Annotated in this window: 100 protein-coding genes and 3 pseudogenes (2 of these 103 only partly in view); 55 read left to right on the top strand and 48 right to left on the bottom strand. The window is 63.3% G+C overall.

All coding sequences use genetic code 11. The features are described from left to right. The 5 genes in view from gspF to ABM562_RS07470 are tightly spaced (at most 5 nt apart) and all read right to left on the bottom strand, a layout consistent with a single transcriptional unit that may run on beyond the window. On the bottom strand, positions 1–695 hold the 5' portion of the coding sequence (gspF, locus tag ABM562_RS07490) for a type II secretion system inner membrane protein GspF (RefSeq protein ID WP_460421305.1). 508 nt of this gene lie to the left of the window's left edge; the window shows 695 of its 1,203 coding nt (coding positions 1–695); its start codon is at positions 693–695; the stop codon falls past the left edge of the window. Between the two features lie 3 nt (positions 696–698). Next, positions 699–2,147 carry a GspE/PulE family protein gene (locus ABM562_RS07485; RefSeq protein WP_115088522.1) on the bottom strand — a complete coding sequence of 483 codons (1,449 nt, stop codon included), beginning with the start codon at positions 2,145–2,147 and terminating at the stop codon, positions 699–701. Between the two features lie 5 nt (positions 2,148–2,152). Further along, positions 2,153–4,105: a type II secretion system secretin GspD gene (gene gspD / locus ABM562_RS07480; protein WP_460421303.1), complete on the bottom strand. Its 1,953-nt coding sequence runs from the start codon at positions 4,103–4,105 to the stop codon at positions 2,153–2,155. 3 nt (positions 4,106–4,108) lie between these two features. Beyond that, positions 4,109–4,534, bottom strand: coding sequence for a pilus assembly protein PilZ (locus ABM562_RS07475; protein WP_115088477.1), 426 nt, complete (start codon positions 4,532–4,534; stop codon positions 4,109–4,111). Continuing rightward, positions 4,531–6,162 carry a bifunctional UDP-sugar hydrolase/5'-nucleotidase gene (locus ABM562_RS07470; RefSeq protein WP_460421301.1) on the bottom strand — a complete coding sequence of 544 codons (1,632 nt, stop codon included), beginning with the start codon at positions 6,160–6,162 and terminating at the stop codon, positions 4,531–4,533. Before ABM562_RS07470 ends, ABM562_RS07475 begins: the two co-directional genes overlap by 4 nt. A 237-nt stretch (positions 6,163–6,399) precedes the next feature. On the opposite strand from ABM562_RS07470, the gene ABM562_RS07465 reads away from it, so the two are divergent. Beyond that, entirely contained in the window at positions 6,400–8,448 is a 2,049-nt protein-coding gene (locus ABM562_RS07465) for a PhoX family protein (RefSeq protein ID WP_460421299.1), read from the top strand. Between the two features lie 24 nt (positions 8,449–8,472). Here ABM562_RS07465 and gspK read toward each other — a convergent pair whose 3' ends face one another. Next, the gene (gspK, locus tag ABM562_RS07460; protein WP_233673311.1) at positions 8,473–9,438 is read right to left on the bottom strand and encodes a type II secretion system minor pseudopilin GspK; all 966 of its coding nucleotides are present in this window, start codon (positions 9,436–9,438) and stop codon (positions 8,473–8,475) included. Positions 9,439–9,581: 143 nt separating this feature from the next. On the opposite strand from gspK, the gene tatA reads away from it, so the two are divergent. From tatA to nagE, 8 genes and pseudogenes are all read left to right on the top strand, one after another. Continuing rightward, a complete protein-coding gene (tatA, locus tag ABM562_RS07455) occupies positions 9,582–9,806 on the top strand; it encodes a twin-arginine translocase TatA/TatE family subunit (RefSeq protein ID WP_115088481.1) in 225 nt (74 codons plus the stop codon). Continuing rightward, positions 9,806–10,084, top strand: a complete 279-nt coding sequence (gene tatB, locus ABM562_RS07450) for a Sec-independent protein translocase protein TatB (RefSeq protein WP_115088482.1) — start codon at positions 9,806–9,808, stop codon at positions 10,082–10,084. The genes tatA and tatB overlap by 1 nt, the downstream gene beginning before the upstream one ends. Then, positions 10,084–10,839 (top strand): twin-arginine translocase subunit TatC, encoded by a 756-nt coding sequence (tatC, locus tag ABM562_RS07445; protein WP_134064096.1) that lies wholly within the window; start codon positions 10,084–10,086, stop codon positions 10,837–10,839. Before tatB ends, tatC begins: the two co-directional genes overlap by 1 nt. A gap of 70 nt (positions 10,840–10,909) precedes the next feature. Beyond that, positions 10,910–11,641 carry a GntR family transcriptional regulator gene (locus ABM562_RS07440; protein ID WP_115088484.1) on the top strand — a complete coding sequence of 244 codons (732 nt, stop codon included), beginning with the start codon at positions 10,910–10,912 and terminating at the stop codon, positions 11,639–11,641. 10 nt (positions 11,642–11,651) lie between these two features. Beyond that, the gene (nagA, locus tag ABM562_RS07435; RefSeq protein ID WP_460421296.1) at positions 11,652–12,749 is read left to right on the top strand and encodes an N-acetylglucosamine-6-phosphate deacetylase; all 1,098 of its coding nucleotides are present in this window, start codon (positions 11,652–11,654) and stop codon (positions 12,747–12,749) included. Next, on the top strand, positions 12,739–13,761 hold the full coding sequence (locus ABM562_RS07430; RefSeq protein ID WP_460421294.1) for an SIS domain-containing protein: 1,023 nt from the start codon (positions 12,739–12,741) through the stop codon (positions 13,759–13,761). Before nagA ends, ABM562_RS07430 begins: the two co-directional genes overlap by 11 nt. A 19-nt stretch (positions 13,762–13,780) precedes the next feature. Next, positions 13,781–16,321 (top strand): phosphoenolpyruvate--protein phosphotransferase, encoded by a 2,541-nt coding sequence (ptsP, locus tag ABM562_RS07425; protein ID WP_460421293.1) that lies wholly within the window; start codon positions 13,781–13,783, stop codon positions 16,319–16,321. Between the two features lie 12 nt (positions 16,322–16,333). Continuing rightward, positions 16,334–17,717, top strand: a pseudogene (gene nagE, locus ABM562_RS07420) (N-acetylglucosamine-specific PTS transporter subunit IIBC); the annotation flags it as partial. Positions 17,718–17,916: 199 nt separating this feature from the next. Here the strand turns inward: nagE and ABM562_RS07415 are convergent. Together ABM562_RS07415 and purL are read right to left on the bottom strand one after the other, a co-directional pair. Continuing rightward, positions 17,917–18,228, bottom strand: coding sequence for a YqfO family protein (locus tag ABM562_RS07415; RefSeq protein ID WP_134064158.1), 312 nt, complete (start codon positions 18,226–18,228; stop codon positions 17,917–17,919). A 2-nt stretch (positions 18,229–18,230) separates the two neighbouring features. Next, a complete protein-coding gene (purL, locus tag ABM562_RS07410) occupies positions 18,231–22,130 on the bottom strand; it encodes a phosphoribosylformylglycinamidine synthase (RefSeq protein ID WP_134064104.1) in 3,900 nt (1,299 codons plus the stop codon). A 246-nt stretch (positions 22,131–22,376) separates the two neighbouring features. On the opposite strand from purL, the gene mltF reads away from it, so the two are divergent. Continuing rightward, a complete protein-coding gene (mltF, locus tag ABM562_RS07405) occupies positions 22,377–23,837 on the top strand; it encodes a membrane-bound lytic murein transglycosylase MltF (RefSeq protein WP_115088491.1) in 1,461 nt (486 codons plus the stop codon). Between the two features lie 101 nt (positions 23,838–23,938). Here mltF and tadA read toward each other — a convergent pair whose 3' ends face one another. The 7 genes from tadA to ABM562_RS07370 form a co-directional block, all read right to left on the bottom strand. After that, positions 23,939–24,421, bottom strand: a complete 483-nt coding sequence (gene tadA, locus ABM562_RS07400; protein ID WP_115088523.1) for a tRNA adenosine(34) deaminase TadA — start codon at positions 24,419–24,421, stop codon at positions 23,939–23,941. Further along, positions 24,421–25,797 carry a multicopper oxidase family protein gene (locus tag ABM562_RS07395; protein ID WP_115088524.1) on the bottom strand — a complete coding sequence of 459 codons (1,377 nt, stop codon included), beginning with the start codon at positions 25,795–25,797 and terminating at the stop codon, positions 24,421–24,423. Before ABM562_RS07395 ends, tadA begins: the two co-directional genes overlap by 1 nt. A gap of 131 nt (positions 25,798–25,928) precedes the next feature. Continuing rightward, positions 25,929–28,517 carry a membrane-targeted effector domain-containing toxin gene (locus ABM562_RS07390; RefSeq protein WP_460421290.1) on the bottom strand — a complete coding sequence of 863 codons (2,589 nt, stop codon included), beginning with the start codon at positions 28,515–28,517 and terminating at the stop codon, positions 25,929–25,931. Positions 28,518–28,649: 132 nt separating this feature from the next. Further along, entirely contained in the window at positions 28,650–30,227 is a 1,578-nt protein-coding gene (gene guaA / locus ABM562_RS07385; protein WP_115088526.1) for a glutamine-hydrolyzing GMP synthase, read from the bottom strand. A 126-nt stretch (positions 30,228–30,353) separates the two neighbouring features. Then, positions 30,354–31,823 (bottom strand): IMP dehydrogenase, encoded by a 1,470-nt coding sequence (gene guaB, locus ABM562_RS07380; RefSeq protein ID WP_115088527.1) that lies wholly within the window; start codon positions 31,821–31,823, stop codon positions 30,354–30,356. An 85-nt stretch (positions 31,824–31,908) separates the two neighbouring features. Further along, complete coding sequence (locus ABM562_RS07375) at positions 31,909–32,466, bottom strand: sugar ABC transporter ATPase (protein ID WP_115088528.1); 558 nt, start codon at positions 32,464–32,466, stop codon at positions 31,909–31,911. An 18-nt stretch (positions 32,467–32,484) separates the two neighbouring features. Continuing rightward, complete coding sequence (locus tag ABM562_RS07370; protein WP_115088529.1) at positions 32,485–33,267, bottom strand: sulfite exporter TauE/SafE family protein; 783 nt, start codon at positions 33,265–33,267, stop codon at positions 32,485–32,487. 102 nt (positions 33,268–33,369) lie between these two features. On the opposite strand from ABM562_RS07370, the pseudogene ABM562_RS07365 reads away from it, so the two are divergent. The 7 genes and pseudogenes from ABM562_RS07365 to ABM562_RS07335 all read left to right on the top strand — a co-directional run. Beyond that, a pseudogene (locus ABM562_RS07365) lies at positions 33,370–34,242 on the top strand (LysR family transcriptional regulator); the annotation flags it as partial. A 134-nt stretch (positions 34,243–34,376) separates the two neighbouring features. Beyond that, positions 34,377–35,756 (top strand): exodeoxyribonuclease VII large subunit, encoded by a 1,380-nt coding sequence (gene xseA / locus ABM562_RS07360; protein ID WP_115088530.1) that lies wholly within the window; start codon positions 34,377–34,379, stop codon positions 35,754–35,756. Between the two features lie 3 nt (positions 35,757–35,759). Continuing rightward, complete coding sequence (locus ABM562_RS07355; protein WP_346616753.1) at positions 35,760–36,584, top strand: peptidoglycan DD-metalloendopeptidase family protein; 825 nt, start codon at positions 35,760–35,762, stop codon at positions 36,582–36,584. A 311-nt stretch (positions 36,585–36,895) separates the two neighbouring features. Beyond that, positions 36,896–38,569, top strand: coding sequence for a 2-isopropylmalate synthase (gene leuA, locus ABM562_RS07350; protein WP_346616754.1), 1,674 nt, complete (start codon positions 36,896–36,898; stop codon positions 38,567–38,569). 158 nt (positions 38,570–38,727) lie between these two features. Beyond that, the gene (locus ABM562_RS07345; protein WP_115088533.1) at positions 38,728–39,867 is read left to right on the top strand and encodes a merozoite surface protein 3b; all 1,140 of its coding nucleotides are present in this window, start codon (positions 38,728–38,730) and stop codon (positions 39,865–39,867) included. Continuing rightward, positions 39,867–41,306 (top strand): DUF6384 family protein, encoded by a 1,440-nt coding sequence (locus ABM562_RS07340; RefSeq protein ID WP_134064115.1) that lies wholly within the window; start codon positions 39,867–39,869, stop codon positions 41,304–41,306. The genes ABM562_RS07345 and ABM562_RS07340 overlap by 1 nt, the downstream gene beginning before the upstream one ends. A 4-nt stretch (positions 41,307–41,310) precedes the next feature. After that, positions 41,311–42,663, top strand: coding sequence for a coiled-coil domain-containing protein (locus ABM562_RS07335; RefSeq protein ID WP_134064117.1), 1,353 nt, complete (start codon positions 41,311–41,313; stop codon positions 42,661–42,663). A gap of 67 nt (positions 42,664–42,730) precedes the next feature. Here the strand turns inward: ABM562_RS07335 and ABM562_RS07330 are convergent, their stop codons facing one another. Genes ABM562_RS07330 through zwf form a run of 3 tightly spaced genes read right to left on the bottom strand, consistent with a single transcriptional unit; the run spans position 42,731 to position 45,592 of the window. Further along, positions 42,731–43,405 (bottom strand): bifunctional 4-hydroxy-2-oxoglutarate aldolase/2-dehydro-3-deoxy-phosphogluconate aldolase, encoded by a 675-nt coding sequence (locus tag ABM562_RS07330; protein WP_115088536.1) that lies wholly within the window; start codon positions 43,403–43,405, stop codon positions 42,731–42,733. Positions 43,406–43,422: 17 nt separating this feature from the next. Further along, complete coding sequence (gene pgl / locus ABM562_RS07325; RefSeq protein ID WP_460421285.1) at positions 43,423–44,136, bottom strand: 6-phosphogluconolactonase; 714 nt, start codon at positions 44,134–44,136, stop codon at positions 43,423–43,425. Then, complete coding sequence (gene zwf / locus ABM562_RS07320) at positions 44,123–45,592, bottom strand: glucose-6-phosphate dehydrogenase (protein WP_115088538.1); 1,470 nt, start codon at positions 45,590–45,592, stop codon at positions 44,123–44,125. Before zwf ends, pgl begins: the two co-directional genes overlap by 14 nt. 213 nt (positions 45,593–45,805) lie before the next feature. On the opposite strand from zwf, the gene hexR reads away from it, so the two are divergent. Then, positions 45,806–46,666 carry a DNA-binding transcriptional regulator HexR gene (gene hexR, locus ABM562_RS07315; protein ID WP_174242320.1) on the top strand — a complete coding sequence of 287 codons (861 nt, stop codon included), beginning with the start codon at positions 45,806–45,808 and terminating at the stop codon, positions 46,664–46,666. Here the strand turns inward: hexR and ABM562_RS07310 are convergent. From ABM562_RS07310 to edd, 10 genes are all read right to left on the bottom strand, one after another. After that, positions 46,659–47,513 (bottom strand): D-hexose-6-phosphate mutarotase, encoded by an 855-nt coding sequence (locus ABM562_RS07310; protein WP_134064123.1) that lies wholly within the window; start codon positions 47,511–47,513, stop codon positions 46,659–46,661. The genes hexR and ABM562_RS07310 overlap by 8 nt on opposite strands. A gap of 143 nt (positions 47,514–47,656) precedes the next feature. Continuing rightward, complete coding sequence (locus tag ABM562_RS07305) at positions 47,657–49,003, bottom strand: carbohydrate porin (protein ID WP_346616757.1); 1,347 nt, start codon at positions 49,001–49,003, stop codon at positions 47,657–47,659. Between the two features lie 54 nt (positions 49,004–49,057). After that, positions 49,058–50,212 (bottom strand): ABC transporter ATP-binding protein, encoded by a 1,155-nt coding sequence (locus ABM562_RS07300; RefSeq protein ID WP_134064127.1) that lies wholly within the window; start codon positions 50,210–50,212, stop codon positions 49,058–49,060. Between the two features lie 6 nt (positions 50,213–50,218). Beyond that, on the bottom strand, positions 50,219–51,064 hold the full coding sequence (locus tag ABM562_RS07295) for a carbohydrate ABC transporter permease (RefSeq protein ID WP_115088542.1): 846 nt from the start codon (positions 51,062–51,064) through the stop codon (positions 50,219–50,221). Further along, positions 51,057–51,965, bottom strand: a complete 909-nt coding sequence (locus ABM562_RS07290; protein ID WP_115088543.1) for a carbohydrate ABC transporter permease — start codon at positions 51,963–51,965, stop codon at positions 51,057–51,059. Before ABM562_RS07290 ends, ABM562_RS07295 begins: the two co-directional genes overlap by 8 nt. Before the next feature lie 135 nt (positions 51,966–52,100). Beyond that, complete coding sequence (locus ABM562_RS07285) at positions 52,101–53,363, bottom strand: ABC transporter substrate-binding protein (protein WP_460421281.1); 1,263 nt, start codon at positions 53,361–53,363, stop codon at positions 52,101–52,103. 144 nt (positions 53,364–53,507) lie between these two features. After that, positions 53,508–54,902 (bottom strand): ATP-binding protein, encoded by a 1,395-nt coding sequence (locus ABM562_RS07280; protein WP_275670891.1) that lies wholly within the window; start codon positions 54,900–54,902, stop codon positions 53,508–53,510. 43 nt (positions 54,903–54,945) lie between these two features. Next, positions 54,946–55,644, bottom strand: a complete 699-nt coding sequence (locus ABM562_RS07275) for a response regulator (protein ID WP_460421327.1) — start codon at positions 55,642–55,644, stop codon at positions 54,946–54,948. A gap of 75 nt (positions 55,645–55,719) precedes the next feature. Further along, positions 55,720–56,673 carry a glucokinase gene (locus tag ABM562_RS07270; protein ID WP_115088546.1) on the bottom strand — a complete coding sequence of 318 codons (954 nt, stop codon included), beginning with the start codon at positions 56,671–56,673 and terminating at the stop codon, positions 55,720–55,722. Continuing rightward, positions 56,670–58,496 (bottom strand): phosphogluconate dehydratase, encoded by a 1,827-nt coding sequence (gene edd / locus ABM562_RS07265; protein WP_134064132.1) that lies wholly within the window; start codon positions 58,494–58,496, stop codon positions 56,670–56,672. Before edd ends, ABM562_RS07270 begins: the two co-directional genes overlap by 4 nt. 269 nt (positions 58,497–58,765) lie before the next feature. Between edd and gap the strand changes: the two genes are divergently transcribed. The 9 genes and pseudogenes from gap (at position 58,766) to ABM562_RS07220 (ending at position 69,021) form a co-directional block, all read left to right on the top strand. After that, a complete protein-coding gene (gap, locus tag ABM562_RS07260; protein ID WP_115088548.1) occupies positions 58,766–59,767 on the top strand; it encodes a type I glyceraldehyde-3-phosphate dehydrogenase in 1,002 nt (333 codons plus the stop codon). An 88-nt stretch (positions 59,768–59,855) separates the two neighbouring features. Next, complete coding sequence (locus tag ABM562_RS07255; RefSeq protein ID WP_115088549.1) at positions 59,856–60,368, top strand: RNA polymerase sigma factor; 513 nt, start codon at positions 59,856–59,858, stop codon at positions 60,366–60,368. A 94-nt stretch (positions 60,369–60,462) separates the two neighbouring features. Beyond that, positions 60,463–61,425, top strand: coding sequence for a FecR family protein (locus ABM562_RS07250; RefSeq protein WP_460421278.1), 963 nt, complete (start codon positions 60,463–60,465; stop codon positions 61,423–61,425). A gap of 119 nt (positions 61,426–61,544) precedes the next feature. Continuing rightward, entirely contained in the window at positions 61,545–64,139 is a 2,595-nt protein-coding gene (locus ABM562_RS07245) for a TonB-dependent receptor (protein ID WP_460421276.1), read from the top strand. A 145-nt stretch (positions 64,140–64,284) separates the two neighbouring features. Then, complete coding sequence (locus tag ABM562_RS07240; RefSeq protein ID WP_115088551.1) at positions 64,285–64,899, top strand: biliverdin-producing heme oxygenase; 615 nt, start codon at positions 64,285–64,287, stop codon at positions 64,897–64,899. Positions 64,900–64,959: 60 nt separating this feature from the next. Then, a complete protein-coding gene (locus ABM562_RS07235) occupies positions 64,960–65,385 on the top strand; it encodes a YbaN family protein (RefSeq protein WP_115088882.1) in 426 nt (141 codons plus the stop codon). A 101-nt stretch (positions 65,386–65,486) separates the two neighbouring features. Next, positions 65,487–66,755: pseudogene (locus tag ABM562_RS07230) on the top strand (PDC sensor domain-containing protein); the annotation flags it as partial. Between the two features lie 102 nt (positions 66,756–66,857). Further along, complete coding sequence (locus ABM562_RS07225) at positions 66,858–67,613, top strand: methyl-accepting chemotaxis protein (RefSeq protein WP_415842535.1); 756 nt, start codon at positions 66,858–66,860, stop codon at positions 67,611–67,613. A gap of 49 nt (positions 67,614–67,662) precedes the next feature. After that, a complete protein-coding gene (locus ABM562_RS07220; RefSeq protein ID WP_258578820.1) occupies positions 67,663–69,021 on the top strand; it encodes a CoA transferase in 1,359 nt (452 codons plus the stop codon). A gap of 105 nt (positions 69,022–69,126) precedes the next feature. Here the strand turns inward: ABM562_RS07220 and arcD (ABM562_RS07215) are convergent, their stop codons facing one another. After that, positions 69,127–70,554 carry an arginine-ornithine antiporter gene (arcD, locus tag ABM562_RS07215; RefSeq protein ID WP_115088554.1) on the bottom strand — a complete coding sequence of 476 codons (1,428 nt, stop codon included), beginning with the start codon at positions 70,552–70,554 and terminating at the stop codon, positions 69,127–69,129. A 441-nt stretch (positions 70,555–70,995) separates the two neighbouring features. Between arcD (ABM562_RS07215) and arcD (ABM562_RS07210) the strand changes: the two genes are divergently transcribed. The 12 genes from arcD (ABM562_RS07210) to ABM562_RS07155 all read left to right on the top strand — a co-directional run bounded on the left by arcD (ABM562_RS07210) (position 70,996) and on the right by ABM562_RS07155 (position 85,277). Continuing rightward, positions 70,996–72,423: an arginine-ornithine antiporter gene (gene arcD / locus ABM562_RS07210; protein ID WP_115088555.1), complete on the top strand. Its 1,428-nt coding sequence runs from the start codon at positions 70,996–70,998 to the stop codon at positions 72,421–72,423. A 33-nt stretch (positions 72,424–72,456) separates the two neighbouring features. Beyond that, positions 72,457–73,713 (top strand): arginine deiminase, encoded by a 1,257-nt coding sequence (gene arcA / locus ABM562_RS07205; RefSeq protein ID WP_115088556.1) that lies wholly within the window; start codon positions 72,457–72,459, stop codon positions 73,711–73,713. Between the two features lie 79 nt (positions 73,714–73,792). Next, on the top strand, positions 73,793–74,803 hold the full coding sequence (locus ABM562_RS07200; protein WP_115088557.1) for an ornithine carbamoyltransferase: 1,011 nt from the start codon (positions 73,793–73,795) through the stop codon (positions 74,801–74,803). Positions 74,804–74,951: 148 nt separating this feature from the next. Beyond that, on the top strand, positions 74,952–75,881 hold the full coding sequence (gene arcC / locus ABM562_RS07195; protein WP_045196411.1) for a carbamate kinase: 930 nt from the start codon (positions 74,952–74,954) through the stop codon (positions 75,879–75,881). Positions 75,882–75,936: 55 nt separating this feature from the next. Next, entirely contained in the window at positions 75,937–76,305 is a 369-nt protein-coding gene (locus tag ABM562_RS07190) for a DUF5064 family protein (protein ID WP_038996905.1), read from the top strand. Positions 76,306–76,448: 143 nt separating this feature from the next. Then, entirely contained in the window at positions 76,449–77,957 is a 1,509-nt protein-coding gene (locus ABM562_RS07185; protein ID WP_134064140.1) for a sigma-54-dependent transcriptional regulator, read from the top strand. A 274-nt stretch (positions 77,958–78,231) separates the two neighbouring features. Further along, on the top strand, positions 78,232–78,615 hold the full coding sequence (gcvH, locus tag ABM562_RS07180) for a glycine cleavage system protein GcvH (RefSeq protein ID WP_134064142.1): 384 nt from the start codon (positions 78,232–78,234) through the stop codon (positions 78,613–78,615). Positions 78,616–78,624: 9 nt separating this feature from the next. Then, on the top strand, positions 78,625–81,480 hold the full coding sequence (gcvP, locus tag ABM562_RS07175; protein WP_115088561.1) for an aminomethyl-transferring glycine dehydrogenase: 2,856 nt from the start codon (positions 78,625–78,627) through the stop codon (positions 81,478–81,480). A 120-nt stretch (positions 81,481–81,600) separates the two neighbouring features. Then, positions 81,601–82,977 (top strand): L-serine ammonia-lyase, encoded by a 1,377-nt coding sequence (locus tag ABM562_RS07170; RefSeq protein WP_115088562.1) that lies wholly within the window; start codon positions 81,601–81,603, stop codon positions 82,975–82,977. A 28-nt stretch (positions 82,978–83,005) separates the two neighbouring features. After that, a complete protein-coding gene (gene gcvT, locus ABM562_RS07165; RefSeq protein WP_460421271.1) occupies positions 83,006–84,130 on the top strand; it encodes a glycine cleavage system aminomethyltransferase GcvT in 1,125 nt (374 codons plus the stop codon). Between the two features lie 348 nt (positions 84,131–84,478). Next, the gene (locus tag ABM562_RS07160) at positions 84,479–84,691 is read left to right on the top strand and encodes a cold-shock protein (RefSeq protein WP_007931076.1); all 213 of its coding nucleotides are present in this window, start codon (positions 84,479–84,481) and stop codon (positions 84,689–84,691) included. Between the two features lie 97 nt (positions 84,692–84,788). Next, complete coding sequence (locus tag ABM562_RS07155; protein WP_115088564.1) at positions 84,789–85,277, top strand: RDD family protein; 489 nt, start codon at positions 84,789–84,791, stop codon at positions 85,275–85,277. A gap of 51 nt (positions 85,278–85,328) precedes the next feature. Here ABM562_RS07155 and lptG read toward each other — a convergent pair whose 3' ends face one another. Together lptG and lptF are read right to left on the bottom strand one after the other, a co-directional pair. Beyond that, positions 85,329–86,390, bottom strand: a complete 1,062-nt coding sequence (gene lptG, locus ABM562_RS07150; protein WP_115088565.1) for an LPS export ABC transporter permease LptG — start codon at positions 86,388–86,390, stop codon at positions 85,329–85,331. After that, entirely contained in the window at positions 86,383–87,498 is a 1,116-nt protein-coding gene (gene lptF / locus ABM562_RS07145; RefSeq protein WP_115088566.1) for an LPS export ABC transporter permease LptF, read from the bottom strand. Before lptF ends, lptG begins: the two co-directional genes overlap by 8 nt. Before the next feature lie 280 nt (positions 87,499–87,778). On the opposite strand from lptF, the gene ABM562_RS07140 reads away from it, so the two are divergent. From ABM562_RS07140 to rlmF, 5 genes are all read left to right on the top strand, one after another. Then, the gene (locus tag ABM562_RS07140) at positions 87,779–89,272 is read left to right on the top strand and encodes a leucyl aminopeptidase (RefSeq protein WP_115088567.1); all 1,494 of its coding nucleotides are present in this window, start codon (positions 87,779–87,781) and stop codon (positions 89,270–89,272) included. A 51-nt stretch (positions 89,273–89,323) separates the two neighbouring features. Then, complete coding sequence (locus tag ABM562_RS07135; RefSeq protein WP_460421268.1) at positions 89,324–89,752, top strand: DNA polymerase III subunit chi; 429 nt, start codon at positions 89,324–89,326, stop codon at positions 89,750–89,752. Positions 89,753–89,757: 5 nt separating this feature from the next. Further along, positions 89,758–90,105, top strand: a complete 348-nt coding sequence (locus tag ABM562_RS07130; protein ID WP_258578815.1) for a DNA polymerase III subunit chi — start codon at positions 89,758–89,760, stop codon at positions 90,103–90,105. Between the two features lie 136 nt (positions 90,106–90,241). Continuing rightward, a complete protein-coding gene (locus tag ABM562_RS07125) occupies positions 90,242–93,088 on the top strand; it encodes a valine--tRNA ligase (RefSeq protein ID WP_115088570.1) in 2,847 nt (948 codons plus the stop codon). Positions 93,089–93,186: 98 nt separating this feature from the next. Continuing rightward, positions 93,187–94,140: a 23S rRNA (adenine(1618)-N(6))-methyltransferase RlmF gene (gene rlmF, locus ABM562_RS07120; RefSeq protein ID WP_115088571.1), complete on the top strand. Its 954-nt coding sequence runs from the start codon at positions 93,187–93,189 to the stop codon at positions 94,138–94,140. A 126-nt stretch (positions 94,141–94,266) separates the two neighbouring features. On the opposite strand, the gene ABM562_RS07115 is transcribed toward rlmF, so the two are convergent. Next, positions 94,267–94,548 (bottom strand): HU family DNA-binding protein, encoded by a 282-nt coding sequence (locus tag ABM562_RS07115; RefSeq protein ID WP_009398256.1) that lies wholly within the window; start codon positions 94,546–94,548, stop codon positions 94,267–94,269. A gap of 408 nt (positions 94,549–94,956) precedes the next feature. Between ABM562_RS07115 and yejK the strand changes: the two genes are divergently transcribed. Continuing rightward, a complete protein-coding gene (yejK, locus tag ABM562_RS07110; RefSeq protein ID WP_115088572.1) occupies positions 94,957–95,964 on the top strand; it encodes a nucleoid-associated protein YejK in 1,008 nt (335 codons plus the stop codon). Here yejK and ABM562_RS07105 read toward each other — a convergent pair. The 14 genes from ABM562_RS07105 to ABM562_RS07040 all read right to left on the bottom strand — a co-directional run bounded on the left by ABM562_RS07105 (position 95,945) and on the right by ABM562_RS07040 (position 106,915). Then, positions 95,945–96,244, bottom strand: coding sequence for a GIY-YIG nuclease family protein (locus tag ABM562_RS07105; protein WP_115088573.1), 300 nt, complete (start codon positions 96,242–96,244; stop codon positions 95,945–95,947). The two genes, yejK and ABM562_RS07105, sit on opposite strands and share 20 nt — an antisense overlap. Before the next feature lie 39 nt (positions 96,245–96,283). Continuing rightward, positions 96,284–96,754, bottom strand: a complete 471-nt coding sequence (locus tag ABM562_RS07100) for a nuclear transport factor 2 family protein (RefSeq protein WP_115088574.1) — start codon at positions 96,752–96,754, stop codon at positions 96,284–96,286. A gap of 149 nt (positions 96,755–96,903) precedes the next feature. After that, positions 96,904–98,211: a CynX/NimT family MFS transporter gene (locus tag ABM562_RS07095; RefSeq protein ID WP_460421264.1), complete on the bottom strand. Its 1,308-nt coding sequence runs from the start codon at positions 98,209–98,211 to the stop codon at positions 96,904–96,906. After that, positions 98,201–98,851: a FadR/GntR family transcriptional regulator gene (locus ABM562_RS07090; RefSeq protein WP_420832709.1), complete on the bottom strand. Its 651-nt coding sequence runs from the start codon at positions 98,849–98,851 to the stop codon at positions 98,201–98,203. Before ABM562_RS07090 ends, ABM562_RS07095 begins: the two co-directional genes overlap by 11 nt. Positions 98,852–98,991: 140 nt before the next feature. Beyond that, positions 98,992–100,038 (bottom strand): histidinol-phosphate transaminase, encoded by a 1,047-nt coding sequence (gene hisC / locus ABM562_RS07085; protein WP_134064165.1) that lies wholly within the window; start codon positions 100,036–100,038, stop codon positions 98,992–98,994. A 2-nt stretch (positions 100,039–100,040) separates the two neighbouring features. Beyond that, positions 100,041–101,366 carry a histidinol dehydrogenase gene (hisD, locus tag ABM562_RS07080; RefSeq protein WP_115088577.1) on the bottom strand — a complete coding sequence of 442 codons (1,326 nt, stop codon included), beginning with the start codon at positions 101,364–101,366 and terminating at the stop codon, positions 100,041–100,043. 126 nt (positions 101,367–101,492) lie between these two features. After that, complete coding sequence (hisG, locus tag ABM562_RS07075; RefSeq protein ID WP_115088578.1) at positions 101,493–102,128, bottom strand: ATP phosphoribosyltransferase; 636 nt, start codon at positions 102,126–102,128, stop codon at positions 101,493–101,495. A 107-nt stretch (positions 102,129–102,235) separates the two neighbouring features. Further along, on the bottom strand, positions 102,236–103,501 hold the full coding sequence (murA, locus tag ABM562_RS07070) for a UDP-N-acetylglucosamine 1-carboxyvinyltransferase (RefSeq protein WP_010223372.1): 1,266 nt from the start codon (positions 103,499–103,501) through the stop codon (positions 102,236–102,238). A gap of 23 nt (positions 103,502–103,524) precedes the next feature. After that, a complete protein-coding gene (locus ABM562_RS07065; RefSeq protein ID WP_010223373.1) occupies positions 103,525–103,764 on the bottom strand; it encodes a BolA family protein in 240 nt (79 codons plus the stop codon). 115 nt (positions 103,765–103,879) lie between these two features. Beyond that, on the bottom strand, positions 103,880–104,185 hold the full coding sequence (locus ABM562_RS07060) for an STAS domain-containing protein (RefSeq protein ID WP_115088579.1): 306 nt from the start codon (positions 104,183–104,185) through the stop codon (positions 103,880–103,882). Next, positions 104,182–104,832: an MlaC/ttg2D family ABC transporter substrate-binding protein gene (locus ABM562_RS07055; RefSeq protein WP_115088580.1), complete on the bottom strand. Its 651-nt coding sequence runs from the start codon at positions 104,830–104,832 to the stop codon at positions 104,182–104,184. The genes ABM562_RS07060 and ABM562_RS07055 overlap by 4 nt, the downstream gene beginning before the upstream one ends. Positions 104,833–104,841: 9 nt before the next feature. Further along, positions 104,842–105,309 carry an outer membrane lipid asymmetry maintenance protein MlaD gene (gene mlaD / locus ABM562_RS07050; protein ID WP_010223376.1) on the bottom strand — a complete coding sequence of 156 codons (468 nt, stop codon included), beginning with the start codon at positions 105,307–105,309 and terminating at the stop codon, positions 104,842–104,844. Further along, positions 105,309–106,106 (bottom strand): lipid asymmetry maintenance ABC transporter permease subunit MlaE, encoded by a 798-nt coding sequence (mlaE, locus tag ABM562_RS07045; protein WP_115088581.1) that lies wholly within the window; start codon positions 106,104–106,106, stop codon positions 105,309–105,311. Before mlaE ends, mlaD begins: the two co-directional genes overlap by 1 nt. Further along, positions 106,106–106,915, bottom strand: coding sequence for an ATP-binding cassette domain-containing protein (locus ABM562_RS07040; RefSeq protein WP_010223378.1), 810 nt, complete (start codon positions 106,913–106,915; stop codon positions 106,106–106,108). The genes mlaE and ABM562_RS07040 overlap by 1 nt, the downstream gene beginning before the upstream one ends. A 244-nt stretch (positions 106,916–107,159) precedes the next feature. Here ABM562_RS07040 and ABM562_RS07035 point away from each other — a divergent pair, with 244 nt between their 5' ends. The 10 genes from ABM562_RS07035 (at position 107,160) to ABM562_RS06990 (ending at position 114,170) form a co-directional block, all read left to right on the top strand. Continuing rightward, positions 107,160–108,134 carry a KpsF/GutQ family sugar-phosphate isomerase gene (locus ABM562_RS07035; RefSeq protein ID WP_115088582.1) on the top strand — a complete coding sequence of 325 codons (975 nt, stop codon included), beginning with the start codon at positions 107,160–107,162 and terminating at the stop codon, positions 108,132–108,134. Continuing rightward, entirely contained in the window at positions 108,135–108,659 is a 525-nt protein-coding gene (locus ABM562_RS07030) for a KdsC family phosphatase (RefSeq protein ID WP_115088583.1), read from the top strand. Between the two features lie 8 nt (positions 108,660–108,667). Continuing rightward, positions 108,668–109,243, top strand: a complete 576-nt coding sequence (gene lptC, locus ABM562_RS07025) for an LPS export ABC transporter periplasmic protein LptC (RefSeq protein ID WP_115088584.1) — start codon at positions 108,668–108,670, stop codon at positions 109,241–109,243. Continuing rightward, positions 109,230–109,754, top strand: coding sequence for a lipopolysaccharide transport periplasmic protein LptA (gene lptA / locus ABM562_RS07020; protein WP_010223382.1), 525 nt, complete (start codon positions 109,230–109,232; stop codon positions 109,752–109,754). The genes lptC and lptA overlap by 14 nt, the downstream gene beginning before the upstream one ends. Beyond that, positions 109,755–110,480 (top strand): LPS export ABC transporter ATP-binding protein, encoded by a 726-nt coding sequence (gene lptB / locus ABM562_RS07015; protein ID WP_038996944.1) that lies wholly within the window; start codon positions 109,755–109,757, stop codon positions 110,478–110,480. A gap of 179 nt (positions 110,481–110,659) precedes the next feature. Continuing rightward, a complete protein-coding gene (locus tag ABM562_RS07010) occupies positions 110,660–112,153 on the top strand; it encodes an RNA polymerase factor sigma-54 (RefSeq protein ID WP_115088585.1) in 1,494 nt (497 codons plus the stop codon). Between the two features lie 81 nt (positions 112,154–112,234). After that, on the top strand, positions 112,235–112,543 hold the full coding sequence (hpf, locus tag ABM562_RS07005) for a ribosome hibernation-promoting factor, HPF/YfiA family (RefSeq protein ID WP_010223385.1): 309 nt from the start codon (positions 112,235–112,237) through the stop codon (positions 112,541–112,543). A gap of 12 nt (positions 112,544–112,555) precedes the next feature. Then, entirely contained in the window at positions 112,556–113,020 is a 465-nt protein-coding gene (gene ptsN / locus ABM562_RS07000) for a PTS IIA-like nitrogen regulatory protein PtsN (RefSeq protein ID WP_233673295.1), read from the top strand. Between the two features lie 2 nt (positions 113,021–113,022). Further along, positions 113,023–113,877: an RNase adapter RapZ gene (gene rapZ, locus ABM562_RS06995; RefSeq protein WP_045196339.1), complete on the top strand. Its 855-nt coding sequence runs from the start codon at positions 113,023–113,025 to the stop codon at positions 113,875–113,877. A 20-nt stretch (positions 113,878–113,897) separates the two neighbouring features. Then, positions 113,898–114,170, top strand: coding sequence for an HPr family phosphocarrier protein (locus ABM562_RS06990; RefSeq protein ID WP_115088587.1), 273 nt, complete (start codon positions 113,898–113,900; stop codon positions 114,168–114,170). 14 nt (positions 114,171–114,184) lie between these two features. On the opposite strand, the gene ABM562_RS06985 is transcribed toward ABM562_RS06990, so the two are convergent. Together ABM562_RS06985 and ABM562_RS06980 are read right to left on the bottom strand one after the other, a co-directional pair. Further along, complete coding sequence (locus tag ABM562_RS06985) at positions 114,185–115,078, bottom strand: ZIP family metal transporter (protein ID WP_115088588.1); 894 nt, start codon at positions 115,076–115,078, stop codon at positions 114,185–114,187. Positions 115,079–115,089: 11 nt separating this feature from the next. Next, positions 115,090–115,343 carry the 3' end of a superoxide dismutase gene (locus tag ABM562_RS06980; RefSeq protein ID WP_134064167.1) on the bottom strand. The gene runs 358 nt beyond the window's last position, so the window shows 254 of its 612 coding nt (coding positions 359–612); its start codon lies beyond the right edge, outside the window; the stop codon is at positions 115,090–115,092.

Here is a 115,343-nt window from a genome sequence, read left to right as displayed (position 1 = left end):
AGCAGTGCCGCCAGCCCCCCGCCGAGCAGCAACCAAGGGCCGACCAGTACCAGCAGGTCGCTGATGCCGATCAGCAGCGAAGTGATCCACGGCAGATTCTGTCCGGAGTGAGCAAACTGTTCAGTGAGTTTGGGCACCACGAAGGTCATCAGGCCGACCACCACCGCCAACGACACGCCCATCAGCACGCAGGGATAGATCAGCGCCGTACGCGCCTTGTGCTGCTGGCGCTGGACCTGTTCCAGGTGTTCGGCCAGCCGCTCCAGCACCTGGGCCAGGCGCCCGGAACGCTCGCCGGCCTCAACCAGTGCGCAATACAAGCCGGAGAACAAGCCACCCTGGCGCGCCAGGCTGCGGGCCAGGCTCAAGCCTTCGGCGAGCGAACCGCGCACCGCCACCAGCAGGTTGCGCAACGCCGGTTCCACCAGTTGCCGTTCCAGGGTCGCCAGGGCATCCACCAGGGGAATGCCGGCGCCGGTCAGGGTTGCCAGTTGCCGGGTCAGTTCGCACAACTGGGCGCGGTTGACCCGTTGCCGGCGCGGCAGAGCATTGCTGGCGTCATGGCGTTGCAACTGCCGGGTGAACAGCCCCTGCTCACGCAGCAACTGGCGGGCATGGCGCTCGCTGTCGGCCTGGATACTGGCCTTGCGCGCCCGCCCGTTGAGGTCTACCGCCTGATAGCGAAAGGTCGGCATGGCTCAGCCCTGCACCGCGCGCAGCACTTCGGCCAGGCTGGTATCGCCCCGGCGCAGGCACTCGCTGGCCATGCCGGCCAGGCTCTGCCGACGCCCGGCCAGGTATTCCTGCATGGCCACTTCGCTGGCGCCGTCGTAAAGCAAGGCAATCAGCCCGGCGTCCAGTTCGATGAACTCGTAAAGGCCGAGCCGGCCACGATAGCCGGTGCCCTGGCACTGCTCGCAACCGACGGCATGAAATGTCTCACTCAACTCGGCCAACTCCGGCCACAGGTGCCGCTCGGCCGCCTGCAAGGGTTGTGGCCGGGCACAGCGGCACAGACGCCGCACCAGGCGCTGGGCCATGACCCCGCGCAGGCACGAGGCAATCAGGAACGGTTCGATACCCATGTCACGCAGACGTGTCACCGCGCCCACGGCGCTGTTGGTGTGCAGGGTCGAGAGCACCAGGTGGCCGGTGAGGCTGGCCTGCACGGCGATCTGCGCGGTTTCGCGGTCGCGGATCTCGCCGAGCATGATCACGTCCGGGTCCTGCCGCAGGATCGCCCGCAGGCCGGTGGCGAACGTCAACCCGGCGCGCGGATTGATTGCGGTCTGGCCGATGCCGGCGATGGCGTACTCGACCGGGTCCTCGACGGTGAGGATATTACGGCTGCCGTCGTTGAGGCTGTTGAGGCTGGCATAGAGGGTGGTGGTCTTGCCCGAGCCGGTCGGCCCGGTGCTCAGGACGATGCCGTTGGGCCGCGCCAGGCAAGCGCGCAAGCCCTGCTCCACGGCCACCGGCATGCCGAGGTTGGTCAGCGCCAGCAGGCTGGCCTGCTTGTCGAGCACGCGCATCACCACCCGCTCGCCGTGAATGCCCGGCAGGGTCGAAACCCGCACGTCCACTTCACGCCCAGCCGAGCGCAGGGTGATGCGGCCGTCCTGGGGTTGGCGCTTCTCGGCGATGTCCAGCCGGGCCATGACCTTGATCCGCGACACCAGCATCGCCGATAGCGCTCGCGGTGGGCGCAGCACTTCGCGCAAATGGCCGTCGACGCGCAGGCGCACCACCAGGCTCTGCTCGAAGGTCTCGATATGAATGTCCGATGCCTGCAAGCGCAGGGCCTGGGCGAACAGGCCGTTGATCAGGCGGATCACCGGCGCTTCGTCATCGCTCTCCAGTAGGTCTTCGATGCGCGGCATTTCGCTCATCAGGCCGTCGAGGTCGACCTGCTCGCCGATGCCTTCGATCAGCGCTGCGGTGGCGCCTTCGCCGGCCTGGTACAGCTGCCCCAGCTGGCTGTCGAAACTGGCGCTGTCGAGGTGGCAGACCTCATCCGGTTGGCCCTGCACGCGCAGCAGTTCCTGCAATTGATCGCTGTCGGCATCACTGCGCAGCCACAGGCTCCAGCCCGTCGCCGACGGCGCCACGGCAAGGCCGGCCTGGCGGGCCAGGCGATAGGGCAACAGCTCCATCACCAGACGCCCTCGTCCAGGCGCTGGCGGCTGGCCGGGAAGGCTTGCAACAGCTTGCCGTCGTCGCTGATGGCCGGCAGTTTCAGCGCGGTTTCCTGCTGCAGGTTGCGGTACTTCTCGGTGCTCAGGCTGGCCAGGCTCGGGCCGTCACGCAGGATCCGCGGGCGAATGAACACCATCAGGTTCTGCTTCACCCCCTGGTGGCCGGAGGAACTGAACAGCCGCCCCAGCCAGGGAATATCACCGAGCAGCGGCACCTTCTGATTGCTCGAAGTGACCTCGTCGCTGATCAGGCCACCGAGGATCACCAGGCCGTTATCCTCGACCATGACCTTGGTCTTGATCTCGCGCTTGTTGGTGATCACGTCGCTGGCCGAGGCGTTGTCGGCAATCGACGAGACCTCCTGGACGATGTCCAGGCGCACGGTATTGTCGATGTTGATCTGCGGCTTGATGCGCAGCTTGACCCCGACTTCCTTGCGCTCGATGGTCTGGTAGGGGTTGGTGTTGTCCTGGGTCACGGAGCCGGTGACGAAGGGCACTTCCTGGCCGACCAGGATCGACGCTTCGGCGTTGTCCAGGGTCAGCAAGGTCGGCGTCGACAGCAGGTTGAAGCCGCTTTTGCTTTTCAGCGCATTGACCAGCACGGCGAAGTTGAAGCCGCCGCCGAAGTTGCCAAAGCCTGCGGTCAGGCCGTTGGTGCCGGAAAGCAGCTTGGCCAGCGCGGCGTTGTCCTTGCCCGCCGCCGCCCCGGCAATGGCGGCGATGCTGGGGCCGCTGCTGCCGAAGTTGACCGTGCCGGCACCGAACTTCTCATCGGCAAACAGCCACTGCACGCCCAGCTCTTCGGCGCGCGAATCCGACACTTCGGCAATGATCGCCTCGACCACCACCTGCGCGCGGCGCACATCCAGTTGCTCGACAATGTTGCGATAGGCTGCCAGCTCGCTGTCGGGGCCGACCATGACCACGGCGTTGGTGCCTTCTTCATATTCCAGGCGGATCCCCGAGCTGCTGACCGGAGTCGGCGCCTTGTCATCCTTGCTGCCTTCGCCGGTGCCGGCCGGCAGCGTGTCCTGGCTGAGGCTGCGCAGCACCTTGACGACTTCACTGGCATTGGCATGGCGCAGGTAGATCACCTGGGTGTTGGAGCTGCGCAGGTTCTCGCCAGGGCGATCCAGTTGCGCCAGCAAGGCCCGCACCCGCTCACGGCTGTCGGCACTGCCGCGCACCAGCAGGGCATTGCTGCGCGGGTCGGCCACCACCTGGGCGCTGTCGGCGCCCTGCTCGCGGGCCAGCAACTGACTGATCAACTTGCTGGTGTCGTTGGCACTGGCATGTTGCAGCGGCATCACCTGCATCGGCTCGTCACTGACCTGATCCAGTTGCAGCAGCAGGCTGTCGATGCGCTCCAGGTTGCTGCGCCAGTCGGTGATCACCAGCAGGTTCGCCGCCGGATACGGAGTGATCACCCCGACCCGTGGATCAATCAGCGGCTTGAGGATCCCCAGCAGCTGTTCGCTGGCAGCGTTGCGCACATTGAACACGCGGGTGGCGACACCGTCACTGCCTTGTGCCGATTTGCCCGCTGTCTCCACCGGCACCGGCTCAAGACGCGCGGCCTGGTCGGGGACGATCTTGACGCTGCCGTTGGGCAGGTCGACGGCAGCAAAGCCCTGGGCGCGCAGTTGGGCCAGGAAGATGTCGTAGATCGCTTCGCTGTCGTGACGGTCGACGGTGCGCACGGTGACCTTGCCCTTGACCCGTGGATCGACGATGAAGGTAGTGCCGGTGATCTGCGAGACGCTGTCGATGAACTCGCTCAGTTCGGTATCGACGAAATTGACTTCGTACAACGGCGTCTCGTTGTCATCCAGCGCCACCGGCTCTTCGGCCCAGGCCAGGTTGAGGCCCAGGCTCAGCACGCTGGCCAGGCAGAGTCTTGCGATCATCATTCATCCTTGGCGCTTGAAGCCGGTCACGGCAGGCCGTGGCGGCCAGGGCAGGCGTTCGCGCCGCCCCTGGTTGTCGAAAATCAGGCCCTGGTCATCGATGCTCTCGAGCACGATGCCCGGGGCCAGGCGCTGGCCACGGCGCAAGCTGCGCGTGACCTGGCCGTAGCGCAGCACCACCACCGTGGCGCTGACCGGCACGGCCCTGAGGCCGCCCAGGTACTGCAGCGGTAAACGGGTCAGCGGCACAGCGCCGCTGTCGACCTGGGCCTGCCAGTGGCCAAGCATCAGGCCCGGCATGGGCGCAACGTCCTGCACCTGAGCCACGGCCGGCAGCGGCGCACGGCTGAGCTGCAGCACGCACTGGGCGGCGAGCCAGGCGGCCAGGCTCAGCAGCGCGGCGCTGAACAGGCGCGCACTACCGATCACGCGTTCAGCTCACGGGGGTGCCAGCCGGGGTGACCCTGGACATAGCGCAACTGCGGCAACTGCAACGCCGGCAGTTGCCAGTCGGCAGGCTGCTGCGCCAGCCAGGCTTCGACCCGTTGCCACAGCGGCTCGCCGCTGCTGGAGGCGTACTGCAAACCAAAGGTGCGGCACTGTCCCTGGGTTTCACTGAAGCCGGAGACGCGCTTGCCGTTCGGGCTGTAGCTGAGTTGCCAGGGCTGGCCCAGCCAGCGCGGCAGGTCCTGGCTGTTGTCGAGCAACAGCGGGTCGCCGAACAACTGCTCAGCGGCGTTTTCCAGCACCTGCTCGACTTGCCGGGCGGGCGCTTCGACCACCGGTGCCGGGTAACTGCCGGTCAGGCTGATCAGGTGTTCGCGGGTGATGGCCTGGCCGGCGGCCAGGGGGCTGTCATAACGCAGACCCGGGAGCAACACCGGGTAGCCGCTGTCGGCTGCCAGGGCCTGATGCAGCAGACGGTCCCAGCTGCCGCCGCGGGTATCGCGGCGCCATAGCGCCTGCGGTGCACGGGCCAGGGGTTGATCGAGCCAGGCCGCGTGACCGGCGCGTTGCTGCGCCAACAGCCCACGCAACTGCGCAGCACGGGCCTGGGCAGTGGCTGTCAGGCTGCTGTCGAAGGCGGGATGAAAATCTGCGCTGAACTGCCATTGGCCGGCCGTGCGTTGGCAGCGCACCTGAAAGGCACCGCAGGCGCGATTACCGGCAAACAGCACCGGCACCCGCTTGCCGCTGGCTTGCAGCACGGCAACCGGTTCCGGCCAGAAGTCCTGGCCACGGGCACAGAGCAGCAGGTCGGCATCGCTCAGACGCTCGGCCAGCCACAGGCCGGGGCCGGTGCCGACATCGGCCAGGGCGATCACCAGGTCCGCTTGCCCGCGGGCCTGCTCGAAGGCCGGCAACAGCGACTGGTACCACTGTTTGAGCGAGGCTTTCTGGTCCTGGGCATAGGGGTCGGTGATGCCGACCACGGCGACCCGTACAGCGCCTCGGCGAACCACCATGAAAGGCGCAACACCCAGCGCGGTGGCCTGCTCCGGAGCCAGGCCGGCGCCCAGCACGGTCTTGCCATATTGCCGGTAAAGGCCGGCGCAGCGCTGCGGCCAGAGCACCCGCTCATCGCTGCTGACCCGCACATCGCTGGCCAGCAACTGGCTGCCTTCAACACCACTGCTGCCCTGGGTCAGGTAGGCCAGCCCGCTGCCATTCCAGCCCTGGCCGTTTTCCAGGGTCAGGCAGTTGTCGGCCCCGGCGCGTTGGCGCAGTTGCTCCAGCAAGGCCGCCAACACGGCATAGCCGCCGGTGCGCACGCCATCGGCCAGGCTGGCGTCGAGCAGCGGGTTGAGTTCGGCACGGGCCTGGCGGGCGCTGGCGCCGGTCATCCATGGCGCCTGACCCAGGTGAGTAACCGGTCCCAGGCGCGTGGCCGGGACCACGGGTTTACCCGCCTGGCGGGCGTCGAGGGTGTCGGCGAAATACAGCACATCCAGCGAAGCATCGTTGCCGGCCGACGTCCCGCCCAGGCCAGCACAGGCCGTGAGCAGCGGCGCCACAGCGCCAACGCCAATCCAGTTCAACACTTCCCGTCTGTGCATGTTCAGCCTGTCCCGTCGCCTTCGCGCTTGTTGGTTGTCGGGCCGGGATATTGGGGCGCCTGGATTACAGTTTGATGGCAGTTAATCGACAGCCAGGGCAAAACCTCAGGCAAATCAGGTGGTAACGATTTATTTCCTTCAACGCCTTTTAACAAAACTGCCAATCAATCATCACACTTGCTCACTAAAGTCCCGGTTTCTTTCACGCCGCATCATTGAACAAAAGGAACTGAACTGATGAGTCGAGACACCGGCGACAACCTGAACCGCAACCAAAGTGGCAACCTGCCCATGGACAGCGTTCTGGAGTCTTACCTGAGCCGCCGCAGCGTGGTACGCGGTGGCCTGGGCGCCGCGATCGCGATGATTGCCGGGACTGGCCTGACGGGTTGCTTCGACAGCAGTGACTCGGATGACGACGAACCGGTCGTCGAGCCACCAACCCCGCCGAAACTGAAACTGGGCTTCACCTCCATCCCCGGCTCGCGCACCGACGCCTGCGTGGTCGCCGCCGGATACACAGCCTACGTCCTGGCGCCCTGGGGCACGCCGCTGAACACCAGCGCCAACCCGTGGAAAGCCGACGGCAGCAACACCGCCGCCGACCAGGCCAACTCGGTGGGCATGCACCATGACGGCATGCATTTCTTCCCCATCAACGGCAGCTCCGAAGACGGCCTGCTGGCGATCAACCACGAATACATCGACGCCGACGCCCTGCATCCCAACGGCCCGACCAGCGACAGCAGCGGCAAGCGTCCGGTCGAGGAAGTACGCAAGGAAATCAACGCCCATGGCGCCGGGGTGATCCGCCTGAAGAAAGTCAGCGGCCGCTGGCAGGTGGTCGACAACGACCCGCTCAACCGCCGCTTCACCACCGCCACGGTGATGAACATCGCAGGCCCCCTGCGTGGCAGCGAGCACGTCAAGACGCGTTTCTCGAAGAACGGCACCCAGGCTCGCGGCACCAACAACAATTGCGGCAACGGCTACACCCCGTGGGGCACCTATCTGACCTGCGAAGAGAACTGGCCGGGGATTTTCGTCAACACCAGCACCACCCTGCCGGCCGACCAGAAGCGCATCGGCGTGAGCACCAAGACCGGTAACTACAAGTGGGAAAGCGTGGCGGGCGATCCGACTGAAGTGGATGGCGAATTCAGCCGCTTCAACATCACCCCGAGCGGCGCCAGCGCCAGCGATGACTTTCGCAACGAGGCCAGCACCTACGGCTACATCGTCGAGATCGACCCCTACACGGCCAATACCCTGGCCGTAAAACGCACGGCACTCGGGCGCTTCCGTCACGAAGGCTGCTGCCCGGGCCTGCCGGTGGTGGGCAAGCCGCTGGTCTGGTACATGGGCGACGACTCGAACAACGAGTACCTGTACAAGTTCGTCTCCACCGCGCTGTGGGAAGCGGCCGATGCCAACCCGGTCGACCGCCTGGCCACCGGCAACAAGTACATGGACCAGGGCAAGCTGTATGTCGCCCGCTTCAACGCCGACGGCTCGGGCGTGTGGTTGCTGCTCGACGTCAACACCCCGACCAGCAGCGGCAAGACCCTGGGTTCGATCTATGGCGACCTGCCGGGGATCATCCTCAACACCCGCGGTGCTGCCGACGCCCTGGGCGCAACGCCGATGGACCGCCCGGAATGGACCACGGTCAACCCGCTCAATGGCGACGTGTACCTGACCCTGACCAACAACAGCGCGCGTACCGCTGCCAAGGTCGATGCCGCCAACCCGCGCGGGCCGAACCGCCACGGCCATATCATCCGCTGGCACGACAGCGACGATCAGTTGAGCTTCAGCTGGGACATCTTCGTGTTTGGCGCCAACGCCGCCGGTACTGCCGACATCAACCGCTCGGGCCTGACCGAACTCAACCAGTTCGCCAGCCCCGACGGCATGAGTTTCGATAGCCGCGGCATCCTCTGGTTCCAGACCGACAACGGCGAAAAAACCCTGACCGACTACACCAACGACCAGATGCTGGCGGTGATTCCTACCGACCTGGTAGATGCCGCTGGCAAGCAGGTGCCGGTCAATGCCAAGAACCAGGTCGACCTGCGCCGCTTCTTCGTCGGCCCCAACGGCTGCGAAGTCACCGGCATTGCGTTCACGCCGGACAACAAGTCGATCTTCGTCAACATCCAGCACCCGGACAACTGGCCGTCTACCGACGTCGCCACTGCCGTTACCCCGGCCGGCACCAAGGTGCGCCCACGGGCCTCGACCGTGGTGATCCAACGTGCCGATGGCGGTGAAATCGGCGTGTAACCCAAGCGGCGCTCGCCGCAGCCCTTACCAGGGTTGCGGCGAACGGCTGATCACTTGCACCTGCTGGGCCGGCACCAGCGCGTGCCACTGCACGATCCCTCGTGCCCGCAGCTGAAATTCGCTGCGCATCTTCTGCCCGTCCTGTTCGAATTCCAGTTGCAGGGCAAAATCACCGCTGTTGAGCAGCAAGCCTTCGCTCAGCCGGGCAAACGTCGCGTCGTCCATGGCGCCCAGTGCCTGGCGCAACGCCCCTGCATCGTGATAACCACCAGCGGGCCGGCCGGTGATGATCCGGGTCAGCAGCGAACGCGACACCTCCCCTTCGTACAGCGCTTCGAGCAACGGCAACTGCTCCAGGCTCAAGGCATTGGCATTCAGTCGCCAGCCGCTGGTCTGCGGCAGCGCGCACAACTGTGGATAGCGTTGCTGGCGCTGGGCGTCGGGCTCGAGCAGCAGGTTCAGTTCACTCATGTCGACCATCATCTGGTTGGCCGCTAGACGCGCAGGTGACTGGCGCAGGTACTGATCGCTCTCGGCGCCGCTGAGTCGGGTCTGGCCGTCGCTGTCGATCCAGTCCGCGAGGGCATCGGTCAGCCGTTGGGCGGCCATGTCATCGCCAAGCAGGTAGCGCAATTGCCGCGCGGCACGTTCGCCCTCTTCGCCAATCAACGCATTGACGTTGAAGCAGCTGTGCAAGTCGCGGATGCGCAAGGCCGCCGAGCCGCCGGCAAAGGCATAGGACAACGGCTGCCCGCGCAGCGCTTGCCAGAACAACGGGCTGGCGCGCCAGGCCGGGTCTTTCAGGGCCTGTTCGGCAAAGGCCAGGCCGGCGGTTTCCATGGCCCTTGCCTGCACCCGTTGCTGCACCAGGCGCACGCTGTCGATCTGCTGGCGACCGTCCTGCACCAGCCAGGTCAAACCTGCGGCAAGCATCGCCAGCACCACCAGCACCATCAACAGCGCCGCCCCTTGTTGCCTCTTCGCACCCATGAACTGCACATCCCGAGCAAATAAGGCGTCAGTCAACACAACGGATGTTGCAGGCACATGGCAAATACATCTGCACGTCACTTTTGCGTCATAAAGCGCAGGCAGGATAAGGCCTTCTTTTTCATGAGCTTGGAGCGTTTTTCATGGGTGGTATCGGGATCTGGCAGTTGCTCATCGTGTTGGTGATCGTGTTCATGCTGTTCGGCACCAAGCGCCTCAAAGGCCTGGGTGCGGACGTGGGCGATGCGATCCAGGGCTTTCGCAAATCCATGGGCAATGGGCCGGCAGAGGACGACGTCATTGCCCAGGTCAAACCGCAGGCGCCGCTAAAGGCAGACAGCGTGCAACAAGCGGAACACCAGCGCTGATGTTCGAAGTCGGTTTTACCGAACTGCTGCTGGTGGGCATCGTCGCCCTGCTGGTGCTCGGCCCCGAGCGCCTGCCGGCGGCGGCGCGCACCCTGGGCCGCGGCCTGGGTCAGGCGAAACGCGCCATGGCGTCGATCAAGGCCCAGGTGGACCGCGAACTGGACACCCAGGCCTTAAGCCAGGAACTCGATGCCCTGCCGTTGCAGCGCCTTGAGCAGGACCTGCGCCGCGGCGTCAGCCTGCAGCCGGACAACAGCCCAACCAGCGGAAACCCTTGATGAACACAGCAACCCACGACCCGGGCATGCCGCTCACCGCTCACCTGCGCGAACTGCGCAAGCGCCTGGTGCGCTGCCTGCTGGCCATCGCCGTGGTTTTCCTCGGCCTGTTCCCGTTTGCCCAGACGCTGTACACCCAGGTCTCGGAGCCGCTGCGCCGCTACCTGCCCGAAGGCGCGAGCATGATCGCCACCAGCGTCACCTCGCCGTTCCTGGCGCCGTTCAAGCTGACCCTGATGGCGGCGCTGTTCGTGGCCATGCCGGTGCTGTTGCACCAGGCCTGGAGCTTCATTGCCCCGGCCATGTACCGCCAGGAAAAGCGCATCGCCCTGCCACTGCTGGTGTCGAGCATCGTGCTGTTCTATTCCGGCATGGCTTTCGCCTTCTTCGTAGTCTTCCCGATGATGTTCGGCTTCTTTGCCAGCGTCACCCCCGATGGCGTGGCGATGATGACCGACATCGGCCTGTACCTGGACTTCATCCTCGCCCTGTTCCTGGCCTTCGGCCTGGCGTTCGAAATCCCGGTGGCGACTTTTATCATCGTCTGGGCCGGGGTCACCGACGTCGGTACCCTGCGCAAAAGCCGCCCCTATGTGATCGTCGGTTGTTTCGTGGTTGGCATGCTGCTGACCCCGCCGGATGTGTTCTCGCAAACCCTATTGGCGGTGCCGATGTGGATATTGTTTGAAGTCGGATTACTGGCCTGTGCTGCGGTCGAGCGCAAGGGCAACCAGGAAATCGCCTGCAACAGCTGACAAGTGGTATTGACGTGGTATGCAAGTGGTATTAAATTTTTAATACCACTCGCCACCTGAAGTCACCGCCATGCCCCCGTTGACCGCCCTGCGCCCCGACGACACCCTGGCCACCCCGCTTTACCTTCAGTTGGCGCGCAATCTGGAACAGGCCATCCACGCCGGGCAGTGGAAAGCCGAACAGGCCCTGCCTTCGGAAAGAAGTCTCAGCGAAGCCCTGGACATCTCCCGGGTTACCGCGCGCAAGGCCCTGGAAGTGCTGCTCGAACAAGGCCTGATCCGCCGCATCCAGGGCTCTGGTACGTTCATCACTCCGCGCCTGGAACAACCGCTCTCACGCCTGTCGAGCTTCAGCGAAATGCTCCGCCTGAAAGGCTTTACCCCAAGCTCGCAGTGGCTGGAGCGCAGCGTCGACGCGCCGTCGGCCGATGAGCTGGTGCGCCTGGGCCTGTCGCCCAACGAACAGGTGGTACACCTCAAGCGCCTGCGCAAGGCCGATGACATCGTCATGGCCGTCGAATACAGCACCCTGCCCGCGCGCTTGCTGAGCAACCCCGAAGCCATCGGCGATTCGCTGTACCAATATCTCGACCAGATCGGCAAACCGGTGGTGCGTGCCCTGCAACACATTCGCGCGATCAACGCCAGCGCCGAACTGGCCGCACGGGTCGGCATCCAGCCCGGCACCGCCATGCTGCTGATGACCCGGGTCGGCTACCTCGACGACAACACCCCCATCGAACTGACCGACACCTACTGTCGCGACGACTACTACGACTTTGTCGCCGAGCTGCGACGCTAGCGGAGCCCCCATGAGCGAACACAACATACTCACCCCGACGGGCTGGGTACGCGGACGCCTGTTGCTGCGTGACGGCCGCGTCGCCGCCATCGACGGCCAGCCGTGCGATCCTCAGGGCAATGATTTGCCCTACCTGCTGCCCGGTTTCATCGACCTGCACGTACACGGCGGCGGCGGCAGCGATGTGATGGAGGGCGCCGGAGCCTTCGCCACCGTCGCCCGTACGCATGCCCGGTTTGGCACCACTTCGCTGTTGGCCACCACCATGACCGCGCCGAAGGAAGAACTGACCCAGGTGCTCGGCGAACTCGGCGCCTACGCCCGCCAGCCGCGCAGCAACGGCGCGCGGGTGCTGGGTGTGCACCTCGAAGGACCGTACATCAACCCGGGCAAGCTCGGCGCGCAGCCGAACTTCGCCCACTTGGGGTTGCTTGAGGAAGTCGAGGCCTACCTGGCCCTGGCGCCAATCAAGGTGATCACTATCGCCCCGGAAGTCGCTGGCCACCTGCCGTTGATCCGTGCCTTGAGTGAGCGTGGCGTGCGCCTGCAGATCGGCCACACCCTCGGCAGCTATGAAGAAGGCGTGGCGGCACTTGAGGCCGGCGCCACCAGTTTCACTCACCTGTACAACGCCATGAGCCCGCTGCATCACCGCGAGCCGGGCATCGTCGGCGCGGCCCTGGCCCATGCGCGCTACGCCGAACTGATTCCCGACCTGCTGCACGTACACCCCGGCGCGATCCGCGTGGCCCTGCGCTCGATCCCCTGCCTGTACTGCGTGACCGACTCCACCGCCGCCGCCGGCATGCCCGATGGCGAGTACAAGCTCGGCAGCCACACCGTGACCAAATGCCTGGGCGGCGTGCGCCTGCCCGACGGCACCCTGGCCGGCAGCACCCTGACCATGGACCAGGCCCTGCGCAACCTGGTGAAGATCGGCCTGCCTCTGGCCGAAGCCTCTCAGCGCCTGTCGCAATTCCCCGCCGACTACCTCGGCCTGGAGGAGCGCGGACGCCTGCAGGCCGGTAGCTGGGCCGACGCAGTCAGCCTGGATCGCAACCTTGAACTGATCGGCGTAATGGTCGAAGGAGAACACCTTGAGCTCTAAAATGCTTGCCGAGGCCCTGGCCTCGGCCACCGTCGTGCAGACCCAACTCGAGCGTTGCGATGCCCGTATCACCGAGGTTGCCGAACACCTGCGCCGCCTCGCACCGCAGGTTGCCCTGACCGTGGCCCGGGGCAGTTCGGATCACGCCGCCAGCTATTTCGCCTACCTGACCATGCAACAGCTTGGCCTGCCGGTGGCGTCGCTGCCGATGTCGGTGGTGACCCTGCAGAACTCGCCCTTGCAGGTGCGCGGCCAGGTGGCCCTGGGCTTTTCCCAGTCGGGCCAGAGCCCGGACCTGGTCAACAGCCTGCAAACCCTGCGCGAACGCGGCGCCACCAGCGTCGCCCTGGTCAACGCCGAGGATTCGCCGCTGGAACGCGCCTGCCAATACAGCCTGCCGCTGTGCGCCGGCCCCGAGTTGAGCGTTGCCGCCACCAAGAGTTTTATCGCCACCCTCAGCGCCAGCGCCCGCCTGGTCGCCCACTGGCAGCAAGACCCGGCGCTGCTCGAGGCTGGCCTCGCCCTGCCCGGGCAACTGCGCGAAGCAGCGGCGCAAGACTGGAGCCTGGCCATCGAACAACTGCGCGATTGCCAGCGGCTGATGGTCATCGGCCGGGGCGCCGGGTTTGCCGTCGCTCAGGAAGCAGCGCTCAAGTTCAAGGAAACCTCGGCGATCCAGGCCGAAGCCTTCAGCAGCGCCGAAGTGCGTCACGGCCCGATGGCACTGATCGATGCCCATTACCCGTTGCTGGTATTGGCGCCTCGTGGCGTGGAACAGGCAGGCCTGCTGCAACTGGCCGAAGACATGCGCCAGCGCGGCGCCAAAGTGCTGCTGGCCGCACCGGCGGACATCCCCCAGCGCAACCTGACCTTGAGCAGCGCCGCCCACCCGGGCCTCGACCCGCTGCTGGCGATCCAGAGCTTCTATGTCATGGCCGCAGGCCTGGCCGAGGCGCGTGGCATGGACCCGGACCAGCCCCGTCACCTGAGCAAAGTGACCCGAACTCACTGAGGCACCGAGGATCTTGCGCATGCCCGACAACAAGAACATCACCCTCCATGCACCCCTCGAAGGCCCCCTGTTGCCACTGGACCAGGTGCCCGACCCGGTGTTCGCCGGCGGCACCCTGGGCAATGGCATCGCCATCGACCCGCTCAACGACTGCCTGCAGGCACCCTGCGCCGGCACCGTCATTCAACTGGCAAAAACCCTGCACGCCCTGACCCTGCGTGCCGACAACGGCGCCGAGATCCTTATGCACATCGGCCTTGATACCGTGCAGTTGCAGGGCCGCGGCTTCGAAGCGCTGGTGGCCAATGGCGAGCGCGTCGAACGGGGTCAGCCGCTGATTCGTTTTGACCTGGACCTGGTCGCACAACACTGCACCAGCCTGATCACCGTCATAATCCTGAGCAATAGCAGCGAATACCGATTGCTGCCGCGCACGACCCGTTCGGTGGCCCTGGGTGCGCCATTGCTGGATGTCATTCCCAACGCTGGCGTCGGCGCAGTCAAAGCTGCCAGCGCAGGTGAGACAGTGCGCGGTAGCACCAAGGTCGCCCATCACGGCGGCCTGCATGCGCGCCCTGCAGCATTACTGCGCCAGACCGCCCAGGGTTTCGCCAGCCACGCCGAACTGCACTTCAACGGCCAGGTCGCCGCGCTCAACAGCCTGGTGGCGATCATGGGACTGGGGGTGGGCGAGCAGGATGAAATCGAAATCGTCTGCAGCGGTGCCGACAGTACGCCAGCCTTGCGCGCCTTGTTGGCAGCAGTCGCCACAGCGACCGTCGGCGAACAGCACGCCGGCCCTGCCGTCAGCGTCCAGGCCAAACCCGTCGCCAACCTGGAGCCCGGCATTCTCAATGGTGTATGCGCATCACCTGGCCTGGCCAGCGGCCCGTTGGCACGCCTGGATGCCATTCGCCTGCCGCACGACTCCGGCGGCCATCAACCCGGCCCGCAGCATCAAGCCCTGAACGTCGCGCTAGCCAGCGTCAAGGCCGCCATTGAAGCTGACCTGCAGCACCTGCAACAGGGCGACGCCGCAGCCATCTTCGAAGCGCACCTGGCACTGCTCGACGATCCGTCCCTGATCGATGCCGCGCGCCAGTGCATCGACCAGGGCACCGCCGCCAGCCACGCCTGGAGCCAGGCCATCGACGCCCAGTGCGCGATCCTCAAGGCACTCGACAAGCCGCTGCTGGCCGAGCGCGCCAACGACCTGCAGGATTTGCAGCAACGGGTATTGCGCGACCTGCTCGGCGAAACCCGAGAGCTGAACCTGCCGCCTTCGGCAATTGTCGCCGCCCATGAACTGACGCCCTCGGACCTGCTGCTGCTCGACAAGCACGCGGTAGCCGGGTTGTGCATGGTCGCCGGTGGCGCGACCTCGCATGTCGCCATCCTCGCCCGCGCCCGTGGGCTGCCATGCCTGGTTGCCCTGGGCCCGGAGCTGATGAACCTGCAGGCAGGCCAGGTACTGGTCATGGATGGCGAACAGGCCCGACTGGAAACCGCGCCAGACACCGAACGCCTGGCCCAGGTCGCGCAGCTTCGCCAGCAACAGCAGCAACGCCGCGATGAGCAGCAAGCCGCCGCCCAGGGCAGCGCCCAGACCCGTGACGGACGCCTGATCGAAGTCGCCGCCAATGTCGCCTCGGCTGTCGAGGCCGCCCAGGCCCTGACCCTGGGCGCCGACGGCGTCGGCCTGTTGCGCACCGAATTCCTCTTCGTCGACCGCCACACCGCTCCGGATGAGCAGGAGCAACGCGCCGCCTACCAGGCAGTGCTCGACGCCATGGGCGATCGCCCGGTGATCATCCGCACCATCGATGTCGGCGGCGACAAGCAACTGGACTACCTGCCACTGCCCCATGAAGCCAACCCGGTGCTCGGCCTGCGCGGCATTCGCCTGGGCCAACTGCGCCCCGAGCTGCTCGACCTGCAATTGCGTGCCCTGCTGCAGGTCAGCCCGCAGCGCCGCTGCCGGATCATGCTGCCAATGGTCAGCGAGGTCGATGAACTGCTGGAGATCCGCCAGCGCCTGGATCGACTGACCAGCGAGCTGGGCATCAGCCAGCGCACCGAACTTGGGGTGATGATCGAAGTACCGGCCGCCGCCCTGCTCGCCGAGCGCCTGGCCGAGCACGCCGACTTCTTCTCCATCGGCACCAACGACCTGTCCCAGTACACCCTGGCCATGGACCGCGACCACGCGGGCCTGGCGGCTCGCGTCGACGCCCTGCACCCGGCGCTGCTGCGCCTGATCGACCTCACCTGCCAGGGCGCCGCCCGTCATGGCCGTTGGGTCGGCGTGTGTGGCGCCTTGGCCTCGGACCCACTGGCCACTTCGGTACTGATCGGCCTTGGGGTCAGTGAGCTGTCGGTCAGCGCCCCGCAGGTCGGCGAGATCAAGGAGCGCGTGCGCCAGCTCGACAGCACGCAATGCCGCGCCTTCAGCCAGCAGTTGCTGGGTCTGTCCAGTGCCCACGCGGTGCGCCAGGCCTGCCGTGACTTTGATGCGCGGCCGCTACAACCACGCCACTCTCCACTTAGCACAGAACAATAACCGGAGCGCACCATGTACCAGCACTTCATTCAGGGCCTGCAACGGCTCGGCCGCGCCCTCATGCTGCCCATCGCCATCTTGCCGATTGCCGGCCTGCTGCTGCGCCTGGGCGACACCGACCTGTTGGACATCGCCCTGATCCACGACGCCGGCAATGCAATCTTCGCCAACCTGGCGCTGATCTTCGCCATCGGCATCGCCGTCGGCTTTGCCCGTGACAACAACGGTACGGCGGGCCTGGCCGGGGCCATCGGCTACCTGGTGCTGGTGTCGACACTCAAGGTGATCGACCCGCACATCGACATGGGCATGCTCGCCGGGATTATCGTAGGACTGCTCGGCGGCGCGCTGTACAACCGTTTCAAGGACATCCAGCTGCCCGAGTACCTGGCCTTCTTCGGTGGCCGGCGTTTCGTGCCGATTGCCACCGGCCTTTCAGCCGTTGGCCTGGGCTTGCTGTTCGGCTTGATCTGGCCACCGCTGCAGAACGGCATCAACAGCCTGGGCCAGCTGCTGCTCGACAGCGGAAGCATCGGCGCGTTCTTCTTTGGCGTGCTTAACCGCCTGCTGATCGTCACCGGCCTGCACCATATCCTCAACAATCTGGTGTGGTTCGTCTTCGGGAGTTTCGAGGGTGCCAATGGCCTGACCGTGACCGGCGACATCAGCCGCTATTTCGCCGGTGATCCCCGGGCCGGCCAGTTCCTGGCCGGGATGTTCCCGATGATGATCTTCGGCCTGCCCGCTGCGTGCCTGGCCATGTACCGCCATGCCCTGCCGGCGCGGCGCAAGCTGATCGGCGGCATCCTCCTGTCGATGGCCCTGACCTCGGCGCTGACCGGGGTCACCGAGCCTGTCGAGTTCGCCTTCATGTTCCTCGCGCCGATGCTTTACCTGATCCACGCCGTACTCACTGGCCTGGCCATGGCACTCTGCGACCTGCTCAACATCCGCCTGGGCTTTACCTTCTCCGGTGGCGCCATCGACATGGCCCTGGGCTGGGGCCGTTCAACCAATGGCTGGATGGTGTTCCCGGTAGGGCTTTTGTATGCGCTGGTGTACTACTTTGTTTTCGACTTCTGTATCCGCCGTTTCGATCTGAAAACCCCGGGCCGTGAAGATCAGCCCAGCGAAGAAGCGCCGGCCCCAGACAGCAGCGCGCCACGCGGCAAGCGCTACATCGATGCCCTTGGCGGCGGCGCAAACCTGCTCTCGGTGGACGCCTGCACCACCCGTCTGCGCCTGCTGCTTAAAGACCGTAGCCTGGCTCAGGATGCCGTGCTGAAAACTCTCGGCGCCATGGCCGTAGTGCGGCCGGGTTCCGGTGGCAGCCTGCAGGTGGTGGTCGGACCGCTGGCCGATACCATTGCCGACGAGATTCGCAACCAGTTGCCACATGCCCTGGCGAACACTGCTGAGCAGCCACAAGCGAAAATCGAGGCGACAGAAACCATGGCCGCTGACGATTGGCTCAGCGCCCTGGGCGGCAAGGATAATCTGCTGAAGGTGGAGTGCGTGGCCCTGACCCGCGATGAGGCCCGAGCAGACACAAAAAAGCCGCGACCCGATCACAGGTCGCGGCTTTTTTTCAGCCCTTAGAAGTCCGCTAGCTGCCAGACCTCATAAGCCGGGGTTTCATAGGGATGACTGAGCTTTAGCGCAGCGACCACCGAGCCAATCAACTGGTCGGCCACCACCAGCTCGACCCGCCATTCTTCGACCTGCTCGACCACGCCGGTCTGCCCGAGGAACGGCTGGCTGCCGTCCAGCGGGCGGAACTGGCCCTGGCCCAGCACCTGCCAGGCGCAGCAGTCGTAGTCGCCGATGCGCCCGCCGCCAGCGGCGAACACAGCAGCCTTGACCACCTCCACATGGCTAGGCGGGACGAAGAAGGCGAGCTTGTACACCCTTAGTTCACCCACACCCGGGCGTTGCGGAACATGCGCATCCACGCCGCGTCTTCGTTCCAGTCATCCGGACGCCAGGAGTTCTGCACGGCACGGAAGACCCGCTCAGGGTGCGGCATCATGATGGTGACGCGACCGTCGCGGCTGGTCAGGCCGGTGATCCCGCGCGGCGAGCCGTTCGGGTTGGCCGGGTAGCTCTCGGTGACCTTGCCGTGGTTGTCGACGAAGCGCAGGGCCACGCAACCGGACAGGTCGGCTTCGAGCAGGGCTTCTTCGCTGGCGAATTCGGCATGGCCTTCACCGTGGGCGATGGCAATCGGCATGCGCGAACCGGCCATGCCCTGCAGGAAGATCGAGTTCGACTTCTGCACTTCGACCATGGCCACTCGGGCTTCGAACTGCTCGGAACGGTTACGCACGAAGTGCGGCCAGAACTCGCTGCCCGGAACCAGTTCGTGCAGGTTGGACATCATCTGGCAACCGTTGCACACACCCAGGGTGAAGCTGTCGGTACGCTCGAAGAAGCCCTGGAAGGCATCACGGGCACGGGCGTTGAACAGCGCCGACTTGGCCCAGCCTTCTCCGGCGCCGAGAACGTCACCGTAGGAGAAGCCGCCGCAGGCCACCAGGCCCTTGAAGTCGTTGAGGTCAACGCGACCGGCGAGGATATCGCTCATGTGCACGTCGATGGCGTTGAAGCCGGCGCGGTCGAAGGCTGCCGCCATCTCGACCTGGCCGTTGACGCCCTGCTCGCGCAGCACTGCTACCTGCGGGCGCACGCCCTTCTTGATGTACGGCGCGGCGATGTCCTGGTTGACGTCAAAGCCAAGTTTGACGCTCAGGCCCGGGTTGTCTTCTTCCAGCAGTACGTCGAACTCTTGATCGGCGCAGTCGGCGTTGTCGCGCAGGCGCTGGATCTGGTAGCTGGTCTCGGCCCACTGGCGTTGCAGCAGACGACGGTCGCCCTTGAACAGCTCTTCACCGGCCAGCTTGATCAGCACTTCGCCGTTGTTGATCGGCTGACCGATCACCGCGACGCAGTCTTCACCCAGGCCAGCAGCACTGAACTGGGCCAGCACGTCCGGCGTTGCGTCCTGACGCACCTGGATCACCGCACCCAGCTCTTCGTTGAAGAGGATAGCGGCGATTTTCTCGCGCTTGCTGGTCAGTGTGTCCAGTTCCAGGTCCAGGCCGCAGTGGCCGGCGAAGGCCATCTCCAGCGCGGTGGTCAGCAGGCCGCCGTCGGAACGGTCGTGGTAGGCCAGCAGGTGACCGTCGGCGTTCAGGCCCTGGATCACAGCGAAGAAGGCCTTGAGGTCTTCGGCGTCGTCGACGTCCGGTGCCACTGCGGCCAGCTTGCCGTGGGTCTGGGCCAGGATCGAGGCGCCCATGCGGTTCTTGCCACGGCCCAGGTCGATCAGGATCAGGTCGGTCTCGCCCTTGTCCATGCGCAGTTGCGGGGTCAGGGTCTTGCGCACGTCGAGCACCGGGGCGAAGCCGCTGACGATCAGCGACATCGGCGAAGTGACGCTCTTCTCAGCGCCCTCCTCGCTCCACTTGGTCTTCATCGACATGGAGTCCTTGCCCACCGGAATGGTCAGGCCCAGCTCAGGGCACAGTTCCATGCCGACAGCCTTGACGGTGTCGTACAGGCGGGCATCTTCACCCGGGTGGCCGGCAGCCGACATCCAGTTGGCCGACAGCTTGATGTCGGACAGTTTGCCGATATGCGCGGCAGCCAGGTTGGTCAGGGTCTCGCCGATTGCCATGCGCCCGGACGCCGGAGCGTCGAGCAGGGCCAGCGGGGTGCGCTCGCCCATCGCCATGGCTTCACCGGTGTAGACGTCGAAGCTGGTGGCGGTGACGGCGCAATCGGCCACCGGTACCTGCCACGGCCCGACCATCTGGTCGCGGGCAACCAGGCCGGTAATGGTGCGGTCGCCGATGGTGATCAGGAAGCTCTTGCTGGCGACGGCCGGGTGACGCAGTACGCGCTCGACCGAGTCGTTCAGTTCCAGGGTGCTTGGGTCGAAGTCATCGCCCAGCTCCGCTTCGCGAGTCACCGAACGGTGCATGCGCGGCGGCTTGCCGAGCAGCACGTCGAGCGGCATGTCCACCGGGGTGTTGCCGAAATGGCTGTCGGTAACGGTCAGGTGCGGCTCTGCGGTGGCCTCGCCGACGACCGCGAACGGGCAGCGCTCACGCTCGCAGATGGCCTGGAAGCGCTCGAAGTCGCCTGCGCTCACCGCCAGGACGTAACGTTCCTGGGATTCGTTGCTCCAGATCTCGTGCGGGGCCATGCCCGGCTCGTCGTTGGGCACGTTGCGCAGTTCGAAGCGGCCACCACGGCCACCGTCGTTGACCAGCTCCGGGAAGGCGTTGGAAATACCGCCCGCGCCGACGTCATGGATGAAGGCGATCGGGTTCTTGTCGCCCAGCTGCCAGCAGCGGTCGATGACCTCCTGGCAGCGGCGTTCCATTTCCGGGTTCTCGCGCTGCACCGAGGCGAAGTCCAGGTCAGCGGAGCTGGCGCCGGTATCGACCGACGAAGCCGCGCCGCCACCCAGACCGATCAGCATGGCCGGGCCACCGAGCACGATCAGCTTGGCGCCGACGGTGATTTCAGCCTTCTGTACGTGATCTTCGCGGATGTTGCCCAAGCCACCAGCCAGCATGATCGGCTTGTGATAACCGCGCACTTCTTCACCGTGCGGGGTATTGATCGACTGCTCGAAGGTACGGAAGTAGCCGGTCAGGGCCGGACGGCCGAATTCGTTGTTGAACGCGGCGCCGCCCAGCGGGCCTTCGACCATGATGTCGAGGGCGTTGACGATACGGTCCGGCTTGCCATAGGCCTTTTCCCATGGCTGTTCAAAGCCCGGGATGCGCAGGTTGGAGACGGTGAAACCGGTCAGGCCAGCCTTGGGCTTGGCACCGCGGCCGGTAGCGCCTTCGTCACGGATTTCGCCACCGGAACCGGTGGAGGCGCCGGAGAACGGCGAGATGGCGGTCGGGTGGTTGTGGGTCTCGACCTTCATCAGGATATGCACCGGCTCCTGCACCGCGCCGTACTGGCGGGTTTCAGGGTTCGGGAAGAAGCGCCCGGCCACGGAACCGACGATCACCGAGGCGTTGTCCTTGTAAGCGGACAGCACGCCTTCGCTGTGCATCTGGTAGGTGTTCTTGATCATGCCGAACAGGCTTTTTTCCTGGCTCTGGCCGTCGATATCCCAACTGGCGTTGAAGATCTTGTGGCGGCAGTGCTCGGAGTTGGCCTGGGCGAACATCATCAGTTCGATGTCGTGCGGGTTGCGCTTGAGGCCCTGGAAGCTGGTAACCAGGTAGTCGATCTCGTCTTCGGCCAGGGCCAGGCCCAGCTCGACGTTGGCTTTTTCCAGGGCGGCGCGGCCACCACCGAGGATGTCGACAGCGGTCAGCGGCTTGGGCTGGGCGTGGCTGAACAGGCCGGCGGCCCCTTCGAGCTTGCTCAGCACCAGTTGGGTCATGCGATCGTGCAGGATGTCGGCAACGACGGCGGCATCGGCGTCGCTCAGCTCACCGCTGACGTAGTAGGCAATGCCCCGCTCCAGGCGCTGGATGTTTTCCAGGCCGCAGTTGTGGGCGATGTCGCTGGCCTTGCTCGACCAGGGCGAGATGGTGCCGAAACGCGGAACCACCAGGAACAGGCGGCCGCTCGGCTCCTGGACCGGTACGCTCGGGCCGTACTTGAGCAGGCGCGCGAGCACTTGCTGTTGGTCGGCACTCAGATCGCCGTCAACCTCGGCGAAATGCGTGAATTCAGCATACAAACCACTAACAGCGGGGACTTTCTGGCTCAGTTGCTCGATTAACTTACCGTGGCGAAAGGCAGAAAGGGCAGGAGCGCCGCGCAGGATCAACATCGTCGGGACAGCCTCAGGAAGGGGGTGTGCTTAGAGGCCGTGCATTCTAGCCTAATTCCAGCGCTTCCGGCACCCGAAACACGCCATTGCGACACCTCCGCATGTCGGCCCGGCAAAGCGGACTCGGGGGTCAAAAAAAACCACCCATTTCGACCTGCATTTCGCCCTAAACGCAAAGATCGCTAGCAGACAAGCAAACCGTTGTCGAGATATGGCGCGACCAGTCCTTTGCGTATACTGCAACCTATGTTCGCCCAAACCGCTTTGCGCCAGCGGTGCGCCAGATGGCTCATCGCAACCGGACTCTTCCTGATGCTCGGTGCCTGTGTTGAAAAACCCAGCACCCTCGAGCGCGTCAAGGAGGACGGCGTGCTGCGCGTGATTACCCGCAACAGCCCGGCCACCTACTTCCAGGACCGCAACGGCGAAACCGGCTTCGAGTACGAGCTGGTCAAGCGTTTCGCCGACGATCTGGGCGTGGAGCTGAAGATCGAGACCGCCGACAACCTCGACGACCTGTTCAACCAGCTCGGCCAGCCTTCCGGCCCGGTGCTGGCGGCAGCGGGCCTGGTCAGCAGCGAACAGCGCAAATCGCAGGTGCGTTTTTCCCACCCGTACCTGGAAGTCACCCCGCAGATCATCTACCGCAACGGCCGCCCACGGCCCACTGACGCCAAGGACCTGGTCGGCAAGAAGATCATGGTGCTCAAGGGCAGTACCCATGCCGAGCAGATGGCCGAGCTGAAAAAGCAGTATCCGGCGCTCGAATACGAAGAATCTGACGCTGTTGAAGTGGTCGACCTGCTGCGCATGGTCGATGAAGGGCAGGTCGACCTGACCCTGGTCGACTCCAACGAGCTGGCGATGAACCAGGTCTACTTCCCCAAGGTACGGGTGGCCTTCGACCTCGGTGACGCCCGCGACCAGCGCTGGGCCGTGGCCGCCGGCGAAGACAACAGCCTGCTCAACGAAATCAACGAGTTTCTCGACAAGGTGCAGAAGAATGGCACCTTGCAGCGTCTGAAAGATCGCTACTACGGGCACGTCGATGTACTGGGTTACGTAGGCGCCTATACCTTTGCCCAGCACCTGCAGCAGCGCCTGCCACGCTACGAGAAAGCCTTCCAGGCCTCGGCCAAGAAGGAACAGGTCGACTGGCGCCTGCTGGCTGCGATCGGCTACCAGGAGTCCATGTGGCAGGCCGAGGTCACTTCCAAGACCGGCGTACGCGGCCTGATGATGCTGACCCAGCGCACCGCCCAGGCCATGGGCGTGTCCAACCGGCTGGACCCGGTGCAAAGCATCCGCGGCGGCGCCAAGTACTTCATGTACGTCAAATCCGAGCTGGATGACAGTATCGAGGAGCCGGACCGCACCTGGTTCGCCCTGGCCGCCTACAACGTCGGCAGCGGCCACCTGGACGATGCGCGCAAGCTGGCCAAGCGCGAGGGCCTGAACCCGAACAAGTGGCTGGACGTGAAGAAGATGCTGCCGCGCCTGTCGCAGAAGCAGTGGTACAGCAAGACCCGCTACGGTTATGCCCGCGGCGGCGAGCCGGTGCACTTCGTCGCCAACATCCGCCGTTACTACGACATTCTCACCTGGGTGACCCAGCCGCAGCTTGAAGGCAGCCAGGTGGCCGATAGCAACCTGCATGTGCCGGGCGTGAACAAGACCAAGCCGAGCGAGCAGACCCCGCCGTTGTGAGACTGGGGGCCGCTGCGCGCCCCATCGCCGGCAAGGCCGGCTCCCACAATGGATTTGTGCATAGGCCGGACCTGTGGGAGCCGGCGTTGCCGGCGATGGGCTCAGGCCTTCGCCCGCCGCGCCTTGAAGAACTCGGACAGAATCGTCCCGCACTCCTCTGCCAGCACGCCCCCCTCGAATAGCACCCGGTGATTCAGAAAGCCCTGGCTAAAGAACTGCCCCTGGCTCTGCACCACGCCCGCCTTGGGCTCCAGCGCGCCGTACACCACCCGGTTGATCCGCGAATGAACGATCAGCCCGGCGCACATGCTGCACGGCTCCAGCGTCACGTACAGGGTACTGCCCGGCAGCCGGTAGTTGCTTGCTGCCTGGGCGGCGGCACGGATGGCGACCATCTCGGCATGGGCGCTGGGATCGCTGCCGCTGATCGGACAGTTGAAGCCACGGCCAATCACCTGGCCATGCTGGACCAGCACCGCGCCGACCGGCACTTCGCCCATGGCCGCGCCTTGCGCCGCCAGCTCAAGCGCCAGGCGCATGAATTCCTGATCGCGGCTGCGATCTATGATTTGCGGTTGGCGCATCACGCCACCTCGATCGCGGCCATCAGGCCGGTTTCCATATGGTCGATCACGTGGCAGTGGAACATCCAGGTCCCCGGGTTATCGGCCACCAGCGCCACCCGCGCGCGCTCGTTCTTGCCCAGCAGGTAGGTGTCGGTGAAATAGGGCTCGACCTTGCGCTTGTTCGAGCCGATCACCTTGAAACTCATGCCGTGCAGGTGAATCGGGTGCTGATACTGGGTCATGTTCTTCAGCTCAAAGATGTAGCTCTTGCCCTTTTGCAGCGTGGCGATCGGCCGGTCGGCGCAGGTCTTGTCGGTGATGTCCCAGGCCTTGCCGTTGATCTGCCAGAGGCTCGGTGGCTTGCCGTTGTCGGTGTTGACCGAGACCGAACCGACCCACTCGAAATTGAAGTTGAGCTTCTCGGCGTTGGCCAGGTCCGGTTCGGCAATCGGGTTGGCCGGCAGCGCCGGTGGCCAGTCGCCCGGAGCTTCGCTGCTGGCCACCGAACGCAGGGTGCCCAGGCGCACCGGGCCATCGCGCAGCGACAACTCTTCACCGGCCGGCGGCATCTTGATCGCCAGGCAGATACGCATGCCCGGGCCCAACCAGTAGTCCTTGCCCAGCGGGCGCGGAGTGATGGGATTGCCGTCCAGCGCATAAACCCGGGCCTCGAAGTTGCCTTTGAGGTTGATACGGTAGGTCAGGGTGTTGTCGAGGTTGAGCAGGCGCACCCGCACGATCTGCCCGGCAGGCATGTCGACCACGGCGTTGGCCTGGCCATTGATGGTGATCAGCCGGCCAGCGGTGCCACCTCGGGCAGCCTCGCGCGGGATGCTGAAGGGCAGGTAAGTGCCCTGCTCGTCCACATGCCAGTTCTTCAGGCTCAGGGTGCGCTCGTGCTTGAAGCCGGTGGGTTCACGTTCCTCGACGATCAGCGGACCGACCAGGCCGCGGCCGAGCTCTTCGGAACTGTTGACGTGCGGGTGGTACCAGTAGCTGCCGGCATCCGGCACGCGGAACTTGTAGTCGAAGTACTCCCCCGGCAACACCGGCAGTTGCGAGACATAGGGTACGCCGTCCATCTCCAGCGGCAGACGGATGCCATGCCAGTGAATGGTGGTGGCCACCGGCAGGTGGTTGATGAAGCGTACCCGCAGCCATTCGCCCTGGCGCACCCGCAGCTCGGTGCCCGGCGCCGACGGGCCGAAGGCCCAGGCCTCGGTCTTGAATCCGGAGACCAGCTCGACATCCAGCGGCGCGGCGATCAGCTCGTAGTCATGCCCGGCGTTCGGATCGGTACGCCCCAGCCAGTACCGGGACGCGCCACCGGCGCCCAGGCCAATCGCCACCAGGCCGGTCAGGCCACCGAGTATTTGTCGCCGGGTAAAGGACATGCAGCAGGTACCTCGTAATGCCAGGAACAACATGCCGGTACCGGGCTGAAAAGCGCCAAGGGACCGGCGATGAAGGGCGAATACGATACACCTGCAATTGAGAAAGATTAAGTGAAGAGTTGCCGCAGGGCCTAGCTTCCAGGCCTTATCACGCCTGGCGGGGCAGTAATGGCGTCACGAAACGCAACAGGCTGATCCTGCGTCTGCAGTGCCAGGCGCAAGTCCCCCTGTACGATACCGTCGGGGTTGCCCATGCTCGGCAAATAGTATTCACCTGCATCCAGGGTGATACCGGTCGCCTGTCCCGGCCCGGCATCGACCAGACGCAAGCCCGGCACCCCTTGCAGCTCCGCCAGACCCGGCACGCGCTTGTAAAAATTGCTGTGGGTGTTGCCGACCAAGGCCACCCATTTGCCTGCGCCAGTCTCGGCTTGCCCGGCGGAAACAATTCGGCTGGCATAGTAGTTCATGACCTTCTGCCGTAACGGATTGCCCGGGTGCTCGACCTCAAGGCCCTCCAGTTGATAGCTCGCGACACAATCCACAGCCTGTACCCTGATATCGTTGGCCCGGGCTTTTCTAACCAGTTCCAGGAAGCTGTACCGCCCGGTGGTATCGGTGCGCTGCCCGACATCCAGCCGCTCCAGATAGCGCCGCAATTGCGCACTCATGCGCCCGCTGCGATGGAACAGGTCCAGGTCCGCTTGGTGCAGATCCGTCATCAGGTGCTCGAGATAAAGCGTGCGTACGCCTTTGGCATACATCGGCGTGAGGTTTTCCAGCAGCCAACGCTTGCTGGCGATCGAGTCGTGCGATTCGCCAATGACCACGCCGGCGTGCTCGTCGAACAATTCGATGAATGCCCGCTGCGGGCTGATCGAGGCCGCTGGCGGGTGAATCCTGAACCTGGGCAGGGTTATCCGGGTGAAGAAAGTCTCGGCATCGGTGCGCAATTGCTGCCGAATCTGCTCCAGGCTATCGCGCACTTCCATCAGCGGCGACTCCGGGTCGTAGTAATCACCGCCGATCGCCCGCCGATTACTCGCACTGACCAGTTCCAGCACCGCAGGCCGGGCCGGTTCGGGGACTTCATAGCGCCCTGGTACAGCCTCGAAGGGCGAATAATCCACCATCGCGGCCGCCGGCTCGGGCGTCAGCCCTCCCAGGCACTGGCCGCCCCCGCGCAAACAGGCGGATTCGAGCACGATCCACTGCCCCTGCTCGTCCAGGCGCACGGGTATTACGCCATTGAAGGCAAACGGATTGTCTTCAGGAACAATCAACCAGGTACGCAAGGCCTGGTCATAGCGAACCCGGTAGGGTACGCCCTCGAGCTCGATGTACTGGGCACCATCAGCCAAAGTACTGACACCTTGCACAAGGCCGCTGGTAGCTGCTGGTTCATCGATGATCTCATTGCCTTCAAGCTGACCCAGCTCTTGCGCCGCACCACGCCCCAGCGGCAACAGAAACGGCAGGTTGAGCAGCAGGTCGACCCCGGCAAGGATGGCCCCGAGCAAGCCCGCCCGACGTTCTTCGGGGTTGTCGCCATCGACCGCCTGCTCGACGTTCAATGCAAGGCTCGCAGTACCTACAGCCACCGCCAGCAGTGCCAACGGCCAGCCGGCAGGCGCCACGGCACCGAGCAGGCGCGAGGCCACGCCCAGGTAGCCCACCCACAACTGCGCACGCAGCTCGGCATTGGTGCGCAAGGCGGCATCGGTTTCAGCCTCCATGTGCCGCTTGGCGTTGTCGCGCATCCAGGTGAAAACCTCCCCTGTGATCGGCGCACGCTGAACCTGGCGGGCAAATGCCTGGAGACTACCCTTCGCCCAACTGTCGAATTGATCGCGCTGCCTTTGCTGCGGATCACCGGAGAAATGCACCAACAGCTGTTCGCTGCTGGCAGGCGCCTGCAGCCAGCCGAACAACCACCCGGCCACCTCTTGCTGGCGGCTGAACCCTTGAAAGGACGGCGTCGCACCGGGCAAATAGAGCACATGCTGACCGCCCGCCCCCTGCAACCAGATCACATCAGTTGACAGCTGCCCGGCCAGGCTCAGTGTCGCGATATGAATCCCGGCGGCGGGCGGCTTCGCCTGGTCAAAATGCCGCAATTGCGGCATGACACTGCTGTCGAAACCGACGGCATCGAACACCAGTTGCAACTGCTGTTCGTTCAGTTGCCCGCTCAAGCCCGCCTGCAGGGCTTCGGACAGGTAGTTGAGCTTGCTCAGTGTGCGAACGTCAGCGCCGTGATCGCTCCAGAATGCCGTCCTGCGTCGCAGGAAAGCCGCGCCGAAGTCCAGTTGCCACAGGGCATTGAGCACCTTCTGTGGATCCAGGCGTACTTCGTTGGTTTCATCGAACCGTCGTGCTCCGGGTCCCTCGGTGTAGAAACCGCCGTACAGGAGCAGTAGATCGGCGTTGTCCTGATCACTGACGCGAAAGCGGCGCATCACCAGCTCAGTCAGGGTCATGGATTGAACGGGCGTGCCGTAATGCTCCCAAACTGTAAAGGTTCTGCTGCTACTGGCCGCTCCAGAGAAACGGTGCCAGTAGATGCGATCCGGATCTGCGATCAGGTTACCCTCGGTGCGCAGCAAGCTTTTTGCAGCCTCACGAGCCTCGTTGTGCAGATCGGGAAAGGCTTGCACAACCCGCAGGGCAATGGCTGACAGGTCGTTGTGCAATAACACGGACAACGGTGTTTCATTCATGACGCTAGCCTCCGGTACAAGGGAGACCCACTGTGCGAGACAGCGTTGAACCGCGGCATTAGATAGTTATCGCGACAAAAAAAAGCGCCATGCCCCGAGGGGACATGGCGCTTTCTCAAGCAACCGGCGGGATCATTCCCACTCGATGGTCGCTGGCGGCTTGCTCGACACGTCGTAGGTGACGCGGGAGATGCCTTCGATCTCGTTGATGATCCGGCCGCTGACGGTTTCCAGCAGCTCGTAAGGCAGGTGTGCCCAACGCGCGGTCATGAAGTCGATGGTCTCTACCGCACGCAGGGCCACGACCCAGGCGTAACGACGGCCGTCACCAACCACGCCCACCGATTTCACCGGCTGGAACACCACGAAGGCCTGGCTGACCTTGTGGTACCAGTCGGCCTTACGCAGTTCTTCGATGAAGATGTGGTCGGCGCGACGCAGCAGGTCGGCGTATTCCTTCTTCACTTCACCCAAGATGCGCACACCCAGGCCCGGGCCCGGGAACGGGTGACGGTAGACCATGTCGTACGGCAGGCCCAGCTCCAGGCCAAGACGACGAACCTCATCCTTGAACAGCTCACGCAGCGGCTCGACCAGCTTGAGGTTCATCTCTTCCGGCAGGCCACCAACGTTGTGGTGCGACTTGATCACGTGGGCCTTGCCGCTCTTGGCGCCAGCCGACTCGATCACGTCCGGGTAGATGGTGCCCTGGGCCAGGTACTTGATGTTGTGCAGCTTGGTGGACTCGGCATCGAATACGTCGATGAAGGTGCGACCGATGATCTTGCGCTTCTTCTCAGGGTCAGCTTCGCCGGCCAGGTTGCTCAGGAACTGCTCTTCGGCATTGGCGCGGATTACCTTGACGCCCATGTTCTCGGCGAACATGGCCATCACTTGCTCGCCTTCGTGCAGGCGCAGCAGGCCGTTGTCGACGAACACGCAGGTCAGCTGGTCGCCGATGGCCTTGTGCAGCAGCGCAGCTACTACCGAGGAGTCAACGCCGCCGGACAGGCCGAGCAGGACGTTGTCGCTGCCAACCTGGGCGCGAATCTGGGCGATGGCGTCTTCAGCGATGTGCGACGGGGTCCACAGCGCTTCGCAGCCGCAGATGTCGAGGATGAAGCGCGAGAGGATGCGACCGCCCTGCTTGGTGTGGGTCACTTCCGGGTGGAACTGCACGCCGTAGTAGCCGCGGGTGTCGTCGGCCATGCCGGCGATCGGGCAGCTCGGGGTGCTGGCCAGGATATGGAATTCTTCCGGGATGCGGGTGACCTTGTCACCGTGGCTCATCCACACGTCCAGGCCGAGGACGCCGTCGGCATCGACGTGGTCTTCGATGCCGTCGAGCAGGCGGCTCTTGCCGACTACGTCGACGCGGGCGTAACCGAACTCACGCAGCTCGGAGCCTTCAACCTTGCCGCCCAGCTGTTCGGCCATGGTCTGCATGCCGTAGCAGATACCGAATACCGGTACGCCCAGGTCCCAGACGGCCTGTGGCGCGCGCGGGCTGTCGGCTTCGTGCACGGACTCGGGACCGCCGGCGAGGATGATGCCGCGCGGGGCGAATTCGCGAATCGCTTCATCGTCCATGTCGAACGGGTGCAGTTCGCAATACACGCCGATTTCGCGCACACGGCGGGCGATCAGCTGGGTGTACTGGGAACCGAAGTCGAGGATCAGGATGCGGTGAGCGTGAATGTCGAGGGCCATGACTCAATCTCTGATGCAGCTGCAAGCTTCAAGCTGCAAGCTGCAAGTTGTTCGGGAGTTACGCGGTAGCCGCTGCAGAGCAACTACCGCTTGGAGCTAGAAGCTTGTCACTTGCCGCTGGAGGCGTTAGCCGACCCGATAGTTTGGCGCTTCTTTGGTGATTTGAACGTCATGCACGTGGGACTCGGCCATGCCGGCACCGGTGATGCGCACGAATTCAGGCTTGGTGCGCATCTCTTCGATGTTGGCGCTGCCGGTGTAACCCATCGAGGAACGCAGGCCGCCCATCAGCTGGTGGATGATCGCGGTCAGGGTGCCCTTGTACGGCACGCGGCCTTCGATACCTTCCGGTACCAGCTTCTCGGCACCGGCCGAGGAGTCCTGGAAGTAACGGTCCGAAGAACCCTGGGCCTGGGACATGGCGCCCAGCGAGCCCATGCCGCGGTAAGCCTTGTAGGAACGACCCTGGAACAGCTCGATCTCGCCCGGGGCCTCTTCGGTACCGGCGAACATCGAACCCATCATCACCGCAGAAGCACCAGCAACGATGGCCTTGGACAGGTCACCGGAGAAGCGGATGCCGCCGTCGGCGATCAGCGGGATGCCCGTGCCTTCGAGGGCGGCGGCGACGTTGGCGATGGCGCTGATCTGCGGCACACCGACACCGGCGACGATACGGGTGGTGCAGATCGAGCCTGGGCCGATACCGACCTTGACCGCGTCAGCACCGGCTTCGGCCAGGGCCTTGGCGGCAGCGCCGGTGGCGATGTTGCCGCCGATGACCTGAACCTGCGGGAAGTGCTCTTTGACCCAGCGAACGCGATCGATCACGCCCTTGGAGTGACCGTGAGCAGTGTCGACCACCACCACGTCAACGCCCGCGGCAACCAGCGCCGCAACGCGGTCACCGGTGTCTTTGCCGGTACCGACCGCAGCACCGACACGCAGGCGACCCTGGTCGTCCTTGCTGGCCAGCGGGTAGGCCTTGGCTTTTTCGATGTCGTTGACGGTCATCATGCCCTTGAGGGCGAATTTTTCGTCGACGATCAGCACGCGCTCGATGCGGTGCTTGTGCAGCAGCTCGCGGGCTTCGTTCTTGTCGGCGCCTTCGCTGACAGTGACCAGACGCTCTTTGGGCGTCATCACTTCACGTACGGTGGCATCCAGACGGTTTTCGAAGCGCACATCGCGGGAGGTGACGATACCGACCAGGTCGCCATCGTGGAGCACCGGTACACCGGAGATGTTGTGCAGGCGGGTCAGCTCGAACAGGTCACGTACCGTGGCGTCAGCCTCGATGGTGATCGGGTCCTTGACCACGCCAGCCTCGAACTTCTTGACCTTGCGCACTTCGGCAGCTTGCTGCTCGATGGTCATGTTCTTGTGGATGATGCCGATGCCGCCTTCCTGGGCCATGGCAATGGCCAGACGGGCTTCGGTCACGGTATCCATGGCGGCGGAAACCAACGGAATATTCAGCTCGATGCCACGGGTCAAACGGGTCTTGAGACTGACTTCATTGGGTAGCACCTCTGAATAACCAGGCACTAGGAGAATGTCGTCGAAGGTCAGGGCTTCTTGGCTGATACGCAGCATCGCGGGGGCTCCCGGGCGGGAAAAATGGAAGCGCGCCATTATACTCATCCCGTGCCCTTCGCTCAATGCCAAGATGGGCCTTCGGTCAGTTACCTTCGCGGGTTACCTGCACGACGGCCACCGGTTGGTCCAGCCAATCGGCGAAGTTATCCAGAAAAGCCTGCGTGAACCCCGCCGCACTCCAGTTATTGAAGATGAAGCCGAGGTTGGAAAACGCGCAGGGCTGGAGGAACAGAAAACCGTTGATGTCATCTTCATGGCCGCACAACGGGCAAACGAAGTTTTCTGTGCGCCCGGGCATCCAGTCCTCCAGGCTTTCGAATAGCGCCACGCCGACTTCCTTGCGGCATTCAGCGCAGCCGGCTTCTTCAAGAAAGCCCTCGGTCGGGGTATAGATACAGCGCTTGGTAATGACCTCAAGGCCATTGACCGGCAGGTCGTACGGCAGCAGTTCCGGCCGTTCGACCACCTTGCGCGCGCCTTCGGCGATGGCATAGGCCATGCGGTTGCCGGTGCTGCCACAGGTGCTCAGTTGCTCCTCGATGACCTTCTCGCGCACCAGCCAGCGCAGGATTGCCCGGGCACGGGGCTCATGCACGGGGACGGTGGAAATCTTCGGGACAATAATGCTCTGGGTCGTCATGACAGCGGCCAAACAGGTTCAAAGGTGCCAGTTTACCTCACTCAGGTAGCGGCCGATCAGGGCAATGCCGCTGGCCAGCACCAACCAGGTGACCAGGCGTACGAAGGTGTCGCGTGACATGTTCAGGGTCAGGCGCCGGCCCAGGTACAGCCCGACGGCCATCATCGGCAACAAGCACAGCGCCAGCAGCAACAGCGGCAGGTCGGCATACACGCCGGCGATCAGGAACAGGCTCAGGCGCACCACGGTGCTGCAGCTGATCAACGCGCTCTGGGTGGCCCGCGCCTGCTCCTTGGAGGGCAGGCGGGCATTGAGGTAGAGGGCATATAGAAAGCCGCCGCTGCCGAACAAGGCACCGAACAGGCCGCCCACCGTTCCCATCGGCACCGACCAGGCGGCCGACAGCTGCGCCGGCTTGACCTTCACCGCCAGGCTGTACAGGGCATAAGCGCTGATAAACAACCCCATCAACAACAGCAACAGGTCGGACTTGAGGTTGAGCAAAAACACCACGCCCAGGGTACAACCCAGCGCCATGCACGGCAGCAGGCGCATCAGCTCCGGGCGCGCCACCGCTTTGCGCGCCGGCAGCCAGTTGCCGAAGGCGGCGACAAAATCCAGCAACACCAGCAAGGGGATGATCCGCGACAGCGGCATGAAGTTGATCAGCACGGGGCCGGCCACCAGTGCGGTGCCGAAGCCGGCGATGCCGAAGACGATATAGGCGGCGCCGATGCCCAGCAGGATCGGCAGCCAGTCGAGGGTGGTAAAAGGCAATTGGGCAAGCAGGGTCGAGAACATGGCGGTCTTCACCAGTGGATGTAGGGAAACTTTAGTCAGCAGCAAGCCATGCCGACTAATATGCAATTACCTTATTAGCCATCTTGAAACGGCATAGCACCGATGATTTCCACCCGTCAGTTGCGTTACTTCGTCGAAATTGCCGAAAGCGGCAGCTTCAGTGCGGCCGCCGAACGCCTGTTCATCGCCCAGTCGGCCCTGAGCCGGCAGGTCAAGGAGCTGGAGTCACACCTCGACACCCTGCTGTTTGAGCGCACTGCACGCCAGCCGCGACTTACCGCAGCGGGCCAGGCATTTTTGCCGCGAGCGCGGACCTTGCTGGTGGACCTGGAAAAAGCCGAACGCCTGGCCCGTGAGGTTGGCCAGGGCGTGCGTGGCAGCCTGCGCCTCAGTCATTCCAGCACGGTGCCGCTGACCGGCCAGTTGCTGGCGCGCCTCAGCGGCTATCTGAATGACAACCCGGGCGTATCCATGGAAATCGCCCAGCAGTCGTCCGAGGCGCAGCTTGAAGAACTGGCCGCGGGTCGCCTGGAGCTCGGCCTGCTGCGCTTGCCGGTGCTGCGTCAGCATGAAGGGCTTTGTGTCCAGCCATTGTTCGAAGAACCCCTGTTGCTGGCGGTCGCCGAGGGTCATCCATTGGCTGAAGAAAGCAGCGTTTGCCTGGCGCAGCTGCGTGACGAGCCTTTTATCTCCATCCCCCATCGCCAGCGTGGCGGCCTGAGCTACCTGTCTGCCGAATTGTGCATGGGTGCAGGGTTCTTTCCGCAATCGGCGCGCGTGGTGTCGCGCAAGACCACTCAGCTGCAGTTGATCCAGGCAGGTTTTGGGGTGGCGTTGTTGCCGCAATGCATGGAGGAGATTGCCCCGGCTTCGCTGCGCTTCATTGCCCTGGCCGATGAGGGTTGCCGCAGTACGGTGGCGCTGGCCTATCGGCGCGATGCCGGGGCTTTGGTTGAGCAGTTCATCCTGCATATGGGGGCTGCTGCGCAGCCCATCGCCGGCAACAATGGGCCGGAATACACAGCTCCTGTGGGAGCTGGCCTTGCCAGCGATGAAGACACCGCCGAGCCACTGCCACCCCGGCTCCACAATCCTTTATGATGCAGCCCATGATCAAAGACCCCTTCGAAAGACTCGGCCTGGACCGCGAAGTCCTGACCGTCAGCCAACTCAACGGCCGCGCCCGGGTGCTGCTGGAAGACGTGTTCCGCAATGTCTGGGTCGAAGGCGAGATCTCCAACCTCGCCCGCCCGGCCTCCGGTCATGTCTACTTCACCCTCAAGGACAGCGGCGCCCAGGTGCGCTGCGCGCTGTTCCGCCAGAACGCCGCGCGGGTCCGCCAGGCCCTGCGCGATGGCCTGGCGGTCAAGGTGCGCGGCAAGGTCTCGCTGTTCGAGGGCCGTGGCGACTATCAATTGATCCTCGACACCGTCGAGCCGGCCGGCGACGGTGCCCTGCGCCTGGCCTTCGAAGCGCTGAAGGAAAAGCTCGGCGCAGAAGGCCTGTTCAGTACTGAAGCCAAGCTCGCCCTGCCCGCTCACCCGCAGCGCATCGGCATCGTCAGCTCGCCCACCGGCGCGGTGATTCGCGACATCATCAGCGTGTTCCGCCGCCGAGCACCGCAGGTCGAGCTGACCCTGATCCCCACCGCCGTACAAGGCCGCGAAGCCATCAAGCAGATCGTCCGCGCCCTGCAACTGGCCGACAGCCGCGGCTTCGACGCGCTGATCCTGGCCCGGGGCGGCGGCTCGCTGGAAGACCTCTGGTGCTTCAACGAAGAAGCCGTGGCCCGCGCCATCGCCGCCTGCAAGACGCCGATCGTCAGCGCCGTCGGCCATGAAACCGATGTCTCGATCAGTGACTTCGTCGCTGACGTGCGCGCCCCGACGCCGTCTGCCGCCGCCGAGCTGCTGGCCCCGGACAGCAGCGACCTGCAACGGCGTATCGACAGCCTCAAGCGCCGCCTGTTGCTGCGCATTCAAAGCCGCCTGATGCACGACCGCCTGCGCCTGGACAGCCTGACCCGGCGCCTGCGCCACCCGGGCGAACGCCTGCGCCAACAGGCCCAGCGCCTGGACGATCTGGACATGCGCCTGCGCCGCGCCTTCGAGCAGCGTCTGAACCAGCGCCGCGAACGCCTCGCGCGCCTGGACACGCGCTTGGCCGCGCAACACCCCGGACGCACCCTGGCCCTGCTCAAGCAACGCCTGGACAGCCTCGCCGAACGCCTGCCGCGGGCCATGCGCGACACGCTCAAGGACCGCCGCCAGCGCCTGCAAGCCCAGGTCCAGACCCTGCACGTGGTCAGCCCCCTGGCGACCCTGGGCCGTGGTTACAGCATCCTCCTCGACGAGCGCGGCCAAGCCATCCGCAATGCCGCCCAGACCCACAACGGACAACGCCTGACTGCCCGCCTGGGCGAAGGCGAACTGCAGGTACGGGTCGAAGACAATCACCTGACTCCGGTCACGCTTTCTTTACTGGATTGAATCATGCCCCGTCTGTTTGCCCCGCTGTTGCTGCTGTGCCTGATGTTCGCCAGCAGTGCCCAGGCCAGCTACATCACCCGCCAACTGAACAAGCCGGTGCCCGGCGGTGTGGCGGTCATCGACCTTGGCCCGGCCGCCGCGGCACCGATCGCACGCTTTGATGGCAAGCCGGTGCTGGTGGTCAAGGAGCAGGACCGCTGGCTGGCCATCGTCGGCCTGCCGCTGACGCAAAAGCCCGGTACCGCACAGCTCACCGAGGGCACGCGCACCCTGAACTTTACTGTCGGCAGCAAAAAGTACCCGGAGCAGCGCATTACCCTGAAGAACAAGCGCCAGGTCAACCCCGACCCGGCCGACCTCAAGCGCATCGATGCCGAGCTTGCCGAGCAGATCAAGGCCTACCGCAGCTTCAGTCCCAACCTGCCGAGCAACCTGATCCTCGACAAGCCGGTCAGCGGCCCGCTGTCGAGCAAGTTCGGCGTGCGCCGTTTCTTCAATGGCGAAGAACGCAATCCGCACGCAGGCCTGGATTTTGCGGTACCCGCCGGCACGCCAATCAAGACCCCGGCCAACGGCAAGGTCATCCTTGTCGGCAACTACTTCTTCAATGGCAACACGGTGTTCGTCGACCATGGCCAGGGCTTTATCAGCATGTTCTGCCACATGTCGAAGATCGACGTAAAACCCGGCCAGCAGCTTAGCCGCGGCGCCGTGGTTGGCCGGGTAGGTTCGACCGGCCGTGCCACAGGCCCGCACATGCACTGGAACGTCAGCCTCAATGATGCGCGGGTCGATCCGGCCATTTTCATCGGTGCCTTCCAGCCCTGAGGGCTGAGTTGCGCTATTAAAAAAGACCGCGCAACTGGCGCGGTCTTTTCATTCATGAAGCGCCATAAAATCTCGACAATTCTCGTTTTTTAAGCATTTATCTCAATTTTTTCGCAAGGCTTGCCATCTTTAACCCCACTGGTTAGGGTTGAAGCCATGAAAACCTTTCAGACCCTCATCCTGCTTCGTCAACATCGCAGCCTCTGCCTGGTCAGTGCACGACTACCAAGCTGAATCGCGTCGCCTCGCCTTTTCATCTCGTTTTCGTTCGGCGGGCCCCTTTCAAGGCCGCACATTCAAGGATTGCTTTCATGACCATGCTCAAAGACCCTTCGAAAAAATACAGCGCCTTCGCGACCGTCAACTTGCCTGACCGCACCTGGCCTTCGAAGACCATCACCGAAGCGCCGATCTGGTGCAGTTCGGACCTGCGCGATGGCAACCAGTCGTTGATCGAGCCAATGGATGCGGCGAAGAAGCTGCGCTTCTGGAAGACCCTGGTCAGCGTTGGCGTGAAAGAAATCGAAGCCTCGTTCCCGTCCGCTTCGCAAACCGACTTCGACTTCGTCCGTACCCTGATCGAAGACGGCCATATTCCGGACGACACCACCATCCAGGTGCTGACCCAGGCCCGTGAAGATTTGATCGCTCGTACGTTCGAATCCCTGCGCGGCGCGAAAAAGGCCATCGTCCACCTGTACAACGCCACCAGCCCGTCGTTCCGCCGCATTGTCTTCAACCAGGACAAGCAAGGCGTGAAAGACATCGCGGTGAACGCGGCGAAATTGTTCGTCAAATACGCCGCCCAGCAGCCGCAAACCCAGTGGACCTTCCAGTACTCGCCAGAGACCTTCAGCGCCACCGAACTGGAATTCGCCAAGGAAGTCTGCGATGCGGTGATCGAGGTGTGGAACCCTACCCCGGAGCACAAGATCATCCTCAACCTGCCGGCTACCGTCGAAGTCTCGACGCCGAACATCTACGCCGACCAGATCGAGTGGTTCGGCCGTAACGTCAACCGCCGCGACAGCGTGATCATCAGCCTGCACACCCACAACGACCGCGGCACTGGCGTGGCCGCTACCGAACTGGGCCTGATGGCCGGCGCCGACCGTGTCGAAGGCTGCCTGTTCGGCAACGGCGAGCGTACCGGCAACGTCGACCTGGTGACCCTGGCGTTGAACCTTTACACCCAGGGCATCGACCCTGAGCTGGATTTCTCCGACATCGACGGCGTGCGCAAGGTGGTCGAGGAGTGCAACCAGATTCCGGTGCACCCGCGTCATCCGTACGTTGGCGACCTGGTTCACACCGCGTTCTCCGGCTCGCACCAGGACGCCATCCGCAAAGGCTTCACCCAGCAGAAGGATGACGCCAAGTGGGAAGTGCCGTACCTGCCGATCGACCCGGCCGACATCGGCCGCAGCTACGAGGCGGTGATCCGCGTCAACAGCCAGTCGGGCAAGGGTGGCATCACCTACCTGCTCGAACAGGAATACGGCATCAGCCTGCCACGGCGCATGCAGATCGAGTTCAGCCAGGTGGTACAGGGTGAAACCGACCGCCTGGGCCTGGAGATGACTGCCCAGCAGATCCACTCGCTGTTGCACCGCGAGTACCTGCAGGCCAACTCGCCGTACGCGATGGTCAGCCATCGCCTGCAGGAAGAGAACGGCCACAGTGCGGTGGAAGTGGAAGTCGCCGGTGAAGGCGAGACCACCCTGCATTGGCGCGGCAAGGGCAACGGTGCCCTCGAGGCCCTGGTGGCCGGCTTGCCGATCGCCGTGGAAATCATGGACTACAACGAGCACGCCATCGGCGCGGGTACCAACGCCAAGGCTGCGGCCTACATCGAACTGCGTGTCGCCGGTGGTCGTCCGGTGCATGGCGTGGGTATCGATGAGAACTTCACCACTGCCAGCTTCAAGGCATTGTTCAGCGCCCTGAACCGTTCGTTGAGCCAGCAGGCTGCCAAGGCGGCCTGAGCCATACGCTGAGCTGCAACCGAGTGCCCGCCTCCATCCGGAGGCGGGCACTTTCGTTTGCGCCCGAGAAAAATCGTCGGTCAGCTTGACGGCAACCCCCGGTATACTCCCTTCCTCGCTTTACCCTGCGCTGCGCGCACATCATGAAAGGACACTCGATGAGCAACTACCTCGAGCGGGCACTGAGTGGCCTGCGCACCATCGGCATCAACCTCCTGCGCCCTGTCCAGGACGCCCCCGTGCTGATGCTGCTCGACCGCGTGGCGCAGTACGACAGCAGCAAGGTCACCTCGATCGCTGCGGTCCTGCAGCAATCCACCGCTTTCAACAGCATGGTCCGCGAGCAGATCGAGGGCATGGACATCTCCACCCGCTTCATGGACATCACCCAGAGCTTCACCTCGATCCGCGAAGACGCCGCGGCCATGGCCGGCTGGATGGACGACGGGCGCCTGGACAGCATGGAAAAACTCAAGCTGGCCTGGATGAACGTGCGCCGTGGCTCGATCCCCAGCCGCTTCAACGACATTCGCGACAACTACCTGCAGGTGTGCAAGTCGGCCAACGACCAGATCAGTCGCGAGACGGTGATCCTTGAGTCCTACATGGACTTTCGCATGGCCATGAAGGCTGCAGAGGTCGAAGCCCAGCAGGTGCTGGCCATTGCCGGCCAGGCCCTGGAACAGCGCACGGCCGAACTGAATGAGGCAAACCAGCAAGTCGCCGCCGCCGAATCGGCCGAGCCGGCCGAACGTGCCGCGCTGGAACTGCGCCGCGACGAAGCCGTGCGTGCCCTGCAGGACGAAGACAAGCGCTACCAGATCGTCAAGGACATCGCCGATGACCTCAAGGTCGGCTACAACACTGCCGAGATGGTCTTCGCCCGCATCAACCAGGTACACGTGATCAAGGAGCGCCAGTACCAGCGCATGGTCTCGTTCTTCTCGACCAACGAAGTGGTGCTTACCGGCCTTGCCGTGTCATTCACCGCCAACAGCGGCCTGGCCGAGGCGACCCATACCCTCAATGCCACCACCGATGGCATCAGCAAGGGCCTCGAAGCCCTCGGCAGTACCGGCAACCAGCAGCTCGAAGCCGCGGTCAAGGCCAGCTACGGCTCGACCATCAAGGTCGATTCGGTACGCGCGCTGGCCGACGCCACGCTGTCGTTCCAGACCGACATGAACAGCCTCACCGAAACCTACCGGGCCGAGTCGAGCAACGCTTCGCGCGACATCGCTGCCGCGGTCGAGGATGCCAAGCGTAAATTCGCCGCGCTGCTCAGCAAGGCGGCCTGATGACCAGCATCCCACTCTCCGAACAGCTCGGAGCGATGGCGTTCGTCGACGAATTGCGCCACCAGCAGGTGCAAATCCAGGAACACCTGAACCTGCCCAAGCGCCGCGCCGAAGTCGCGGCGCGTATTCGTGACTACTACCAGAGCCACAACATCGCCTTCGACGAGGCGCTGATCGACCAGGGCGTGCGCGAGTTCTTCGCCCGCCGGCTGATGTTCGAAGCCCCGCCGCTGAGCTGGCGGGAAAAGCTGCTGAGCAAGGCATCGATGGCGCGCGGCCAGCTCTACAAGCTGTTCCTGGCAATCATTGCCGCGGCGCTGATCACCCAGTGCACACGCATTGCCCACGACAGCGGCATTACGGTCGAGATCGAAAACAGTGCCCGTGACCTGCGCTGGCATGATGAAGACGTGCGCACCGAGATCCAGCTCAATCACAAGCAGCTCGAGCAGTGGCAGCAAAAGGCTTTGGCCCAGCCCGATGTCGCCGTCAGCCGCATTCTCGATCAGGTCCGGCAAACATTGCCGCCGCTGGATCAGACCTTTGCCAGCGATGTGCCGCAGTTCGTGCGCAAGACCAACCGCGACAGCGTCAAGACCCTGGTCACGCAGCGTGAGGCGCAGATCAAACTGGCCCGCCAGGCCATCTCCTCGGCCCGCTCTGGCTTCGCCACGGTAGAAGGTATCTACCAGCAGCGCGATAAACTGGCCAGGCTCCTGGCGATGCCGGCCTATACCGAAGGCCTCAAGCCGTTCCCCAATCTCAAGGAACTTGCCAGTTCGGCTGACCAGCAACTGCTGCAAGTCAAGGATACTGACACGCTCAAAGCGGCCGGCTTCCAGGTCGGCAAACTGGATTATGAGATCGATCGAGTCTCCTATTGGCTCGAACAGATCACCCTGCGCGATCAGTTGCAGCAGCGCCTGCAGGCGATGCCGCTGGCCGCCGGTGACCGAGCGCAACTACAAGCGCTGCTCGCCCAAGCCAACAACAGCCTGCACAACGAGGACGTCAGCCAGACCGGCGATCAGCTCAAACACCTCAAGCGGATGCTCGACTTCGCCGCCGTGCCGCTGACCCTGCAGATCGTCGACCGCACCGGGATCAAGTCCGGGGTCGAGCGTTGCTACGACCCCGCCGGCTGCAACCGCGGCGAGGACACCGACAAGGGCAAGAGCTGGTTCCTGGTGGTCGAGGCCACTGACGCCGGCGGCATCAGCGCTGAAGTACCGGTCACCAGCTCCGAAACCGGCAAACAACGCTGGAGCCGCCTGTTCGCCGTGCGCGTCAGCCAGGCCGAATACCTCAAGGTCAAAGTGGACAAGCTCGACGATGGCCATATCGATGACCGCATGATGGGCAGCAAGGCTGCCAACTCGCTGACCCTGCGCTTCAACCAGCGCACCACGGGCAACCCTGACATGATCATGGACTGGTGAACACATGACCCCTTCTACCCTCACCGGCACCGTGGCGCAGAACGCCCGCAGCAGCGAGGCCTTGCTGCGCAGCGCCGAGCAACTGCTGTCGGCCCTGAGCGATCAGGAAGCGCGCCTGGAACAGGACATCCTCACCCGGCTGAGCAACATCGCCACGCTAAAGCTCGAACATCGACCGGCCCTGGACCAGGACACCCTGCTGCAACTGCAGGCACGCCAGGATGCCGAAGCGCAACTGCGCGCCGAACTTGCCCGGGTCGAAACCGATATTGCCGTGTCGCTGGCCGACCAGCACACCGTGCGCAGTCGCATTGAGAGCATCGACCGCCAGGTCAAGGATCAACTGGTGCTTGAGCCTGACTGGTGCGAGCTGGGCGAGCAGTTGCGGGCCGCGCAAGAGGCCAACGGCGAAGCGCTTACCGGCTATCAGGAGATCCGCCAGGAGTGCGTCGACAAGCTGCCTTCGTACAGCGCCAACCCGATCTACTACCACTTGCTCAAGCGCGATTACGGCACTGACCAGTACCGCTACAACTTCCTGCACCGCTGGCTCGACAACAAGCTGGCCAAGCGCGTCAACTTTGTCGGTAACCGCAACAACGAGCTGATGCTGCGGGCCATGCAGACCCGCAACGAAGAGCTGCAAGGCGAACGCCTGAGCCTGATTGCCGGGCTGCAGGACGCTATCGACCAGCGTCTGGCCCAGGCGCGTACAGCGGCAGGGATGGACCCGCTGACCCGCGAAGACGTCACCCTGAACAAGCACATCGTCGCCGCCAAGGCCCGGGCCAACGAGCAACACCAGCAATTGGCCAATTTTGCCGGTAAACAGGACCCGCATTACCTGCGGATCCGTCAGAACATCACCGAACGCCTGCAGGCACAGACCATCGAACAACTGCTGGTCGAAGTACAAAAGACTCCGGACAACAACGACGACAAGATCGCCGCCCAGCTCAAGGAGCTGTACCCGCGCCTGCGTGACGTACAGGACCGCCTGCCCGAGCTGCGCGACCAGCATGACCGTGCCCTGCGCGACTATGAGCGGGCCAAGGAGCTGGAGCGGGCGCTGCGCACCGACTATTACCGTGACAGCGACTACAACTACTACACCACCTTGAGCATCGAGCGCCTGCTGGCCGACTACATGACCCGCGACCTCAGCCTGCACGCGCTGGAAACCGTGCTGCAAAGTGGCCGACGCCTGGTGCCGCGCAGTTCTTCGTCCAGCAGCTCTTCGTCGTTCAGCTGGTCGAGTTCCGGCTCCAGCAGTTCAAGCTCAAGTTCGAGTTCCAGCGATTTCTCCACCTCCAGCAGCAGCGGTGGTGGCAGCTTCAGCACTTCGGACAGTTTCTGAGCAGGCAAAAAAAAGGTGCGCCGACCAAGCGCACCTCAAAGCCGTGTAGCACACAACGAATTCGGTTTCAGTCCAGCAGTGCCAGGGCCTCGGCACTGCAGGCCTGGATACGGGCCCAGTCGCGGCTCTTGATCCAGCTGCTGTCGAGCATCCAGGTACCGCCCACACACATCACATTGGCCAGGGCCATGTAGTCCTTCACATTGCCCGGGTTGACCCCGCCGGTGGGGCAGAAGCGCACGTCGCCGAACGGGCCGCCATAGGCCTTGATCGCCGCCACGCCGCCGCTGATCTCAGCCGGAAACAGCTTGAAGCGCCGGTAGCCCAGGGCATAGCCCATCATGATTTCCGACGGTGTGCTGATACCTGGCAGCAGCGGGATGTCGCTGTCGACGCCGGCCTCAAGCAAGTCCTGGGTAATGCCCGGGGTGACCACGAACTGCGCGCCAGCCGCCTGCACGGCAGCAAACATGTTGCGGTCGAGTACGGTGCCAGCCCCGATGCACAGCTCCGGGCGCTGCTCGCGCAGCACCTGGATGGCCTTGAGGCCGTGGGACGAGCGCAAGGTCACTTCCAGGGTCTTGATACCACCGGCTGCCAGGGCATCGGCCAGAGGCAGGATGTCTTCTTCGCGGGCGATGGTGATCACCGGCAGAATGCGCGCCTGGGTGCAGATCTGATCGATCCGGGCAATCTTGTCGGCCATGGAAGCTCCCGGCTGTTTCAGTTCATGCGTGGTCATAACGGCGGATCCTTGGCTCATGGGCACCAGTAAATATCCAGAGGGTCTTGTAAGAAGGCACGAATCGGCATCTCGGCCTGGTCATCGCCGGCCAGCGCGGCGCGCAGGGTAGCGAGTTTGCCCGGGCCTTGCACTGACAAGGCGGTAAATCCGGCGCGGGCCAGCAGCGCCCGGGTCATGCTCAGCCGTTGATGCTGCACGCTCGGCGCCAGCATCGGCAGGCAGCGACGGGGGCTGTTCGGGTCGAGACCTTCGGCAAGGTTCGGGCTGTTGGGGAACAGCGAGGCGGTATGGCCGTCATCGCCCATGCCCAGTACCAGTACGTCGATACCCGGCAGTTCGGCCAGGGCCCGATCGGCTTCCTGCGCAGCGGCCTCAAGACTGCCTGCGGCGCGATAGAGGCTGAGGAAACGCGCCTTGGCAGCAGGACCGGTCAACAAATGGCGCTTGAGCAGGCCGGCATTGCTGTCGGCATGCTCGACCGGCACCCAGCGTTCATCGGCCAGGGTCACCAGCACCTTCGACCAGTCCAGCGGCTGCTTGAGCAGCGCGGCAAAAAACGCCACCGGGCTGCGGCCGCCCGACACCACCAGGGTGGCCTGGCCCTTGGCGGCAATGGCCGCATTCAGGCGCCCTGCCACATCCTTGGCCAGCCCTTCAGCCAGCAGCGCGGGTGTATTGAAATCACGTGCCGTGACCTTCGCCGGCAGTTGCAGTTCAGATATCGCCATACCAGGACCTCCCATCGCGGGTAATCAGTGCAATCGAGCTCATCGGCCCCCAGGAACCGGCGGCATAGGGCTTGGGCGCGTCGCCCGACTGTTTCCAGCCGGCGATCAGCTGATCGCACCACTTCCACGCGTATTCGATTTCATCCTTGCGCACAAACAGGTTCTGATTGCCGCGCATCACTTCCAGCAACAACCGCTCGTAGGCATCGGGGATCCGCGCACTACGCCAGGTGTCGGAAAAATTCAGCTGCAAGGGCCCGCTGCGCAGCTGCATGCCTTTGTCCAGACCCTGCTCCTTGGTCATTACCCGCAAGGAGATACCTTCGTCCGGCTGCAGGCGGATGATCAGCTTGTTGCCGATCTGCAAACGCTGTTCCGGGGCGAAGATGTAGTGCGGGGTTTCCTTGAAGTGGATGACAATCTGCGACAGTTTTTGCGGCATGCGCTTGCCGGTGCGCAGGTAGAACGGCACCCCGGCCCAGCGCCAGTTGCGGATATCGGCACGCAGGGCGACGAAGGTTTCGGTGTCGCTCTGGGCGTTGGCGTTGTCTTCTTCCAGGTAACCGGGCACCGGCTTGCCTTCGCTGTAGCCGGCAATGTACTGGCCGCGCACCACCTGGGTGCTCAGGCCCTCGCCCTTGATCGGCGCCAGGGCTTTGAGCACCTTGACCTTCTCGTCACGGATGCTGTCGGCCGAGAGGTCGCTGGGCGGGTCCATGGCAATCAGGCAGAGCAACTGCAACAGGTGATTCTGGATCATGTCGCGCAGTTGCCCGGCCTTGTCGAAATAGCCCCAGCGCCCTTCGATGCCGACCTTCTCGGCGACGGTGATTTCCACGTGGGAGATCGAGTTCTGGTTCCACTGGGTTTCGAACAGGCTGTTGGCAAAGCGCAGGGCAATGAGGTTCTGCACCGTCTCCTTGCCCAGGTAGTGGTCGATACGATAAACGCGGTTTTCCGGAAAATACTGGGCCACGGCGTCGTTGACCCGCCGTGAGGATTCCAGGTCATGGCCGATGGGTTTTTCCAGCACCACCCGGGTACGGGCGCTGAGGCCGGCTTTGTCGAGGTTCTCGCAAATGCCGCCATACACCGCCGCCGGGGTGGCGAAATAGGCGATCAGCTGGCTGTCGCTGCCGACCTGTTCGGCCAGGGCCTGGTAGTCCTCGGCCTTGAGGAAATCCACGTGCAGGTAGGTCAGGCGCGCCAGAAAGCGCTGCAGCACCGGCGCCTCGATCTGCCCGGCAGGCACGAACTCCTGCAGGTGCGCCTCGATCGACGCCAGGTGCTCATCGACACTGCCCGGCTCGCGGGCCAGGGCCAGCACCCGGGTGTCGGCGTGCAACAAGCCGGCCCGGTCGAGCTGGTAGAGCGCCGGAAACAGCTTGCGCAAGGCCAGGTCGCCAAGGGCGCCAAACAGGGCAAAGGTGCAGGGTTCAACGCTGATCGAAGCCATGATGTTGGTTCTTTTATCAAGTTGACGTAGAAATACCGTTTTCAATCGCAGTTTTCAAGGAATAATGTAGTAAAAACCACAACATTTTACCCAGTGGACAGATTCAAGTGGTGTGCCAACCATGCCATCAGTACGATAGGCCACCGTGTCAAAAGCCCGCTGCTGTCGCCAGCCGGCTGTCTCAACGACCCAAGGAAAACACCCATGGACCGCGTGCGAAACCTCCTGGAGCAGATCCAGGGCCGCCTCGAAGAGCTGAACAAGGCTGAGCGCAAAGTCGCCGAAGTCATCCTGCTCAACCCCCAGCAAGCCACTCGTTTCAGCATTGCCGCCCTGGCCCAGGCTGCCAAGGTCAGCGAGCCGACGGTAAACCGCTTCTGCCGCTCGTTCGGCGTCAGCGGCTACCCCGAGCTCAAGCTGCAACTGGCGCAGAGCCTGGCCAGCGGCGCTGCCTACGTCAGCCGGGCAGTGGAGGCCGACGATGATCCGGCGTCCTACACCCAGAAGATCTTCGGCAGCGCCATTGCCTCGCTGGACAGTGCCTGCCAGCAACTGGATCCGCAGCTGATCAGCCGCGCCGTCGACATGCTGATCCAGGCCCGGCAGATCCACTTCTTCGGCCTCGGCGCCTCGGCCCCGGTAGCGCTGGATGCACAGCACAAGTTCTTCCGCTTCAACCTGGCGGTGTCGGCCCATGCCGATGTGCTGATGCAGCGCATGCTGGCCTCGGTGGCCCACACCGGCGAGCTGTTCGTGATCATCTCCTACACCGGGCGCACCCGCGAGCTGGTCGAAGTCGCACGCCTGGCCCGGGAAAACGGCGCCTCGGTGCTCGGCCTGACCGCCGCCGACTCGCCGCTGGCCAAGGCCAGCAGCCTGAGCCTGAACATCCCGCTGCCGGAAGACACCGACATCTATATGCCGATGACTTCGCGGATCATCCAGCTGACCGTGCTCGACGTGCTGGCCACCGGCATGACCCTGCGCCGCGGCGTCGACTTCCAGCCGCACCTGCGCAAGATCAAGGAAAGCCTCAACGCCAGCCGTTACCCGATCGACGACGAACTCAACTGAGCAAGTGCGCCTGCAGACGCAGGTGCGCTTGCTCACCCGGCGCCAGGCTCAGGCTGTCACTGCTGCCACTGGCCGCCTCGACACAGACGAAGCCCAGGGTTTCGCTGCCACTGACACCCATCAATGGCCGACTGCCGGGGTGCCAGACCACGGTGTCTTCGCTGTCACCGGTGTCGATGCACAACTGGCGCTGCCAGGCCGGGTCGTGCAACTGCAGGGTCGCCGCATTGGGGAACACCCGCTGGCACCCGCCGTGGACCTTCAAGGCGCCCTTCTGGCGACAGGCCTGACGGTTCAAACGGTCGTAACCCTCAATGTTTTCTAGCCCAGATAGCGCTATCTCAGAAACGTCACTAATACGCCAGTAAGCCAGCAGAGCATGACTCAACTGACAAGGCTGGCTGTCCTGATGCTCGGTACTGAGTTGCAGCTCCATGCGTTTGCCCAGCGTGGCCACCAGGTCGACCTGCCAATCGCACAGTTGCAGGCGCCACTTGAGGGTCACGCCCTCTTCGGTTTCGCTGCTGTCGATCAGCTTCCAGTCGAGCAGGCGCGCCCAACCGTGGGCCGGCCACATGTCTTCGCTGGGGTGACGGCCGTACCAGGGCCAGCACACCGGCACACCGCCACGGATCGCGCCGACTTGTGGCCACTGCGCCGCACACCACAGCCACGGGCGCTCGCCCTGTGGTTGGAAGTGCAACAATTGCGCGCCCTGACGGCTGAAGACTGCCTGGCATTGCGGGTGATCGATGATCAGCACATCGCGCTGCTGGTAACGCTCCCACTCGAAGGTCGGCCGCGGCCTCTGCGAGGTGAAGAAACGTTGTAGCGGGTGCTCTGGCATGGCGGGGAACTCTTGTTATTCAGTGGGAACGCTATCGCTGGCAAGCCAGCTCCCACAGGATCTGCGCAATCCATGTGGGAGCTGGCTTGCCAGCGATCGACCGCACAGCGGTCGCAATATGCGTAAATTTACAACATATCGCCTCAGAACGACGACTGAATCTTCAACCCGGCGACCAGCGCGTTATCCACCTCGTCCACCCCGCCCGGGCTCTTGATGTACTGCAGGTTCGGCCGCACGGTCAGCCAGTTGGTGACATGGAAGCCGTAGTACAGCTCGGCGTTGTACTCGGTCTTCTGGATCGGCACGAAGCCGGCATCGTTGTAATCCTCTATGCCGCTCTGCTGATTGAGCAACTGCGCACGGTCCTTGACGTCGTCATTGACGTGAATCCGCGCCACACCAAAGCCGATGTCATCCTTGGGCCGGCCATCGAAGGCGCCCTTGTAGACCATGCCAACCTGCTGGTAGTTGTCCACCACGTTGGTAGCCTTGTCGTGCACGGTGAAGTTGGCGAACAGGCTCAGGCCGCGGTTGGCATCACCGTTGTGCGTAGTGACCTGCTGCTGGGCCACCACCCACCAGCCATGTTTGCTCGAGTGCGACTTGAAGGCTGCGCCGGTCAGCGCCTGGGGCTGGCCATTGACGTCGTCATACAGGTCATCGGCCTTGGCCGTGCTGTAGTAGTAACCCAGACGGTACTCACCCGGCAGGCCGTTGACCTGCGGCGACCAGACCAGCTCCACCGGCAGGATCATGCCCTTGGTGCCGCTGCCGCTGAGCTTGAAGCCGTTGCCGGTTTCAAGGTTGGACGGGTTCTGTTCATACACACCGACCTGGGCGAAGAACTCCGGAGTGATGTTGTATTTGACCCGCATCGCCCACTGGCTGACCGGCCAGTTGTACCAGATACCGCCAACCCAGTTGCCCACTTGCGAGCCGCAGAACGCCAGGTTCTGGAAGTCGCAGGGGAAGCTGTTGAAGTCCTCGCCTTCGCCAAAGCGCCCGACCTTGATGTCCAGGGCGCCATCGAAATACTTCTGCTTGACCCACATCTGGGTCAGGCGCCAGGTCTGGCCGCGCCCCCAGACTTCCTGCACCGAACTGAACTGCCCGGCACGCGGGTCGCTGATGCGGTCGTTGGACAAGTTGCGGCCGCTACGCTCGGTGATCGCCAACTTGAACTCGGCATCCTGCCAGCCGAAGATCTTCTCCAGGTCCAGGTGCGCGCCGAGGGCGAACTGGTCGCTGTAGCGCGCGGTCTTGTCGTCGTTGTAGCCACCGTTGAGGTTGCCGGCCACCTCACCGACGTAGTCGAGGGTGAAGTCGTAGCCTTTCTCCAGCAGCTCGGTGCGGGTACCGCCCCAGTCGCCGCTCATCCATTTCGACTCCGGGGCAAAGGCGCCAGCCGCCTGCGCCCCGCAACTGAGGCCCAGGGCCGCCAGCAGGGTCAACGGCGCCAGAGGCTTGATACGCTTGAAGTGATCCATCCCTTGTTTCCTCGTTTTATTGTTCTCGATGGGTGTCTACGTTCTATAACGAATTCAGCGGCCCTTGAATTGGGCGACATTGTCCTTGCTCGCCTGTGCTGGCGCGGCGACACCCAGGCGCTCGCCGGTGGCGGCATCGAACAGCAGCACCCGTGCCGGATCGAACTGCAGGTTCAGGGTGTCGCCGACCTGGGTCGGCACATCCGGGGCCAGTCGGCAGCAGACCTTGGTCTGGTTGAGGGTGACGAACACCAGCAGGTCCGGCCCGGTGGGCTCGGTGATCTGCACTTCGGCACGAATACTCGGCAAACCATTGGCCTGGGCCGGGGCCAGAGCGATCTGTTCCGGGCGCATGCCGAGGATCACTTCACGGTCCTCCAGGCCCGCCACATTGAAGCCCAAGGGTAGCTCGCAGCGGGCCTGGCCACTGTCGAGCAGGGCCAGCAGGCGGCCGTCCTTGCGCTGCAGGCGCAGGGGAATGAAGTTCATCGGGGGCGAACCGATGAAGCTGGCCACGAACAGGTTGGCCGGATCGTTGTAGATCTGCTGCGGGGTGCCGAACTGCTGAATCAGCCCGTCCTTCATCACCGCCACCTTGTCGCCCAGGGTCATGGCCTCGATCTGATCGTGGGTGACGTACACCGTGGTGGTCTTCAGGCGCTGGTGCATCAGCTTGATTTCGGTGCGCATCTCCACCCGCAGCTTGGCGTCGAGGTTGGACAGCGGCTCGTCGAACAGGTAGATCTTCGGCCGCCGCGCCAGCGCCCGGCCCATGGCCACGCGTTGCTGCTGGCCACCGGACAGTTGGCCAGGCTTGCGCGTCAGCAGGTGCTCGATCTGCAGCAGCTTGGCCACTCGCGCCACCTCTTCGTCGATGGCGGCGGCAGGCATCTTGCGCATTTTCAGGCCGAAGGCGATGTTGTCGCGCACATTCATGGTCGGGTACAGCGCGTAAGACTGGAACACCATGGCGATGTCGCGATCCTTGGGGCTCATGCCGCTGATGTCGGCATCGTCCACCAGGATCGCCCCGCCGCTGATCTGTTCGAGGCCGGCGATGCAGTTCATCAGGGTCGATTTACCGCACCCGGACGGGCCGACCAGAATCAGGAATTCGCCGGAGTCGATCGACAGTTCGATGTTCTTCAGGGTGTCCGGCAGACCGCTGCCGTAGCTCTTGTTGACGTTGCGCAGTTCAAGCGTTGCCATTGTTGTTTACCCCTTGACCGCGCCGGCCGTGAGCCCGCGCAGGAAATACTTGCCAGCCAGCACATAGACCAACAGGGTCGGTAACCCGGCGATCATCGCCGCCGCCATGTCGACGTTGTATTCCTTGACCCCGGTGCTGGTGTTGACCAGGTTGTTCAGGGCCACGGTGATCGGTTGCGCATCGCCGCTGGCGAACACCACGCCGAAGAGAAAGTCGTTCCAGATCTGGGTGAACTGCCAGATCAGGCAGACCATGATGATCGGCACCGACATCGGCAGCAGGATGCGCCCGAAGATGGTGAAAAAACCCGCGCCATCGAGCCGCGCCGCCCGCACCAGAGCCTCCGGCACGCTGCAGTAGTAGTTGCGGAAAAACAGCGTGGTGAAGGCCAGGCCGTAGACGATATGCACCAGCACCAGGCCGCTGGTGGTGCTGGCCAGGCCAAGCTTGCCGAGGGTGAACGAGGCCGGCAGCAGCACGGTCTGGAACGGCAGGAAGCAGCCGAACAAGAGCAGGCCGAAGAACAGCTGCGACCCCCTGAAACGCCACATCGACAGCACATAGCCGTTGAGCGCACCGAGCAGGGTCGAGATCACCACCGCCGGCACGGTGATCTTCACCGAGTTCCAGAAGTAGCCGCCGACCGTGTCCCAGGCCTTGATCCAGCCGATGCCGGTGATCACCTCGGGCCAGCTCAGCAGGTTGCCGGTACGGATGTCTTCCGGCGACTTGAAGCTGGTCAGCAGCATCACGATCAGCGGGATCAGGTACAACGCACAGGCCAGGATCAGGGTCGAGTAGATGGCCAGGCGGCTGAAGCTCAACGAGCGGGGAGCGAGGGACCTAGTCATGGCGTTTGTTCCTCAGTTCCGAATACAGGTACGGCACCAGGATCGACAGGATCGCGCCGAGCATCAGGATCGCGCTGGCCGAGCCCATGCCCATCTGCCCACGGCTGAAGGTGAAGGAATACATGAACATCGCCGGCAGGTCAGAGGCATAGCCCGGGCCGCCCGCAGTCATGGCCGCGACCAGGTCGAAGCTCTTGATCGCGATGTGCGCAAGGATCATCAGTGCGCTGAAAAACACCGGGCGCAAACTTGGCAAGACGATGCGCAGGTAGATGCTCGGCAGGCTGGCGCCATCGACTTGCGCGGCACGGATGATCGACTGATCGACGCCGCGCAGGCCGGCCAGGAACAGCGCCATGACAAAGCCCGAGGCCTGCCACACGGCGGCGATCACCAGGCAGTAGACAACCCGGTCGGGGTCCACCAGCCAGTCCAGGCGAAAGCCTTCCCAGCCCCAGTCGCGAAGCATCTTGTCCAGGCCCAGGCCGGGGTTGAGCAGCCACTTCCAGGCGGTGCCGGTGACGATCATCGACAGCGCCATGGGGTACAGGTAAATAGTGCGAATGAACCCTTCGCGGCGGATGCGCTGGTCGAGCAAAATCGCCAGCAGCACGCCGATCACCAGGCTGATGGCGATGAACATGCCGCCGAACAGCAGCAGGTTCTTGCTCGCCACCCACCAGCGGTCGTTCTCCATCAGCCGTGCATATTGCGCCAGGCCCACCCACTTGTAGCTGGGCATGAAGCTTGAGTTGGTGAAGGACAGGACGAAGGTCCAGAGGATGTAGCCGTAAAAACCCACCAGGACGATCAACATGCTCGGCGCCAGTACCAGTTTCGGTAACCAGCGCTGCAGGGCGTCCAGGGGTGAGGCCTTGTTGATTGTGGCAACAGTGCTCATCAGAAAGTCTCGGTTGAAGGGCGGCGCTGCGCACCGCATCGCTGGCAAGCCAGCTCCCACAATGGACTGCATGCACCGACCCTGTGGGAGCTGGCTTGCCAGCGATGAAGCCCCGCAGAGTCGTTGCCTACACCATCACTTGGCCGACTTGATCGCCGAATTCAGCTGCTTGACCGCCATTGCCGGATCGGCTTTCGGGTCGTTGAAGAAGTTGGTGACGACATCGAAGATCGCCCCCTGCACCGCCAGGGAGGTCGCCATGTTGTGGGCCATGCTCGGTTGCAGGCCGTCACCCTTTTCCGCTTCCTTGAAGTCCACCGCCGACTTCTGCGTGCAGGCGTCGAACTGGCTCATGTCCATGTCCTGGCGCACCGGCAAGGAGCCCTTGTTCTGGTTGAACACGGTCTGGAACCGCGGTTCCAGGGCGACCTTGGCCAAGTCGTTCTGGGCCTTGATGTCGTTCTCGTTCTTGAGCTTGAACATCGCCAGCGAATCGATGTTGTAGGCGAAACTGCCCTGGGTGCCGGGGAAGGCCACGCACTGGTAGTCCTTGCCTGCCACTTTGCCGGCGGCGGTCCATTCGCTCTTGGCCCAGTCGCCCATGATCTGCATGCCGGCCTTGCCATTGATGACTTCGGCGGCAGCAATGTTCCAGTCGCGCCCGGCGCGATTGGGATCCATGTAAGTGCCCAGGCGCTTGAGGGTTTCGAACACCTTGACCATCTGCGCGCCAGTCAGGGTGTCTTCATCCAGTTCGACGAAGGCTTTGTGATAGCCCTGGGGCCCGAGGATGCTCAGCACCAGGTCTTCGAAAACGGTGCTGTCCTGCCACGGCTGGCCGCCATGGGCGAGCGGGATGAAACCGGCCGCCTTGAGCTTGTCGGCGGCGGCGAACAGTTCATCGAGGGTGGTCGGCACCTTGGCCCCGGCCTTGTCGAACACCTGCGGGTTGATCCACAGCCAGTTGACCCGGTGGATGTTCACCGGCACCGCTACATAGTGGCCGTCGTACTGCATGATCTGGGCGACTTTCTTTGGCAGCAGGGCGTCCCAGTTGTTGGCTCTGGAGACATCGTCGAGCTCGGTGAGCAGGCCCAGCGCACCCCACTCCTGGATGTCCGGCCCCTTGATCTGGGCGGCGCCTGGCGGGTTACCGGCCACTGCGCGGCTCTTCAGTACGGTCATGGCCGCTGCGCCACCGCCACCGGCGACGGCGTTGTCCTTCCAGGTGAAACCGTCTTTCTCGACTTGTTCCTTGAGGGTTTTCACCGCCGCGGCTTCGCCTCCGGAGGTCCACCAGTGAGTGACTTCGACCGTGCCGTTAGCGGCAGCAATAGCACTCAGGGGCAACAAGGAGGCGAGGGAAATGACAGCGGCGAGGCGATTGATCGCATTCATCGAGAGGAACCTTTTCTTGTTGTTATGCAGGTGCAAGTCGTGGTGCTTGCGCTTGCATTGGAGTCTAACCAACGGCACTCGGGCCGGAGGTAACGAAGGGATGCGCGAATGTCACCAGCTGGTGACATTCGCCCAGGCAGAATTTCAGTCAACGCTGCGCGGCAGGCTCAAGGTCACCCGCAAGCCGCCCTCACGCAGGTTGCGCAGGCTCACCTCGCCGCCGTGGCTGTGGGCGATGTTGCGCGCGATACCCAGGCCCAGGCCGTAGCCCTGCTGCTGTCCGGCCAGGCGAAAATGCGGCTCGAACACCTGCTCCTGACGTTGCTCGGGCACGCCCGGGCCCTCGTCATCGACCTGCAAGACAAAGCCAATGTCACTGTCGAGGATGCGCAGGTGGGCGCGCTCGCCGTATTTCAGGGCGTTGTCGATCAAGTTGCCAATGCAGCGCTTGAGCGCCAGTGGCTTGCCGGGATAAGGCGCCTGGGCGCGACCTTCGAGGGTGATCTGGCCACTGCCCAGGTACGGTTCGACCAGGCATTCGAGCACCTGGTTGAGGTCGATACGCTCGATGTTCTCGTGGATGTCGGTGTCCTTCACACATTGCAGCGCGCCCTTGACCAGCATCTCCAGCTCGTCCAGGTCGCGGCCGAACTTGGCCTGCAACTGCTCGTCATCAAGCAACTCGACACGCAGGCGCAAGCGCGTGATCGGCGTGCGCAGGTCGTGGGAGATGGCGCTGAACAACTGGCTGCGTTCGGTCAGGTAGCGGCTGATGCGCTCGCGCATGGCGTTGAAGGCCCGGCCCACCTCCTCCACTTCACTGCCACCGCCTTCGGTCACCGGCTCGACGTCGGCCCCCAGCGACATCTCCCGTGCGGCCAGGGCCAGGCGCTTGAGCGGGCGGCTCTGCCAGTGCACCAGCAGACCGATGAACAGCAGCAGGAATGAACTGGTCAGCACGATGAACCATAACTGCTGGCTGGGCAGGCCCTGCTCTTCGAGGCTGGTGTAGGGCTCGGGCAGCAGCGAGGCGATGTACAGCCACTCGCCTTCAGCGAGGCGAATCTGGGTCACCAGCACCGGCGGGTTGATCGGCTCCAGGGTCAGCGCATAGTGGGCCCAGGAACGCGGCAGCTCATCGAGCTTCAGGCCGCTGTTGAAGATCCGCAAATCCTGCGGGCTGACAAACTGGATGGAAATTTCCAGCTGCGCGCCGAGGCGCTGGTGCAGCACATCAGCGACGGCGTCGATCACCGCCTCCTTGCGCGGCGTGGCCGGCAGCACCTGCATGCCCAGCGGTTTGTCGTTGAGCGAAACGACGAAGCGGGTACCGCCCATGCTACGCAACTGGTCGAGCACCATCGGCCGGTAAGCCACCGGCAGGGAGCGAAAATAACTGACGCTGGCACTCATCGAATGGGCCAGGCTGCGCGCGCTGGCGACCAGGCCTTCCATCTGGCTGGCACGCAATTGCGACAACCAGATCACACTCGACAGCCCCTGGGCCAGCAACACCACCAGCAAGGTCAACAGCAGCATGCGCCCCAGCAGCGAGCGTGGCAGCGGCAGGCGCCAGCGCCCTTCAGTGCGCGGGCGCAACACTGGCCGCCAGCAGGTAGCCACTGCCGCGTACGGTACGGATCAACCGTGGCGGTTTTTCGGTGTCGCGCAGGCGTTGGCGCAGGCGGCTGACCGCCATGTCGACAATGCGGTCCAGCGGCATCGGCTCACGGCCTCGGGTGGCGTTGCCGATGGTGTCGCGGTCGAGGATCTGTTGCGGGTGATCGAGGAACAGCTTGAGCAAGGCGAAGTCGGCACCGGAGAGAATCACCTCTTCACCATCGCGGTGGAACAAGCGGTGGCTGATGGTATCCAGGCGCCAGTCATCGAAGGCCAGCACATCACAGCCACTGCGCTCCTGGCCAAAACCGGCACGGCGCAGCAGCGCCTTGATCCGCGCCTGCAGTTCGCGCGGGCTGAAGGGTTTGCCCAGGTAATCATCGGCGCCCAGCTCCAGGCCGATGACCCGGTCGGCTTCGTCGGAGCTGGCGGTGAGCATGATGATCGGCACCTGGGCCAGGCGCGGATGCTGGCGCACCCAGCGACACAGGCTGAAACCGTCTTCGTCGGGCAACATCACGTCGAGGATCACCAGGTCGCAGTCGCTGGCGTTCAGGGCCTGGCGAAAGCCGCGCCCGTCGGCCACCGCCTGGACGCTGAAACCGGCGCGGCTCAGGTAGGTCTGCAGCAGTTCACGAATGTCCTGGTCGTCGTCGACCATCAATATCGACTTGCTCACGCATCACTCCTTGTTGAACAGGGTGAGTGCTTCGCGGGGCAAGCCCGCGCCTACACCTCAGCCGGCTTGTTGCAGCGCCACGCCGGCCCCGAGCAAGCCGGAGAACTCGGCGGTCACCAACCATACCGGGAGATCCTTGAAGTAGCCACTCATGCAGCCCTTGTCGGCAAAGCTGGCGCCAAAGCCGCTGCGCAGGAACAGCTCGGCAAAGCGTGGAACGATGCCGCCGACGATAAACACCCCGCCACGCCCGCCGAGGGTCAGGACGTTGTTGCCCGCCACCCGGCCCAGGAAACGGCAGAACTGCTCGATCACCGCCAGGGCAACGGGCTCACCGGCCAGCGCCGCGTCGGTGATCGCCGCCGGACTTTGCAGCGGAGCAGGCTGACCATCCAGGGCACAGATGGCCTGGTACAAGCGCAGCAGGCCGCCGCCGCTGAGGACGGTTTCGGCGCTGACATGGCCGATTTCGCTTTCGATCTGCTGGCGGATCTGCGCTTCGCGGGCATTGCCCACCGGCAGGTCGACATGCCCGCCCTCGCCCGGCAAAGCCATCCAGCGGTCCTCACCCAGGTTGAGCAAGGTGCCGACGCCAAGGCCGGTGCCCGGGCCGATCACCAGCGCCGGGCGGCTGGCATCAGGCGTGCCTGCGCAGACGGTACGGTACTCGTCCGCCTGCAAGCGGGTCATGCCCAGGGCCATGGCGGTGAAGTCGTTGATCAGCAGCAACTGCTCGACCTGCAAGGTTTTGCAGAACGCCTGGCGGCTGAGCCGCCAGTGGTTGTTGGTAAAGCGAAACTCATCACCGTCGACCGGCCCGGCCACCGCCAGGCACACCGCGCCCAGCTCGCCGCGGGCCAGGCCCTGGTCAGCCAGGTAAGCGCCAATGGCCTGTTCCGGGCTGGTGTAGTCCGCCGTGGCAAAGACCTGCACCGCGTGCATGCGGTTGTCTTCCCAGAGGGCGAAGCGTGCATTGGTGCCGCCGATATCGCCGACCAGTGCGCGCTTCATTTGAGTGTCTCCAGGGCCGAGGTGAAGGCGCTGGCGCCTTTCTCTGCCGGGCTCAGGGCGGTACGCAGGAAGCCGAACAGCTCGCGGCCGCAACCCAGGTCGTTGCCGGTCGGTGGTGCGGGCAGTTCTCGATCGGCCAGCTCGGCTGCACTGAGTTTCACCGTCAGGGTACCCGCCACGCCGTCGACGCGGACGATATCGCCATCGCGCAGGCGCGCCAGCGGGCCGCCATCGAAAGCTTCGGGGCAGACATGAATGGCTGCGGGGATTTTCCCTGAAGCACCGGACATGCGCCCGTCGGTTACCAGTGCGACCTTGAAGCCACGGTCCTGCAACACGCCAAGGAACGGGGTCATCTTGTGCAGCTCGGGCATGCCGTTGCAGCGCGGCCCCTGGAAGCGCATTACCGCAACGAAATCACGCTCCAGCTCGCCGGCCTGGAAGGCATCGGCCAGCGCCTGCTGGTCATGGAACACCAGTGCCGGGGCTTCGACCACCTGATGCTCGGGGGCTACTGCGGACACCTTCATCACCCCGCGACCGAGGTTGCCTTCCATGACCCGCAGACCGCCTTCGGGCGAGAACGCCCGTGCCACTGGGCGCAGGATCGCCTCATCAAGGCTGGCCTTCGGGCCTTCGCGCCAGACCAGTTTGCCGGCCTCAAGGAACGGCTCCTGGGTGTAGCGACGCAGGCCATGGCCGGCGACGGTGTTGACGTCTTCGTGGAGCAAACCGGCATCGAGCAGTTCGCGAATCAGGAAGGCCATGCCGCCGGCAGCCTGGAAGTGGTTGATGTCGGCCTTGCCGTTCGGATAGACGTGGGACAGGGTCGGCACCACTTCCGAGAGCTCGGCCATGTCCTGCCAGGTCAGCTGGATGCCGGCGGCCTGGGCAATCGCCGGCATGTGCAGGGTGTGGTTGGTCGAGCCGCCGGTGGCGTGCAGGGCAACGATGGAGTTGACCAGGGATTTCTCGTCGACGATCTCACCCAGCGGCATAAAGGCGCCACTGGCCTTGGTCATGCGCGTGACCTGCTGCGCAGCCTCGACAGTCAGGGCATCGCGCAGCGGCGTATACGGGTTGACGAAAGAGGCGCCCGGCAGGTGCAGGCCCATCACTTCCATCAGCAGCTGGTTGGTATTGGCAGTGCCGTAGAAGGTGCAAGTGCCGGGGCTGTGGTAGGACTTCATCTCCGACTCCAGCAGCTCTTCGCGACTGGCCTTGCCTTCGGCGTAACGCTGGCGCACATCGGCTTTCTCCTTGTTGGAGATGCCCGACGGCATCGGCCCACCCGGCACGAACAGCGTTGGCAGATGGCCGAAGCGCAACGCGCCCATCAGCAGGCCGGGGACGATCTTGTCGCAGATGCCGAGCATCAGCGCCGCATCGAACATGTTGTGTGACAGGGCGATGGCGGTGGACATGGCGATCACTTCGCGGCTGGCGATGCCCAGTTCCATACCGGGTTCACCCTGGGTGACGCCGTCGCACATGGCCGGCACACCGCCGGCGAACTGGCCGACCGAGCCGATTTCGCGCAGCGCCTGCTTGATCTGTTCGGGGTAATGCTCGTAGGGCTGGTGCGCCGAGAGCATGTCGTTGTAGGCGGAGACGATGGCGACGTTGGCCGCGTTCATCATCCGCAGGCTTTGCTTGTCCTGGCTGCCGCAGCCGGCGACACCGTGAGCGAAGTTGGCGCACTGCAGCTTGGCACGCATCGGCCCGTCGCTGGCGGCCCCGCGAATCAGCTCAAGGTAGCGTTCACGGGTGGGGCGACTGCGGGCGATCAGCCGTTGGGTGACCTCAAGAATGCGCGGATGCATGTACTGGACTCCAGGCTATCGGTGGTTGCGACCTCTGCGGCGGTTTCCCTTATCAACGATCGCGGCCTAGGCTCAATGGCAGGGGCGATGCGTTGCGGGAGGAACGGCTTGGCCGATCGCTCGTTGTAGATTGAATAAAATATTGCCAGCAAAAAGGCTTGTTTTCTATTTTTTTACGAATAATCTTGTAATTCCAACAACAAAATCAGATGCAGTGAAGCAAAACTTCAATTGCCACGGGCTTCACCCGGTCTCCCAGAGGTAGCTCCATGACCCTTCGTATCGCAATCAATGGCTTTGGCCGCATCGGCCGCAACATCCTTCGCGCACTCTATACCCAAGGCTACCGTCAGGATCTGCAGGTCGTCGCCATCAACGACCTGGGCGACAGCGCGATCAATGCCCATCTGCTCAAATACGACAGCGTCCACGGCAGCTTCGCTGCCACGGTTGAATCCGATCACGAGAGCATTACCGTCAACGGCGACCGCATCGCCGTCAGCGCCATCCGCAACCCGGCGGAGCTGCCATGGAAAGCCGAAGCCATCGATGTGGTGTTCGAGTGCACCGGTTTGTTCACCGAGCGCGCCAAGGCCGCCGCCCATCTTACTGCCGGGGCCGGCAAAGTCATTATCTCGGCGCCGGCCAAGGGGGCTGATGCCACCGTGGTGTACGGGGTCAACCATGACATCCTGCGCCCCTCGCACCAGATCATCTCCAGCGCTTCGTGCACCACCAACTGCCTGGCGCCGCTGGCCCAGGTGCTGCACCGCGAGTTCGGCATCGAGCAGGGGCTGATGACCACCATTCATGCCTACACCAACGACCAGAACCTTACCGACGTCTACCACAGCGACCCGTTCCGCGCCCGTTCGGCGACCCAGTCGATGATCCCGAGCAAGACCGGCGCCGCCGAAGCCGTGGGCCTGGTGCTGCCGGAACTGGCCGGCAAGCTCACCGGCATGGCCGTGCGGGTGCCGGTGATCAACGTGTCGCTGGTCGACCTCACCGTCAACCTTGAGCGCGAGGCCACGGCCGAGGCCGTCAACGCGCTGTTCAAGGAAGCCAGCCGGCATTCCAAGGTGCTCGGCTACAACAGCCTGCCGCTGGTGTCCTGCGACTTCAACCACAACCCGTTGTCGTCGATTTTCGATGCCAACCATACCCGGGCCAACGGGCGCATGCTCAAGGTGATGGCCTGGTACGACAACGAATGGGGCTTCTCCAACCGCATGCTGGATAACTGCCTGGCGCTGCACAACGCCCGCTAGGACCATCCCTTGCAGGAGCGGAGGCAGTACTTGACCAACGCGCTGATGATAAGCATTATCATTCGCCACGCCATGGTCGGGTACCGCTGTGAGTCAGTCCCAGTTCAACGCCGTTTTCCTCGCGCAGCGGGTCAGCCTGCTGCGTACGCTGCAGCGCATGGTGGATAACCCCAGTACTGCCGAAGACCTGTTGCAGGAGACCTACCTGCGGGTGACCCGCGCCCTGGGCGAACGGCCCATCGAGCACCTCGAGCCTTTCGTGTTCCAGACCGCGCGCAACCTCGCCCTCGATCACTTGCGCGCACGCCGGGCGCAGTCGCGCAACCTGGTCGACGATGTGCCCGAGCAAGTCCTGCACAACGTCGCTGCGCCCAGCAGCAGTGCCGAAGACGCCGCCCACGCCGAACAACTGCTCAAGCGCCTGAGCGTCAGCCTCGCGCAATTGACCGAACGCCAACAGCGCATCTTCATCCTCAGCCGCCTGCATGGCGCCAGCTACCTGGAAATCGCCGAACAACTGAAAGTGTCGGCAAGCACGGTTCAGAAGGAACTGAAACTGATCATGGCCATCTGTGTAGGGGTAGCCGACCGGCTGAAGTAAACAGCCCGTCGTGGATCGCAGCTAAAACCTTGCCATCCCCATGGATACCCCGGATCATTCGCAAAAAAGCGCCAGCCCCGCCAAGGACCCACCCGTGACCGACAGTCCCTCTCCTCGCCCCTCGCCGCCTGGCCAAACCGCCAGTGACCGGGCCATGGACCAGGCCCTGGACTGGCTGATTCGCCTGCAATGTGCGTCAGAGCAAGACACCCAGGCCTTCGAAGCCTGGCTCGAGGCAGACCCGGCCAACGCCCGCGCCTATGTCGAGGCCGAGGCGGTCTGGAACGGCGCGCCCCTGCGCCAGGCCGCCGGGCAACTGCATCAGGTACAGCGCCGCAGCCTGCGCTCACGTATCCGCCCACACTGGAAACCCCTCGCTACGGCCGCTGTGCTGCTGGTGGGGATTTTCACCGTAGGCAACCTGCCGGTGCGCCTGCAGGCCGATCATCTGACCGTAGTGGGTGAACGCCAGCGGGTACAGCTGGACGACGGTTCCAAGGTCTTGCTCAACACCAATTCGGCGTTTGCCAGCGACCTGCGCGACAACCGCCAAGTGGCCCGGCTGCTGCAGGGCGAGGCCTACTTCGAGGTTCCCGGCGGCGCCCAGCCACCGCTGGAACTGCAGGCCGGCCCGCTGCGTGCCAGTGTGCGCGATACCGATTTTGCCGTGCGCTACCTCAACGGCGAAGCCCAGGTTCGGGTGCAACGCGGCGACGTCGACCTGCAGGCCAGCAGCGACCAGCGCATTCGCCTGTCGGCGGGTGACAGCATCAGCGTCGGGCCCAATGGCTTCGGCCAGCGCGGACGCCTGGATGCGCAAAAGGACCTGGCCTGGGTCCAGGGCCGCCTGGTGTTCGAGAACTGTCCGCTGAGCCAGGTGCTGGCCGAACTGCGCCGCTACTACCCCGGCTGGATCATCAACGGCAACGAGCAGCTGGCAAACGTCGCGGTCACCGGCAACTACCGCCTCGACCAGCCCCTGGAAACCTTGCGTGCCCTGGCCCACATCACCTCGGCACAGTTGCACGAGTACCCGGCGCTGGTGATTCTCAACTGAGGCAAAAGTTTTTTTACGCGATCCCTGAAGCTGTTACGTCTCGTTATAGCCAATGCAACTGATTCTTATTTTTGAATCAGCCAGCACCTATAACATTCGCGCGACAGGGAGCGCTTTCGATGTCCACTGGTTTCACTCGTCGATCTTCAGCCACTTCACGTACCCCCGGCCTGCAGCGTTGCACGCTCTCCCTGTTGACCCTGGCCATGCTCGCCAGCGGCGCCTGCAGCCTGCCGGCGTTAGCCGCGGAACCGGCCCAGGCCAGTGCCCCGCGCATGGGCGACTACCGCTTCGCCATCAACCAGCAGCCGCTGGTGTCGGCGCTCAACGCCTTTACCGCGGTGACCGGCTGGCAAGTGGGCTTCTCTGCGGAACTTGCCGAGGGCGTCGCCTCGCCGGGCGTGCATGGCTCGCTGAAACCGGAAGCGGCCCTGCAGCGCCTGCTGGCCGGCACCGGCCTGAGCTACCGCACGCTCAACAGCGGCAACGTGGTGATCGAACGCAGCGCCAGCAAGGCCATCGCCCTGCAGCAAATCACCGTCAGCGCCACCCGTAGCGCCCAGGACATCAGCCAGGTGCCGAGCACCGTCAGCGTACAGACCCGCGAGCAGCTCGATCGCCAGAACGTCAACAACATCAAGGAACTGGTGCGTTACGAGCCTGGCGTTTCGGTCAGCGGCACCGGCCAGCGCAGCGGCCTGAACGGCTACAACATCCGCGGTATCGACGGTGAGCGGGTGCTGACCCAGATCGACGGCGTGTCGATCCCCGACAGTTTCTTCTTCGGCCCCTACGCCCAGACCCAGCGCAACTACGTCGACCCTGAGATCGTCAAGCGCGTGGAGATCCTCCGTGGCCCGGCTTCGGTGCTGTACGGCAGCAACGCCATTGGCGGCGCGGTCAGCTACTTCACCCTCGACCCCGACGACATCATCAAGCCTGGCCAGGACGTCGGCGCACGCCTGAAGACCGGCTACAGCTCGGCAGACGAAAGCTGGCTGAACTCGGCCACCGTCTCCGGCCGCCAGGGCGAGTTCGACGGCCTGCTGCACCTGAGCCAGCGCAACGGCCATGAAACCGAGTCCTACAGCAGCCACGGCGGCACCGGCCTGGCACGCACCGCCGCCAACCCGGAAGACGTGCGCACCACCAACATCCTCGCCAAGGCCGGCTGGAACTACGCCGACGACGCGCGCCTGGCCTTCACTTACGAGAACTACAAGGACGACCGTGACCTGAAGCTCAAGAGCGCCGTGGGCGGGCCGTTCATTCCGGGCTTCGGCGCGATGAACGCGTACCGCGACCGCACCGGCAACGATACCGTGACCCGCGAGCGTTTCGGCATCAACCACGAATTCGCCCTGGGCAGCGTGCTGGCCGACAACATGAAGTGGACCCTGAACTACCAGATCGGCAAGACCGACCAGCGCACCGAAGAGCTCTATTTCGCCTCGGGTCGCCAGGTGTTCCGTGACCGCCAGACCACCTACAAGGACCGCCAGTGGGTGTTCGACGCACAACTGGACAAAGCCTTCAGCGTCGGCGCCACCGAGCACTTGCTGACCTACGGCACCACCCTCAAGCACCAGAAGGTCACCGGCTCGCGCAGCGGCACCGGCACCTGCCTGAATGTCGGTGGCAGCTGCCGCTTCATCGGCCAGGTCAGCACCAGTGACAGCCAGGCGCTGGTCAGTGACTTCCCCGATCCGACCGTCAACACCTACAGCCTGTTCGCCCAGGACGAGATCCGCTGGAACCAGTGGACCTTCCTGCCGGGCGTGCGCTACGACTACACCAAGCTCACCCCGCACATGACCGACGAGTTCCTGCGTGGCGTCGGCGCCAACCCCACCGACCCGGTCGACGACGACGCCAAGAAATGGCATCGGGTCTCGCCCAAGTTCGGCCTGACCTACGCCTTCAACGACAACTACACCTGGTACGGCCAGTACGCCGAAGGCTTCCGTACGCCGACCGCCAAGGCGTTGTACGGCCGCTTCGAGAACCCGGGCCTGGGCTACAGCGTGCGCGGTAACTCCAACCTCGAGCCGGAAAAGAGCAAGAGCTACGAGACCGGCCTGCGCGGCAACTTCGAGGCCGGTGACTTCGCCGTCGCGGTGTTCTACAACAAGTACCGCGACTTCATCAACGAAGACGCGGTGCAGGGCAGCAACCTCGGCCAGACCTTCGAAGCCAACAACATCAAGCACGCCACCATCAAGGGTGCCGAGTTCAAGGGCCGCCTGAACCTCGACGCCTTCGGCGCACCGCACGGCCTGTATACCCAGGGCTCGCTGGCCTACCTCTATGGCCGCAACGACGACACCGGCCAGCCGCTCAACAGCGTCAACCCGCTGACCGCGGTGATGGGCCTGGGTTACGAGCAGGAGCAATACGGCGCGCTGCTGAGCTGGACCCTGGTCAAACGCAAGAACCGCGTCGACGACACCACCTTCTTCGCCCCCGACGGCACCAGCAAGCAGTTCCGCACCCCGGGCTACGGTGTGCTCGACCTGACCGGCTTCTACAAGGTCACCGACGACATCACGGTCAACGCCGGCCTCTACAACCTGACCGACAAGAAGTACTGGCAGTGGGATGACGTGCGCGGCTACGACGGCCTCGGTGAAGCGGCGGTAACCGCCCCCGCCAACCTCGACCGCCTGACCATGCCGGGCCGCAATTTCGCCATCAACCTGGTCTGGGATATCTGAACCGCAGCGCGGGGCAAGCCCGCTCCTACAGATTTTGCAGGAGCGGGCTTGCCCCGTGAAAAGCCTTTGAGGTGAGGTTTTTTTACTGTCACGCGTCTTCTCATTCGTCTAGTCATCAGGCACGCCCATTTCGCAAGGAATCACCATGACCGCCGCTACCACCACCGAACGCGCCAGCCTGCGTTCGCAGCGTTTGAACCAGCTGACCCACGCCCCGCACACCGAACTCGACGCCCTGGTCAAATCCCACGCGCCGTTCGAAACCCGCGAGAGCTTCGCCCGCTTCGTGGTTGCCCAGTACCTGTTCCAGTCCGAGCTCAAGGCGCTGTACACCGACCCGGCACTGATCGCCATCGTCCCGGATCTGGCCGCACGCTGCCGCGCCGAACAGGCCGGCCTGGACCTGGCGGACTTGAACACCGAGATCCCGGCCGACTTTGCCGGCGCCCTGCAGCGCCCAAGCCTGGGTGAAGCCATGGGCTGGATCTTCGTTTCCGAAGGTTCCAAGCTCGGCGCTGCGTTCCTGATCAAGCGTGCCGTCGGCCTGGGCCTGTCGGACAGCTTCGGTGCCCGTCACCTGGGCGAACCGGCCGGTGGCCGCGCCGAAGGCTGGAAGCAGTTCACCCGCATCCTCGACGGCCTGGAACTGAGCGCCGAAGAAGAAGCCAAGGCCGAGCAAGGCGCCGTGGCCGCCTTCGAGCGTTTCACCGAGCTGCTCAAACACGCCTACGCAACTGCGCCTAAAGCCGAACTGGCCTGATGCGCCGTACCCGGTTACCCTCGTGGTAACCGGGCCTTGCCCGTGCACACCGACAAGCCCATGACCCGCCCAGCCGCTTCAAAACTCTCGCGCCTGCTCTTCGGCCTGCTGGCCTACGTCAGCCTGGGCATCGGCCTGGTGGCCATCGTGATTCCCGGCCTGCCCACCACCGAATTCATCCTCCTCGCCGCCTGGGCCGCCACCCGCAGCTCGCCGCGCCTGAGTGCCTGGCTGGAAAACCATCGCCTGTTTGGCCCGATCCTGAGCAACTGGCGCAACGGCAAGGTAATCCAGCGCCGGGCCAAGGTCAGCGCCACTGTCAGCATGCTGCTATGTGCCGGCGTGATGCTGGTGTTTCTGGAGCATCGCTGGCCGGTATTTCTCGCCATCGCCGGCATGACGCTGGGCAACCTGTGGATCTGGTCGCGGCCAGAAACCGCGCCCTTGAGCCTCGTCGACCGTTCATCGGCGCGCACTCATGGCTAAGGCTATAAAGCCGATGAACTGTTATCGCTAAAAGGATGTAGCGAACCGAGCCCGCCCAGTGGCTCGGTCCTCTACCGGCCTGCCTTTTAGCGAGTACGTCCATGTTCGACACGCTCTCGATCCGCCTGAAAATCGTCCTGCTCTCCGGCCTCTGCCTGCTTGGCGTGGTCGCACTCGTCGTCGGTATCAACCTGTATCAATCGCACCAGAGCGATGAACTGGTCGGCGACGCCAGCACCACCATGCTCACCCGCAACGTCCAGGCCCTGCTACAGGCCCGCGCCGGCGAAAAGGCCGAGATGCTGCGGCGTACTTTCAGCGACAGCCAGACCGTCATCACCGCCCTCGCCGACCAGGTCCAGGACCTGCAGCAATTGGCCCGCGACCGCGGCCTGAGCGCTGGCGACCTGCGTGAAGCGATCAACCAGAGCCTGGCCACCAGCTTCAAGCGCAACCCCGACGTACTGGGCGTGTGGCTGGCATTCGAGCCCGAAGGCCTGGACGGTGGCGACAGCGCGTTTGCCAACGATGCCAAGCGCCTGAGCAACGAGAGCGGCCGCTTCGCCAGTTACTGGAGCCGCGCCCAGGGCCAGGCCTTGAACACGGTGATCAGCGACGCCGACCTGAACAAGACCGAAATCAACCTCAGCGGCACGCCGTACAACGTCTGGTACACCTGCTCGCGCAACAGCGCCCGCGCCTGCCTGCTCGAGCCCTACTCCGACACCGTCGGCGGCAAGCAGATGCTGATGACCAGCATCACCATGCCCTTGCTGCACAACGGCAAGGTGATCGCCGTGGCTGGCGTTGATATTTCCCTCGATGCCCTTCAGGCCGCTGCCGCCAAAGCCCAGCAGGAGCTGTTCAATGGCGCCGGGCGCTTGATGATCGTCGCCCCCAGCGGCCTGCTGGCGGCCAACAGCAACGATGCCGGCAAGGTCGGCAAGAGCATCGACCAGGACGGCCAGCCGGCGCTGCAAAAGCTGGCCGCCAATCAGCCGCTGATCCTTGAGCAAGGCGAGACCATCCGCGCCGTGAACCCGGTGCAACCGATTGCCGACAGCAAGCCCTGGGGCATTCTGATCGACCTGCCCAAGCAGGTACTGCTGGCCGACGCCACCAGCCTGCAGGCCACCCTCGAAGACGCCCGCACCAGTGGCACCCTCAAGGTGGTGCTGTTCGCCACCCTGGCCGGTCTCGGCGGCCTGTTGCTGATGTGGCTGACCGCTACCGGTGTGACCCGCCCGCTGAACAGCGTGGCCAGCATGCTCGAAGACATCGCCAGCGGCGACGGCGACCTCACCCAGCGCCTGCGCTATGCGCGCAAGGACGAACTCGGCCGGCTGACCGGCGGCTTCAACCGTTTCCTCGACAAGCTGCAGCCGACCATCGCCCAGATCAAGCAGAGCATCACCCAGGCCCGGGCCACTGCCGACCAGTCCTCGGCGATTGCCCAGCGCACCAGCGAAGGCATGCAGGTGCAGTTTCGCGAGATCGACCAGGTGGCCACCGCCTCCAACGAGATGAGCGCCACCGCCCACGACGTCGCCAACAGCGCTGCCAGTGCCGCCGACGCCGCCCGCGGAGCCGACCGCTCGGCCAAGGACGGCATGGCGATCATCGAGCGCAGCACCCGCGACATCACCGTGCTCGCCGAACAGGTCAGCAAGGCTGTAAGCGAAGTGGAAACCCTGGCGCAGAACAGCGAGCAGATCGGCTCGGTGCTTGAAGTGATCCGCAGCATCGCCGAGCAGACCAACCTGCTGGCCCTCAACGCCGCCATCGAAGCGGCCCGCGCCGGCGAAAGCGGCCGTGGTTTTGCCGTGGTGGCCGACGAAGTACGCAACCTGGCGCGCCGTACCCAGGACTCGGTCGAAGAGATCCGCCTGGTGATCGAACGCATCCAGAGCAACACCCGCGAGGTGGTGGCGACCATGCATTCGAGTCACGGCAAAGCCCAGGAAAACGCCGGGCAGATCCACCAGGCGGTGCAGGCGCTGGACAAGATCAGCGAGGCGGTAACGGTGATCAGCGACATGAACCTGCAGATCGCCAGTGCCGCCGAGCAGCAAAGCGCGGTGGCCGAAGAGGTCAACCGCAACGTCTCGGCGATCCGTGGCGTGACCGAGACCCTGACCGGCCAGGCCGCCGAATCGGCCCAGGTGAGCAGCCAGCTCAATACCCTGTCGTCGCAGCAGATGGCCCTGATGGATCAGTTCAGGGTTTGACCTGGCGCCGCTGATGGTCTGCAATGGCCCTTCTGCTGGAGGGCCATTGATGACCGCGCTACTCGACACCCTTGTCGCCGAACTGCAGCTGCCAACGGCACTGCGCAATACCCTGCGCTTTCGCGGCAACGGCGCCCTGCCTTCGACTTTCGCCGTCACCGCGCTTGCCAGCAGCAGCGTTGCCGCCTGTGGCCTGGCAATCGCCGAACTGCTGCAGCGCCAGCTTGAGCAACAGCCTGCCGTTGAAGTTGACCGCCGCCTGAGCTCGTTCTGGTTCGCCACCAGCCTGCGCCCGCAAGGCTGGAGCACACCGCCCTTGTGGGACCCGATTGCCGGTGACTACCGCGCCGAGGATGGCTGGATTCGCCTGCATACCAACGCAGCTCATCATCGCGCCGCCGCCGAGAAGGTAGTGGGCCGTGCGGCTGACCGCGCACAAATGGCCGACCTGGTTGCGCGCTGGCGCGCAAGCGAGCTGGAAAGCGCGATAGTCACCGCTGGCGGTTGCGCCGCGCACATGCGCAGCGGGTCCGAATGGTCGGCCCACCCTCAGGGCCTGGCAGTGAATGCCGAGCCGTTGATTCACCGCCAACTGGCTCCAGCCTTTACAAGCAGACGCTGGAGCGGTAACGCCGTCCGACCTCTGGCCGGGGTCAAGGTGCTGGACCTGACCCGCATCCTCGCCGGCCCCACAGCCAGCCGCCTGCTGGCTGGCTTCGGCGCTGAGGTACTGCGGATCGACCCGCCAGGCTGGGAGGAACCGGCGGTGGTTGCCGAGGTGACCCTGGGTAAACGTTGTGCGCGCCTGGACTTGCACGATGGGGATGATCGACGGGTGTTTGAACGCCTGCTCAGTGAAGCCGATATTCTCCTGCATGGTTACCGCGCCGACGCCCTCGAACGACTGGGGTATGCCAGCGAACAGCGCCGCCAGCTCAACCCCGGACTGATCGATGTGAGCCTCAACGCCTACGGCTGGAGCGGCCCCTGGCAACAGCGCCGGGGCTTCGACAGCCTGGTGCAGATGAGCTGCGGCATCGCTTGCGAAGGCATGCGCTGGCAACAGGCCGACCAGCCCGTGCCGCTGCCGGTGCAGGCATTGGACCATGGCACCGGGTACCTGATGGCGGCTGCGGCGATCAAGGCCTACAGCGAACGCCTGGGCAGCGGATGCGGGGCAACCCTGCGCCTGTCGCTGGCGCGCACGGCAAAGCTGTTGATCGATCAGGGGACGCTGGCAGCGGATGTGCCGTTGCAGGCTGAGACGGCAGCGGACCTGAACCCGCAGCTGGAGCAGACGCCCTGGGGGCTGGCGCAGCGGCTGAAGGCGCCGCTGCTGGTCGAAGGGGCGCCGTTGGTTTGGCAGCGAGGGGCTTGTGAGCTGGGTTCTGCTGCTGCCTGTTGGTGAATGTGAGGGCCTCTCGCTGGCAAAGCCAGCGCCCACAGAGTTTGCTGCACACCGATCTACTGTGGGAGCCGGCCTTGCCGGCGATGGGCTGCGCCGCAGCCCTGATTAAAGGCTCAACACCCCACTGTACAACCCATAAGCCGCCAACCCCGCGCCCACCAGAACGGCGGCAAAGATCAGCTTCTCCCAGGTGGTAAACAGCGCCTGCCCCTGCTCATGCTTGGCCCGGGCAAACAGGATCACCCCCGGCGCGTACAACAGCGCCGACAACAACAGGTACTTGAGCCCCCCGGCGTACAGCAGCCAGATCGCATACACCAGGGCGGTGCCGGCAATCACCAGGTCCTTGCGCCGCGCACCCGGATGCCCTTCATACGATTCCCCACGTACCGCCAACAGCACTGCATAGGCCGCCGACCACAGGTATGGCACCAAAATCATCGACGACGCCAGGTAGATCAGGCTGGTGTAGGTCCCGGCGGAAAACAGCGTGATCAGCAAGAACAGCTGAATCATCACGTTGGTCAGCCACAAGGCATTGGCCGGCACGTGGTTGGCGTTTTCCCGGGCCAGAAAGCGCGGCATGGTCTGGTCGCGGGCCGTGGCAAAGAGGATCTCGGCGCACAGCAAGGCCCATGACAGCAAAGCCCCCAACAGCGACACCGCCAGGCCGATGCTGATCAGCAAGGCACCCCAGGGCCCGACGATATGCTCGAGCACCGAAGCCAGCGACGGATTCTGCAAGGCGGCCAGTTCCGGCTGGGTCATCACCCCGAGCGACAGCACGTTGACCAGCACCAGCAGGGCCAGCACGCCAATAAAGCCGATCACCGTGGCCTTGCCGACGTCCGAACGCTTCGCCGCCCGTCCGGAGTAGACACTCGCGCCCTCGATGCCGATAAACACGAACACGGTCACCAGCATCATGTTGCGCACCTGGTCGAGCACTCCACCGAATTTCGGGTTGCTCAAGCCCCAGATGTCACGGGTAAAGATGTCGGCGCGAAAGGCTACGGCAGCGATGACGATGAACATCACCAGCGGCACGATCTTGGCCACGGTGGTCACCTGGTTGATGAACGCCGCCTCCTTGATCCCGCGCAACACCAGAAAATGCACCGCCCACAACAGCAACGAGGCGCAGGCGATGGCAATCGGCGTGTTGCCCTCGCCAAACACCGGAAAGTAGAAACCCAGGGTGCTGAACAGCAGCACGAAGTAGCCGACGTTGCCCAGCCAGGCGCTGATCCAGTAGCCCCAGGCCGAAGAAAAGCCCATGTATTCGCCAAAGCCGGCCTTGGCGTAGGCATACACCCCGGAATCCAGCTCGGGTTTGCGGTTGGCCAGGGTCTGGAACACGAAGGCCAGGGCCAGCATGCCCACCGCTGTGATCCCCCAGCCGATCAGTACCGCGCCGACGTCGGCACGTGCGGCCATGTTTTGCGGCAGCGAAAAAATCCCACCGCCGATCATCGAGCCGACCACCAAGGCGATCAACGCACCCAGGCGCAATTTCTGTCCAGGTTCGGACATGCAGATCCCCTTCTGTCTCGTGTTTGTAACGCCAGAGGTACACCCTGAGTTAAATATATGCAGAGTGTAAGCGTTCATATGTATTAAACCACTAAGCTTCCGCTGCTCATAACTTGTGCGTCTATGCCTGACGAACTAAATAGGGAGTTTTGTGCACTATTTCCGCCTGTTCAAGCCAATAAGATATTTTCTCAGGAAAAATTTGCGATTCCCCCAAAACGGACTAGCTTCAATTCTCACAGCCCCGCAAGAGCGATTGCTCTAAAAGGCCATGGAGGTGCCAGTGGACAAGGCTTGCAGCACTGCGATCGGCATACTCCGGGAGGCTGTTTCAGTCACTGATCTCAATGGAATGTCCTCATGAACTGACCTGAATCAGCTAATGACTTCGCCGCTGGATTTATTCTAGCGCCATCTCTTCTCCTGGTACGGAGTTATTCAATGTCAGACGCTCCCGGAAAACTACGACTTGGTGCGCTGGTTGCACTTGTTGTCGGCTCGATGATCGGCGGCGGGATCTTTTCGTTGCCGCAAAACATGGCCGCAAGTGCCGATGTAGGCGCTGTTCTGATCGGCTGGGGCATCACCGCCATCGGCATGCTGACCCTGGCTTTCGTGTTCCAGACCCTGGCCAATCGCAAGCCTGACCTGGACGGCGGGGTGTACGCCTACGCCAAGGCCGGTTTCGGCGATTACATGGGCTTTTCTTCGGCCTGGGGCTACTGGATCAGCGCCTGGCTCGGCAACGTCGGCTACTTCGTGTTGCTGTTCAGTACCCTCGGCTACTTTTTCCCGATCTTTGGCGAGGGCAACACCCCGGCAGCGGTCATTGGCGCCTCGGTGCTGCTCTGGGCCGTGCATTTCCTCGTGCTGCGCGGGATCAAGGAAGCGGCGTTCATCAACCTGGTCACGACCGTGGCCAAGGTCGTGCCGCTGGCGTTGTTCGTGCTGATCGCCGTGTTCGCCTTCAAGCTGGACATCTTCACCGCTGACATCTGGGGTTCGATGAACCCGGACCTGGGCAGCGTGATGAACCAGGTGCGCAACATGATGCTGGTCACCGTGTGGGTGTTCATCGGCATCGAGGGCGCGAGCATCTTCTCGGCCCGGGCAGAAAAACGCTCGGACGTGGGTAAGGCCACGGTCATCGGCTTCATTACCGTGCTGCTGTTCCTGGTGCTGGTCAACGTGCTGTCGCTGGGCATCATGACCCAGCCGGAACTGGCCAAGCTGCAGAACCCGTCGATGGCCGCCGTGCTTGAGCACGTGGTCGGTCACTGGGGCGCGGTGCTGATCAGCGTCGGCCTGATCATCTCGCTGCTCGGTGCCCTGCTGTCGTGGGTGCTGCTGTGCGCCGAGATCATGTTCGCCGCCGCCAAAGACCACACCATGCCGGAGTTCCTGCGCCGCGAGAACGCCAACCACGTGCCGGCCAACGCCCTGTGGCTGACCAACGCCATGGTGCAGATCTTCCTGGTCATCACCCTGTTCTCGGCCAGTACCTACCTGTCGCTGATCTACCTCGCCACTTCGATGATCCTGGTGCCTTACCTGTGGTCGGCGGCCTACGCCTTCCTGCTGGCGCTGCGCAGCGAAACCTACGAACAGGCCCTGGCCGAACGCAAGAAAGACCTGGTCATCGGTGCCATCGCCCTGCTCTACGCGGTCTGGCTGCTGTATGCCGGCGGCGTCAAATACCTGCTGCTTTCGGCCCTGCTCTATGCCCCTGGCGTGATCCTGTTCGCCAAGGCTAAGCGCGAGGTCGGCCAACCGATTTTTACCAACGTGGAGAAGCTGATCTTCGCCGCCGTGGTCCTTGGCGCCCTGGTGGCTGCCTACGGCCTGTACGACGGCTTCCTGACTCTGTAACCACCCGTTTTCGCAACTTGGAGGAAATGAACCATGTCCACGGATAAAGTTAAGTACGGCGTACATTCCGAAGCCGGCAAACTGCGCAAAGTGATGGTCTGCTCCCCTGGCCTGGCGCACCAGCGCCTGACGCCGAGCAACTGCGACGACCTGCTGTTCGATGACGTCATCTGGGTCAACCAGGCCAAGCGCGACCACTTCGACTTCGTCACCAAAATGCGTGAACGCGGCATCGAAGTGCTGGAAATGCACAACCTGCTGACCGAGACCGTGCAGAACCCCGAAGCACTGAAATGGATCCTCGACCGCAAGATCACCCCGGACACCGTCGGTGTCGGCCTGACCAACGAAGTGCGCAGCTGGCTCGAAGGCCTGGAGCCACGCAAACTGGCCGAGTTCCTGATCGGCGGCGTGGCCGGTGAAGACCTGCCCGACAGCGAAGGCGCCAGCGTCATCAAGATGTACCGCGACTACCTGGGCCACTCCAGCTTCCTGCTCGACCCACTGCCCAACACCCAGTTCACCCGCGACACCACTTGCTGGATCTACGGCGGCGTGACCCTCAACCCGATGTACTGGCCGGCGCGACGCCAGGAAACCCTGCTGACCACCGCGATCTACAAGTTCCACCCCGAGTTCAGCGGTGCTGACTTTGAAGTCTGGTACGGCGACCCGGATCATGACCACGGCAAGGCCACCCTCGAAGGCGGCGACGTCATGCCGATCGGCAATGGCGTGGTCCTGATCGGCATGGGCGAGCGCACCTCGCGCCAGGCCATCGGTCAACTGGCGCAATCGCTGTTTGCCAAAGGTGCGGTCGAGAAGGTCGTGGTGGCCGGCTTGCCGAAATCCCGCGCCGCGATGCACCTGGATACCGTGTTCAGCTTCTGCGACCGCGACCTGGTCACGGTCTTCCCGGAAGTGGTCAAGGAAATCGTCCCGTTCGTCATTCGTCCGGACAGCAGCAAGCCGTACGGCATGGACGTGCGCCGCGAGAACAAGACCTTCCTCGACGTGGTCGCCGAATCCCTCAACCTCAAGCAGCTGCGCGTGGTGGAAACCGGCGGCAACAGCTTCGCCGCCGAACGCGAGCAATGGGATGACGGCAACAACGTGGTGGCGCTGGAGCCCGGCGTTGTCATCGGCTACGACCGCAACACCTACACCAACACCCTGCTGCGCAAGGCCGGTGTCGAAGTCATCACCATCAGCGCCGGCGAACTGGGCCGTGGCCGCGGCGGCGGTCACTGCATGACCTGCCCGATCGTGCGCGACCCTATCGACTACTAAAACGACCATCAACCGCCTGCACCCACGGGTGCAGGCGGGCCGATCACCGCTTTCCGTTCACCAGAACAGGAGAATCATCATGGCGTTCAACATCCACAACCGTAACCTGCTGAGCCTGGAACACCACACCCCTCGCGAGTTGCGCTACCTGCTGGACCTGTCCCGTGACCTGAAACGTGCCAAGTACACCGGCACCGAGCAGCAGCACCTCAAAGGCAACAACATTGCGCTGATCTTCGAGAAAACCTCGACCCGCACCCGTTGCGCCTTCGAAGTGGCTGCCTACGACCAGGGCGCCAACGTCACTTACATCGACCCGAACTCTTCGCAGATCGGCCACAAGGAAAGCATGAAGGACACCGCCCGCGTACTCGGGCGCATGTATGACGCCATCGAGTACCGTGGCTTCAAGCAGGAAATCGTCGAAGAGCTGGCCAAATTCGCCGGTGTGCCGGTGTTCAACGGCCTGACCGACGAATATCACCCGACCCAGATGATCGCCGACGTGCTGACCATGCGTGAACACGCCGACAAGCCGATCCACGACATCAGCTACGCCTACCTGGGCGATGCCCGCAACAATATGGGCAACTCGCTGCTGCTGGTCGGCGCCAAACTTGGCATGGACGTGCGCATCTGCGCGCCGAAAGCCCTGTGGCCGCACGACGACCTGGTCGCCCGTTGCAAAAAATATGCGGAAGAAAGCGGCGCACGCATCACCCTCACCGAAGACCCGAAAGCGGCGGTCAAGGGCGTCGATTTCATCCACACCGACGTCTGGGTATCGATGGGCGAGCCGGTTGAAGCCTGGGGCGAACGCATCCAGCAACTGCTGCCGTACCAGGTCAACGCCGAGCTGATGAAAGCCACTGGCAACCCGCGGACCAAGTTCATGCACTGCCTGCCAGCGTTCCACAACTCCGACACCAAGGTCGGCAAACAGATCGCCGAGCAGTACCCGCACCTGGCCAACGGTATCGAAGTGACCGACGACGTGTTCGAGTCGCCAGCCTGCATCGCCTTCGAGCAAGCGGAAAACCGCATGCACACCATCAAGGCGATCCTGGTGTCGACCCTGGCTGACCTGTAATCCATTCAGGGAGCGAACCTTCGCTCCTGTGGGAGCCGGTCTTGCCGGCGATGGTATCGGCGCAGTACCCGTTACTGCGCGGTGCCTGAATCGCTGGCAAAGCCAGCTCCCACAAGAGCTTCGCTGCCAACGCTAAAAGGACATCATCATGCGTATCGTTGTTGCATTGGGCGGCAACGCCCTGCTGCGCCGTGGCGAACCCATGACTGCAGACAATCAGCGCGCCAATATCCGCATCGCCGCCGAGCAGATCGCCAAGATTCACCCAGGCAATGAACTGGTCATCGCCCACGGCAATGGTCCGCAAGTCGGCCTGTTGTCGTTGCAGGCGCAATCCTACAAGCCGGACGAAGCCTACCCGCTGGACGTGCTCGGGGCCGAAACCGAAGGCATGATCGGCTACATCATCGAACAGGAGCTGGGCAACCTGCTGGACTTCGAAGTGCCGTTCGCCACCCTCCTGACCCAGGTCGAAGTGGACGCCAACGACCCGGCCTTCAAGGACCCGACCAAGTTCATCGGCCCGGTCTACAGCAAGGAAGACGCCGAGCGCCTGGCCAAGGAGAAAGGCTGGGTGGTCAAGGCCGACGGCGACAAGTACCGCCGTGTGGTCGCCAGCCCGAAACCCAAGCGCATCTTCGAGATTCGCCCGATCAAATGGCTGCTGGAAAAGAGCAGCATCGTCATCTGCGCCGGTGGCGGCGGCATCCCGACCATGTATGACGCCGACCGCAAGCTCAAGGGCATCGAAGCGGTGATCGACAAAGACCTGTGCTCGGCGCTGCTGGCCGAACAGCTCGAAGCCGACCTGCTGGTGATCGCCACCGACGTCAACGCGGCGTTCATCGACTATGGCAAGCCGAGCCAGAAGGCGATTGCCCAGGCGCACCCGGACGAGCTCGAACGCCTCGGCTTTGCCGCCGGCTCCATGGGCCCGAAAGTCCAGGCCGCTTGCGACTTCGCCCGCCATACCGGCAAAGTGGCGGTTATCGGTTCGCTGGCCGACATCGAAGATATCGTCAAGGGTACGGCCGGTACCCGGGTGAGCACCTCGAAGCCTGGAATCAGCTACCGTTGAATGCAGTGGGCGGGCTTGCGGGCCCGCCGTTTTCAACCTTCCGGAGGATCGCACCATGGCCCAGTTTCAACCTGGTCACGTCCATATCGAGCGCACCGCGCTGAACAAGAATGATCACAGCTATGACCTGAACATCAATTACGAAGTGGCGCAGGACCCCAGGGAAGGCCGAGGCATTCAGTTCCGCATGCATGGCAGCATCGAAGGCAAGCCGGTGGACGAAAACTTCTTCCTGGCCAAGGATCAGGTCCTCCCCAGCTTCCTCAGCCTCGCCACTCGCAAGGCCCAGAGCTACCTGCCAGCGCCGAAGAAATTCGAGAGCCTGGGATCGACTCACAAGATCTATGACCTGATGTTCGATGATATTCGGACTCAGCTGGATGTGAAGTCTGGCGACTCGGTCAAGCCAGAACATCTGGAATAGCCTTCGGGCCTCATCGCTGGCAAGCCAGCTCCCACAGGGAAATGCATGCGCCGATCCTGTGGGAGCTGGCTTGCCAGCGATTCGACCGCACAGCGGTCGCAAGGCATACTTGGTGCCTTCGCCAGCCTTGAACCCCTCCCCCCATGCGCATCCACGTCAGTTTCATCGACCGCGTCGGCATCACCCAGGAAGTGCTGGCCCTGCTCGGCGCCCGCAACCTCAACCTGGACGCCGTGGAGATGGTGCCGCCGAACGTCTACATCGACGCCCCGACCCTCAGCCCCCACGTGCTCGAAGAGCTGCACGACGCGCTGTTCAACGTGCATGGCGTGCAAACCGTACAAGTGGTCGACATCCTCCCCGGCCAGCGTCGTCACCTGCAGCTCGATGCCCTGCTCGCGGCCATGAGCGATCCGGTACTGGCCTTGGACAGCGCCGGCCATGTACTGCTGGCCAACCCGGCGCTGGTGGCGCTGTGCGGCCAGGAGCCGTCCGACCGTTCGGTGGCCGATCTGTTTGGCGACCCTGGCCTGCTTGAAGCCCTGATCGAACAGGGCTTCCACCTGCCCCTGCGCGAAGTGACTCTCAACGGCCAGACGCTGCTGCTCGATGCCACGCCGATCACCAACGCCGGTGCACTGCTGACCTTGTATCAGCCCAATCGCATCGGCGAACGGCTGTCGGCGCTGCACCATGATCACGCCGAGGGCTTCGATGCACTGCTGGGTGATTCACCGCCGATCCGCACCCTCAAGGCCCGCGCCCTGCGCGTGGCGGCCCTGGATGCACCGCTGTTGATCCACGGTGAAACCGGTACCGGCAAGGAGCTGGTGGCCCGCGCCTGTCACGCCATCAGCAGCCGTCACAGCGCACCCTTCCTGGCGCTCAACTGCGCGGCGCTGCCGGAGAACCTGGCCGAAAGCGAGCTGTTCGGCTACGCCCCCGGCGCCTTTACCGGCGCACAACGCGGCGGCAAGCCGGGGCTGATGGAACTGGCCAACCAGGGCACGGTGTTCCTCGACGAGATCGGCGAAATGTCGCCGTACCTGCAGGCCAAGCTCCTGCGTTTTCTCAACGACGGCAGCTTTCGCCGGGTCGGTGGCGACCGTGAGGTGAAGGTCAATGTGCGGATCCTCAGCGCCACCCACCGCGACCTGGAAAAGATGGTCGCCGAAGGCACCTTTCGCGAAGACCTGTTCTACCGCCTGAACGTGCTCAACCTGCAGGTGCCGCCGCTGCGCGAGCGTGGCCAGGACATCCTCCTGCTGGCGCGCTACTTCATGCAGCAGGCCTGCACCCAGATCCAGCGCCCGCTGTGCCGCCTGGCCCCGGCCACTTACCCGGCGCTGCTGGGTAACCGTTGGCCGGGCAACGTGCGTCAGCTGCAGAACGTGATCTTCCGCGCCGCCGCCATCAGCGAAAGCAGCCTGGTGGACATCGGTGACCTGGACATCGCCGGCACCTCGGTGGCCCGTGGGCATGACGCTGAAGTCGATAGCCTGGAACAGGCCGTGGAAGACTTCGAGCGCAACCTGCTGACCAAGCTCTACAGCAGCTACCCCTCGACCCGCCAGCTGGCCAGCCGCCTGCAAACCTCGCATACCGCCATTGCCCATCGCCTGCGCAAATACGGCATCCCGACCAAGCCCTGACCGGCCGTACTGAAATCGCTACAGCGTAACAATATCGATACAGCACAGTTTCAGGGCCATGGCGCAAGGTTCTGATCCCCTTGCGCTTTTTTTCCCGGCTTCGGCTGTAGCGATTTCGCTACAGCTGTAAACTTTCCATTACTCAGAAAATTTATAACATATTGTTTTATAACGATATTTTATAGATGGCCGCATTATTGCTATGGCATTGCTCATCCCTGGGCTCACTTGAGCCACGCCCACAGCCGTCCCCTGCGGCCCTTGAGGAGTTTCCATGAGCGAGTTGCGATTCACCGAAGATCACGAATGGCTGCGTACCGAAGCTGACGGCAGCGTCACCGTCGGGATTACCGCCTTCGCCCAGAACGCCCTGGGCGATGTGGTCTACGTGCAACTGCCGGAGCTGCAAAGCTACGACAAAGGTGCCGAAGCTTCGACCGTCGAATCGGTCAAGGCTGCCAGTGGCGTATACATGCCGCTGACCGGCGAAGTGGTTGCGGTCAACGAACAGCTCGAAGGCAACCCCGAGCTGGTCAACGAAGATCCGCTGGGTGAAGGCTGGTTCTTCCGTTTCATCCCGGCCGACGCCGGCGCCGTCGCGCAACTGCTCGACCAGGACGCCTACGACCGCCTGATCAAAGCCAACGCTGACGCCTGAGGAACCGCCATGACCATCAACCTCGGCACCGCCAACGAATTCATCGCTCGCCACATCGGCCCACGCCAGCGCGACGAGCAGCACATGCTCGCCACCCTCGGCTTCGACTCGCTGGAAGCCATGAGCGCCGCCGTCATCCCCGACAGCATCAAGGGCACCAGCGTCCTGGAGCTGGGCGCTGGGCAAAGCGAAGCCGAGGCCCTGGCTTCGCTCAAGGCTATCGCTGGCAACAACCAGCTGTTCAAGAGCTTCATCGGCCAGGGTTACTACAACTGCCATACCCCGGCGCCGATCCTGCGCAACCTGCTGGAAAATCCGGCCTGGTACACCGCCTACACCCCATACCAGCCTGAGATTTCCCAGGGCCGCCTGGAAGCGCTGCTGAATTTCCAGACCCTGATCAGCGACCTCACCGGCCTGCCGATCGCCAACGCATCCTTGCTCGACGAAGCCACCGCTGCCGCCGAAGCCATGACCTTCTGCAAACGCCTGAGCAAGAACAAGGGCAGCCACGCCTTCTTCGCTTCCGTGCATTGCCATCCGCAGACCCTCGACGTGCTGCGTACCCGGGCCGAACCGCTGGGTATCGACGTCATCGTCGGCGACGAGCGTGAACTGGGCGATGTCAGCGCCTTCTTCGGTGCCCTGCTGCAATACCCGGCCAGCAGCGGTGAAGTCTTCGACTACCGTGAGCTGGTCGAGCGCTTCCACGCCGCCAATGCCCTGGTTGCCGTGGCTGCCGACCTGCTGGCCCTGACCCTGCTGACCCCACCGGGCGAATTCGGCGCCGACGTGGCCATTGGCAGCGCCCAGCGCTTCGGCGTGCCGCTGGGTTTCGGTGGCCCGCACGCGGCCTACTTCTCTACCCGCGACGCGTTCAAGCGCGACATGCCGGGCCGCCTGGTCGGCGTCTCGATCGACCGCTTCGGCAAGACCGCCTTGCGCCTGGCCATGCAGACCCGCGAGCAGCACATCCGCCGCGAGAAAGCCACCAGCAACATCTGCACCGCCCAGGTGCTGCTGGCCAACATCGCCAGCATGTACGCCGTGTACCATGGTCCCCAGGGCCTGAAGCAGATCGCCGAACGCACCCATGCGCTGACCGCGATCCTCAAGGCCGGCCTGCAGCAGCTGGGTGTGAATGTCGAGATTGAACACTTCTTCGACACCCTGACCCTGGCCACTGGCAGCGCCACCGCCGCCCTGCACGACCAGGCCCGCGCCCAGCGCCTTAACCTGCGCCAGATTGACGCCCAGCGCCTGGGCCTGTCGCTGGATGAAACCAGCACCCAGGCAGACGTGGAAGCGCTGTGGCAGCTGTTCGCCGACGGCAAGGCCACTCCGGACTTCGCCGCCCTCGCTGCCAGCGTTCAAGCGCAATTGCCTCGCGCCCTGCTGCGCCAGTCGGCGATCCTCGAGCACCCGGTGTTCAACCGCTACCACAGTGAAACCGAGCTGATGCGCTACCTGCGCCGCCTGGCCGACAAGGACCTGGCCCTGGACCGCACCATGATCCCGCTGGGCTCGTGCACCATGAAGCTCAACGCCGCCAGCGAAATGATCCCGGTGACCTGGGCCGAATTCGGCAACCTGCACCCGTTCGCCCCGGCAGAACAGAGCCAGGGTTACCAGCAACTGACCAGCGAACTGGAGGCGATGCTTTGCGCCGCCACCGGCTACGACGCCGTGTCGCTGCAGCCCAACGCCGGTTCCCAGGGTGAATACGCGGGCCTCTTGGCCATCCGCGCCTACCACCAGAGCCGTGGTGAAGCACGCCGCGACATCTGCCTGATCCCGTCCTCGGCCCACGGCACCAACCCCGCCACCGCCCACATGGCCGGCATGCGCGTGGTGGTCACCGCCTGTGACGCCCGCGGCAACGTCGACATCGACGACCTGCGCGCCAAGGCCATCGAGCATCGCGAACACCTCGCCGCGCTGATGATCACCTACCCCTCGACCCACGGCGTGTTCGAAGAAGCCATCGGCGAGATCTGCGCGATCATCCATGACAACGGCGGCCAGGTGTACATCGACGGTGCCAACATGAACGCCATGGTCGGCCTGTGCGCACCGGGCAAGTTCGGCGGCGATGTCTCGCACCTGAACCTGCACAAGACCTTCTGCATCCCCCACGGCGGTGGCGGCCCGGGCGTTGGCCCGATCGGCGTCAAGTCGCACCTGGCACCGTTCCTGCCCGGCCACGCGCACATGGACAACAAGCAGGGCGCGGTCTGCGCCGCACCATTCGGCAGCGCCAGCATTCTGCCGATCACCTGGATGTATATCCGCATGATGGGAGGCGCCGGGCTCAAGCGCGCATCGCAGATGGCCATCCTCAACGCCAACTACATCGCCCGCCGCCTGGAAGAGCACTATCCTGTGTTGTACACCGGCAGCAACGGCCTGGTGGCGCACGAGTGCATCCTCGATTTGCGTCCAATCAAGGACAGCAGCGGCATTAGCGTCGATGACGTGGCCAAGCGCCTGATCGACTTCGGCTTCCACGCCCCGACCATGTCGTTCCCGGTAGCCGGCACGCTGATGATCGAACCGACCGAAAGCGAGTCTAAAGAAGAACTGGACCGTTTCTGCGAGGCGATGATCCGCATCCGCGAAGAGATTCGCGCGGTAGAAAGCGGTAGCCTGGACAAGGACGACAACCCGCTGAAGAACGCCCCGCACACCGCCGCCGAGATCGCCGGTGAGTGGAGCCACCCGTACAGCCGCGAGCAGGCGGTGTATCCGCTGGCATCGCTGGTGGAAGGCAAATACTGGCCACCGGTCGGCCGGGTCGACAACGTGTTCGGCGACCGCAACCTGGTCTGTGCCTGCCCGTCGATCGAGAGCTATCAGGACGTCTGAGTCCGGCCTGATGGCCTCATCGCTGGCAAAGCCAGCTCCCACAGGTTTCGAGAACACCAAAGAACCCTGTGGGAGCCGGCCTTGCCGGCGATGCTTCTCCCCAACAATGAGGGTACGACCATGTCACTAAGCGTCTTCGACCTGTTCAAGATCGGCATCGGCCCCTCCAGTTCCCATACCGTCGGCCCCATGCGCGCCGCCGCGCGCTTTGCCGAAGGCCTGCGCCGCGACGAGCTGCTCAGCGCCACGGTCTGCGTCAAGGCCGAACTCTACGGCTCGCTTGGCGCCACCGGCAAAGGTCACGGCAGCGACAAGGCCGTGCTGCTCGGCCTTGAAGGCGAACACCCGGACACGGTCGATACCGAAAGCATCCCCGCACGCCTGCAGGCCATCCGCAGCAGCGGCCGGCTCAACCTGCTCGGCGAGCATGAAATCGACTTCGTCGAAAAGCAGCACCTGGCAATGATCCGCAAGCCCCTGGCCTTTCACCCCAATGGCATGATCTTCCGTGCCTTTGACGCCGCCGGTTTGCAGATTCGCAGCCGCGAGTACTACTCGGTAGGCGGTGGTTTCGTGGTCGATGAGGACGCGGCCGGCGCCGATCGCATCGTCGAAGACAGCACCGTTCTGCCCTACCCGTTCAAGACCGCCAAGGAACTGCTCGGCCATTGCACCGCGCAGAACCTGTCGATCAGCCAGATCATGCTGGCCAACGAAGCGGCCTGGCGCCCGGAAAGCGAAACCCGCAGCGGCCTGTTGCGCATCTGGCAGGTCATGCAGGACTGCGTGTCCGCCGGTTGTCGCAACGAGGGCATCCTGCCTGGCGGGCTCAAGGTCAAGCGCCGTGCCGCAGCGCTGTACCGCCAGCTGTGCAGCAACCCGGAGGCGAGCCTGCGCGATGCGCTGTCGGTGCTCGACTGGGTCAACCTGTATGCCCTGGCCGTCAATGAAGAAAACGCCTTCGGCGGACGCGTGGTCACCGCGCCGACCAATGGCGCCGCCGGTATCGTCCCGGCAGTGCTGCACTACTACATGCGCTTTATCCCGGGCGCCAACGACGACGGCGTGGTGCGCTTTCTGCTCACGGCCGCCGCCATCGGCATCCTCTATAAAGAGAACGCCTCGATCTCCGGTGCCGAAGTCGGTTGCCAGGGCGAGGTCGGCGTCGCCTGCTCGATGGCCGCCGGCGCCTTGTGCGAAGTGATGGGCGGCAGCGTGCAGCAGGTCGAGAACGCCGCCGAGATCGGCATGGAACACAACCTGGGCCTGACCTGCGACCCGATCGGCGGGTTGGTCCAGGTGCCCTGCATCGAGCGCAACGCCATGGGCTCGGTCAAGGCTATCAATGCCGTGCGCATGGCCCTGCGCGGTGACGGGCAGCACTTCGTCTCGCTGGATAAAGTCATCCGCACCATGCGCCAGACCGGCGCCGACATGAAAAGCAAATACAAGGAGACCGCCCGCGGCGGTCTGGCCGTCAACATCATCGAATGCTGACACCCTCTCAAGCCCCAAGGAGTCATCAATGTCCACCGAAACACTGCTCAAGACCCCGCTGCACGCCCTGCACCTGGAACTGGGCGCCCGCATGGTGCCCTTCGCCGGTTACGACATGCCAGTCCAGTACCCGCTGGGGGTGATGAAAGAGCACCTGCACAGCCGCGAGCACGCCGGCCTGTTCGATGTTTCGCACATGGGCCAGATCCGCCTGAGCGGCGCCGCTGCGGCCAAGGCCCTGGAATCCCTGGTGCCGGTCGACATCATCGACCTGCCGGTGGGCATGCAGCGCTATGCCATGTTCACCAACGAACAAGGCGGCATCCTCGACGACCTGATGGTCGCCAATCTGGGCAACGACGAACTGTTCCTGGTGGTCAACGCGGCCTGCAAGGAACAGGACCTGGCCCACCTGCGCAAGCACATCGGCGATCAGTGCCAGATCCAGCCACTGTTCGAAGAGCGCGCCCTGCTGGCCCTGCAGGGGCCGGCGGCGGTCAAGGTACTGGAGCGCCTGGCACCTGCGGTTGCGAAAATGACCTTCATGCAGTTCCAGCCGGTGCAACTGCTGGGCGCCGACTGTTTTGTCAGCCGCTCGGGCTACACCGGTGAAGACGGTTTCGAGATTTCCGTTCCGGTAGAAAAAGCCGAAGAACTGGCGCGCCGTCTGCTGGCCGAACCGGAAGTAGCCGCAATCGGCCTGGGGGCACGTGATTCGTTGCGCCTGGAAGCCGGCCTGTGCCTGTACGGCCACGACATGAACACCCAGACCACACCGATCGAAGCCAGCCTGCTGTGGGCCATCTCCAAGGTCCGCCGCGCCGACGGCGAGCGTGCCGCTGGCTTCCCGGGCGCCGCAGCGATCTTCGCCCAACAGCAAAGCGGTGTTGCCCGTAAACGCGTGGGCCTGCTGTCGCAGGAGCGAACGCCGGTCCGTGAAGGCGCCGAGATTGTCGATGAAGCGGGCACGGTAATCGGTAGCATCTGCAGCGGCGGCTTTGGTCCGTCATTGAATGCGCCAGTGGCAATGGGTTACCTGGATGCGGCGCATACCGCACTGGATACCCCGGTGTGGGCCATTGTTCGCGGCAAGCGCGTGGCGATGAAAGTCAGCAAGATGCCGTTCGTTGCGCAGCGCTATTATCGCGGCTGAATCGTTACTTGAAACAGAGTGTCATGACGCGTTCGGGTTTTCGATTTCGAACGCGTTTTATAACTTTCGAAAAGCGTTGCAACACCGCTTGGAATGAGCCGGAAAAAATCCACCGAACGGTGGCTAAAAGGCACAGCGGCAGCGGTCTGCAGGGCTTGTTTTTGTCTTCAAAGTTAGCGTATTGTCTGTGCACTGTGTTTGCATGGGTCGCTATGGTTCGTGACCTGGGCAGTAGCTCTGATGTTTGCTACACCCGTTCGACGTCTCTTACTTTCCTGCAACCCAGCCCAGTACTCTTTCATTTGGAAGAAGCTGTTACTAATTCTAAGTTTCAAAGGAAATAAGACAATGTCCCAACGTCAGAGCGGTACCGTCAAGTGGTTTAACGACGAGAAAGGTTTTGGTTTCATCACTCCAGAAAGCGGTCCGGATCTGTTCGTACATTTCCGCGCTATTCAGGGCAACGGCTTCAAGAGCCTGAAAGAAGGTCAGAAAGTCACCTTCATCGCCGTGCAAGGCCAGAAAGGCATGCAGGCTGACGAAGTTCAAGCCGAAGGCTGATCTTCATCAACAAAGAAGCCTCTGCTGGCAACAGCAGGGGCTTTTTTGTGCGCGCAATTCCGTAGAATGGGCGTTTTGCGCAAGGAGGGCCTCGCCAGTGCCCAAGCACCTGTTACAGCCCGAGGGTGAATTTCCCCCTGTCGACCTTGGCCGCCGCCTGGCCGCCATGTTCTATGATTTCCTGCTGTGCACCGCGCTGCTGATCGTCACTGCCGGTGCATACAAGATGATCCAGATGGCCTTTCTCGGTGAGGCGCGCATGCGCGAATTGACCGAAGCCGGCGCCCTGGACGGCGACCCGCTGCTATCGACTATTTTGCTCTTCGCCCTGTTCGGTTTTTTTGCCAAGTTCTGGACCCATGGCGGCCAGACCCTGGGCATGCAGGTGTGGGGCATCCGCGTGCAGAACGCTGATGGCAGCGCCATCAGCCTGTGGCAGGCGCTGCTGCGTTTTGTGGTGTCGATCGGCTCGTGGCTGTGCCTGGGCCTGGGTTTCATCTGGGCACTGTTCGACAAGCGCAAGCGCAGCTGGCACGACATCTACTCCGACACTCAACTGGTGCGAATTCCCAAGCTCAAGAAATAGCAGGCAGAAAAAAGCCGACCCAAGGGTCGGCTTTTTCTTGTGTGCAACGCCCTATCCAGCGCGCCGCAACAACCACAACCCCGCCACCGCACAGATCGCCGCCGGCAGCACCACCGCAAGCAACGGCGGGAAGCCGAATACCTGACTGGAAGGCCCGAGCAGGTCCTGGGCGATGCGGAACACAAAGCCCACCAACACCCCGGTGAATACTCGCTGGCCCAAGGTCACCGAACGCAGGGGGCCGAAGATGAAGGAAATGGCCATCAGCACCAGGGCCGCAGTCACCATCGGCTGCAGCACCTTGGTCCAGAACGCCAGCCAGTAACGGGCGTTGTTCAGGCCCTGGTCGGACAGGTAGTGGATGTAATCCCACAGGCCGGTGATCGACAACGACTCTGGCGCCACGACCACGGTATTGAGCAGTTGCGGAGTGACGGAAACATCCCAGCGCTCTTCGGCGGCCTTGACCACTTCGGTGTGGTCACCGCGGAAATGCGTGGTGGTCACATCGCTGAGCTGCCAGTGATCGTCCTGGTACTGGGCGCGCCGGGCAAAGCTGGACGTCAGCATATGCCGCTCGTTGTCGAAGCGATAACGGGTCACGCCGTACAGCAGACCATTGGGCTGCACCGAGTTGATGTGCACGAACTCATCACCCTGGCGGTGCCACATGCCACGTTTGGAACTCTGCGCCTCACCACCGCCCTGGGCCAGGGAACGGTCGGCCTGGGCCTTGTTCTCGGTTACCGGGGCCAGGTACTCGCCAATCAGGATACCGGCCAGCATCAACACCAGCATCGGCTTCATCACCGCCCAGACAATCCGGCCAATGGACACGCCAGCGGCGCGCATGATGGTCAGTTCGCTGCTGCTGGCCAGGCTGCCCAGGCCGATCAGGCAGCCGATCAGCGCAGCCATCGGCAGCATGTCGTACAGCCGCCGCGGCGCGGTGAGCAAGACGAAGTTGCTGGCGTCCATCACCGTGTAGGTGTCGGTGATGTCGCCCATCTCGTCGATGAAGGCAAACAGCGAAGCCAGGCCGAGAATGATCCCCAGCACGGCCAGAATGGCCATCAGCACGCTTTTGCCGATGTAGCTGTCGAGCTTAACCATGGGCCACCTCCGCACGGCGAGCGGCACGCTTGAGGCGCAACGGCTCCCAATACATAAGCCCCAGGCCGATCAGCAAGAACAGGCCGTGAACCCACCAGATGCCCAGGCCGATCGGCAGTTTGCCTTTCTCCAGGGCGCCACGCACGGCGATCAGCATTGTCAGGTACGCCATATACAGAAGAATCGCCGGCAGCAGCTTGAGGAAACGGCCCTGGCGCGGGTTGACCCGCGACAGCGGCACCGCCAGCAGGGTCACGATGAATACCAGCAGCGGCAACGACAGGCGCCATTGCAGCTCGGCACGTTCGCGCAGGCCGTCACTGCCAAAGAGTTGCGAAGTCGGGATGGCCTCACGCTCGGTGATTTCCTCGCTGACTTCAGGCTTGGGCAACAGCACCCCGTAGGTGTCGTACTTGATCGCACGGTAGTCGGCCTGGCCGGGGTTGCCGTCATAGCGGTAACCGTTTTCCAGGATCAGGTAACGGTTGCCATCGGCGTTGACCTGCTGGTGGCCCTTTTCCGCGACCAGTACCGACGGTCCGCGATCCTTGGTCTTGTCCTGACTGAAGCGTTTCTCGGAAATGAACACGCCGCCCAGGTTGACCCGGTCTTCCGACAGTTCTTCGGTGTAGGTCACCCGTGAACCATCGCGCAGGGTCTGGAAGCGACCCGGCACCAGGGTGTCGAACTCGGTCAGGGCGTCCTGCTGGTTGATGATCTGCGCCACCTGGGTAACGCCCTGGGGCGCCAGGCTCAGGCTCAGCCAGGCCACCAGCAGGGCAACCAGTGCCGCCGGAGCCATGGTCATGCCCAGCAGCCGCTGCTGGCTCATGCCGGTGGCCGACAGCACGGTCATCTCGCTTTCCAGGTACAGCCGGCCATAGGCCAGCAAAATACCGAGGAACAGGCCGAGGGGCAGGATCAACTGCAGGAACCCCGGCAGGCGATAACCCATGATCAGGAACAGCACGCTCGGATCGAGCACGCCCTGGGCCGCCTGGGCCAGGTACTTGATGAAGCGCCCGCTCATGATGATGACCAGCAGCACGGCGCTGACGGCACTCAAGGTCACCAGGACCTCGCGGGACAGATAACGAAAGACGATCAAACCAGACACTCCTGGGTTGTCAGGCTCGGACAGCCGAACAAGAAATCCATAACAGCCAAGATAGTAGCCCGCTCGCCAGAGCGGACCCGGGTAAAAGTTGGCGCATTATCCTGTGATTGACCGTGCCTGTCACTTGGCGCTGCACAATGGTTCATCTCGGGGTTGTCAGGGCGGGCGAAGCAGGCTCAAACTGGGGGCTTTAGCACTGGTACGCGACCACGCGGCCACGACAGCGCCTGCATAGACAACGCGCACCGACAGATCATTCGGGGAACCTGACATGGAACTGGTTGTAAAAAGCGTAGCCGCAGCATCCTTGAAAACCGCCACCCTGGTACTGCCCGTGGCAGAAGGCGGCAAACTCGGCGCCATTGCCAAAGCCATCGACGAAGCCACCGGCGGTGCCCTGGCCAGCGTGCTCAAGCGCGGCGATTTGGCCGGCAAGGTCGGCCAGACCCTGCTGCTGCACAGCCTGCCCAACCTCAAGGCCGAGCGCGTACTGCTGGTCGGTACCGGCAAGGATGCCGAACTGGGTGATCGTAGCTGGCGCAAGGTCATTGCCAGCGTGCTGGCAGTGCTCAAAGGCCTGAACGGCAGCGATGCGGCACTGGCCCTGGACGACGTCGCCGTCACCGGCCGCGATGCCTTCTATGGCAAGACCCGCCTGCTTGCCGAAACCCTGCTCGATGGCCAGTACGTTTTCGACCAGTTCAAGAGCAAGAAGGCCGAACCTCGCGCCCTGAAGAAGATCACCCTGCTCAGCGCCAAGGCCGGCGCCAGCGACGTTGAGCGCGCGGTCAAGCACGCTGTCGCCATCGCCAACGGCATGGGCTTCACCCGCGACCTGGGCAACCTGCCACCGAACGTTTGCCACCCGAGCTACCTGGCCGAACAGGCCAAGGCCCTGGGCAAGGAATTCAAGGGCCTCAAGGTCGAGGTGCTGGACGAGAAGAAGATCAAGGACCTGGGCATGGGCGCCTTCTACGCCGTTGGCCAGGGCAGCGACCAGCCGCCACGCCTGATCGTGCTCAACTACCAGGGCGGCAAGAAAAGCGAGAAGCCTTTCGTGCTGGTGGGCAAAGGCATCACTTTCGACACCGGCGGCATCAGCCTCAAGCCCGGCGCCGGCATGGATGAAATGAAATTCGACATGGGCGGTGCTGCCAGCGTCTTCGGCACCCTGCGCGCCGTGCTCGAACTGCAACTGCCGATCAACCTGGTGTGCCTGCTGGCCTGCGCCGAGAACATGCCAAGCGGCGGCGCTACCCGTCCGGGTGACATCGTCACGACCATGAGCGGGCAGACCGTCGAGATCCTCAACACCGACGCCGAAGGCCGCCTGGTGCTGTGCGATACCCTGACCTACGCCGAGCGCTTCAAGCCACAGGCAGTGATCGACATCGCCACCCTGACCGGCGCCTGCATCGTCGCCCTGGGCAGCCACACCTCAGGCCTGATGGGCAACAACGACGAGCTGGTCGGGCAACTGCTCGACGCCGGCAAGCGCGCCGACGACCGCGCCTGGCAGCTGCCGCTGTTCGACGAGTACCAGGAGCAACTGGACAGCCCGTTCGCCGACATCGCCAACATCGGCGGGCCGAAAGCCGGCACCATCACCGCCGGTTGCTTCCTGTCGCGCTTTGCCAAGGCCTACCACTGGGCCCACCTGGACATCGCCGGTACCGCCTGGATCAGCGGTGGCAAGGACAAGGGCGCCACTGGCCGCCCGGTACCGCTGCTGACCCAGTACCTGCTCGATCGCGCCAACGCCTGAGATGACGCTGGCCGTCTGCGCCTTCGGGCGTAGCCGGCCGGCAGGCTGACCATGACCAAAGTCGATTTCTACATATTGCCCAGCGCCGCGCCCTCGGCGCGCCTGGATTTCGCCTGCAAGCTCTGTGACAAAGCCTGGCGCCTTGGGCACCGGGTCTACCTGCATTGCAGCGACGCCGCCCAGCGCGATGAACTGGACGCACGCCTGTGGGCGTTCAAGGGCGAGGCCTTCGTGCCCCACAGCCCGACTGAAGACGACCCGCAGGGCAGCGTGGCCCTGGGCCTTGGCGATGATGCCGGCAGCCATCAGGACCTGCTGATCAACCTTGACCTCAAGGTGCCGCCGTTCGCTGCCCGCTTTGCCCGGATCGCCGAGATCGTGGTCGAAGAGCCGGCGATTCGTCAGGCGGCCCGAGAGAGTTTCCGTTTCTACCGCGAACAGGGCTATGCTCTGCAAGATCACCGCTTACAGCGACTCTGAAGACGATGGACAAATCCACTCCCCTGCCCCAATCCGCGCACTTGCTGGACGACCTGGAGTCGATCCGCCAGTTGCTAGGTGATGCATCCCTCGAACCACCGCTGTTGACCGACACCGTCGAGGAGCAGATCCCGCTGTTGCTCGAAGAGGCCGAAGCGGTGCCTCAGCCTGCACCTGAAGCCCCTGCCGACCCGCAGGCCAAGCGTCAGGAAACCCTGCTGCACCTGGACGCCGAACTGCGCGCGGCCGCGCAACTGATCATGCAGGACGTGATCAACGATTTCGCCCCGCATATCGAGAGCGAGATCAAGCGCCGCCTCGATGCCAGGCTTGAGCGCATGCTTAACCAATAAAAAGGCAGTTACAAGCTTCAAGCGACAAGCTGCAAGAGCCGTGCGGCGCTCTGAGCTTGCAGCTTGTCGCTTGAAGCTTGCCGCTTCGTTATACTCTCCGGCTTTCCTGAATAAATGCCTAAGGGTCCCGCCGCGCATGGATAAGACCTACCAGCCGCACGCTATTGAAACTTCCTGGTACAACACCTGGGAGTCCGAGAATTATTTCGCTCCGCAAGGCGCGGGCGATTCCTACACCATCATGATCCCGCCGCCGAACGTCACCGGCAGCCTGCACATGGGGCATGGCTTCAACAACGCGATCATGGACGCCCTGATCCGTTTCCGCCGCATGCAGGGCCGCAACACCCTGTGGCAGCCAGGTACCGACCACGCCGGTATCGCCACGCAGATGCTGGTCGAGCGTCAACTTGAGGCCAAGGGGCAGAGCCGCCACGACCTGGGCCGCGAGAAATTCCTGGAAAAGGTCTGGGAATGGAAGGATCAGTCCGGTGGCAACATCAGCCGCCAGATTCGCCGCCTGGGCTCGTCGGTCGACTGGAGCCGCGAGCGCTTCACCATGGACGACGGCCTCTCGGAAGCTGTGAAAGAAGCCTTCGTGCGCCTGCATGAAGACGGCCTGATCTACCGCGGCAAGCGCCTGGTCAACTGGGACACCAAGCTGCACACGGCGATCTCCGACCTTGAAGTGGAAAACCACGACGAGAAAGGTCACCTGTGGAACCTGCGCTATCCGCTGGCTGACGGCGCCAAGACCGCCGACGGCAAGGATTACCTGATCGTCGCCACCACTCGCCCGGAAACCATGCTCGGCGACGCCGCCGTTGCCGTGAACCCGGAAGACGAGCGTTACAAGGCGCTGATCGGCAAGTTCGTCGAGCTGCCGCTGGTTGGCCGGCGCATCCCGATCATTGCCGACGACTACTGCGACCCTGAATTCGGCACCGGCTGCGTGAAGATCACCCCGGCCCACGACTTCAACGACTATGAAGTCGGCAAGCGCCACAACCTGCCGCTGCTGAACATCTTCGACAAGAATGCCTTCGTCCTGCCGGCCGCCCAGGTGTTCAACCTCGATGGCAGCGTCAATGAAAGCGTCGACGCTACCCTGCCTGCCCAGTATGCCGGCCTGGACCGCTTCGTCGCACGCAAGCAGATCGTCGCCGATTTCGACGCCGCAGGCCTGTTGGTCAGCGTCGACGACCACGCCCTGAAAGTACCGAAAGGCGACCGTTCCGGCACCATCATCGAGCCGTGGCTGACCGACCAGTGGTACGTGTCGACCAAGCCGCTGGCGGAGCCGGCGATTGCTGCCGTTGAAGACGGCCGTATCCAGTTCGTGCCCAAGCAGTACGAAAACATGTACTTCTCGTGGATGCGCGACATCCAGGACTGGTGCATCAGCCGTCAGCTGTGGTGGGGCCACCGTATTCCGGCCTGGTACGACGAATCCGGCAAGGTCTATGTCGGCCGCAGCGAAGAAGAAGTCCGCAGCAAGCACAACCTCGGCGCCGACGTGGTCCTGAACCAGGACAACGACGTACTGGACACCTGGTTCAGCTCGGGCCTGTGGACCTTCTCGACCCTGGGCTGGCCGCAGCAGACCGAATTCCTCAAGAAATTCCACTCCACCGACGTGCTGGTCACCGGCTTCGACATCATTTTCTTCTGGGTAGCCCGGATGATCATGCTGACCATGCACCTGGTGAAGAACGAGGACGGCACCCCGCAGGTACCGTTCAAGACTGTCTATGTGCACGGTCTGGTGCGCGATGGCCAGGGCCAGAAGATGTCCAAGTCCAAGGGCAACGTCCTTGACCCGCTGGACATCGTCGACGGCATTACCCTGGACGAGCTGCTGGAAAAACGCACCAGCGGCATGATGCAGCCCAAACTTGCCGAGAAGATCGCCAAGCAGACCAAGGCCGAGTTCCCTGAAGGCATCGCCAGCTACGGCACCGACGCCCTGCGCTTCACCTTCTGCTCGCTGGCCTCCACCGGTCGCGACATCAAGTTCGACATGGGCCGCGTCGAAGGCTACCGCAACTTCTGCAACAAGATCTGGAACGCCGCGCGCTACGTGCTGGACAAGGGCGAAGACTGCGGCCAGAACGGTGAGGCTTACGAGCTGTCGCTGGCTGATCGCTGGATCATCTCGCAACTGCAGCGCACCGAAGCCGAAGTGACCCGCCAGCTCGATCAGTTCCGCTTCGACCTCGCCGCCCAGGCGCTTTACGAGTTCATCTGGAACCAGTATTGCGACTGGTACCTGGAACTTTCCAAGCCGGTCCTGTGGGACGAGAACGCGCCGGTCGAACGCGCCCGTGGCACTCGCCGCACCCTGGTACGGGTACTGGAAGTGGCACTGCGCCTGGCCCATCCGTTCATGCCGTTCATCACCGAAGAAATCTGGCAGCGCCTGGCGCCGCTGGCCGGCGCCGAAGGCAAGACCATCATGCTGCAGCCATGGCCAGTGGCCAATGAAAGCCGCATCGATGCCGCTGCCGAAGGCGATATCGAGTGGCTCAAGGAGCTGATGCTCGGCGTGCGCAACATCCGCGGCGAAATGAACATCGGCCCGGGCAAGCCGCTGCAACTGTTCCTGAAAAACGCCAGCGCCGAAGACCAACGCCGCCTGCAGGAAAACGAAGCGCTGCTGAAGAAGCTGGCGAAGATCGAATCCTTCACCGTGCTCGGCGAGCAGGACGAAGCGCCACTGAGCGCCACTGCCCTGGTTGGCGACCTGCAGGTGCTGGTGCCGATGGCCGGCCTGATCGACAAGGACGCCGAGCTGGCTCGCCTGAACAAGGAAATCCAGCGTCTGCAGGGTGAGGTCCAGCGCGTCGGCGGCAAGCTGTCCAACGCCGCCTTCGTCGACAAGGCACCGCCTGCGGTGATCGACAAGGAGCGCGCGAAGCTGGCTGAGGCCGAACAGGCCCTGGCCAACTTCACCGAGCAGCATGCGCGGATTGCCGCCTTGTAACACTCGCTGATCTCAGCGACGCTATCGCGGGTCAAGCCCGCTCCTACAGTCTCTGTGGGAGCGGGCTTGACCCGCGATGCTTTCCACCGGACATCAAGATGACCACAACCAACAAACCGACCCTGCACCCGCGCAACCGCCACCAGGGCCGCTACGACTTCCCCCAGCTGATCAAGAGCAGCCCTGAGCTGGGCCGGTTCATGATCACCAACCCCCACGGCAAGCCGAGCATCGACTTCGCCAACCCGGACGCGGTCAGGGTATTCAACCGCGCCCTGCTCAAGGCCCAGTACGGTATCCAGCACTGGGATATTCCGGCCGATTACCTGTGCCCACCGATTCCCGGTCGTGCTGATTACGTGCACGTGCTGGCCGACCTGCTGGCTGAAGAAAACGGCGGCGAAATCCCCCGTGGCGCGCAAGTCCAGGCGCTGGACATCGGCATCGGCGCCAACTGTATCTACCCGTTGCTGGGCCACAGCGATTATCGCTGGCGTTTTCTCGGCTCGGACATCGACGCCACGGCGCTTGCGGCAGCCGGCGCAATCGTCCAGGCCAACGGCCTGGGCAAGGCCATCAGCCTGCGCCAGCAAGGCAATCGCAAGCACATCCTGCTGGGGCTGCTGAACAGCGACGAGCGCTTCGACCTGACCTTGTGCAACCCACCTTTCCACGCCTCGCGCGAAGAAGCCACCCGCGGCAGCCAGCGCAAATGGCGGGCCCTGGGCAAGGCCGATCCAAAGCGCAAGTTGCCGGTGCTGAACTTTGGCGGGCAGAACAACGAACTCTGGTGCGAGGGCGGCGAGATCCGCTTTGTCAGCCAGTTGGTGGCCGAAAGCGCCAGCCTTGGCCAGCAGGTGCTGTGGTTCACCAGTCTGGTGTCCAAAGCCTCCAACCTGCCCGGTATCCAGGCAGCGCTAAAAAAGGCCGGTGCTGTCGAACAGCGAGTGGTGGAGATGGGCCAGGGGCAGAAGCAGAGCCGCATGATCGCCTGGACCTTCCAGGATGCTGCGGCGCGCCAGGCCTGGCGCAACAGCCGTTGGGCGATGTAGGAGCGGGCTTGGCTCGCGATACGAGGTGACTGACAGGCCGCGATCGCGGGGCAAGCCCGCTCCTACAGAGGCATAAAAAAACCGCGTCCGGGCAACCCGGACGCGGCTTTTTCGAGCTGCTTACAATTACTTGTTTACAGCGTCGGTCAGCACTTTGGCTGGTACGAACTTGACGACTTTCTTGGCAGCGATTTCGATGGCAGCGCCAGTCGAAGGGTTGCGGCCGGTACGGGCAGGACGCTCGGTGATTTTCAGTTTGCCGATGCCTGGCAGGGTGATTTCGCTGCCATTTTCCAGTTGATCAGCAACGATCTGGCCCAGTTGCTCCAGAGCGTTACGCGCGGTGGTTTTTGGCGCGTCGATAGCTTCAGCGATATCGGCGATCAGTTGGTCTTTGGTCAATGCCATGGTGGTGTTCCTTCCCTATCAAATTCAGTGAGTATGCAGAGTGCTACGTCAGTCATCGAGCCAGACCTGCGGGGTAACCGGCGGTCCGGTGTTACAGCCACGTCAATCGCGTATGTAGATACGTAAAACGACGTTTGGTTCGACGTGACGCGAGCGGTCTGCCAGCAATGCGCCACACACGGGGCGCAAGACCGGGCAAAACTACCACAGGAATAGATAAATATCCGCCTCCCACAGGGCAAATGTGCAGGTTTTTCGGGGGTTTGCGCGAAAAAACGCAAAATTTTGAACAAAAAACGAACAACCGACATATCTGCCAACATCTGGCCGCTGAATCACCCCTGTGCTGAGGTACACTTGGCGACTTTGCAACGCGGCCAGCACCGCCCATTTTCGACCGAGAATCCCATGCCGATCCGTCATTGCATCGTCCACCTGATCGACAAGAAACCCGATGGCAGCCCCGCCGTGCTGCACGCCCGCGACTCTGAACTGGCCGAGTCCGGGGCCATCGAAAACCTTCTGGCCGACCTCAACGACAGCTACAACGCCAAACAGGGTAAAGCCTGGGGCTTCTTCCACGCAGAATCCGGCGCCCACCCGTTCAGCGGCTGGCTCAAGGAATACCTGGATGAAGGCAGCACCTTCACCGCCTTCAGCCGCGTCGCCGTCGAGCACCTGCAAAAGCTGATGGAAGAGTCCAACCTGTCCGTCGGCGGCCACGTCCTCTTCGCCCACTACCAGCAGGGCATGACCGACTACCTGGCGATCGCCCTGCTGCACCACAGCGAAGGCGTGGCGGTGAACGCCGAGCTGGACGTGACCCCGTCGCGCCACCTGGACCTGGGCCAGTTGCACCTGGCTGCGCGCATCAATATTTCCGAGTGGCAGAACAACAAGGCCTCCAAGCAGTACATCTCGTTCATCAAGGGCAAGAACGGCAAGAAGGTCTCGGAGTACTTCCGCGACTTCATCGGCTGCCAGGAAGGCGTCGACGGCCCGGGCGAGACCCGCACCCTGCTCAAGGCCTTCAGTGACTTCGTCGAAAGCGAAGACCTGCCCGAGGAAGCCGCCCGCGAGAAAACCCAGACCCTGGTCGACTATGCCACCAGCCAGACCAAGGCCGGCGAGCCGGTGGCCCTCGAGGAGCTATCGGGACTGATCGACGAAGACCGGCCACGGGCCTTCTATGAGCACATCCGCAACAAGGACTACGGCCTGTCGCCGGAAATCCCCGCCGACAAACGTACCCTCAACCAGTTCCGCCGCTTCACCGGCCGCGCCGAAGGCCTGTCGATCAGCTTCGAGGCGCACCTGCTGGGCTCGAAGATCGAGTACGACGAAGAAGCCGGTACGCTGATCATCAAGGGCTTGCCGACGCAATTGACCGATCAGCTCAAGCGCCGCAAGGACTGAGACCGGGCCACGAGGCCACCAGGGCTTCCTTGGCGCTTTTGCGCAGCTTCTTCACCAGCCGCTCCTGTTGCAGGGCCTTGGCCTTGTCCGGCCAGGCTTCGACATAGACCAGCGCCACCGCCGGGCTAGTGCTGAAGTAGCGTGCACCCTGGCCCTTCTGATGGGCCAGGAAGCGCCGCTCGGGGTTATCACTGATCCCGCAGTACAGCGAGCCATTGGCGGCGCGCACCAGGTAGACGTACCAGGGTTTGTTCAGCGGTTCGGGAGTGGGCTCGGACACGGTGGCTACTATCGACGGCAAAGCGCACAGCTTAGCGCCTCAGCGCCCCGCCTGGAACGCCCGCAGGCCTTTCTGGGCCTGGGCGCGCACCTTGCCCTGCACCAGCGGTGACCAGCCCAGCAACCACCCGGTGGTGCCCAATGCCTGACGCGACCAGCGCCACAAGTCGAAGCTGTCGTGGTGTTCGCAAATCTTGCCGTCACGAAACACGAAGCGTGCCTGGATGTCGTTGACCACGGTGCGGCCGGTCTGGCTGAACAGGTAGCGGGCCACCCAGTGGGCACTGCCGCCACGCTCGTCGGCACGCACACTGTCGAAGGCCAGGGAAAAGTCCTTGGCGCGGGTGGTGAGCATGCGCCACATGTCAGCGGCATCCTTGCCGCGCAAGGTGCCGAAGGCCGGGTCGCTGAAGACGATATCGTCGCTGTAGCAGGCGATCATGGCTTCGGCGTCCAGGCGCTGGAAGGCCTGGTAGAAGCGGGTGATCAAGGCGGTGTTGGCGTCGCTCATGGGGCGGGTCCGTTTCCGAGGGAATAGACCTGAACGATAGTCCGCAGATGTGGCAAAAAGCTATGGGCATTTGCCTGGCGAATGCCTGGTTAAATCCGGGCTGCTTCGCAGCCATCGCCAGCAAGGCCGGCGATGGCTTCAACGCACTCTCAAACCCGCTCGCTGACTACCTGCACATGCAGGTTGCGCCCGGCCTTGAGGCCAAAGCCGATAGCGCCGACACCGAGCACGGCAAAGATCCAGCCCACCGCGTTCCAGCCACCGGTCAAGTCATGCACCAGGCCGACCGCGAACGGCCCCATCGAAGCCAGGGTATAACCGATGCCCTGGGCCATGCTCGACAGGTTGGCCGCCACATGGGCGTCCTTGGAGCGCAAGACGATCAGGGTCAGCGCCAGGGCGAAGGTGCCGCCCTGCCCCAACCCAAGCACGATGGCCCAGCCCCACAGGCCGTCCAGCGGCGCGTACAGGCAGCCAAACAAACCGGCCAGGGCCATGAGCATGACAATCACGATGGCCAGGCGCTGGTCCTTGCCGCGGGTTGCCAACCAGGGCGCGCTGAGGGAGCTGATCAATTGCATGATCACCGAACCGGACAGCACCAGCCCCGCCTGGGTCGGGCTCAGGCCGCGACCGATGAGGATCGACGGCAGCCAGCCGAAAACGATGTAGGCCAGCGACGACTGCAGGCCCATGTACAGGGTCACCTGCCAGGCCAGCGGATCACGCAGCAGGCCTCGTACGCGGTAGGCCACGTGGTGGGCACCATGGCCGTGACGGGCCTGGGGCAACCAGATCAGCGCCGCCAGCAGTGCGGGGATCAGCCAGAAGCCCAGGCCCAGCGACCAGCTGTCGCCCAATTGCTCGGTCAATGGCACGGTAGCGCCAGCAGCCATTGCCGCGCCCAGGCACAAGGCCATGGTGTAGACCCCCGTGAGGGTCCCGGCATGCTGGGGGAAATCACGCTTGACGATGCCCGGCAGCAACACACCGATCACGCCAATGCTCGCCCCGGCCATGAGGCTACCGACGAAGACGCCGGTGGCGCCAAAGGCGCTACGCACCGCAATACCCGCAGCCAGCACCAGAAGAATGCCGAGGATCACTCGCTCACTGCCAAAACGACGCGCCAGAACCGGTGCCAGCGGGGCGAAAAGGCCCAGGCACAGCACCGGCAAGGTGGTCAACAGGCCCGCCTGAGAGGCTGTCAGGCCGAGGCTGTCGGACACCTGGCTAAGCAGCGGCGCCATGCTCGACAGCGCCGGACGCAGGTTCAACGCCACCAGTACCAGACCGAGCAGCAACAGCCAGGGCCGGCTCAACAGCAGGGGCTGGTGCTGGACCTGTTCGTCGTCGGCTTCGGCGTCGATCAGCAGTTCTTCAAGTTCCGGCGCGCGTCCTGCGCGTTCGGTCTGGACAATATCCTGGGACATGGCGGTCTCGGTGTCAGGGTTCATTGATAAGTGTCCGGGTCAGGGCCTTGGCGCGCTCCGCGTCGCCTTGCTCTACTGCCTCGAGGATCTCCCGGTGCAGGTCCAGCACCGGTTGGCGTCGCGGTCCTTCGTTCATGCTGTGATGCAGAGTGCTGGCCAGCACGCCGGAAAAGTAGCGGTACAACTCGCTCAACGCCGGATTGTGCGCAGCGTCGACCAGACGCTGGTGGAACACCAGGTCGCAGGCGATATAGCAATCCAGGTCGTGATGAAAATGCGCACTGCTGTCGCGCAAGGCTTCGTGCAGGCCCTTGAGGTCTTCGTCGGTACGGCGCAACGCCGCCAGGCCGATGGCTTCGGCTTCGAGGATGTGCCGCGCTTCGCGCGCCTGCTTGAGGCTGCAGCGCGACAAGGCCTGTACGGTTTGCAGGGGGTCGACCGTGGCCCGCAGGTAACTGCCGTCACCCTGGCGAACCTCGACCAACCCGCTGAAGGCCAGAACGCGCATGGCTTCACGCACGGTATTACGGCTGATACCCAGTTCGCTGGCCAGCTCTGGCTCAGTGGGCAGGCGCTGGCCCACGGTCCAGGCGCCGCTGGCGACGCGCTGGCGCAGTTGCTCGACGGCTTGTTCGACCAGGGAGCGCTTGATCAGTAAGGTCATGACATCCAATCATCGGATGAATTTGAGAAAGGGAGGTTACCGGTAAAATCCATCGCGGGGCAAGCCCGCTCCCACAGAGGGTCACTGTGGGAGCGGCGGTGCGACGCCTCGACTTGCCCCGCGACAAGGGCTGCGCTCTATCAGTTCAACGCATCAAGCAACGCCTGGTTCTGCTCCGGCGTACCAATGGTGATGCGCAGGAACTGGGCAATCCGCGCCTGCTTGAAGTGCCGCACGATCACCCCTTGTTCACGCAGGCGGGCTGCCAGTTCGGCAGCATCCTGCTGCGGGTGGCGGGCAAAGATGAAGTTGGCCGCCGACGGCAATACTTCGAAACCACGGGCGCTCAATTCCTTGACCAGCAACTCGCGGCTGTCGATCACTTTGCGGCAGGTTTCGTCGAAGTACGCGCGGTCTGCAAACGCTGCCGCCGCACCGACGATCGCCATACGATCGAGCGGATAGGAGTTGAAGCTGTTCTTGATCCGCTCCAGCGCCTCGATCAGGTCCGGATGGCCCACCGCCAGGCCGACCCGCAAGCCCGCCAGCGAACGCGACTTGGACAGGGTCTGGGTGACCAGCAGGTTGTCGTAGCGATCCACCAGGCTGATCGCCGTCTGACCACCAAAATCGATGTAGGCTTCATCGACCACCACCACCGAATCGGGGTTGGCCTTGAGCAGTTGCTCAATGGCCTCCAGGGCCAGCAGGCAACCGGTCGGCGCGTTGGGGTTGGGGAAGATGATCCCGCCATTGGCCTTGCGGTAGTCCCCGACGCGGATCTGGAACTGTTCGTCCAGCGCCACCGCCTCGAACGGGATGCCGTACAGGCCGCAGTAGACCGGGTAGAAGCTGTAGCTGATGTCCGGGAACAGCAGCGGCGCATCGTGCTGGAACAGGCCATGGAAGATGTGCGCCAGCACTTCATCCGAACCGTTGCCGAGGAACACCTGGTTGCCCTGCACCCCGTAGTAGTCCGCTACCGCCTGCTTGAGCAGGTCGCTGTTAGGGTCCGGGTACAGGCGCAGGTTGTCGTTCAGCTCGCCGCGCATGGCTTCCAGCGCCTTGGGCGATGGGCCGTAGGGGTTCTCGTTGGTGTTGAGCTTGACCAGCTTGGCCAGCTTTGGCTGTTCGCCCGGCACGTAAGGCACCAGGTCCTTGACGAAGGGGCTCCAGAATTTACTCATGTTCAGTTCCCCTTCTTGTCGGCAAGGATGCGGTATTCGGCGCTGCGGGCGTGGGCGGTCAGCGATTCGCCGCGGGCCAGTACCGAGGCGGTGTGGCCCAGCTCGGAGGCGCCCTGCTCGGAGCAGAAGATGATCGACGAACGCTTCTGGAAGTCATACACCCCCAGTGGCGACGAGAAGCGCGCGGTACCGGAAGTCGGCAACACGTGGTTGGGGCCTGCGCAGTAATCGCCCAGGGCTTCGCTGGTGTGGCGGCCCATGAAGATCGCACCGGCATGGCGAATCTGCGGCAGCCAGGCCTGCGGATCGGCCACCGACAACTCCAGGTGCTCCGGCGCAATGCGGTTGGCAACGTCCATCGCCTGCTGCATGTCGCGCACCTGGATCAGCGCACCACGGCCGTTGATCGAGGTCTTGATGATCTCGGCGCGCTCCATGGTCGGCAGCAGCTTGTCGATGCTCGCAGCAACCTTGTCGAGGAACGCGGCGTCAGGGCTGACCAGAATCGCCTGGGCATCTTCGTCGTGCTCGGCCTGGGAGAACAGGTCCATGGCGATCCAGTCCGGGTCGGTCTGGCCGTCGCATACCACGAGAATCTCCGACGGACCGGCGATCATGTCGATACCGACCTGACCGAACACATGACGCTTGGCGGTGGCCACGTAGATGTTGCCCGGGCCAACCACCTTGTCGACCTGCGGCACGCTTTCGGTGCCATAGGCCAGGGCAGCAACCGCCTGGGCGCCACCGATGGTGAAGACCCGGTCGACACCGGCGATGCAGGCGGCGGCCAGGACCAGCTCGTTGACCTCGCCACGCGGGGTCGGCACCACCATGACCACTTCACCGACACCGGCGACTTTGGCCGGAATCGCGTTCATCAGTACCGAAGAGGGGTACGACGCCTTGCCGCCCGGCACATACAGGCCGGCGCGGTCCAGTGGCGTGACCTTCTGGCCGAGCACGGTGCCGTCGGCTTCGGTGTAGCTCCAGGAATCCTGCTTCTGCCGTTCGTGGTAGCTGCGCACCCGCTCGGCGGCCTTTTCCAGGGCTTCGCGCTGGGCCGGGGTGATACGGGTCAGGGCCAGTTCCAGGCGCTCGCGACCGAGGATCAGGTCGTCGATCGAGGTGGCCGGCACGCCATCGAAACGCTGGGTGAACTCTACCAGCGCCGCATCGCCACGCTCGCGCACGGCCTTGATGATGTCGAGCACGCGCTGGTTGACCGCGTCGTCAGAGACACTTTCCCAGCTCAGCAGATGATCCAGATGTCGGGCGAAATCCGGGTCAGCGGCATTGAGTCGGGCGATTGCAGTGGACGTGGTCATAGCGAGGGCCTCAATAAATGGCGAATGCTCAGGCGCCCTAAGCTACCAGTCCATCCGCGCGGGCACCCGAGAAAATTGGCTATGACGCGGATAGACGGGCGCGACAGCGAAGGTCGCGCGCAGAAGTCAGCCGCGGTGTCGCGATTCGACAGCCTGACGCAGGGTGTCGATCAGGCTCTGGATGCGGGCGTGCTGCATCTTCATCGAAGCCTTGTTGACCACCAGCCGGGAGCTGATGGTGGCAATCAGTTCCTGGGGTTCCAGGCCATTGGCACGCAGGGTGTTACCGGTATCGACGACGTCGATGATCTTGTCGGCCAGGCCGATCAGCGGCGCCAGCTCCATCGAGCCATACAGCTTGATGATATCGACCTGACGGCCTTGCTCGGCGTAGTAACGCTTGGCGACGTTGACGAACTTGGTGGCGATGCGCAGACGGCCTTTAGGCTCGGCAGCGCCGATCTTGCCGGCGGTCATCAGCTTGCACTGGGCAATCTGCAGGTCCAGCGGCTCGTACAAGCCCTGGCCACCGTACTCCATCAGCACGTCCTTGCCCGCCACGCCCAGATCGGCGGCACCATGCTCGACATAGGTCGGCACGTCGGTGGCGCGCACGATCAGCAGACGTACGTCTTCCTGAGTCGTAGGGATGATCAGCTTGCGGCTCTTGTCCGGGTTCTCGGTCGGAACGATACCGGCTTCCGCCAGCAGCGGCAGGGTGTCGTCGAGAATCCGACCTTTGGATAGCGCGATGGTCAACATGGGAAACGTCGGTCCTTATGCGGCTACAGCCGGCCGGGCACTCAACAGGCCCGACCGCATTAATTCGGTGCAGCAATTGGCTGGCGCGTCCCTGCGCCACTCACAGACTAGCCCGGTACGCGACGGATCTTGGCGCCGAGCATCTGCAGTTTTTCCTCGATGCACTCGTAACCACGGTCGATGTGGTAGATGCGGTCGATCAGCGTATCGCCTTCGGCAACCAGCGCCGACAGCACCAGGCTGGCCGAAGCCCGCAGGTCGGTGGCCATTACTGGAGCGCCTTTGAGGGTCTTGGTCCCGGTAACGATGGCAGTGTTGCCTTCGACCTGGATCAGGGCACCCATGCGGTGCATTTCGTAGACGTGCATGAAGCGGTTTTCGAAGATCGTCTCGATCACCGCACCAGTGCCTTCGGCAATGGCGTTGAGCGAGATGAACTGCGCCTGCATGTCGGTCGGGAACGCCGGGTACGGAGCGGTACGCAGGTTGACGGCTTTCGGCCGCTTGCCGTGCATGTCCAGCTCGATCCAGTCTTCACCGGTGGTGACTTCGGCGCCGGCTTCCTTGAGTTTCTCAAGGACGGCTTCAAGGATGGTCGGATCGGTGTCCTTGACCTTGACGCGGCCGCCAGTAACGGCAGCGGCGACCAGGTAGGTACCGGTTTCGATGCGGTCAGGCATGACGCGGTAGGTCGCCGAACCCAGGCGCTCGACGCCATCGATGGTGATGGTGTCGGTACCGGCGCCCTGGACTTTCGCACCCATGGCGTTGAGGAAGTTGGCAAGGTCGACCACTTCCGGCTCGCGCGCGGCGTTTTGCAGCACGCTGCGGCCTTTGGCCAGGGCTGCGGCCATCATGATGTTCTCGGTACCGGTCACACTGACGGTATCGAAGAAGAAGTGTGCGCCACGCAGGCCGCCTTCAGGGGCCTTGGCCTTGATGTAGCCACCTTCGACCTCAATCTTCGCGCCCATGGCTTCAAGGCCGCGGATGTGCAGGTCGACCGGACGCGAACCAATGGCGCAACCGCCAGGCAGGGCCACTTCGGCTTCGCCAAAGCGGGCAACCATCGGGCCCAGTACCAGGATCGAGGCGCGCATGGTTTTCACCAGCTCGTAAGGCGCGACCAGGGTCTTGATGGTGCGTGGGTCGATTTCGACCGAGAGCTTCTCGTCGATCACCGGCTCAATGCCCATGCGGCCGAACAGCTCGATCATCGTGGTGATGTCATGCAGGTGCGGCAGGTTGCCAACGGTGACCGGGCCATCGCAGAGCAAGGTGGCCGCCAGAATCGGCAGGGCAGCGTTCTTTGCCCCGGAAATGCGGATTTCGCCATCGAGGCGAACGCCGCCAGTAATAATCAGTTTGTCCATTAGAGTCTCGCCGCCAAGTTGGCTCAGGTGCGCTCAGCCCAGGCTGCGCTGCTGAAAAATTTCATGGTTACCGCATGGATGCTGCCATCGGTGATCCACGGGTTAAGGTGAGCATAGATCTGCTGCTGACGCTTGACCGGGCTCAGGGCCGCCAATTCGTCGCTGATCACGTTCAACTGGAAGTTGCAGCCTTCGCCTTCAACTTCGACCCGGGTTCCCGGCAACTTTTCTTCAAGGAAGTTCTTAACTTCTACGGCCTGCATGCTCAACCTCAATCGGCGCCCTTTGCGCGCGGGTCGGCCATCATACAAAAAAGCCCCTCGCCTGCGAACCCCGTAATCGGAGACTCTGACAGAGGGGCCAGTCGCTGGCTGGCGGTCATTGACCGGCCAGCACCTCGTCGAGGTCATAAACCTCGGCGATTTCACGCATGTCCTGGGGCATCGTGCGAACTTCGACGGCCTTGCCGGCCGCCTTGCCATCGCGCATGAAGGCCAGCAGCAGGGACAGACCGACGCTGCTGGATTTCTCCACTTTCGAGCAATCCAGCACCAGGCCCGGGGCCTTGCACGCCGCAATCAAGGCCTTGCCTTCCTTGCGCAAGGCCGGCCCGCTGCGATAGTCGAGCACCCCGGCCAGGCTCAATATACCTGGCTCGCTCATGGTCACGGCGCTGTCGGTCATTGCGCTTGCTTCTCAGCCGCTTGTTCGGTGGTTTCCTTGGCCTTGGCCACTTCACCGGCCCACCCGTCGATGGTCTTGTCCAGGTCGTTGCCGTTGCGCTGCATGGCATCGGCGAACTGGTCACGGAACAGCTTGCCGATGTTGATACCGTTGACGATAACGTTGCGCACCTTCCACTCGCCATTGAGCTTGGTCAGGGTGTACTGCACCGGGTACACGGCACCGTTGTTGCCCTTGACGCTCATGTCGACGCTGGCACGCTCGTCACCATCTTTCTTCTCGCTGCCGACGGTGATGCCCTGGTTGTTGTACTCGAGCAGGGCATTGCCATAGAACTGCATCAGGCTGCGCTTGAAGTTCTCCTGAAAGCGCTGCATCTGCTCAGGGGTGGCCTTGCGCGAATACTTGACGGTCATGATGCTTTTCGAGATGCCATCGGCATCGACAACCGGGCCCAGGTTGGCGTTGAGCGCATCGTAGAACGCGCTCGGGTTGGCCTTGTACTGCTCTTTGTTGGCCTTGAGGTCAGACAGCAACTGGGTGGTGGTCTTCTCGATCACTTCTTTGGGTGACTGAGCAGCCGCACCGGCCATCAATGGCAGCGCTGCCAGCAACACCAGCAAGCCGCGTCGCAGGATAGAAATCATGGAAACTCCTTATTTAGCTTCTTTGCCAACGGTATTGAGCAGGAACTTGCCAATCAGATCTTCCAGTACCAACGCCGACTGGGTGTCATGAATGGTTGCACCATCCTTGAGCACCGCATCTTCTCCGCCCACGCTGATACCGATGTATTTCTCGCCGAGCAACCCGGCGGTGAGGATGGATGCAGTGGAATCGACAGGCAGGTTATCTACCCGTTTTTCCAGCTGCAGCGTCACCCGACCGGTAAAGGTGTCACGATCCAGATCGATGGCAGTGACCTTGCCGATGGTCACACCGGCCATGGTCACTTTAGCTCTGACAGTCAAACCGGCGATATTGTCGAAATTGGCATAAAGTTTATACGTGTCGCTGCTCGGGCTCGCCGACAGGCCGCTGACGCGCAGGGCCAGCAGGATCAGCGCCAGGATCCCGGCCAGAAGAAACAGGCCGACACCGATTTCCAGGGTGCGGTTTTGCATCAGAAATCTCCAAACATCAAGGCGGTCAGAATAAAGTCCAGACCCAGGACTGCCAATGAGGCATAGACCACGGTCTTGGTGGTGGCACGACTGATCCCTTCTGAGGTGGGCTCGCAGTCATAACCCTGGAATACGGCGATCCAGGTCACGACGAAGGCAAAAACCAGGCTTTTGATCACCCCGTTGAGCACATCATCGGTAAAGGAAACACTGTTCTGCATGTTGGCCCAGAACGAGCCTTCGTAGACGCCCAGCCAGTCCACCGCGACCCACGAACCACCCCAGATGCCGACCACGCTGAAGATCAGCGCCAGCAACGGCAGGGAGATGAAACCGGCCCACAGCCGCGGAGCGACAATGTACTTGAGCGGGTCGACACCGATCATTTCCAGGCTGGACAGCTGCTCGGTGGATTTCATGTTGCCGATCTCGGCGGTCAGCGCCGAACCGGCGCGGCCAGCGAACAGCAGCGCGGTAACCACCGGCCCGAGCTCACGCAGCAAGGTCAGGGCGACCATCTGCCCCACCGCCTGCTCGGAACCGTACTTGGTGAGGATGCTGAACCCCTGCAGGGCCAGCACCATGCCGATGAACACGCCGGAAACGACGATGATCGCCAGCGACAGCACGCCCACCGAGTAAAGCTGCCGGACCAGTAGCTGGAAGCCGCCGCCGGTGCCACTGCGCCCTACCAGCGAATGCAGCAGGAACAGAAAGGAACGGCCGAGCACGGCCAGTACGTCGATGGCCGAGCGGCCAAAGCGACGAATACGTTCGAGCATGGATTTTCTGCGCATCAACGCTTCCCCAGAAGATCGGCGCGGTAATCCGGCGCAGGAAAGTGAAAGGGTACCGGGCCATCCGGGTCGCCTTTCATGAATTGACGAATGCGCGGGTTGTCGGAGCCCATCAGTTCTTCTGGCGTACCCTGCCCCAGCACCTGGCCATCACCGACCACATAGATATAGTCGGCAATACTGGCGGTTTCGGCCAGGTCATGGGAAACGACGATGCTGGTGATGCCCAGGGCATCGTTGAGCAGGCGAATCAGCCGCACCAGCACACCCATGGCAATCGGGTCCTGGCCGACGAACGGTTCGTCGTACATGAGGATCTGCGGGTCAAGGGCAATCGCCCGGGCCAGGGCGACGCGGCGCTTCATGCCACCGGACAGCTCGTCGGGCATCAGTTCGATGGCGCCGCGCAAGCCAACGGCCTGGAGCTTCATCAGGACGATGTCGCGAATCATCTCGTCAGACAGCTGGGTATGCACCCGCAACGGGAACGCCACGTTCTCGAACACATCGAGATCGGTGAACAGCGCACCACTCTGGAACAGCACGCCCATCTGCTTGCGGGCATCGAACAGGTCGCTGCGCGACAGGGTCGGCAGGTTCTGCCCGGCCACCCAGACCTCGCCACTGGCCGGACGCAACTGTGCGCCCATCAGCCGCAGCAGCGTGGTCTTGCCGCACCCGGAAGGCCCCATGATGCCGGTAACCTTGCCGCGGGGAATGCGTATATCGACATTATTGAAGATGCTGCGCGAACCGCGCTTGAAGGTCACACCCTTCAATTCGACCGCGTAGGCGTTATCAACGCTCATCTAGACTCCTTGCGATGCAGCCTTCTCACTCAGACGCGCGCCCCCTTCGTGGAGGCACGCACGCGCCGAGCGGGCCGAACAGCGGCGAACTATAGCACCGCTGATAGGGCCGCCCCAAGGCCGCCACGGTGCTTGTTCAGGTATGGTTAAGCTAAGTGGACGACTGTATGACAATCACAAGGTGAGGCTTTTGCCCTTTACCGCTATAATCGCCGCCTTTTCATCAGGCAATCCGATTTTCGACATGAGCCAATCCAGCGACCTGATCCAATCCGCGCAGCGCACCATCCGTTTCGAACTCGAGGCGGTTGAGGGCCTGCTGGCCCACATCGACGCCGATTTCGTCAAGGCATGCGAGCTGATCCTGGCCAGCAAAGGCCGGGTAGTGGTGGTCGGCATGGGCAAGTCGGGGCACATCGGCAACAAAATCGCCGCCACCCTGGCCAGCACCGGTACGCCGGCGTTTTTCGTCCACCCGGCCGAAGCCAGCCATGGCGACATGGGCATGATCACCCGTGATGACGTGATCCTGGCCCTGTCCAACTCGGGCTCGACCGCCGAGATCGTTACCCTGCTGCCGCTGATCAAGCGCCTGGGCATCCAGCTGATCAGCCTCACCGGCAACCCCGACTCGCCGCTGGCCAAGGCCGCCGAAGTCAACCTCGATGCCCGCGTTGCCCAGGAGGCCTGCCCGCTGAACCTGGCACCGACGTCTTCGACCACCGCGGCCCTGGTCCTGGGCGACGCCCTGGCCATCGCCTTGCTCGAAGCCCGTGGTTTCACCGCTGAAGACTTCGCGTTCTCGCACCCAGGCGGCGCCCTGGGCCGACGACTGCTGCTGAAAGTCGAGAACGTCATGCACGCGGGTGAAGAGCTGCCCCAAGTACAACGCGGCACCCTGCTCAAGGACGCACTCCTTGAAATGTCTCGCAAAGGTTTGGGTATGACCGTGGTGCTTGAAGCCGACGGACGGCTGGCCGGGATCTTCACCGACGGCGACCTGCGCCGCAGCCTCGATCGCAACATCGACGTACACAAGACCCTCATCGAAGACGTCATGACCGCCCACGGCAAGACCGCACGCGCCGAAATGCTCGCCGCCGAAGCCCTGAAGATCATGGAAGACCACAAGATCAGCGCCCTGGTGGTGATCGACAAGGACGAGCGCCCGGTCGGCGCCCTGAACATGCACGACCTGTTGCGTGCGGGAGTGATGTAAATGACCCAGGACCTGCTCCAGCGCGGCAAGGCCATCAAACTGGCGGTTTTCGACGTAGACGGCGTACTCACCGACGGACGCCTGTACTTTCTCGAAGATGGCAGCGAATTCAAGACCTTCAACACCCTCGACGGTCAGGGCATCAAGATGCTCATGAACTCGGGCGTGACCACCGCCATCATCAGCGGGCGCAAGACCCCGGTGGTCGAGCGCCGGGCAAAGAACCTCGGCATCCCCCACCTGTATCAGGGGCGCGAAGATAAATTGGTGGTTCTGGACGAGCTTCTTGGCCAGCTCAACCTAAGCTATGAACAGGTCGCCTATCTGGGCGACGACCTGCCCGACCTGCCGGTGATCCGCCGGGTGGGCCTGGGCATGGCAGTGGCCAATGCCGCTACCTTCGTCCGCGAGCACGCCCATGGCGTAACCCGCGCGCGCGGTGGCGAAGGCGCAGCCCGCGAGTTCTGCGAACTGATCCTGCAAGCCCAGGGCAACCTGGACGCGGCCAATGCCCACTACCTGTAGAGCGACACATGTTCAGTAAGAAAATCCGTAACATTGCGCTGTTCAGTGTGCTTGCCGCCTTGCTGGTGGCGGTTGGCTACTGGAACATCAGCCCCGAGAGCTTTCTCGACAACAAGCCGGTAGCCGCGCCCGACCAGAGCGCCATCGACTACTACGCGATCAATGCCCATAGCGTGCAGTTCCTGCCCGACGGCAAGATGCAGTACGAGATGACCGCCGACAAGGTCGAACACCTCAAGGTCAGCGAAGTCACCCTGCTGACCACGCCTGACCTGCAGATGTACCGCGGCACCACCTACCCGTGGCACGTGCAGAGCGAGCGCGGCGAGGTCAACCCCGATGGCAGCGAAGTCGAATTGATCGATTCGGTACGGGTTGCCCGCACCGATGAAAAAAACCGCACCATGATCATTACCACCAGCCGCATGACGGTATTCCCGCAGAAGCAATATGCGCAAACCGAGCAAGCCGTTAGAATCGACGGCGCCGGTGGCGTAACTACGGGCAATGGAATGAAAGCGTATTTGAAAGACGGCAGGATGGACCTGCTGTCCAACGTAAGAGGACAGTATGAGGCTCGTTAAAACCCTCCCCTTTTTGCTCAGCCTGAGCGCAGCACTGGGAAGCGCGAGCGCCTGGGCCCTGCCGACCGACCGTGACCAGCCGATCCGTATCCAGGCTGACCATGCTCAACTGGATGACAAACAAGGCGTCGCCACCTACACCGGTGACGTGATCATCACCCAGGGTTCGATGATGATCAAAGGCAACACCGTGACCATCACCCGCACTGCCGGTGGCGACATCGACGTGGTGACCTCGGTGGGCAACCTGGCCTACTTCGAACAGCAGCAGAGCGCGGCCAAGCCAGACAAGATGCAAGGCTATGGCAAGACCATCCAGTACAATGCGCCGCAAAACCGCATCGTCCTGATCGACCGCGCCAAAGTGATCAACGAAGGCAACACCACCGAAGGCGAGAAGATCGTCTACGACACGGTGAAACAGATCGCTACCGCCGGTCGCGGTGGCAAAGTCACCGAGTCGCGTCCGCGCATCGACATGGTGATCCAGCCGAAGAAGAAGGCCGAGTAAATGGCAACCCTCAAAGCCCAGCACCTGGCCAAGAGCTACAAGAGCCGCCAAGTGGTTCGCGACGTCAGCCTGTCGATCGACAGCGGCCAGATCGTCGGCCTGCTCGGCCCCAACGGCGCCGGCAAGACCACCTGTTTCTACATGATCGTCGGCCTGGTCCAGGCCGATCAGGGCCGCGTCCTGATCGACGACCTCGATGTCAGCCACCAGCCCATGCACGGCCGCGCCCGCGCCGGCATTGGCTATCTGCCGCAGGAAGCCTCGATCTTCCGCAAGCTGTCGGTGGCCGACAACATCATGGCGATCCTCGAAACCCGCAAGGACCTGGACCGCGATGGCCGGCGCAAAGAGCTGGAAAGCCTGCTGCAGGAATTCCACATCAGCCACATCCGCGACAACCTCGGCATGAGCCTCTCCGGTGGCGAACGCCGCCGCGTCGAGATTGCCCGCGCCCTGGCCACCGCGCCCAAGTTCATTCTGCTCGACGAACCCTTTGCCGGTGTCGACCCGATCTCGGTCGGCGACATCAAGCAGATCATCCACCACCTGAAGGCCAAGGGCATTGGCGTTCTGATCACCGACCACAACGTCCGTGAGACCCTGGATATCTGCGAAACCGCTTACATCGTCAACGATGGCCAACTGATCGCCGAAGGCGATGCAGAAACCATCCTGGCCAACGATCTGGTCAAAGAGGTTTACCTCGGCCATGAGTTCCGCCTGTAGGCTCAAGGTGTAAGGCGCAGCCAGAGCGCTCTCGATCAAGCCAGTTCATGGCTTAATTGTTACGGCGCTCTAGGCAAACGCTGCAATTTCAGGCATATAATTTGCTTAAAGTTGGCGCTTCGGTGCCCTTGTAGTGGATGGCGCATGTGCGCCGGCAAATAAGGTGTTAAGCCCCTGCCATGAAACCATCGCTCGTCCTAAGAATGGGCCAGCAACTGACGATGACCCCGCAGTTGCAACAGGCCATACGTCTGCTCCAGCTTTCTACCCTGGACCTCCAGCAGGAAATCCAGGAAGCGCTGGAATCAAACCCGATGCTCGAGCGCCAGGAAGATGGCGACGACTTCGACAACAGCGACCCGATGGCCGACAACGCCGAGAGCAAACCCGTCGCCGAAGTTCAGGAAACCAGCTTCCAGGAGACCGCCCCGACGGTGGACAACCTCGAAGAAGGCGAGTGGAACGAACGCATCCCCAACGAGCTGCCGGTCGACACCGCCTGGGAAGACATCTACCAGACCAGCGCCAGCAGCCTGCCCAGCAACGACGATGACGAGTGGGACTTCACCACCCGCACCTCCGTTGGCGAGAGCCTGCAAAGCCATCTGCTCTGGCAACTGAACCTGGCTCCGATGTCCGACACCGACCGGCTGATCGCCGTGACGTTGATCGACTGCATCAATAACCAGGGCTACCTCGACGAAACCCTGGAAGAAGTCTGTGATTCCTTCGACCCCGAGCTCGACATCGAGCTGGATGAAGTCGAGGCCGTGCTGCACCGTATTCAACAGTTCGAACCGGCCGGCATCGGCGCGCGCAACCTCAGCGAGTGCCTGTTGCTGCAACTGCGCCAGCTGCCGCCGCGCACGCCGTGGATGGCCGAAGCCCAGCGCCTGGTCAGCGACTACATCGACCTGCTCGGTGGCCGTGACTACAGCCAGCTGATGCGCCGCATGAAGCTCAAGGAAGACGAACTGCGCCAGGTCATCGAGCTGGTACAGAGCCTCAACCCGCGCCCCGGCTCGCAAATCGAGTCGAGCGAAGCCGAATACGTGGTGCCGGACGTGATCGTGCGCAAGGACAACGAACGCTGGCTGGTCGAGCTCAACCAGGAGGCGGTCCCCCGCCTGCGGGTCAACCCGCAGTACGCCGGCTTCGTTCGCCGCGCCGACACCAGCGCCGACAACACCTTCATGCGCAACCAGCTGCAGGAAGCGCGCTGGTTCATCAAGAGCCTGCAAAGCCGCAACGAGACCCTGATGAAGGTCGCCACCCAGATCGTCGAGCACCAGCGTGGCTTCCTCGATCATGGCGACGAAGCGATGAAACCGCTGGTGTTGCACGATATCGCCGAAGCGGTGGGCATGCACGAGTCGACGATTTCCCGGGTGACCACGCAAAAATACATGCACACGCCCCGCGGTATTTACGAGCTGAAGTACTTTTTCTCCAGCCACGTCAGCACCTCCGAAGGCGGCGAATGCTCGTCCACGGCGATCCGCGCGATCATCAAAAAACTGGTTGCAGCGGAAAATCAGAAAAAGCCATTGAGTGACAGCAAGATCGCTGGTTTACTGGAGGCACAAGGCATCCAGGTAGCACGTCGCACCGTCGCCAAGTACCGCGAGTCCCTCGGCATTGCACCGTCGAGCGAGCGCAAGCGATTGATGTAACGGCTCCTGAGGTGTGCCACCGCAGTTCAGTGGCAGGCGCAACACCTGCCTCTTATGCACCGGCAACAAAGGAGAAGCTGTATGCAAGTCAATATCAGTGGACAGCATGTAGAAGTTACTCAGCCCCTGCGTGAGTACGTCGAGCAAAAATTGAAACGGCTGGAGGGGCATTTCGACAAGATTACCAATGTGACGGTAATCATGAAGGTCGAGAAGTTGCAGCAGAAGATTGAAGCAACGCTGTTCATTCCCGGCGGCGAAGTGGTTGCAAATGCCGAACACCAAGACATGTATGCAGCGATCGATGCCTTGACTGACAAGCTCGACCGCCAACTGAAAAAACACAAGGAAAAACAGCAAAGCCTGCTGCAAGGTGCAGCGGCCCGCTGATCCCCCTCATCCATGATCCGACTTGAAACCATCCTGACCCCCGGCCGTTCCCTTGTGAACGTGCCGGGCGGCAGTAAAAAGCGTGCGCTCGAACAGATCGCCAATCTGATCGGCAAACAAGTGCCCGAGCTGGACACCCAGGACGTGTACGAAGCCCTGATCGCCCGGGAAAAACTGGGCTCTACCGGCTTCGGCAACGGCATTGCCATTCCGCATTGCCGCCTCAAGGGCTGCGAATCGCCGGTCAGCGCACTGTTGCACCTTGACGCCCCTATCGATTTCGACGCCATCGATGGCGCCCCGGTCGACCTGCTGTTCGTACTGCTGGTCCCGGAAGCGGCTACCGATGCGCACCTGGAGCTGCTGCGCCAGATCGCCAGCATGCTCGACCGCCAGGACGTACGCGACAAACTGCGTGCGGCCACCAGTAACGAATCCTTGTACCAGGTCGTGCTGGACGTACAAAACGGGCACTGAACATGCGCTTGATCATCGTTAGCGGCCGGTCCGGCTCCGGCAAGAGCACCGCCCTCGATGTACTTGAGGACAACGGTTACTACTGCATCGACAACCTGCCGGCGGGCTTGCTGCCGCAGTTGGCCGAAAGCGCCCTGATCAACACTGAATTGATGCAGCCCAAAGTGGCCGTATCGATTGACGCGCGCAACCTGCCCAGCCACCTCTCGCGCTTTCCCGAGTTGCTTGAGGACGCCCGTAGCCGGCACATCCAGTGTGACGTGTTGTACCTGGATGCCGATGAAGAAACCCTGCTCAAACGCTTCTCGGAAACCCGCCGCCGCCACCCGCTAACCAACAACGAACGCTCGCTGGCCGAAGCGATCGAGGTCGAAAGTGAACTGCTCGGGCCGATCGCTGACCTCGCCGACCTGAAAATCGACACCACCAACCTGAACCTGTATCAGCTGCGTGATTCGATCAAGTTGCGCCTGCTCAACCAGCCGGAGCCAGGCACGGCATTTCTGGTCGAGTCCTTCGGCTTCAAGCGCGGCATGCCGGTAGACGCCGACCTGGTGTTCGATGTGCGTTGCCTGCCCAACCCCTACTGGAAGCCGGAACTACGTGACCATTCGGGCCTCGAGCAACCGGTAATCGATTACCTGGCAGCGCAGCCGGATGTCGAGGACATGTTCCAGGACATCTCCAGCTACCTGCTCAAATGGTTGCCACGCTTTGCCGCCAGCAACCGTGCTTATGTCACCATTGCCATTGGCTGCACTGGCGGCCACCACCGTTCGGTGTACCTGACCGAGCGCCTGGGCCAGTTACTGCAACAATCGTTAAAGAACGTCCAGGTCCGCCACCGCGACCTCTAGCCCACAGGACCAGCGCCTCGATGCCCGCAAAAGAAATCACCATCATCAACAAGCTGGGGCTGCACGCCCGGGCGGCGGCAAAGTTCGTTGGAGTCGCTGGCAGGTTCCCCTGCCAGGTTCGCGTAGGCCGAGCCCCGGAATCATTGGTCGATGGCAAGAGCATCATGGCGGTCATGATGCTGGCGGCCGGTAAAGGCACCGCCATTCATCTGCACACAGAGGGCGAACAGGACGATGATGCACTCAAGGCCCTGATCGAGCTGATCAACAATTACTTCGACGAGGGCGAGTAACCGCCCCCGTTTTCTCACGAAAGCGCCGTATCCATCACCATCATCAGGCAGAAGCCGATGCACAGGCCAAGACTGGCCAGCCGGTGATGGCCATTGCTGCGTGATTCCGGAATGATTTCCTGGGTCACCACCAGCAACATCGCACCCGCCGCGCAAGCCAGCCCCAATGGCAGCAACAACTCCGCCACGCTAACCAGCCAGGCGCACACCACCGCCGCCAGCGGCTCGACCAGACCTGAAGCCGCACCGATCAGAAACGCCTTGAAGCGGGCCATCCCCGCCCCTGCCAGCACCAGGGCGATGACCAGGCCTTCGGGCACATCCTGCAAGGCGATACCCATGGCCAGGCTGTCGGCATCAGGCATGCCGCCGCCGGCAGACACGCCAATGGCCATCCCTTCCGGAATGTTATGGGCAATGATGGCGATGACGAACACCCAGATCCGCGCGGCGATCACCGGCTGCTGGGCAGTGCCGACCAGCGCCTCCGGTGAAGCGCCGGAGACCTTCAGGTCCACCAGGTACAGACAGAAGGCCCCGAACAACAAGCCGAAGCTGACCAACCCACCCGCACCCCATTTACCCAGGCCAATGGCCTGGGCGGCATCCAGCCCGGGAATGATCAGCGAGAAAGCCGTGGCTGCCAGCATCACCCCGGCCCCGAAGCCCAGCAGGGTATCGGCGAGCGCCACCGGCATGTTGCGGATCACCAGCACCGGCACGGCGCCCAGGGCAGTGCCCAGGGCGCACAGCGCACCGCCTTCAAGTGCCCGCAACATGCGCGGCTCAAGATCAAGCCAGGCGATACCCTGAGCCACCAGCAGCGCGAAGCCGACCAGCAACAACAGGGTACCGAGCGCCAGGCGAAACAGCCGCACTCCGGCAATGGACATCACATCCGAACGCATACCAGCGCGACTCACACAAGCGCGGCTGCGTAACGACGCTCTACCTCGGACCAGTCGATCACGTTGTAGAACGCGTTGATGTATTCCGGACGGCGGTTCTGGTACAGCAGGTAGTAAGCATGCTCCCAGACGTCCAGGCCGAGTATCGGCGTGTTGCCGTTCATCAGCGGGCTGTCCTGGTTACCACTGCTTTCGACCACCAGGGTCTTGGCCGGGGTCACGCTCAACCAGGCCCAGCCGCTGCCGAAACGGGTCAGCGCAGCCT

It is taken from the genome of Pseudomonas sp. ZL2, from assembly GCF_054788455.1.
Note: the sequence above shows the minus strand (reverse complement) of the source record. Positions and strands in the feature narration are given on the sequence as shown.

Coding starts and splice junctions, on each gene's coding strand:
- lptC (WP_115088584.1), top strand. CDS start 108,668: ATGTTCAGTAAGAAAATCCGTAACATTGCGCTGTTCAGTGTGCTTGCC.
- ABM562_RS07100 (WP_115088574.1), bottom strand. CDS start 96,754: ATGAGCGACGCCAACACCGCCTTGATCACCCGCTTCTACCAGGCCTTC.
- ABM562_RS07300 (WP_134064127.1), bottom strand. CDS start 50,212: ATGGCAACGCTTGAACTGCGCAACGTCAACAAGAGCTACGGCAGCGGT.
- ABM562_RS07225 (WP_415842535.1), top strand. CDS start 66,858: ATGCAGGTGCAGTTTCGCGAGATCGACCAGGTGGCCACCGCCTCCAAC.
- ABM562_RS07170 (WP_115088562.1), top strand. CDS start 81,601: ATGTCACTAAGCGTCTTCGACCTGTTCAAGATCGGCATCGGCCCCTCC.
- purL (WP_134064104.1), bottom strand. CDS start 22,130: ATGTTGATCCTGCGCGGCGCTCCTGCCCTTTCTGCCTTTCGCCACGGT.
- ABM562_RS07030 (WP_115088583.1), top strand. CDS start 108,135: ATGACCCAGGACCTGCTCCAGCGCGGCAAGGCCATCAAACTGGCGGTT.
- ptsN (WP_233673295.1), top strand. CDS start 112,556: ATGATCCGACTTGAAACCATCCTGACCCCCGGCCGTTCCCTTGTGAAC.
- ABM562_RS07470 (WP_460421301.1), bottom strand. CDS start 6,162: ATGCACAGACGGGAAGTGTTGAACTGGATTGGCGTTGGCGCTGTGGCG.
- ABM562_RS07060 (WP_115088579.1), bottom strand. CDS start 104,185: ATGACCGACAGCGCCGTGACCATGAGCGAGCCAGGTATATTGAGCCTG.
- ABM562_RS07290 (WP_115088543.1), bottom strand. CDS start 51,965: ATGAGCACTGTTGCCACAATCAACAAGGCCTCACCCCTGGACGCCCTG.
- ABM562_RS07160 (WP_007931076.1), top strand. CDS start 84,479: ATGTCCCAACGTCAGAGCGGTACCGTCAAGTGGTTTAACGACGAGAAA.
- ABM562_RS07125 (WP_115088570.1), top strand. CDS start 90,242: ATGGATAAGACCTACCAGCCGCACGCTATTGAAACTTCCTGGTACAAC.
- lptG (WP_115088565.1), bottom strand. CDS start 86,390: ATGGTTAAGCTCGACAGCTACATCGGCAAAAGCGTGCTGATGGCCATT.
- zwf (WP_115088538.1), bottom strand. CDS start 45,592: ATGGCTTCGATCAGCGTTGAACCCTGCACCTTTGCCCTGTTTGGCGCC.
- ABM562_RS07275 (WP_460421327.1), bottom strand. CDS start 55,644: ATGGTCGACGACGACCAGGACATTCGTGAACTGCTGCAGACCTACCTG.
- mltF (WP_115088491.1), top strand. CDS start 22,377: ATGTTCGCCCAAACCGCTTTGCGCCAGCGGTGCGCCAGATGGCTCATC.
- ABM562_RS07190 (WP_038996905.1), top strand. CDS start 75,937: ATGGCCCAGTTTCAACCTGGTCACGTCCATATCGAGCGCACCGCGCTG.
- ABM562_RS06990 (WP_115088587.1), top strand. CDS start 113,898: ATGCCCGCAAAAGAAATCACCATCATCAACAAGCTGGGGCTGCACGCC.
- lptB (WP_038996944.1), top strand. CDS start 109,755: ATGGCAACCCTCAAAGCCCAGCACCTGGCCAAGAGCTACAAGAGCCGC.
- ABM562_RS07010 (WP_115088585.1), top strand. CDS start 110,660: ATGAAACCATCGCTCGTCCTAAGAATGGGCCAGCAACTGACGATGACC.
- ABM562_RS07310 (WP_134064123.1), bottom strand. CDS start 47,513: ATGCCAGAGCACCCGCTACAACGTTTCTTCACCTCGCAGAGGCCGCGG.
- xseA (WP_115088530.1), top strand. CDS start 34,377: ATGATCAAAGACCCCTTCGAAAGACTCGGCCTGGACCGCGAAGTCCTG.
- hisD (WP_115088577.1), bottom strand. CDS start 101,366: ATGACCACGTCCACTGCAATCGCCCGACTCAATGCCGCTGACCCGGAT.
- arcD (WP_115088554.1), bottom strand. CDS start 70,554: ATGTCCGAACCTGGACAGAAATTGCGCCTGGGTGCGTTGATCGCCTTG.
- yejK (WP_115088572.1), top strand. CDS start 94,957: ATGCCGATCCGTCATTGCATCGTCCACCTGATCGACAAGAAACCCGAT.
- nagA (WP_460421296.1), top strand. CDS start 11,652: ATGAGCGAACACAACATACTCACCCCGACGGGCTGGGTACGCGGACGC.
- ABM562_RS07355 (WP_346616753.1), top strand. CDS start 35,760: ATGCCCCGTCTGTTTGCCCCGCTGTTGCTGCTGTGCCTGATGTTCGCC.
- ABM562_RS07200 (WP_115088557.1), top strand. CDS start 73,793: ATGGCGTTCAACATCCACAACCGTAACCTGCTGAGCCTGGAACACCAC.
- ABM562_RS07330 (WP_115088536.1), bottom strand. CDS start 43,405: ATGACCACGCATGAACTGAAACAGCCGGGAGCTTCCATGGCCGACAAG.
- ABM562_RS07395 (WP_115088524.1), bottom strand. CDS start 25,797: ATGTCCTTTACCCGGCGACAAATACTCGGTGGCCTGACCGGCCTGGTG.
- hisG (WP_115088578.1), bottom strand. CDS start 102,128: ATGTTGACCATCGCGCTATCCAAAGGTCGGATTCTCGACGACACCCTG.
- ABM562_RS07390 (WP_460421290.1), bottom strand. CDS start 28,517: ATGAATGAAACACCGTTGTCCGTGTTATTGCACAACGACCTGTCAGCC.
- ptsP (WP_460421293.1), top strand. CDS start 13,781: ATGCCCGACAACAAGAACATCACCCTCCATGCACCCCTCGAAGGCCCC.
- ABM562_RS07465 (WP_460421299.1), top strand. CDS start 6,400: ATGAGTCGAGACACCGGCGACAACCTGAACCGCAACCAAAGTGGCAAC.
- ABM562_RS07375 (WP_115088528.1), bottom strand. CDS start 32,466: ATGACGACCCAGAGCATTATTGTCCCGAAGATTTCCACCGTCCCCGTG.
- ABM562_RS07055 (WP_115088580.1), bottom strand. CDS start 104,832: ATGATTTCTATCCTGCGACGCGGCTTGCTGGTGTTGCTGGCAGCGCTG.
- ABM562_RS07035 (WP_115088582.1), top strand. CDS start 107,160: ATGAGCCAATCCAGCGACCTGATCCAATCCGCGCAGCGCACCATCCGT.
- ABM562_RS07140 (WP_115088567.1), top strand. CDS start 87,779: ATGGAACTGGTTGTAAAAAGCGTAGCCGCAGCATCCTTGAAAACCGCC.
- ABM562_RS07335 (WP_134064117.1), top strand. CDS start 41,311: ATGACCCCTTCTACCCTCACCGGCACCGTGGCGCAGAACGCCCGCAGC.
- gcvH (WP_134064142.1), top strand. CDS start 78,232: ATGAGCGAGTTGCGATTCACCGAAGATCACGAATGGCTGCGTACCGAA.
- arcC (WP_045196411.1), top strand. CDS start 74,952: ATGCGTATCGTTGTTGCATTGGGCGGCAACGCCCTGCTGCGCCGTGGC.
- ABM562_RS07440 (WP_115088484.1), top strand. CDS start 10,910: ATGCCCCCGTTGACCGCCCTGCGCCCCGACGACACCCTGGCCACCCCG.
- guaA (WP_115088526.1), bottom strand. CDS start 30,227: ATGGCCCTCGACATTCACGCTCACCGCATCCTGATCCTCGACTTCGGT.
- murA (WP_010223372.1), bottom strand. CDS start 103,501: ATGGACAAACTGATTATTACTGGCGGCGTTCGCCTCGATGGCGAAATC.
- gspK (WP_233673311.1), bottom strand. CDS start 9,438: ATGGGTGCGAAGAGGCAACAAGGGGCGGCGCTGTTGATGGTGCTGGTG.
- ABM562_RS07285 (WP_460421281.1), bottom strand. CDS start 53,363: ATGAATGCGATCAATCGCCTCGCCGCTGTCATTTCCCTCGCCTCCTTG.
- ABM562_RS07235 (WP_115088882.1), top strand. CDS start 64,960: ATGACCCGCCCAGCCGCTTCAAAACTCTCGCGCCTGCTCTTCGGCCTG.
- ABM562_RS07370 (WP_115088529.1), bottom strand. CDS start 33,267: ATGTTCTCGACCCTGCTTGCCCAATTGCCTTTTACCACCCTCGACTGG.
- ABM562_RS07345 (WP_115088533.1), top strand. CDS start 38,728: ATGAGCAACTACCTCGAGCGGGCACTGAGTGGCCTGCGCACCATCGGC.
- tatC (WP_134064096.1), top strand. CDS start 10,084: ATGAACACAGCAACCCACGACCCGGGCATGCCGCTCACCGCTCACCTG.
- ABM562_RS07295 (WP_115088542.1), bottom strand. CDS start 51,064: ATGACTAGGTCCCTCGCTCCCCGCTCGTTGAGCTTCAGCCGCCTGGCC.
- tatB (WP_115088482.1), top strand. CDS start 9,806: ATGTTCGAAGTCGGTTTTACCGAACTGCTGCTGGTGGGCATCGTCGCC.
- ABM562_RS07220 (WP_258578820.1), top strand. CDS start 67,663: ATGACCGCGCTACTCGACACCCTTGTCGCCGAACTGCAGCTGCCAACG.
- hpf (WP_010223385.1), top strand. CDS start 112,235: ATGCAAGTCAATATCAGTGGACAGCATGTAGAAGTTACTCAGCCCCTG.
- ABM562_RS07130 (WP_258578815.1), top strand. CDS start 89,758: ATGGACAAATCCACTCCCCTGCCCCAATCCGCGCACTTGCTGGACGAC.
- gcvP (WP_115088561.1), top strand. CDS start 78,625: ATGACCATCAACCTCGGCACCGCCAACGAATTCATCGCTCGCCACATC.
- leuA (WP_346616754.1), top strand. CDS start 36,896: ATGACCATGCTCAAAGACCCTTCGAAAAAATACAGCGCCTTCGCGACC.
- gap (WP_115088548.1), top strand. CDS start 58,766: ATGACCCTTCGTATCGCAATCAATGGCTTTGGCCGCATCGGCCGCAAC.
- gspD (WP_460421303.1), bottom strand. CDS start 4,105: ATGATCGCAAGACTCTGCCTGGCCAGCGTGCTGAGCCTGGGCCTCAAC.
- ABM562_RS06985 (WP_115088588.1), bottom strand. CDS start 115,078: ATGCGTTCGGATGTGATGTCCATTGCCGGAGTGCGGCTGTTTCGCCTG.
- tatA (WP_115088481.1), top strand. CDS start 9,582: ATGGGTGGTATCGGGATCTGGCAGTTGCTCATCGTGTTGGTGATCGTG.
- ABM562_RS07245 (WP_460421276.1), top strand. CDS start 61,545: ATGTCCACTGGTTTCACTCGTCGATCTTCAGCCACTTCACGTACCCCC.
- ABM562_RS07240 (WP_115088551.1), top strand. CDS start 64,285: ATGACCGCCGCTACCACCACCGAACGCGCCAGCCTGCGTTCGCAGCGT.
- ABM562_RS07065 (WP_010223373.1), bottom strand. CDS start 103,764: ATGCAGGCCGTAGAAGTTAAGAACTTCCTTGAAGAAAAGTTGCCGGGA.
- ABM562_RS07040 (WP_010223378.1), bottom strand. CDS start 106,915: ATGAGCGTTGATAACGCCTACGCGGTCGAATTGAAGGGTGTGACCTTC.
- guaB (WP_115088527.1), bottom strand. CDS start 31,823: ATGCTGCGTATCAGCCAAGAAGCCCTGACCTTCGACGACATTCTCCTA.
- ABM562_RS07305 (WP_346616757.1), bottom strand. CDS start 49,003: ATGGATCACTTCAAGCGTATCAAGCCTCTGGCGCCGTTGACCCTGCTG.
- ABM562_RS07115 (WP_009398256.1), bottom strand. CDS start 94,548: ATGGCATTGACCAAAGACCAACTGATCGCCGATATCGCTGAAGCTATC.
- arcD (WP_115088555.1), top strand. CDS start 70,996: ATGTCAGACGCTCCCGGAAAACTACGACTTGGTGCGCTGGTTGCACTT.
- arcA (WP_115088556.1), top strand. CDS start 72,457: ATGTCCACGGATAAAGTTAAGTACGGCGTACATTCCGAAGCCGGCAAA.
- rlmF (WP_115088571.1), top strand. CDS start 93,187: ATGACCACAACCAACAAACCGACCCTGCACCCGCGCAACCGCCACCAG.
- ABM562_RS07090 (WP_420832709.1), bottom strand. CDS start 98,851: ATGACCTTACTGATCAAGCGCTCCCTGGTCGAACAAGCCGTCGAGCAA.
- lptA (WP_010223382.1), top strand. CDS start 109,230: ATGAGGCTCGTTAAAACCCTCCCCTTTTTGCTCAGCCTGAGCGCAGCA.
- ABM562_RS07095 (WP_460421264.1), bottom strand. CDS start 98,211: ATGAACCCTGACACCGAGACCGCCATGTCCCAGGATATTGTCCAGACC.
- mlaE (WP_115088581.1), bottom strand. CDS start 106,106: ATGCGCAGAAAATCCATGCTCGAACGTATTCGTCGCTTTGGCCGCTCG.
- edd (WP_134064132.1), bottom strand. CDS start 58,496: ATGCATCCGCGCATTCTTGAGGTCACCCAACGGCTGATCGCCCGCAGT.
- hisC (WP_134064165.1), bottom strand. CDS start 100,038: ATGAGTAAATTCTGGAGCCCCTTCGTCAAGGACCTGGTGCCTTACGTG.
- ABM562_RS07340 (WP_134064115.1), top strand. CDS start 39,867: ATGACCAGCATCCCACTCTCCGAACAGCTCGGAGCGATGGCGTTCGTC.
- gcvT (WP_460421271.1), top strand. CDS start 83,006: ATGTCCACCGAAACACTGCTCAAGACCCCGCTGCACGCCCTGCACCTG.
- ABM562_RS07270 (WP_115088546.1), bottom strand. CDS start 56,673: ATGAAGCGCGCACTGGTCGGCGATATCGGCGGCACCAATGCACGCTTC.
- rapZ (WP_045196339.1), top strand. CDS start 113,023: ATGCGCTTGATCATCGTTAGCGGCCGGTCCGGCTCCGGCAAGAGCACC.
- mlaD (WP_010223376.1), bottom strand. CDS start 105,309: ATGCAAAACCGCACCCTGGAAATCGGTGTCGGCCTGTTTCTTCTGGCC.
- ABM562_RS07185 (WP_134064140.1), top strand. CDS start 76,449: ATGCGCATCCACGTCAGTTTCATCGACCGCGTCGGCATCACCCAGGAA.
- ABM562_RS07280 (WP_275670891.1), bottom strand. CDS start 54,902: ATGCTGCTGTTGACCTTGCTGGTGGTGTTGCTGGCCCAGGGGCTGTCG.
- tadA (WP_115088523.1), bottom strand. CDS start 24,421: ATGCGCCAACCGCAAATCATAGATCGCAGCCGCGATCAGGAATTCATG.
- ABM562_RS07135 (WP_460421268.1), top strand. CDS start 89,324: ATGACCAAAGTCGATTTCTACATATTGCCCAGCGCCGCGCCCTCGGCG.
- pgl (WP_460421285.1), bottom strand. CDS start 44,136: ATGGCGATATCTGAACTGCAACTGCCGGCGAAGGTCACGGCACGTGAT.